Raw genomic sequence first — 115,343 nt, 5'->3', positions numbered from 1 at the left:
TGTTTCCTGCGTATGGAAGGTGACCTGTTTGGCGGTGTTCCAATGAACCTTGAAATGCGCCTCAGTGTTGAGGATAGCCCGAATTCAGCCGGTGTAGCCATTGACATGATCCGTTGCTGTAAGCTGGCACTGATGAATAATGAAGGGGGTATTCTTTCAGCCGCGTCCGCTTATTTCTGTAAACATCCTCCCGTGCAGTTTACAGACGATCAGGCTTATGAAATGACAGAACAATTTATCAAATCACGTACTGAATCAGTGAGTGCTGCAGAGTGAAATGTTTAATCGTAGCTGCCGGACAGGGCAGCAGGATGAGGGACAAAGGGGATAGTAAACCCCTAATAGAAATAGACGGCGTTCCAATTCTGGAGCGCGTCATACTGAATTCCCGTGCTGGCGGACTTGATGATTTTTACATTGTTACCGGATATCGGGGTACCAAGGTACGCGCTTTTCTTGATGAACTTGCGGAGCGTGAAAATATTAAAATAACACATATTGTCAATGATGACTGGTTGCGTCCAAATGGACTGTCTGTTTTTGTTGCCAAGGATTATATTGACGGCCCGTTTGTGCTTACGATGTGTGATCATCTGTTTGACCCGGAAATTATTAAGGACCTGATCTCTTCAAAACATGATGAGGGTACAGTTACTTTATGTGTCGATTATAATATTGAAAACCCGGTAATTGATCTTGATGATGTTACACGGGTGAACTGTACAAGTACAGAAATTAAGAATATTGGTAAAATTATACGCGATTATAATGCGTTTGATACAGGTATTTTTTACTGTACGCCTGCTATTTTTGATGCACTTGAGCAAAGTTTTAAAGAAGGTGATGAAAGCATTACCGGCGCAATGCATGTTCTTGGCGCACAGAATAAAGCTCGGACTTTTGACATTAAAGGTCGTCTATGGCTTGATGTGGATGACCCTATGGCTTTTGGTAAAGCCATTGTTTATGTCAACGAAGGTAAGCTATAAAAAACTATTTCTCACCACCACGAATTTTTTTGTGGTGGTGAATGACTTCCTTAATAATAAAATCCAAAAATTTCTCGGAAAAATCCGGGTCAAGCTGGGCATCTTCAGAAAGTTTTCGCAGGCGCGCTATCTGTTCTTTTTCACGTGATTTATCAGCGGGAGGAAGTTTATGTTTAGCTTTATAAAATCCAACCTTCTGGGTTATTTTAAACCTTTCAGCGAGCATATAGATAAGAGCGGCATCAATATTGTCGATGCTGCTTCTGTATTCTAGTAGTTTGTTTCTTGTTTCTTCAGCAGTCTGTTTTTTATTATCGCTCAATTTATTTACCCCTATCTGGTTCCTTAAATCGAATTTAGCAAAAGATTATAAAATTTAAAAAGATTATTTTTTAAAGAATTTTGCTTCCAGCTTCCTGGTGTCTGATTTTTTCAAAGCGATTAAAGATAAAGATAGAAAATAAACGCCGATCAGGATCAAAATACCAATCGGTATACCGCCGCCTACTAGCAAGTCAATGGGACTATAGCTTTGTGCCAATCTGAATAATCCGTAAGTAATCCCCGCGGCAATTAAGACTTTCAGTATATCGAATTGAAGCATACTGATTCCGTAAAGCTTTTTTATTGTCATCACCCGGGTCAAATTCATTAAAAAATAAGTTGAACAAAGGGCCATTGCAACACCAATTGGGCCCAAAGCGGTATATTGGGTGAATAAAAATGCGAGCAAAAGATATACAGGGATCATAATGAGAGAGATGATCGGATTAAACAATGGCGTGCGATAGATTAAGGGTAAATCAGTCATACCAAATCCGCCATTTATAGTTTCCCCCAACATCAGGAAGAACAGTATCATCGCGCCTATTTGTGGCATCTGATCACCGGATCCTTCCGGGAGGATTGCTTCAAAAATTTTGACGCCATAAAATACGCACAAAATGACCAGAATGAGCTGTATCATCAAAATCCAGCGGGAAACCATAACCATTTGTTTCTCAACAGTTTTGAAATCTTTTTCAACTAGGTTTTTGGCCATAACCGGTGATAAAATGGGATAAAAACTTTGATAAATTTTTTCGACCGACGTGGCAAATTGCTGAGCCATTGTATAAACACCCAGAATGGCTTCAGAGAAGAAGAATTTAACAGTGAATATATCCATACGCATAAAAAAGAGCAGTGCCAGATCATGAAATGCCGTAGGGCCGGAAAATTTTAATAGCTTTTTCATGAGTGAAAAATCGGGTCGTGCCGACAAAGTCTTTTCCAGGGAGAAAAGATGACAAAAACCCCAAATTGCATAAATCAGCGCAGAGATTAGTGCAACGGCATAAGCCATCAGAAGCCCATATTTATCAAAGCCAAGAAAATAAAAAGCAAGCATGGCAAAAAGCAGAATATAAGGCTCAACAATACTTCGTGATACAACTTCATAGCGCATTTTTCTGGTTGCTCTTGTTCCAGCTAAAATGACATCAAGGGCGGTTATAACCATAATCATGGGCGCTAGAGATTTTAGTCCTGAAACCATTTGTGGATAATCAAATAGGGCTGCCAATAATCCAGCACTAAAATAAATAATTACTGTAAAAGCCGCGCCGACCAGAAGTGAGCAAAGCAGAGCAGAGATCATAACCTGTTCAAGTGAATGAATTCCATTATATTTCTTGTCATGAATAAATTTAAAAAGTGATCTTTTAAAGCCGAATGTGGCAAAGGCCGCACAAAGCTCTATTGTTGTAATCGTGTAGTTATATCGTCCATAAAGTTCTGAACCGAATAAGGCGACAGCAATGATAAGAAACGGTAAGCGTGACCCTAGCCGGATAATAAACCCAAAGAAATTCGCTCTTGCTCCTTTGGCTATATCCTTATTGTCTTTTGCCGTGGCAAGGGCTTTTTCTTCGGCTTCTTCAGTCGATAATGACATACGCTGATTTCTATAGTTATTATCTACGGTTTCGGCGTCTTGTCTTCACAGGCGCTTTTTTGGGTGGCAAAATATCCATATATTCACTTAACCCATTACCTGATAGGACTTTTTCACCTTCAGAAGTTTTATACACCAGATTATAGTCAACAAGATAGCGAAAATTTGATACCACAGGGTTAGACTTTGCAAAGGATTTTTCAAAGAAATTCAAATGTTCATTGAGATTAAAATGAGAAAATTTCTTTGTATATTTAAATGTTCCTTCCAAAGTTCCACGACTGCTTTTCGCACTGACAGTGATTAATTTCGGGTAGGAGGCATCTTTTTCAGATACAATGTCACTATAATTGATTTTTACATCATTAAAGTCATCAATAACCTTATCCCCTTCAATCAGTTTGAAAATTATATCTTCAGAGGTATCTGGTCGGGTAATTGAGGATAAAAATGGTTTAATTCCATCCTTACTGACTCCAATAATACGGGACCAGTATTTTATGAACTGGTCAACTTTATCAGTCATTAGAACGTGGACACCAAAACCAGTGGCAAAATCGGCATTGTGAACTGGCCCGGCAGGATCAAACCCTGCTTCGGGTCCAAGCTGCCAATTGCCAATACCGGTAAGAGAAGGTGCATAATAAGATGTTTCAATATAACCATCCTCACTTTCAAACCTTTTATGGTCGAAAGTGGGCAAGTTTGAATTAAGCTGCAGATCGACGACTGCCATCGTATTTTCAAGATGAACAAGATAACTGTTTTCGGTAGCCTTTAACCGGTGCGTATGAATGTAAATATCAAGCGCATTTTCATCAAAACCCCATTCACCACGGTCACGTCCGTTTTTGATAACGTAAAGTTTTCCTTCGGGCGTAACCAGCGTCCCAAGCATTATGCCGTGCTCTTTACCTATGGGCCAGGGAAAGTTTGCAACCAGAAACTGGCTTGTCACCAGAGATCCATCATTCAGATAAAAATATTGTTCCCAATATTCTGTATAATTTTTATCTTCCAGCATCATCGGTTTGATATTGTTTATTTTTTCGGCAGATGAATACGGAACGGGAAAGCAAAAGAATGCGATAAAACCAGCTATTAAAATGATATGACGCATCTATTAAGGTCCCAATTAAATACTAAAATCAGATTATTTCCTTTAATCTAAGGATGAACAGATTATTTAACAATTTTTGCTTCTGTGCCAGAAAAATCAATGTCAGGTTCAGAACGATTATTTCAAACCAGAAGTAATATTGCGGTTCGCCACTAATTGACGCTAAAAATATGGCAAAAGTACGATAATTCGCGCAAAGAAGTGACCAATTATTTACAGCCGGAGCATATATCTCCCGATATAATTCTCGGAGTTTATCTTCATTCTCGGGGGAAAGGCCCAGAAGCTGTTTTAATGAATTCCGGAATGACAGATCGACGCCACTGAAAACATACTGCATTCTGATATAGCCAATATGCAGTTGATTGGCGATTTGCCCCAGCGCCGATTTTTCTTTCCCGTTTTCAATCATTTCATTGATATTTGGCAAATCGGCTCCTTGCTTGCCTTTGCCCCAGAAATCATATTCACTTCGTTGAAGCTCATATGCACCGGACTGGATAGCGTGGCATATACCGGCAAATATCGAAAGGTACCATATCTTAGTACCATATAAAGGAACCAAGGCGAGAGAAAGACCAACATAAACACTGATAAAAGTGACATAATCACAGATGCCATCGATAACTTTTCCTATCTCGGAAAAGTTTTGTGTGGCTCTTGCCAACTGGCCGTCAGCCCCATCAAAAACATGCCAAAGAAACATCAGGGCAAACCCAAGCACAGCGAAAAATGGATTTTGATAATGATAGTAGCAAAAACCGGACAAAAGTCCGCAAACCATGCCAAACGATGACACCATGTTTGGGGTGATATTCAGTCTGATAAATTGCGGAACCAGCCATCTGCTGATAGGGTGGATGATATACAGGTTTGTAAATTCCTCAATTTCACCCGTCCGCTTAATTTCGTCGGTCGTTTTTTTCATGTTCTGAATACTCTATGAGAGTAGTTTACGTAAGCCGCTTCGCATATCATATTGTGGATCATATCCTAGCTGGCTTTTTGCTTTTTCAATTGAGGCTTTTGAATGACGTACATCACCTGTTCTGAAATCCCTGTAAACAATATCGGTAAATGAATTTTGACGCAAATTTTCTTTGATCAGTTCAATAAGCTGATTAAGGGACGTTTGACCCCCTACGGCAACATTATAAACTTCATTTTTGCCGAGTGTCTCACAGGTTGCAGCTAGTATGTTAATCTGTACAACGTTATCAATGTAACAGAAATCCCGGCTCGTTTCACCGTCGCCATTTATATATACGGTATTGCCGGATTTGACAGCAGATACCCATTTAGGAATGACAGCAGCATACGCCCCTTCTGGATCCTGACGTGGTCCAAAAACATTAAAATAACGCAGACCGACGGACTTAAAGCCATAGGTACGATAAAATACATCCGCATAAAGTTCATTCACAAGCTTTGTTACTGCATAGGGAGAAAGGGGATTGCCTATTTTTTCTTCCACTTTTGGAAGGTCAGGATGATCACCATATGTTGAACTTGAAGCGGCATAAATAAAGCTGGTAACGGCTTCTTCCTTGGCGGCATTCAGCATATTTAAAAAACCGGTAATATTGGATGCATTCGTATTTATTGGGTCAGCAATTGACCTTGGCACCGAACCAAGGGCTGCCTGATGCAACACATAATCAATATTTTTCACGGCTGAAACACATGTTTCATAATCGCGGATGTCCCCTTTTATAAAAGTAAAACGCGACCAGTTATCTTTACCAACAATTTTTTCCACAGCATCAAGATTATGTTGATGTCCAGTTGAAAAATTATCAAGACCGACTACAGTCTGTCCAAGCCCAAGCAAAGTTTCAAGTAAATTTGATCCTATAAAACCGGCGACTCCGGTTACCAGCCATTTTTTTGGGGAAGCAGATAATTTTTCTGTTATTTCGTTATATTTCATTCAAAAAACATCTTTTCTTAATATTTATAACTCTTTTAGTTAACTTGTTTCGACTTATCAAGTTCCAGTCTATTTTTTTAAGTTTAACGCTAGACCATTAATCAAAAATCAGTATATAAATCGCCTATGGATAATCAGTTAAAATCAAAGTTAACAGTCATTGGTTTTGTCGCCTTTGTCATTACTGTATATACTGCCAGTTATTTTTACACCAAAAGTAATAACGAACGGTTACTGGCGTCTCCTCGTCTTGTCATGCTGATTGGGTCGGAACAGGAAGAAAACCGGAAATTCTTAAATCTTACCAGTTCGCAGCGCCGGGACGCTGTTAAGTTGCTTCATTTTCAAGATAAAATCTTAATTATATCCCAGACAGAGTTTGAAAATGGTATGACCGATATAGCGGCTAATTTTGCCGATGAAATTGATGGTCAGGATTATTTTATTGCGGATTGTTTGGACTATAGCGAGAAGCTTGATCAGCCAATGATTAAGGATGAAAAGGATGCGTTAAAAGCAAGCTGGATTTTCTCGGCTTGCGGTCTTACGCCGTGAGACCTGCTTTTTCAAAACTTTTTAAATAATATTCGGCGTCTTCTGCTCTGTGAAACCATTTTCTGCATTCGTCTTTAGCATGTATTTTAAAATCTGGATAAAGCCTTAAGACATTTTTTCTTGCTTGCTGACTTGCAGTTTCATCGCCAAGCTCACTATAAACAATTGCCTGCAGCGCGTGGGGCCAAAACCAGTCCGGCGTTTCCACTGTGCTTACAAAGGTTGAGGCCTCTTCAAACTCACCTTTAAGAAAATGATTATGGAAAAGAGCAAACTGGCACCAGTTTGGATGTTGTGGATTTAAGGCAATAGCTTTTTTGACTAGAGAAAGTCCCTGTTTAATTTCACCCATCAGACATAAATAAACGCCGCTGTCAGCAAGAACAGCGGGACTATTAGGGGCAATGCTCAGTCCCATTTTAATATTATTTCTGAAGCGGTCCCATTCACCTTTATGATAATGAATGATGGTTAGTGCGTACCAGGCAATGGAAAATTGAGAGCTCATGGAAATTGATTTTTCCGCAAGTGCCTGTGCACGGTCAAGGGCATCTTCAGCATCCGTCTTCACATTAAAACCGAAGCGGTATTCATCAAGTGCCAGAAAGGCCAGACCAGCCCAGGCATCAGCATAATGGGGGTCAATTTCAGTGGCACGTTCCAGACTTTCCCGTGCTTTCAAATGTGATTTTTGCGAAAGTTCAAAAAGATAGTCATGAAACAGCAGCATGCTTTTATAGGCTTCCATGAATTCAGTGCTGCTGCGTTTCATATTAATGGCACTGGTTCGCATAATGGTGCCATATGCATCGCCAATTGTCGCGCTGACCTGACGGGCAATTTCATCCTGAACCTGAATAATATTTTCTGGGTTTAGCACCCTGTCATATTTTTCGGTCCAGATTATAGCGCCATTGGTGCCATTAATAAGGGCGGCACTGACACGTACGTTTTCGCCAGCATGGCGGATGCTTCCCTCCAATACATAATGGGTTTCAAGTTCCTTGGATAATTCACGAACATCAACGGCTTTTCCTTTATATAGTGATGTCACTTTACGGCTTATGACATAAAGACTGGGGCTCATGCTGAGCTGATTGATAATTTCTTCCGTAATGCCATCTGCAAAAATATTCAGATTGCCTTTTTCACCAATAAATTCAAAGGGCAGAACCGCTATTGCCGGGCCAGTTGGCGGCGCGGCAGCAACATTAAATACTGGGTCATTCTCTGATTCCCCATTTTTCTGATCATTATTTTCAAAACTAGGTTCATATTTTCCTTTGGGAAGCTGAATGATAATCGGGTCGTCTTTTCCTTCATCCATATAATAATGTTCTAGAAGTCGGCGAAGACGACCTGCTTCAACCCGAACGATGGCATCGGCGCCGGGATCAAATGTTTCATCCTTGTCAAACACTTCAAGCGCAAGCGTATATCCCTTTAACATAGCGGCATTGCCCTTAAGTGTTTCGTCAACGACATAGGACAAAAATCGTTTTAGACGATTCTTATTTTCAAATAAGTCGCTGCTCAGGATTTTTTCCAGCTGATTTTTTATGGTCTGATCAGGGTTTATAACGGCATACTCAAATAAATTAGATATAAGCGCAGCATATAACATACATTTTATGATGAAAATAAGAAGAATTTTTATATGAAATGATCAGCGATGCTCGTGAAGGGGAACAAGTGACCGGTCGAGAATGAGTGTCACAAAACAAGCACCGCTGATAATCCTTATACGGGGTCTGATTAAAAACCCTGCGAATTATTTTTGCATAAGCTCTCTGGAAATGATCATCCGCTGAATATCGGATGTTCCCTCATAGATCTGACATACGCGTACATCACGATATATCCGCTCAACCGGAAAGTCATTCAGATAACCATAACCGCCTAATGTTTGGATAGCGGCGGAGCAGATTTTTTCTGCCGCTTCGGAGGCAAATAATTTTGCCATTGCCGCTTCTTTTAAACATGGAACGCCCTGATCACGAAGTGAAGCGGCGTTTAAAACCATTAGTCTGGCCGCTTCCAGTTCCGTTTCCATATCGGCAAGTCGGAAGCCGACAGCCTGGTGTTTAATGATCGGTTTACCGAATGTTTCACGTTCATTGGCGTAAGAAACGGCAACATCCAGTGCGGCCCTTGCCATGCCGACACTTTGTGCGGCTATACCGATCCGGCCAGGTTCCAGATTTGAAAGGGCCAGTTTATACCCTTCACCAACATTCCCTAGAACCATATCATCGCTTGCCAGCATATCATCAAAATTAAGGCTACAGGTGTCCGATGCCTTCTGTCCCAGCTTGCTTTCAACATTGGCAACGCTATAGCCCTTTGTATCGGTAGGAACCAGAAAAGCGGTAATACCCTTTTTACCGGCGTCGGGGTCTGTTACGGCAAAAATAAGTGCGACTTTGGCGATTTTGCCATTGCTGATAAACATTTTTGATCCGTTAATAAGCCAGCCTTTATCGGATTTCACTGCGCGGGTTTTAAGGTTTGAGGCATCAGATCCTGCCCCAGGCTCGGTCAGGCAAAATGCGCCAAAAATTTCACCTCGTGCCAGCGGTTTTAAAAAGTCTTCCTTCTGTTTTTCTGTGCCGGCATTAAGAATGCAGGATAATGTCGGTGAATTGGTAACGCTCATAATGGTGCTTACGGCGCCGTCACCGCGGGCGATTTCCATTAATGCCAAAGCGTATGAAACATAATCGGTACCCGCGCCACCCCATTCTTCCGGGATGGTCATACCCATCAGGCCAAGGGAGCCCATCTGGTGCAAAACTTCAATGGGGAGACTTGCATTTCTGTCCCATTCGGCGGCATGGGGGGTGAGTTCATTATCCGCAAAATCCCGCGCCATGTCGCGGATCATGATTTGTTCTTCGCTTAAAATCATTCCATTAATTCAACAGCGACGGCCGTTGCCTCCCCACCACCGATACAAAGACTTGCTATGCCACGTTTTTTGCCATGCGTCTGCAGGGCGGCAATCAGGGTGATGATAATACGTGATCCTGATGATCCGACCGGATGGCCAAGGGCGCAGGCTCCGCCATGAACATTTACTTTATCATGGGAAATATTGAGATCATGCATTGCCGCCATCGTGACGACGGCAAAGGCCTCGTTAATTTCATAAAGGTCAACATCCTTATCTGTCCAGCCGGTTTTATCATAAAGTTTTTTCATGGCGCCGACAGGAGCGGTGGTGAACCAGTTTGGCTCCTGTGCATGGACACTATGGCCGATGATTTTCGCGATCGGTTTAAGGCCTCTTTTCTCCGCTTCCGACAATTTCATCATGACGACCGCTGAAGCACCATCGGAAATTGAGCTTGAATTTGCGGCTGTAACCGATCCATCCTTGGCAAATGCGGGTCTTAGAGTTGGTATTTTTTCAATTCTCGCTTTGCCGGGTTGCTCATCCGTATCAATGATAATGTCGCCCTGACGGCTACTGACTGTAACCGGGCTGATTTCCCTTTTAAAATAACCTTTTTCAATAGCGTTGTTCGCTCTTGAAAGTGATGAAATGGCAAACTGGTCCTGATCTTCGCGGCTGAAACCGTATTTTTCCGCTGTTTTTTCAGCAAAGACTCCCATCAATTTTCCTTTGTCATAAGCATCTTCAAGTCCGTCTAGGAACATATGGTCTTTAGCGTCTGTATGACCAATCCGGGCACCACTGCGCATTTTTGTTAAAAGGTAAGGGGCGTTGCTCATGCTTTCCATGCCACCGGCAACAATGATATCTGCCGCTCCTGCTGAAATCGCATTATGGGCCAGAATGACTGTTTCCATGCCGCTGCCACACATTTTATTGACTGTCACGCAAGGAGTGCTTAATGGAATGCCAGCCCCAACAGACGCCTGCCGCGCAGGGGCCTGACCAATGCCGGCAGGAAGAACGCAACCCATATAGGTTTCGTCTACATCTTTAGGGGCAATTGCGGCCTCATCCAGGGCACCTTTTATGGCGACAGCGCCAAGTTCCGGTGCAGTTACAGAGGCAAAATCACCTTGAAATCCCCCCATAGGTGTGCGAGACATGCCAACAATAACTATAGAATCTGCGGTCATGAAAATTTCTCCAGAATTTTTTAGATGTCATTATTGACTAAAATATGTTACTATTCGGTAACAATATAAACTTGAATATATTCATACGCAAGATATTTGAAAACAGTATAACAATTGGACAGGGATAGATGCAACAAAACCTGACAAGAGAAGAAAAAAGACAACAAAAACTTGATGTGATTTTACGTAATGCCGCCAAGGCATTTATGGAACGTGGTTATTATAAAACCTCTCTGGATGATATTGCCAGTATGCAGAATGTCACCAAACCAACCCTTTATTATTATATTAAAAATAAAGAGGATATTTTGGTTAAATGCGAGGAGGTTACCTGCGGTCGGATTAATGCCATGCTGGACGAAGTAATGGCAAAAAATATTTCAGGTTATGAAATGCTTTATCAATTTATTATGCGATATATTGGCATCATTATTGATGATGTGGCGCGATGCCATGTCCGGCACCGTGGTCAGATGGAAGACGAAATGCTTCGGGCACAAAGCATAAAAAACCATAAGGATATTGAAAACAGGGTGCGTGAAATTATTCGCCGAGGCATTGGTGACGGCTCAATAAGGAATTGTAATTCTACCATTCTTGCCATTCTTCTTTTTGATAGTCTGAATGGATTGACATCCTGGTATAAAGCGGATGGCAAGGTTGACCAGAATGAACTGACGGATGAAGTGCTGGCTCTGGTCGGATCAGGGGTTTGCAGAACTTAATATGAGCGAATTTGCGGATAAAATAAAATCGGGAAACCGCCGATCCATTGCAAAAGCAATAACACTGATTGAATCGTCGCGACCTGATCATCAGCATGAGTCAGAGTTATTGCTGAAAGAACTTTTGCCCTTTACGGGAAACGCTCTTCGGCTGGGTCTGACTGGTATTCCGGGAGTTGGAAAATCCACATTCATTGAAGTGTTTGGCAAAATGCTGACGGCAAAAGGGTATAAAGTTGCCGTGCTCGCCGTTGATCCATCGTCACAAATTTCTGGCGGGTCAATTCTTGGCGATAAAACCAGGATGGAGGAACTCGCACGGGATGATATGGCTTTTATTCGTCCGACCCCTTCAAATGGGACTCTTGGTGGGATTGCCCGTTATACCCGTGAAGCCATGATGATACTGGAAGCGGCAGGGTTTGATATCATTATCGTTGAAACGGTCGGGGTCGGCCAGTCGGAAGTGGCTGTTGAAAATCTGGTTGATATGTTCATATTGCTTTTAGCGCCCGGTGGCGGTGATGAACTTCAGGGCATAAAACGCGGAATTATGGAACTCGCAGATCTGGTCATCATCAACAAAGCCGATGGCGATTTCGAGAATGCAGCGCGGATTGCGGCGGCTCACTGTGAAAATGCCCTTCATCTTATGCAGCCAAAAAATGATGCATGGACGGTAAAAGTATTGCGGGCAAGCGCATTGAACAAATCCGGGTTTGAGGAAATCTGGCAAGTCATTACTTCATTCCGGAATATTATGTCAGTTGGCCATCAATTGGAAGAACGCCGCATTCAGCAAATGAAATCAGCTATCTGGTCAGAAGTAAGTGAATTAATTGTTGATCAGATAAAAAAGCAAAAATTAAAGAAAATAGAGGATTTGGAAAAAGCAGTTATCAATAAGCAGATAACCCCCCTTGCTGCAGCCAGGGAACTGCTCAATTCTGTTTTTAATAAGTGATTATTAGCGTGTACATCTCGTTAGTCCGCGCCCAAATAGATCACCCGTAAGTTTACCTTCATCAATTGCCAGCCCTCCATTCACCAGAAGATATTTAACCCCGACAGATAATTCTCTGGGATTAATATAATCTGCTTTGGGCCCGAATTCGTCAGGATCAAAAATGACAATATCTGCATATTTATCGGGCTCTATGTAACCGCGGTCACAAAGCTTGAATGTATCTGCGGTAAGGCCTGTGCTTCTGTGAATAAAATCCTGAAGACTGATATATTTTTTTTCAACCACATAGGTTCTGTATTTATTTGGAAATGTGGCAAATTTGCGGGGATGGCCGTATGAGCCGTCAGACGATGTCATCACCCAGGGTTTTTGCATAAAGGCGCGAAGGTCATCTTCGTTAATAGCAAAATTTGCAATATTGCTTCCCCATTCAAATATGATTTCAATGGCGGTTTCGATTGGTGTTTTGCCACGGGCGTCTGCCTCTTCACCAAGGGTGCGTCCAACCACCATATTTCCGTCACCGCCGGTAAGCAGCAAGGCATCCTTGCCACCACGCTTTCTCATATTTTCTTCCATGTCGGCCTTGATTTTTGGTAACAGTTCCGGATCTTTCAGTCGGGCTAACATAGCTTCATTGCCCCCTGCCTGAACATATCGGGGCAGCAGGGCCCCAATGACGCTGGTTCCTGTCGCTGTCCATGGATACTGGTCCGCGCTGATCCTAAGTCCTTCGGCCTGGGCATCTTCAATCATTTTTATTGCCTGTGCTGACTGTCCCCAGACATCAACCCCAAGGGCTTTGATGTGACCGACATGTCCTTTAATGCCAGCGATACGGGCAATATCAATCACTTCTTTAATGGCGCCGAGAAGCCCAATGTTATAGGTGCTCTCATCGCGAATATGACTTTCATAAATGCCGTCATAAGGGGCAATTTCTTTGGCGAGTTCAGCCACTTCCTCGGTTGAGGAATAGCTCCCGGGAGCATAATATAATCCGGTGGAGAGGCCAAGAGCCCCTTCCTCCATCGCTTTTCGAACATGGGATTTCATAATTTCCATTTCGCCGTATGTTGGCTCATCATCCCTCATCTGCATGACTGACTGGCGAACGTTGCCCTGCCCGACAAAGAGGGCTGTATTGCTGCCTATGCCATCTTCCTCAAGCTTGTCAAGGGTTTCACGAATATTGCTTGGTCCACCTCCGTCATTTCCGTTAAAAACGGTTGTTACCCCTTGCATCAGGTAATTGGCATTCAGCTTTTTATCAGGATTTTGCAGATCATCAAGTGAGTGGGTATGTGGGTCAATAAAACCGGGGGCGACGATCATTCCTGTGGCGTCAATGGTGCGTGCGGCACTGATTTTATACTGACCAGCGGGACCAACATATGTTATCTGGTCACCATTTATTGCAATATCAAGTTTTTCCCCTGCGCTATCATGTCCATCAAAAACAGTTCCACCCGTGATCAGAATATCCGCACTGATATCATTGGAATTTTCCTGACTGCAGCTTGCTAAAATTAAAATAAATATTAGCGACCAAATAACTTTCATAAGACTTTCCCCTTGCCCGTATTTTCCCTGTTCAATCCACTATATCCTGCAAAATTTTGATTTCAAGCATCGAGCGATACGGAAGGGGTAATTTTTTTGGCAATAAAATCATAGATTTCAGGTTATATTTCTTGACGTATATGGTGCTTTCCCCTATATACCGCTTTCAAGTTTTATCAGGCTGCATGACGATTCTCATGAAACAGCCATAGAATATAAGAATTTAAGTTAAGGAAAAGACGATGTCACGTGTATGTGAATTAACTGGAAAATCAGTAATGAGCGGTAATAATGTGAGCCATGCGCTTAACAGAACCCGTCGTAAATTCCGTCCTAATCTTGCCAAAGTAACATTGATGAGCGATGCACTCGGACAGTCAGTGAAAATGAAAATTTCTGCCCATGCACTGCGTAGTGTAGAGCATAATGGCGGTCTTGATAATTTTCTGATTAAAGCAAATGATCTTAAATTATCTTTAAAAGCAAGACGTCTGAAAAAAAGCATTAAGCAAAAGCTTGCTGCTGCTTAAATTCAGAATTTAGGACAACGTTATTAAGGCCGCTGATATTTCAGCGGCTTTTTTTGTTCTTTAATAGAAAATGTTTTTCAGATAGTTTTTAATTAAATAGGAAGTATTTTTAAATAATGATAACAAAAACTTCACTTCCTTATATTAATGTTATGATTCTGTAAACTGTATCAAAGTATAATAACGAATGAAATTTAAGCACGGTGAATTCACACAGGGCTCTTTTGTCATGTTATGCTTTAGGATTATTAAGGGGCAGTAAATGAACACAAAAGCATTATCAGCTAACATTGTTAATGGCGCCAAAATGGTGTTCCTTAAAAAAGGATATGCTGCAACCAATGTTGAGGATATTGTGAAAGCGGCGCAGATTTCTGAGCGTGAATTTGATGATAGTTTTAATTCATTAGAGGAAGTTGGCCTTAAAGTTCTTCAGTCATATAGACAGGAATTGAAAAAGCAGCTTAAAAAATACGAAGAAAATGATAATCCAAGACAAAGGCTAAGTATGTTTCTGGATAGTTATTTTGATGATGCAGAAAGACTTGCCAAGGAAGGATGTCCTGTATTCAGTCTTTATTATGATGTGCGTAATATAGGCAATGCTCTCACAGAAACAGCCGGGGATATTCTTGAAATACAGCATAAATGGATAGATGAACAGTTTATCATCATGTTGAAGACTGAAAGTGGTGTTGATCAGGGAGATCGTCTCATGTCGGCAATCTGCGGGCTAACCATGCTGGCAAAATTGACAGGTAATGCGCAAATGTTCAAAAACCAGATTATCCAGCTCCGCTCCTGGATCAGATCAATGTAATGAGACTTGACCTTGACAGTATGATCGGTCACTCTACAGAAAAATAATTCTATAGAGAAAATCTTTGGCTAAAAGCGAAAATCAGGAAAAAGAAATATCAGACTCATTGCTGGTTTATTTAAAACCCCGGGTTTTGGCTATTTTATTTTTGGGCTTTTCCTCCGGTGTTCCTTACGGCGTGCTGACCGGTGCTTTAAGTTACTGGGTGTCAAAGATTGATCTTTCCCCTAGTGAAATCAGTCTACTGGTAGCAGCCGGATTTCCCTATACCATTAAGTTTCTTTGGTCGCCGATCATTGATCAGGTAAAATTACCGGTTCTTAATAAACTTTTTGGCCAGAGAAGAAGTTGGCTTCTGCTTTCCCAAATACTTTTGGCATTTAGTATAGTCTGGTTGGGGTTCACATCACCGACACAGGATTACTCAGAAACCTATATGGTTGCTTTTTTAATCGCGCTTTTTGGTGCTACCCAGGATATTGTTATCGATGGTTTTCGAATTGAAGTTCTTGAAGATGACGAACAAGCCGCAGGTGCCGCCCTTTATATTTATGGCTATCGGATTGCAGGGATCATTTTTTCAATCGGGGTGATTTATATTTATAATCTGTTTGAAATTGACTGGGCATATTTGTTTATGATCGGCAGTTTATTGATGGCAATCGGTATATTGGCGACGTTATTCATTAAAGAGCCGCAACATAAGGCCACAGAAGAAAAATTAAAAATTCAGCTCGAACTTGATAAAATTATGCGGGAGAAGAATATTCTTGAAGGTAAATTTAAAGAATATTTCGCCTGGATATATATGAGTGTTATTGCCCCTTTTCAGGAATTTTTAACAAGAAGGGGCTGGTATGTCTTTCTTCTTTTCGCTTTGTTTTATAAGCTGGGAGACAGTATGGCTTTATCCCTGCAAACCAAATATTTTCTATCGCTTGGCTTTGATGACCTCGTAATTGCAAATTCAGGAAAGGCAGTAGGGTTCTGGGCACTGCTTGCCGGACTTGCAGTTGGAGGGGCACTTATGAATAAAGTTGGTTTATGGAAAGCTCTGCTCATCTGTGCTGTATTACAGTTGGTATCAAATTTGTCCTTTTCTGCTCTTTATATCATTGGGACGAACGCTTGGTTCCTGGCGTTTACGATGGGCTTTGAGAATTTTTCAACAGGTATGGGGGCGACTGTATTGGTTGCCTATCTTTCTCTTCTTTGCAATCGGTCTTTTACAGTCACCCAATTTGCGCTTTTAAGTGCGATTACCCAATTTACCACCAGGATATTATCATCCCCGAGTGGCTATATAGTAGAATATACGGACTGGTTCTGGTTCTTTATCGTTACTGCAATATTGGCGGTTCCAGGTGTTCTTTTATTATTCTGGATAAAAAATATTGAGGATATTGACCGTAAGCATTCAGACCTTTCTCACAATGAGGTCTAGCGTCGTAGAAAAGCGTGATTTACGACTAACAAACTGAAAGCCGTGTTGCTCCAACAGGAACATTATATTTTTTGAGGTAAAGAAATTTACCTGATTTTTTTGTTCACTCGGGTTTTTGTAAAATCGTCTGACCGGTACCGATAATTCAAAAGTTTCGCCTCTGCTCAGTGAATAAAATTTGTTTTTGAAAAAAGCATTAATATCGGCTGCAAAAATAAGATTATTATTCGTATCATCGACAGGCTTTAGAAAATTTTTCTTAAACCCACAGTGGGAACATACAAATATATGATGTTCAATTGAGCCAGAGCCGCCACAGACTTCACAATTTATTTTTTTTGTATTTCCGGATATATTCATAGTATCTCTTGTAATCCACTTTTTGATATCGGCTAAAAGAAAAGAACAAAAAAAATCATTTGGTACATGCTTCAATAAACGATATCATTTAATGTTTCATCAAAAGGTGGGCAAATCAACCAGTTAAAGAAAGCTTGTATGAATATAATTGCCAAGAAAGACAAAATAAAAAAGGATCTGGAACCTATAGTGATCACCAGTGGTGACATAGAAGTCAGGTTAGCCTGTACGAATGAAGAAATTGAAGCAGGCCAGAAACTTCGCTATCAGGTGTTTTTTAAGGAAATGGGGGCAAAGCCCAGTGATGTTGTTAGAAAACAGGAACGAGACTTTGATGATTTTGATGACATATGTGACCATCTTCTGGCCTTTGATAATTCAAAAAGCGGACCTGACAGGGTCATAGCAACTTATCGTCTTTTAAGGGAAGAGATCATTGAAAAGAAAGAGGATTTTTACTCTTATAACGAATTTGATTTGTCTGGGCTTTATAATAGCTATTTCAGGAATTTAATGGGGGATCGTCAGTTACTGGAACTTGGACGGAGTTGTGTAAAAGAAGAATACAGAACAAATGCCGTCATGCATCTGATGTGGAAATTTATTGCCCGTTATATTGACAAGCATAAGATTGCTTATCTTTTTGGGTGTGCCAGCCTACAGGGAACTGATCAGGAAAAACTAAAATTACCGCTATCCTATCTCTATAATAATCATAAAACGCCAATCGAATATAATATACCGGCAAGAGAGGAACTCGCACAAAAAATGAATTATTTTGTCGAAGGCGATTATAGCAATAAAGAAGCCCTGCGGGCATTGGCCCCATTGGTAAAAGGCTATCTTAGACTGGGATGCTATATAGGGGACGGGGCAGTGATCGACGAACAGTTTGGGACAACCGATGTATTTATCTTGCTACCGATTGATCGGCTGGAAAGTCGTTATTTGGCCCTATGGGATGATTGATAATATAGAAATAATAATTTAAGGCCCCGGGCAGGCAATGGGTAAACAGGATATAAAAAAAATAGTGAAAGAGAAGTCTGGTGCAAAAAGCACACCTATGATGGAACAGTTTTTGAAACTGAAGTCATGCCATAGTGATTATCTTCTTTTTTACCGAATGGGTGATTTTTATGAACTTTTTTTCGATGATGCCGTAATAGCTGCTGAAGCACTGGACATTACCCTGACAAAACGTGGCAAGCACATGGAGGAGGATATCCCCATGTGTGGTGTTCCCGTCCATGCGGCGGAAAATTATCTTTCCCGCCTAATTGGCAAAGGTTTTAAAGTCGCTGTTTGCGAACAGATGGAAGACCCTGCGGAAGCAAAAAAACGTGGCAGCAAGTCTGTCGTCAAGCGTGATATTGTCAGACTGGTTACGCCCGGGACCATTACCGAAGAAAACCTGCTTGATGCCCGGTCCCATAATTTCCTTGCGGCACTTTCGAATGCTCAAGGTAGTTTTTCCCTCGCCTGGCTTGATATAACCACGGGGGATTTTTATGTCAGTAAAATGGATATTGCAAATCTTGATGCCGAACTGGCCAGATTAAATGCCGGTGAAATGATTGTGCCATTTAATATACTTGATAAAAGAGATGTGGCAGATAAGTTGAATGATTGGCTGAAAATAATCAGTCCCGTTGAAAATACCTTATTTGACAGTGTCCGTGCGGAGCAAAAACTAAAGGATGCTTTTGGCGTAAGTGTTTTGGATGGCATCGGTACGTTTGGCCGGGCAGAGCTTGCGGCATGTGGTGCCTTAATCGACTATCTGGAAGAGACCCAGAAAGGCAAGTTGCCGAAATTAAAAAAGCCAAAAATAGTCGGTGAAGACAGCATCATGATGATTGACAGTGCCACCCGCCGAAACCTAGAGCTTAGCCGTACACTTTCAGGTGACAAAAAGGGCAGTCTTCTCAATGAAATTGATAAGACAATTACTGGCGCAGGAGCCAGACTCCTTGGCACTTATCTGAGTGCTCCTCTTACTGATCCCGTAAAAATTAATAAAAGACTGGATTTGGTCACATATTTTCTAAATGAAGAAGCATTGCGGCGGGAGCTTCGGAATTTGCTGAAAAGCTGTCCAGATCTTGAGCGGGCAATGTCAAGGTTATCTGTCGGTCGGGGTGGTCCGCGCGATCTCGCGGCTGTGAGGGATGCGCTTGATCAGGCTTTTAATATCAGGCAGGTCATTGAAAAAAATATATCAAAATCCAGCAATGATCTCAGCGGACATCATGATGACCTTAAAGAAATTCTCAATAAATTTGGCAATCATGCTGAAATTGTCGATGAGCTAAGAAGAGCGCTTCTACCCGAATTGCCCCTTATAACGAGAGACGGCAATTTTATTGCCCGAGGCTATCATCCTCCACTGGATGAATTTCAGATGCTTAAGAGTGAAAGCAAACGGCTAATCGCAGCGCTGGAGGGTCGATATAAACAGGATACCAGTATTAACGGGCTTAAAATTAAATATAACAACGTGCTTGGCTATTTTGTTGAGGTGACGGCGCTGCATGCAGATAAACTGATGACGGCACCGTTAAACGAAGTGTTTATTCATCGGCAGACGCTTGCCAATGCGGTAAGGTTTAATTCTTCTGATCTTGCCGAACTTGCCGGAAAAATTGGCCAGGCAGCTGATCGTGCATTATCACTTGAGCATGAGTTGTTTGACAGGCTGGTCACTCAGGTTCTGGCAAAATGGGATGGGATTATCCGTGCCGCGTCGGCACTGGCGATGCTGGATGTTGGCACCGCCCTTTCCGAGCTTGCCTCAGAAAAAAATTATACGAGGCCCCTGGTGGATGACAGTCTGTCATTTGAAATTGAGGCGGGCAGGCACCCTGTTGTTGAGGCATCAATCAGAAAGAATCTAGAAGGACGTTTTGTAGCGAATGACTGTGATCTCGGCGTTGAAAACCGATTGTGGTTAATTACCGGACCCAATATGGCTGGTAAAAGTACATTTTTAAGGCAAAATGCTCTTATCACTATTCTTGCCCAGATGGGGAGCTTCGTTCCGGCAAATAAAGCTCATATTGGAATTGTGGACCGGTTATTCAGCCGTGTGGGTGCGTCTGATGATCTGGCAAGGGGGCGGTCAACATTCATGGTTGAAATGGTTGAAACAGCGGCAATTTTAAACCAGTCAACCAGTAGATCACTTGTTATTCTTGATGAAATTGGCCGTGGAACAGCGACATATGATGGACTGTCCATCGCCTGGGCGGCGGTCGAACATCTTCATGAAGTGAATATGGCGCGTGGCTTATTTGCGACACATTATCATGAGATGACAGCGCTTTCGTCAAAACTGAACAGTCTGGCACTTTATTATATGAAAGTGAAAGAATGGGAAGGTGAAGTTATTTTTCTGCATGAAGTATCAGAAGGCTCAGCAGATCGGTCATATGGCATTCAGGTGGCTAAACTTGCCGGGTTGCCGTCGGTCGTTGTTGAACGGGCAAAACAGGTGCTTCATAGTCTTGAGCAGGGCGGGGCAGATGGACAGGGTGTGGCACAGGGACAGAAGATGGAAGCTCTAAGTGATGATTTACCACTTTTTTCTGCCCTTCATGAAAAAAGTGTCGAAAAAAATAAAGAATCATCAGAACTTGAGCAAGCCATTAAGTCACTAAGCCCGGATGACTATAGCCCGAGAGATGCACTGGAAATGTTATATAAATTAAAAGAGTTGTCGAAAAAAATAGATGACACGCATTAGAAAACATCGCGATATTTTCAATCGCAAGGATCAGGCAGAAAAGCTTGACGCTTTAAAGGAAAAATTTGGACCGGATCAAATCCGGGGACCATTGCTGGAGCTTATGAAAAATGCCTATGACAGTGGGTTTCAGCATATCAGGGAGCGTGCAGATAATGGTGAAACAGGTGTAAATCTGGCTAATGCTCAAAGTTTTCTGACCGATGAAATAGTGCATATGCTTTATGATGTGGTTACGGATTATGTCTATCATCTGGCAAACCCGACAAAAAGTGAACGTTTATGCCTCGCCGCATTCGGAGGATATGGCAGGCAGGAAATGGCACCATATTCCGATATCGATCTCTTATTTATTCTTCCCTATAAAAAGACCGCCTGGAGCGAACAGGTGGTTGAATATATGCTTTATATTCTTTGGGATATGGGGTTTGTCGTAGGTCATGCCGTGAGGACCATTGATGAAAGTATCCGCCTTTGCCATACGGACCTCACCATTAAGACGGCACTTCTTGAAATGCGCTATATTTGGGGTGACAGGTCTTTATATGAAGAGCTTTCTGCCAAATATGAAAGAAAAATCGTAAAGGGAAATGCGCCGGAATTTACTGAAGAAAAACTTCAGGAACGTGACGAGCGTCATAAAAGACTTGGGGATACGCGCTATGTTGTTGAGCCAAATCTGAAAGAAGGCAAGGGTGGGCTTCGCGACCTACATACTTTATTCTGGATTGCCAAATTCATTTATAAGGTAAACAGCCTGAATGAAATTGTGGAAAAAGGCGTTTTTTCGCAGGACGAATATAAAGAATTCCAGAAGGCAGAAGATTTTCTCTGGGCTGTGCGTTTCCAACTGCATTATTTTGCGGGAAGGCCGGAAGAGCGCATCACATTTGATGTACAGAAAATACTTGCTGAAAAACTGGGTTATACTGACCGTCCCAATATGTCCGGGGTTGAACGGTTTATGAAACATTTTTTCCTTACAGCAAAAACAGTTGGGGACCTGACAAGAATTTTTTGTGCCTATCTGGAAGAGAAACACAAACGAAAACCAATCCGTCTTTCCAACTTTTCATTCAGATCGAAAAGCATTGAAGGATTTCCCATAGAAGGAAGCCGGTTAAGTTTTAAAAATGTAGAAGAGATTGAGGAAGATCCTGTCAAAATGATCGAGATTTTTCATGTTGCGCAAAAATATGCCCTTGATATTCACCCAAGGGCGCTCAGAATGATGTGGCAAAATCTCAAATTAATTAAAGGTCGCACCCGTAACAATCAAAAAGCAAATGAAATTTTTCTTGAAATAATGACATTTAAGGATGGCCCCGGTTTCGCATTGCGACTGATGAACGAGGTTGGTGTTCTTGGTCGATTTGTGCCAGATTTTGGTCGGGTTGTGGCGCAAATGCAGTATGACATGTATCATGTTTATACCGTTGATGAACATACGATCCGGGCAATTGAACTCCTTTCTCAGCTTGAGCGTGGATTGCTAGCGGATGAACATCCGCTGTCAAATGACATCATTCATAAAGTATTGTCGCGCCGTGTGCTTTATCTGTCAGTTTTCCTGCATGATATTGCAAAAGGAAGAAAAGGCGATCATTCCATACTGGGTGAGGAGGTTGCCCAGAAATTATGTCCGCGCTTTGGCCTGACATCGGCGGAGACTGAGACAGTTGCCTGGCTGGTCCGCTGGCATTTGCTGATGACCTATTCAGCATTTAAGCGTGATTTGAGTGATCCAAAAACGATTGCTGATTTTGCTGGTCAGGTGCAAAGTCCGGAAAGACTAAGACTGCTTCTGGTGCTTACCGTGGTAGATATCCGTGCCGTTGGACCAAAAGTCTGGAACGGATGGAAAGGGCAATTATTAAGGGATTTATATAGCCGTTCTGCCGAATATCTGTTGGGGGGTCAGGTAAAATATGAAAATAGTTACCATGTTGATAGTATAAAAGCGGAACTTAAGGAAGCTCTACCGGAATGGTCAGACAAGAAATTCGAAAAATACACCCGTCGTTTTTATAATACTTACTGGCATGCGATGCCGGTTGAAGATTTGGTGCGAAACGCACTAATGATTGATTTAGCGGATAAATATAATGATAATTTCACCGTTAATATTCATATTGACGATTTTCAGGATATTTCTGAATTAAGTATCTATACACAGGATCATCCGGGGCTATTTGCCCGACTGACCGGTGCAATTGCCTTAAGTGGTGCCTCTATTCAGGATGCGCGCATCTTTACAACCAAAGACGGTATGGCGCTCGACTCATTCAGAATACAGGATGCGGAAGGGCAGGTTTTTAAGGATAAAAGAAAACTTGAAAAACTTGAGCAGAATATAAGAGATACACTGTCTGGAAAACTTAGACCAAGAGAAGTTTTTGATCGACGGCGCATCAAAAAATTAAGAACGGATGTGTTCAAGGTTGAACCCAGAGTGCTTATTGATAATAAAGCCAGCAACACCAGGACCGTTATTGAACTAAATGGTCGGGACCGTATCGGCTATCTGTTTGATCTCAGTCAGGTTTTATTTGATTTGAAAATTTCTATCAGTTCAGCGCATATTGCGACATATGGAGAGCGGGCAATAACAGTGTTTTTCGTTCGGGATATTTTTGGACATAAAATCACCAACGAAAAAAGATTAGAGCTCATAGAAGAAAAACTGATGAATGTTCTGACGGTGGATAATTAGATGTCTATGCTCAAAGCCACAGTTATTTTTGGAAGTTTTACCATGATAAGCCGTGTTCTCGGTTTTGTACGGGACATTTTTATGGCGGCTGTCTTGGGGGCTGGTACAGTATCGGACTGTTTTGTCGTTGCCTTCAAACTCCCTAATTTTTTCAGACGTCTCTTTGCAGAGGGTGCTTTCAGCGCATCATTTGTACCAATTTTTTCAGTGACCCTTGAAAAGGGTGGGAAGGAACAGGCACTGCGCTTTGCAGAAGAGGCATTTGCCTGTCTCGCGATAACACTGCTTCTTTTTGTTGGTTTAATGGAATTATTTACGCCAGCCCTTATTTATGTGATGGCAAATGGTTTTACGGATAATGTCGCCAAATTTGATCTAGCCGTGACGCTGACAAGATTTACTTTTCCGTTTATTTTATTTGTTTCCCTCGTTTCGTTGCTGGCAGGCATTCTTAATTCGCTCGGTAAATTTGCTGAAACGGCAGCCACGCCGATTATATTAAATTTATGTATGATCTCGGCACTGGTTTTTGGGTCGAATTCGATGGAAACACCCGCACATACCTTGGCAATAGGGGTGAGCGTTGCCGGGTTTATTCAGATATTATTTCTCTACAGAGCGACAGTTAAAGCAGGCTACAGAATAAGGCTCATAATGCCCGCTTTGACACCCAGAGTTAAAAGGTTGCTCATCGTCATGGGGCCGGCAGCACTGGGAGCCGGTGTTATTCAGCTTAACCTTTTGCTTGATATGGTCATTGCGTCACATTTACCTGATGCGTCCATGTCTTACCTTTATTATGCTGATCGACTTAATCAGCTTCCTGTCGGTGTGATTGGTGTCGCACTTGGTACAGTGCTTCTGCCCGTATTGTCCCGAAATATTGCCAGCGGGAATGAAGCAAAAGTAGTAAGCAGCCAGACAAAAGCCATTGAAATGGGCCTGTTTTTTACAATTCCGGCGGCTGTAGCATTTGTGATTGTTCCAGACGACCTTATTCATGTTCTGCTTGAGAGAAGTAATTTTTCGGCACAGGCCACAATTGAAACTTCAATCACCCTAGCAGCTTATGCTGCGGGGCTTCCTGCATATGTATTGTCTAAAGTTTTTGTGCCCGGATATTTTGCGAGAGGAGATACCAAAACACCTCTTAAGTTTGCCATAGTGGCACTGATCATAAATGTAAGTCTCAATCTGATATTAATGCAGTATTTTGCCCATGTTGGATTGGCAATGGCAACGGCAATATCAGCATGGATCAATGTAATGATGCTTTGCGGCGGATTGGTGCTCCGTGGACAGTATGTTATTGAAAGAAAATTGTTAATAAGACTTTCAAAATATATTTTGTGCTCTTTTATTATGGGTGGGGTCGTTTGGTTTGTTGATAAGAAGGTTCAGTTTTTAATTGATGGGAATTCTGTAGAGCAGATTATTGGCCTGCTTACTCTCGTGATTTGCGGGATAGCGGCATACCTGATTGCTTCTTTTTATACAGGAACAGTAAAAAAAGAGGAACTGACAGCAATATTCTCAAAGAGATAGTTGACCAGGAACTTTTTAGCCGTCATATAGATGTCCTATTGGAAATGATAACGGATATGTCCAAAATATCCATAAGGAATGAATATGTCAGCTTTCAAACAACGTGTTTTTTCAGGGGTTCAACCTTCAGGGAATTTAACACTGGGCAATTATCTTGGCGCAATTAAAAATTGGGTTGGCCTTCAGGACAGTTACGAAACAATTTTTTGTGTTGTTGATCTTCATGCAATTACGACTTGGCAGGAACCTGAAGTGCTCAGAAATGCAACGCGTGAAGTTGCCGCGGGCATGATTGCAAGTGGAGTTGATCCTAAAAAAAGCATTATTTTTAATCAGTCACAGGTTTCAGCTCACGCTGAGCTTGCGTGGATTTTTAATTGTGTTGCCCGTATGGGATGGCTTAACCGCATGACACAGTTCAAGGAAAAAGCAGGAAAACATAAAGAACGTGCAAGCGTCGGGCTATATGTTTATCCTGATCTGATGGCTGCTGATATTCTGACATATCTTGCTACTCATGTGCCTGTAGGGGCGGACCAGAAACAACATCTTGAACTTACCCGGGATATTGCCCAGAAATTTAACAATGATTACGGGGTTAATTTCTTCCCGGAAGTTGAGCCGCTAATTTTTGGAGCGGCAACAAGAGTTATGTCTCTCAGAGACGGAACAGCGAAAATGTCAAAGTCGGATCCTTCAGAAAACAGCCGGATTAACCTGACTGATGACAGGGACAGTATTGCAAAAAAAATTCGTAAAGCCCGCACGGACAGTGAACCGCTTCCCGGGACATTAGAGGGACTCGAAGGACGTGCAGAAGCAATGAACCTCATAAATATTTTTGCGGCCCTTAGTGAACGGGAAGCGAAAGATATTTGCCAAGAATATGAAGGTAAAGGTTTTGCTGAATTCAAGAATGACCTGGCTGACCTTAGTGTGTCGGTATTAGGTCCAATAAGTGAGGAAATGAGCCGTTTAATGGGCGATAAAAGCTATCTTGACAGTATTTTGCGTGAAGGCGCGAGAAATGCCGATGAAATTGCCACCCCAATTCTTAAGCAGGCTCAGGATATTGTCGGTCTTCTGCGGCCCTGATTATGCCACAATGATAAAGTAATATTTGATAATCTGAGAGTAAAAATGTAAGGTAGGATTATGGGTAAATATTTTAAAATCTTTGTATCCGTTCTGGCCGTAAGCTTACTGGCATCCTGTACGCAATCTATTAGTACAAATGTGATGCGTTTTCATCAGCTTCCCCAGCCGTCTGGCGAAAAAATTGTTATAGTTCCTATGGATCCGGCAAATAAAGGCAGTATTGAATTTGCAAATTACGCGTCTTTGGTGGGTAATGCACTTGGAAGCTTTGGTTATGTCCCTGCCAATGGTGAAAAAGCCGACCTGATTGTTGAATTAGGCTATGGTGTCGATGGTGGTCAGCAGGTTGTTCGCACATCTCCTGGAATGTATGGTTTTATGGGATACGGATATTACGGTGGTTATTATAACCCCTGGTTTCCTTATCGAAATCCTTATTATTATGGCAGTGCTTTTTATGGAAGCCCTTATTATTACGGTGGTTTTTATGACCCATTCGGATATTATCCACTTGGAATGGCCCCTTCAGTTCGCACATATACGAATTATACACGTCATTTGAAAATGGTTATAAAACCAAATAAGGATAATGCACAAAATCTTTATGAAGGTGAGGTAACTAGCACTGGTCGTAATGCCAATCTCCATGAAATAATGCCATATTTGGTGCAAGCCTTTTTTACCAATTTCCCAGGTGTGAGCGGCTCATCGGAAAGAATTTCAGTTAAAATTCCGACAGACTGATTTTTTCGGCAGGGGGTTGAAAATGACACTATTCTGCGCCATCTATAATAAATAATAAATCAACAGGATTGGCTATGTGGGAAACCGCAAAAGATATTGGATATTGGCTTAAAGAAACCATCAGTCTGAAAATAATCAAAAGACTGGCTGTGGTGATAATATTATTATTATTACTTTATTATCCTGTTGGTATGTTCCTTATTCATAAAATTGATGATAATCCTGATTTTGGACCACAAACTGTTTCTCAAGGCAGCAATGCTGTTGCTGCTAGTATTGCCCTTATCGACCGGGAAGTGAACCAGCATAGCTGGGTAGCAAACGACCCTATTTTTAAACCGGGGGCATTTCTCGATAATATGGCCAATTTTCAGACAGGCATTATTTCTGCTATTGCCAGATTTAGCTATGAACTGGTGGACCAGCTTGGCCGCACCCGTGGCTCCAGTGCTGTTGATCCGGATCTACAGGAGGTTTCGGGCCTATTACAATATTCAGGAAATATTTGGTGGTGGAACCCTTCAACATCATTAATGCCGGTGGCTACGTCTGAGCAGCAATATAATAAAGCGATGGAACAGCTCATTATCTATAACAAGCGTTTGGCGACCGGAAATGCCGTATTTGAAAAGCGTGCTGATAATCTTCTGGCAACGCTAGACAGAATTGCTCTTGATCTGGGTGCATCATCCGCAAGCATAGATGCATATATAAAAAATGGTTTTGGGTGTGTACTTGATCTGGGTGCTGATGATTTATTCTTTAACGTTAAAGGTCAGGCTTATGCCTATAGTTTAATACTCAAAGGGCTTCGCAAGGATTTTAAGCAGGTCATTACGAACCGGGACATTGCATCAAGCTGGGATGATATGGAAGCCTCGTTTGAATCGGTAATCAGTATGGATCCTATGATCATATCAAATTGCGCTGTTGATGGGCTAATATTTCAGAATCATCTTGCTGCAGAAGGCTTCTATCTGTTGAGGGCGAGAACGCAACTTAGAGAAATTACCAATATTTTGCAGAAATAAATATCCGCTTGCAAAATTGATCTTTTGAATGGCAAAATAGACATCAAAAATGAATATGGCCAGATAAAGGGGTTTTTATGTCCGGGCAACAGAGTAAATGGAAGTTTCTGATCATCGCGGATGATACACCAGAATTTAAAAAGGTGCTTAGACTTGCCAGTAAACGTGCTGAAAAAGTGGGTGGCAGCATTCTGATGTTATATATTATTCCACCGGCAGATTTTCAGCACTGGACATCAGTCAGGCATCTGATGGAAGAGGAAGCGATGGAAGAGGCTAAAGAGCTGGTCGATAGCCATCTTCGTGAAATTAAAAGAATTTCAGGTCTTGATGCAGAAGCCATTATCCGAAAAGGCAAGCCGGAAGAGGTGATTTGTGAAGTAATTGCGGAGGATCGTGAAATTCATCTTCTTGTCCTTGGCGCTGACGTGGAAGGTGACCCAGGCCCATTGATCAGAAGCTTTCGCGAGGTACTTCTTAATATGCTCCACATGCCAGTCCTAGTTGTTCCGGGCAATATGACGGATGATGAAATAGATAAATTCGCATAAATATTTAATATACTAATCTTGAATAATCTTCAGTTCCTCACTATCTAAATAATAAATATATTAGAGACAGGTATTAATTATGTTTATCCAGACAGAACAAACACCCAATCCAGCAACTTTGAAATTTATTCCAGGTGAAGTTGTTCTTGAAAGTGGGACAATGTTTTTTGAAAATAAAGATGCGGCTGGTATTTCACCGTTGGCACAGGCTTTATTCTCAATCGATGGAGTTTCTGCTGTCTTTTTAGGATCTGATTTTATTACAGTAGAAAATAATGATAAGGATTGGAACGAGCTAAAACCGGCAATTCTGGGCACCATAATGGAGCATTATACAGCAGGGTTGCCGATTGTAACTGGTGATGCAGAAGACCATATTGTTGATGATGGGGCTGATCCTGAAATTGTGGCCCAGATAACTGAGCTGCTGGATACTCGCGTACGTCCCGCCGTGGCGAGGGACGGTGGTGATATTACCTATCACGGTTTCCGTGACGGTATCGTTTATTTAAGAATGCAGGGTGCCTGTTCGGGTTGCCCGAGCTCTACGGCAACTCTTAAATATGGCATTCAAAATCTACTTAAGCATTATATCCCGGAAGTGGAAAGCGTCGAATCAGTCGAATAGGCTTAATTGACTGTATTTAATCTAAAAAATGGCATTCCAAACCAGTACCATCTGCCATCCGGACCAGGCATTGTGCAGTTTATTCTGCTGCGCCCCGGCGGGAAAGGTTCGTCAAATCGAACTTCAACTCTGTTCGTGCCAATAAGATTGATACGAGCGGCCTTATCAATATGGGATGGAAAGCAGTTCATGGCACCCAGTCCTTTTATACTGTCATCAACTGTAAATCCGACTGAAGGCGGGTTTACGTCCAGATCTGCCGTTCGCGGCAATATATCTTTTACCGGTAATGCTCTTGAATTAATGATCAGTTTAAAACGGTCAATATCCGCATAATTTTCATTAAATGCAAAGCGGGGCAGGGCCATAATATCGTTGCGACTGTTTGCCGCACTGGAATATTGTGCAAAAGCGGCCTCATAATTTTTGCTTTTTGCAATTTCAATCATATTCTCTGAAAATTCACCGTAAGGGTAGGCAAATAAATCAGGAATATAGCCCAGTTCCCGCAGGTATATTTTATCTGCCTCTTCTATATCGGCTTTGGCTTCATCGTTGCTGATTTCGGTCATATGGGCATGGGCATGTCCATGATGCCCGATTTCCACCAAAGGATCAGCATCAAGTTCTCTAATCTGGTCCCAGGTCATTGAGCTGGGATTCTGATCATTCACGGATTCTGTCGAAATAAACAGAGTAATCGGAATGCCCGCTGCTTTTAATCGCGGCCAGGCTTCTTTATAAATAGAAAGATATCCATCATCAATTGTTACGGCAATGGTTCTTGGAGGCAGACCCTGTTTATTTTTCAGGGCCTCAACAATGGTTCTGAGAGGGACAATATTATAGTTATCTTTACTGAGTTCGGCGATATGTTGATCAAACTGGGAAAGCTTTACATTGGTTGTGGGAAAACCTTCTTCGCCAAACCGATGATACATAATTATCACGGCACTGTCCTCGCTTTGAGCGATAGCCAAAGATGTATAAAATGAATTGAACAAAATTATTAGACAAAACTGAATAATGAGTTTTTTCAATATTATCCCTCGAATTATAGTATTTAATTATTTATATGTTTTTCAGTGCAAACTATACCAGAAAAACCTTTAAAAATATCTGTAAAAATTAATTAAGAAACTTAACCGATAAATGACCTATATTTTAGCAATTGATACGACACTTGGGGCCTGTTCAGCGGCACTTATTAAGGATGGAATGATCACTTCTTACAAGCGCGAGGTGCGTGCACGCGGCCATGTAGAGCGGCTGCTTCCAATGATTGATGAAATATGCATCGAAAGTGACATTAAAATTTCTGACATTGAAAAAATTGCGGTGACCATTGGCCCGGGAACTTTTGCAGGGGTTAGAATTGGGCTATCTGCTGCAAAAGGCTTGGCGCTTGCTCTGGATATTAAAGTGATTCCTGTGACTACCCTTGAGGCAATATTGTGTCAGTTTGTGGAGGAAGAAAAAGGATTTAATGGAAAAGTTGCTGTTGCAATAGATGCTCGTCGAGGCGAGAATTATTTCCAAATATTTGATGTTGATAAAGGTACTTTTAAAGCTGTTTCAAAAGCAGAAGCAGTTCAGGTCAGGAAAATAGGAGAAAGAATTACATCTGAAATAGATTTACTGATCGGTAGTGGTGCTGAATTTTTATCGGGTTTGGAAATTCGTTCTTCTGAAAAATATGATGCTCCTGATGCATATTATATGGCTCAATATGCAGAAAAAAAACAGGAAATGGCCGTTATAAGTGATGAAATTTCTCCACTTTATCTAAGGGCACCGGATGCTATTAAACCAGCACCGTTAGCTATGATCGTTTCCGATGAAGAGTAAAAAAAACATTTCGATCTCTGAAGTTGGTGTTGAGGGAGCAAAGCTTTTATCTGCTATCCATGAGGAAGCATTTTATGAAGAGCATGAACAGCAATGGAAAGAGAAGGATTTTATTGAACTTTTCTCAATTCCTGGAACTGTAAGTTATCTGATCAGTAATGCAGAGCAGCCAATGGGATTTATTCTGATCCGTAACATTCAGGATGAAGCGGAAATAATTACATTTTGTATATTGCCAAAATGGTGCCGTAATGGTTATGCTACCTATCTTTTAGAATGGGTCATAAATAGGCTGCAGCAGCAGTCTGTCAAAAGATTTTTTCTTGAAGTAAATGAAAATAATGATGCGGCAATAAATCTATATCAGAAATGCTCATTTAAAAAAATAGGGCGCCGCAAAGGGTATTATAAAGGCCATCATGGTGCAAAAACAGATGCACTCGTTATGCAAATTCAACTGACGGATTAATTGAAGAATAAATTTGTATTCGCACAAACTGATGGATCGAAACAAATAGGAAATTGGAATGACTTCTACAATCGAAAAATTATGTATAGAAAAAAATATGCGTATGACAGACCAGAGGAGGGTCATTGCAAAGGTTCTGTCCGATGCTGAGGACCATCCTGATGTAGAGGAAGTCTACAGACGTTCCACAGAGATCGATAATCAGATTAGTATTGCGACAGTCTATCGCACTGTCAGACTATTTGAAGAGGCAAATATCCTGGAACGCCATGATTTTCGTGATGGTCGCTCAAGATATGAGCTGGTTACGGAAAGCCATCATGACCATATGATTGATATTGAAAGTGGCGAGGTAATTGAATTTTTTGACGAAGAAATAGAACAGCTACAAAAAGCTATTGCCAAAAAACTTGGTTATGAACTTGTTGATCACCGGATGGAACTTTACGGTGTAAAGAAGAAAAATTAGGTGTATTAGCCTAAAATAGTATTTATAGCTATTTATGCATATGAGTGCTATAGACGACAACACTGTGAAGGGAAACCTAAACAGTGTTTGTTTTTATGGGTTAAATATCGAGTTAGAATTTAAATGCGAAAGTATTTTAAATTATTAAAGATAGCAGTTTATCTTGGGGTTTTATTGCCACCAACCATACTGTTTAAAAAACTCAAGTTTCCCGGCTATAAGGCCTGGCCACATTGGGTGCATAAATCAATGTGCCTGGCGCTTGATATAAGAGTGAAAACATTTGGACATGCTCTTGAAGGCTCACCGACTTTATTTGTCAGTAATCATATATCCTATCTTGATATTATCATTTTGGGCCATATCATTAAAGGCTGCTTTATTGCTAAGCGTGATATGATTGACTGGCCTGTTCTTGGCTATTTATCAACTTTACAGCGAACAATTTTTATAGACCGTGAAAAGAGGGCTGAGGTACACAGCCAGCGCGAGGAAATGCAGGACCGAATAAGAGGCGGAGATAGTTTAATACTGTTTCCAGAAGGAACCACTTCAATCGGCGGAGTGGTTCTGCCGTTTAAAAGTTCTCTCTTTGGGGTTACGGAAAATTATATTCATCCAATGACGGATACGGAAGGACGACCCGTCGAACTTATGGTTCAACCTGTCAGCATGGTTTATAAGCGAATAAACTGTATGCCGACAAATCGATCAAACAGACCGTCTGTTGCCTGGTATGGAGATATGGATATTGGTCCACATTTCAGCGAGTTCTTAAAATTACAGAATATTGAAGTTGAAGTTCATTTTCATGAACCGGTATCAAGAAATCTCTTTAAAACAAGAAAAGAACTTTCGGCTTATTGCCAACGGACAATTGAAAAGAGACTGGAAGAACGTCTTCGGCGTGTGGACGACTAGGAATTTAAATGAAGAAGAAAATATATATTAAAACATATGGCTGTCAGATGAATGTCTATGATACGGAACGCATGGTTGACGTCATGGCGCCAGAAGGATATGAGCCGTCAGATACACCTGAAGGGGCGGACCTTGTCGTCCTTAACACCTGCCATATTCGCGAAAAGGCGGCTGAAAAAGTTTATTCTGATATTGGCCGCATTCGTAGAATAAAAGATGAAAAGAAAAAAAACGGTGAAGATATGGTTCTGGCCGTTGGCGGGTGCGTTGCGCAGGCTGAGGGCGCCGAAATCATGAAGCGTGCACCAGTCGTGGATATGGTATTTGGGCCTCAGACTTATCACAATTTACCGAAAATGGTTAAACAGTCTATTTCACTTAAACAGCGGGGTGAGAAATCAAGAATCCTTGATACGGATCTCGCGGTGGATGAAAAGTTTGATCAACTATCCAAAAAAGATGTGAAAAAGAAGCCAACTGCATTTCTGACTATCCAGGAAGGCTGCGATAAATTTTGCACCTATTGTGTGGTTCCCTATACGCGTGGTTCAGAATTTTCCAGAACTATTGAAGATGTAATGAAAGATGCCCGTAAGCTGGCTGATGCCGGTGTTGTTGAGGTTACCCTGCTGGGACAGAATGTAAATGCCTATCATGGGGTTTCTGGGAGTGGTGATGAATGGGGGTTGCCAGAACTGATAACCGAACTGGCGAAAATTGATGGGTTTGAGCGGATCAGATATACCACATCACATCCTCATGATATGACAGATGAACTGCTCAGGGTTCATGGTGACGTAAAAGAATGTATGCCATATCTTCATCTTCCGGTGCAGGCGGGGTCTGATAAAATTCTGAAAGCCATGAATCGGTCACATGATAGCGCATCATACAAAAGAACGATTGCCAAATTGAGGAAAATTCGTCCTGACCTTGCCCTGTCCGGCGATTTTATTGTTGGTTTTCCGGGTGAAACAGAAGAAGATTTTGAGCAGACCATGCAACTGGTTCGTGAAGTGACCTATGCACAGGCTTATAGCTTTAAATTTAGTCCGCGCCCGGGAACGCCAGCCGCACTGATGGACGATCAGGTGGATGAGGACGTGAAATCAACCCGTTTGACCAAACTGCAGGCTTTACTGAAAGAGCAGCAAACAGCATTTAACAATTCAGTTGTTGGCAGGGTTTTGCCGGTACTTGTTGAAAGCACAGGTAAAACGAAGGGTGCAGCATTTGGCCGCAGTCCATATATGCAGGCAGTGCAGATTTCACTTGGAAATAAATCATATGATGACTTATACGGTAAAATAGTTGATGTATTGATAGAAGAGGGCGGTCCCTTTAATATTCAAGGTGTACTTGCCTGATATTTTTAGGTAAAATTTAATAGATGAAACGAAAACGCGATGTAAAACTCACTTCCGGGGTGCTTGAGTTTGAAGATAATCATCTTCTGCAAGCGCTATACGGTGAACATAATTCCAATCTTGCGCGAATAGAAAATGAATTTGGCTGCACACTCTCTGGCAAGGGTAATTTATTATCTTTTGAAGGACCAGAAGAAGCCTGCAATCTGTCAAGGGATGTACTTCTAAATCTTTATAACAGACTTGAGCAGGGATATGATGTGACTGTTGATGATGTGGATGGCGCCATTCGGCTTGTCAGTATGCTTGAAAGCCCCCGAGTAAAATTTGCCAAGCCCCGTGAGGCCATTTCAATTGATGAGAATGTCATCCGAACCAGAAAAACGACGATTTCCCCCCGGTCAGTCAACCAGGCAAAATATATTGAAGCTTTAAGAACAAGAAGAATGACTTTTGGTCTCGGCCCGGCCGGTACCGGCAAAACATTTCTGGCAGTTGCCATGGCCGTTTCACATCTTCTGGAAGGTAAGGTTGAAAGAATAATCCTTTCCAGACCTGCTGTCGAAGCGGGGGAGAAACTTGGTTTTCTTCCGGGTGATTTAAAGGAAAAAGTCGATCCTTATCTGAGGCCGCTTTATGATGCCCTTGGCCAGATGATTTCTATGGAGCAAACGGAAAAACGCCTTGAACGAGGGGAAATTGAAGTCGCACCATTGGCCTTTATGCGGGGAAGGACTTTGTCCGACGCTTTTGTTATTCTAGATGAAGCCCAGAATACAACACCAATGCAAATGAAAATGTTCCTGACCCGATTTGGGCAGAACTGTCACATGGTTGTTTGTGGTGACCCATCGCAGGTTGACTTGCCAGATGGCAACATATCGGGACTTAAAGATGCGATTGAGACCTTGGGACATATTAAGGATATTGCCTTTATTGAGTTTGATGCCAGTGATGTTGTCAGGCATAAGCTGGTTGGAAAAATTGTCAAAGCCTATGACGATAAAGAGAGTAAACGCAAATAATGTCGTTTCCTGATGGGTTTAATCTTGAAATTTCTGTTGATTATGATCAGTGGCAGGAAAAATTGCCAGGTTATGAGGCACTAATTGATAAGGCTCTGGAGCAGATCATAAAAAATGTGAAAGAGGGGAAATTTTTTTCCAATTTTTCATTACTGGAATTAAGTATTGTTCTTTGTGATAATCAGCTAATTCATCAGCTTAATAAAGACTTCCGTTATCAGGATAAGCCAACCAATGTCTTGTCTTTCAACGGACTTGGGGCAGATGAAATTGAACTTTACCTTAAATCGGATCACAAGGCCACGGAGCACCCATACTCACTCGGTGAAATTTATATTGCCTATGAAATAATGGAGCAAGAAGCGAAAGAAGCAGAAATCAGTTTTGAGGATCATTTCACACATCTCGTCATTCATGGCATTCTTCACTTGTTGGGCTATGACCATATAGAAGATCAGGATGCGGAAGTGATGGAAAACCTTGAGAGCAGCCTTCTGGCCAATCTTGGTATTGACGATCCTTATTCAGCATGAAATAGTAATTTCGGAAAAACATCAGGAAAGGCTTCAGCAAAAGCATTATGACATCATCAGATTCTGCAGACAAACCCGGGTCGAACACCGGGTTTTGGGGCGCTATAAAGAATATATTCAACAAGTCAGATATTGATCATGAATTGAAAGAAAGTCTTGAAGAAGTAATAGAGGAAATTGAAGCAGCTGAAGGAACTTTGGGCGAAGAAGAACGCTCAATTATCATGAATACATTATCCTTCGGGGACCTTCGGGTTGATGATGTTATGGTGCCGCGGGCAGATATAATTGCTATCGAGGAGAATGCACCTTTTGATGAACTTCTCAATGTATTTGTCGGGGCAAGCACATCGAGGCTGCCTGTTTACCGGGAAAGTCTTGATGAAGTTCTTTCCATGGTTCACATAAAAGATGTATTCAGGGCATTTGTAAATAACAGGGATAATAATAATTTTCCGTCGTTGAAATCCATCCAGCGTCCGATCCTGTTTGTACCGCCATCGATGAAGCTTATTGACTTGCTTACGAAAATGCAAAAAACCCAAATTCATATGGCAATTGTGGTTGATGAATATGGTGGAACAGATGGACTGCTGACGATTGAGGATATGGTCGAGCAGATATTTGGTGACATTGAGGATGAACATGATATTGCAGAGGGTGTTCTGTTGCGTGAGCGGGCAGATGGCAATCTGCATGTTGATGCGCGGCTTCCCATTGACGAACTTGAAGATCTGCTTGGCGTTGATTTTTTAAGTGATGACCATGATGAAGATGTGGATACAGTCGGTGGTCTGGTGTTTAAACTAGCCGGTCACATTCCCCAGAAAGGAGAATTGGTCGAACATGAAAACGGCACACGGTTTGAAATTATTGATGGTGATACCAGACATATAAAATATATTCTGGTGCACAGAAAATAAGTTAAATGGCATATTCAGAACTATCCACCGACAGCTTAAAAGAATATTTTGACCGAAGTTCTCTAATTAAAAAATATCTGATTTTGTTATGTTCGGGTCTGATTTCGGCGCTGGCATTTGCACCAGTATATTTTTTTCCGGCACTTATTTTTGCATTTTCTGTATTCCTGATTTTTTCAATGTTAAGTACCGGGCCAATTCAGGCATTTTATTATGGCATAACATTCGGCTTTGGACATTTTTTTGCTGGACTTTACTGGATTGGCAACAGCTTTGCAGTTGAACCCACAATACCTGATTTCGCTGGTTATGTTATGGTTGCTTTATTATCCTGCTATCTGGCAATCTTCCCTGGCCTAACGTCGGTTGCCGTCAGAATTATTCATAAAAACCATAATCTGAAAACTCATCTTCTGTGCATTGTTCTGACATTCACTGTGGTTTGGAATGTAATGGAATGGTTGCGAGGCGTTTTATTTACCGGTTTTCCATGGAATCTAACAGGATATGTCTGGGGTTTTTCAGATGCGATGCTTCAATCCACATCAGTCTGGGGTGTATATGGATTAGGACTATTTACCGTTTTTCTTGCGCTTTCCCCCCTTCTATTACTGAACCGTATCAATCGTACTGTTGTTTCATTATTGGCAGTAATATTGGTTATAGGTTTATATTCGTATGGAAGCCTGAGGCTTAATCAACAAACTGACTATGTAAAAGATATCAACCTTCGCATTGTTCAGGCAAACATAAAGCAGGAAGATAAATGGCCGTCCCGAAATTGGGGAAAGAACCTGATCTCTTACATGACAATGAGTGAAGGGTCTGAGCAGTCAGGGACAACACATGTCATTTGGCCAGAAACGGCGATTATTTATTCTCTTTCAGAAGAACCGTTAAGACGGCAGGTTATATCGAAAATGCTGGATAAAGGAGGAGTGGTCTTTACGGGTTTTCCCCGCAGGGACCGGAGTGCCGGAACATTTAAAATTTATAATTCGATGATTGCAATAAATGATGAAGGAGAAATAGAGGCGCTTTATGATAAAAGTCATTTGGTGCCGCTTGGCGAATATATTCCTTCCTTTGTCAAAATGTTTTTTATATCACTTGGGTTTGACCAATTATTTAGCGGGGGTCAGGATTTCAGTGAAGGAGATGGCCTAAAGACACTAAATATAAAAGGTCTGCCACCGGTAGGTGTACTAATTTGTTATGAAATCATTTTCCCCGGACAGGTGACTGACCCTTCAGACCGACCGGATTGGCTGCTTAACATTACCAATGATGCATGGTACGGTGACAGTAGCGGACCAAGGCAGCATTTACTGCAAACACGTGTACGTGCAATTGAAGAAGGGTTGCCTATAATCAGGTCAGCCGGTACAGGTATTTCGGCAGTCATTGATGCTTATGGACGTATAGTTGACCAGATTGGATTGAACAAAAGAGGGGTCATGAATAGCGGTTTGCCTTATAAAATTGAGAAAGCAACACTTTATTCCAAATACAAACAGTGGATATTTGCACTTATTAGTGTTATAATTGCTATCGTAAATATTGTACTAATTCGTAGATTTACACCGTAAAGAAGATAAAGCTTGACGTTAAATAGCTACACTACTAAACAATAACCATACTTTGTGGGTGGTCGATCTTACATTGCTAGGTCGGGAAGTATTGTGATTTTATATAAGCAAGGTATTTTTAAAATGAGCATGATCAAATCATCACCAGACCCAGTGGATATTCATGTAGGCGCAAGAGTACGTCTTAGAAGAACACTGCTTGGTATGAGTCAGGAGAAATTGGGGAAGGCTCTTGGACTTACTTTTCAACAGGTACAAAAATATGAAAGAGGCGCCAATAGAATTGGCTCCAGCCGACTATATCAACTTTCTAAAATTCTAGATGTTCCAGTATCTTTTTTCTTTGATGAAATGACACCGGATTCAACCCGTAAAGCCGAGGGGATGGCTGAAGGCAGCAAGCAGGTTTTTGAAGTTGATAAGCTTTCAAGACGGGAAACGCTGGAACTTGTCAGGGCTTATTACAAGATAATTGATCCATCAGTAAGAAAAAGAATTTTTGAAATGGTAAAAGCTATAGGAAGTTCGGCTATAGGATCAAATGGTAAAAAATAAGACCAATTAATTTTCATTATTTTACAAACATGCTTTATCGTTTACTTAAAGCATGTTTTTTTATGGGGAAATCATGTTTAAAAATGATGTAATATACAAGATCTGCAAAAAATCAGAATGGGAAAAGGCGGTGGCCAAAGGAACCTATAATGGGTCCTCAGATGACATTCGGGATGGATTTATCCATTTCTCCGCATACGATCAGGTTAAAGGCACACTTGATAAACATTTTAAAGATCAGAAAGGGTTAGTGCTTCTTAAAATTGCCGTTGAACGCCTGCCTGCAGGGGCTCTAAAATGGGAGAAATCGAGAAATGGGCAGGAATTTCCCCATTTATATTCTAATCTGGATCCTGGGGCAGTTGTGGGAATGGAAGAACTGCCGGATCATGGCTGGTGTGGCTTTAGTAAGGATGATCGATGAATTTATATGAATTTTTAAAACCGGTCCTTTTTCTGATTTCTCCGGAACGGGCGCACAGTCTGGCAATTTTAGCACTGAAATCAGGCCTATTGCCAAGCGGGAATGTTCCGAAATCAACTATTCTAAACCAGTCAATCTGGAATTTGGATTTTCCAAATCCGGTTGGGTTGGCGGCCGGTTTTGATAAAAATGCAGAAGTATATGAACCCATGCTGAAACAGGGTTTTGGATTTGTCGAAACAGGGACTGTTACACCGCTTGCCCAGGCGGGAAATGAAAAGCCAAGAATATTTAGACTGACAGAAGATAAAGCCGTTATTAACAGACTGGGCTTTAATAATAAGGGCCTCGAATATTATATGGCCAGACTAGCCGCCCGGGGAAAGACCAACGGCATTGTTGGTGCCAATATTGGTGCCAATAAGCTTAGTGATGATCAGATTGAGGATTATGTCATTGGGCTTAAACGACTGCTTGGTCTTGCGGATTATTTTACGATTAACATATCTTCACCGAATACACCGGGACTTAGAGCATTACAGGGGAAAGAAGCGCTTGATGAGCTTTTATCAAAATTAAAAGCGGTAAGAGATCAAGCAGGCCTTGAGAGTGCTCCACCTCTTATTTTAAAAATTGCACCGGATCTTAATGATCAGGAATGTGCCGATATTGCAGAAATAATTCTTAAACATAAAATGGACGGTTTGATTGTCAGCAATACGACGCTTTCAAGGCCCAATCTTGTCTCATCATTTAAAGACGAGGCAGGGGGACTTAGTGGTGCGCCGTTATTTGAATTGTCGACAGAAATTTTATCAAAAATGTATAAATTGACCAGCGGAAAAATTCCGCTTATCGGTGTTGGTGGTGTATCAAACGGCGAGCAGGCCTACAGAAAAATTAAGGCAGGGGCATCGCTTGTCCAGCTTTATTCAGCGCTTGTCTATCACGGTCCGGGACTGGTCCGAAAAATTAACTGGGAACTAGAAGAACTTCTAAAAAAAGATGGCTTCCGCAATATTAAGGAAGCCATCGGTATTGATCATAAATAATAATTAATCCGCATCGCCCATTTGCGATTGCAGATAATTCTTCTCACCAACCTTATCGATTAGTGCAAGATTTGTTTCCAGCCAGTCAATATGTTCTTCTTCGTCTGACAAGATTTCTTCAAAGAGTTCCCGCGAAACGTAATCACGGACTTTTTCACAATATTCAATCGCATCCTTAAGATCGGCATGGCCTGCCAGTTCCAGTTCCAGATCACCTTTCATCATTTCCGTTACCGTCTGACCAATTCTTAAGCGGCCAAGTTGCTGCATAGCGGGAAGACCTTCAAGAAAAAGAATGCGTTTGACCAGCTCGTCTGCATGTTTCATTTCATCGATTGATTCTTCATATTCGTATTTTTCCAGCGCTTTTAATCCCCAGTCCCCATACATGCGACTATGCAGGAAATACTGATTAATGGCTGTTAATTCGTTTTTTAGAATTTTATTGAGAAATTCGATGACTTTCTTATCACCTTTCATGACATACTCCTGATAGCTTTTTGTTTGGATGCTATAATAGAGATTTTACAGCTTCAAGTCAAATTAACTGGGAAATTAAGTTTGTATAAGTTATTGATACTAATAGTGAAAATGATTATTAGATAGTTTACTGTGATTGGTGGGACTGCTTTTCCATATTGCAGATTTCTTGAGCATCACAAAGACACATGCCACATTGTGGCTTAACCCCAAGTGATTCATATATCTTTATTGCGCTTTGATAGCCATTATTTTTACGTGCCGCTTCGCGTACAGTATTTTCATCAAGGGCATTACAAACACATACATACATGGTTTCGACTCTCAAATTGGTAATGTCATAATTATATGCAATTGAGAATTATTGTCAACAATGTTAATAATCATTCTTATTACTATAAACTTTTTTTATGATAAACATTGGAATTGGGTGTGTTTTTTGATTATATGCCCATGACACAAGAAACTCATTCAGGCAAATTATATTCAGGATAAAAAATGACCGTAACAATTTTCCATAATCCCCGTTGCAGCAAATCGCGTCAGACACTTGCTCTGTTGGAAGAGAAGGGGATTGCTCCAACAATACGGGACTATTTGAAAGATGTCCCTTCAGTGGCTGAAATAGAGAATATTCTCCGCTTGCTCAATATTGAGCCAAGAGACTTAATGCGTAAAAAAGAAGCTGAATATGCAGAGAATAATCTGGCTGACGCTGGCTTAAGCCGTCAGGACTTAATAAAAGCCATGATCAAATATCCAAAATTAATTGAACGACCGATTGTGCTGGCAAATGGCAAAGCGGCCATTGGCCGCCCGCCGGAAAATGTCCTGACCATACTCTGACTGGAAAATTTAAATTCACTGGATTATTATACATCGGCCAGTGAACATTGATTTTGCCAGCCATCCCGTTTCACAAATCGTCCCGGGAAATTGCCGGTATGCTCACCGTCTTTAAGGACCTGGGTACCGTTGACAAAAACATGCTTCATTCCCATGGCATATTGATGCGGGTTTTCATAAGTGGCGACATCCTTTATTGTGGCAGGATCAAAAATTGCCAAATCGGCAAAATAGCCGACTTTAAGAGCGCCACGGTTCGCAATTTTCAGGTTTTCAGCTGGAAGGGAGGTCATTCGTCTTATCGCTTCGCTAAGCGGTAGAACATTTTCATCGCGAACATATTTTCCTAATACCCGGGAAAAATTACCATAGGTACGCGGATGTGTGCTGGAATGGAGGAATATGCTTTCATTTGGGATTGCACGTGCGTCAGACCCGAAACTCACCCAGGGCAGATTAAGCTTCTTTTTAATATTCTCTTCGCTCATCATAAAATAAACTGTGCTGACATCGGCACCATTTTCCGCAACTAGGTTCATGGCGGTTTCTTCGGGGCTGGATCCACGCATTTCAGCAATTTCCGTCAGTCTTTTGCCGGTTAGAGGGCGCATGTCAGGATTATCAAAACCGACCAGCACGACATTTTCATATCCCGATGCCGCACCAAGACTTTCCCAGTCCCGGTTTGGATCGCGCATTTCCTTAAGCGCTTTGGCGCGTAGCTCTGGGTCTTGCATATTGGCGATCCAGCTTTTAATACCGCCTTCCTGTATCCAAGGTGGGATCATGGCATCTAATCCGGTTGATCCGGCCGTATAACTATACATATTGGCACGAATATTTAAGCCTTCCGCGCGGGCAGTCTCAATTTTGGCAATGACATTGTCAAGTTTAGGCCAGTTTTCTTTTCCTGCGGCTTTCAGGTGATAAATTTCTGCCGGTAAATTGGCTTCCCTGGCAATTGTCAGCAGTTCATCAACGGCTTCTTCCAATTTATTGCCTTCACTGCGCATATGGGAAATATAGGAACCACCACAGACGCTGGCCGCTTTACTTAAAGCGATAAGTTCTGCAGTATTGGAATAGGAAGCCGGTGCGTAAATAAGGGATGACCCAACGCCAAGGGCCCCTTCATTCATGGCATCTATGACTAGTTGCTGCATATTTTTTAATTCTTCTTCATTGGGCAGACGGTTGTCATAACCTAGTTCATTTATGCGGACAGTTGTTGCGCCGATATAGGACGCCACATTGGGTGTAATTCCTTTTTTCTCAGCATAGGACAGAAATTCACCAAGGCTGTTCCAGTTTACATCATATTTCATTTCGCCCTGAGTATCGATTTCATGTTGCTTCATTTCAGCATTTAAGGGGCCAGGGGATGAACCTTCGCCGAAAACTTCCAAGGTCACACCCTGTTTGATGTCACTCATGCCACGACTATCATATATAAGTGGTTCAGCAGCCCAACTCAGCATATTAATAAAACCAGGGGCTACAGCAAGTCCGCTTGCATCAATTTCAGTGTCCCCGACGGCCTGTCCAAGATCACCTATTGCTGCGATCCGATCATCATTAATCGCAACATCGGCGATTTTGCCCGAACTCCCAAGTCCATCATAAACCATACCACCACGAATGATTTTGTCATAATGTGCCGTCTCCTGTACCGTCTGTTTTTCAGAGCAGCTGGCTGTGATAAAAAGAGCAATGAAAGTGATAAAAATATATTTATAATTTGAATGGTTTATCATTTTGGATGTCCTCATTTTTACTGTTCCCTATCTGACAAACTATAAATGCAACAATAGTCCCTATACAGAGTTGCCAACTGAAAGCAATATTCCCCAGTCCTTCCGGCAGTTTGAGCAGATCGACAATATAACGCTGCTGAATTAAAGTTACAACAAAACCTATAATTAGAGCAAAGATTACCGATTTTGTTGACCCGCGATTGGTATATATCACCGTAAAATAGACCCCAAGCAGACCGGAATAGGCAAATACCATAAGGGATAATGCAAAATCGAGTAGGGGAAGACCTGAATATTGCTGCCAATAAAAACAGAGTATCGACATAAAAAAAAGAGCAGCTCCCACCAGCCCCATACATAATTGACCGGCCCTGACAAAATGATGTTCGGGCTTATGTTGTTTATTTAAAATCCATGGCCGATAGAAATCCTGAATGATAACCGATGACATGGAATTTAAGCCGGAATTGATGGTCGAGACCGCCGCGGCAATGACACCGACTGTGACCATTCCTTTTAACCCTGATGGAAGCTCATTTAAAATATAATGCATGAATATTGTAATATTCTTCCCCTGAAATTCCTGTGAGGGAGTAAAGTCAGCTGACGTCGCCATAATGTCTGGTCTGTCATAATAAAGGTAGAGCAATTCCCCGATTGATATAAACATCCAGATCAGTGGGATACCGATAAATGCCGAGAGTATAATTGCGTTGGCTCCATCACGTCCTTTTTCGCAGGTAAGCAGGCGCTGGGCTATATCCTGATCAAGGCCGAAACTGGCAATATATAAAAGTGTCATACCCGTCAGAATTGAAAGAAGACTATATGGGTCGGTAAAATTAATACCGGTATTAAAAATACGGAGTTTATTGAACCCCTCCGGTGTTTGTTTCAGCTCACTGACTATTTGAGGCAGGGTGAGAGGTATGTGATTAAGTAAGAAATATAAAACCGCAATTGCCGCAAAACTATAGGCGCAAAACTGAATTAAATCGCTCCAGATAACGGACCGTATTCCATTTAGAAATGTGATTGAGAACCCAACCACAATAAGTAATGCTGATGCAGTAATGATATTTCCGGCCTCAATATTTGAAAATAAAATCATTGAAACGGCAATAGCTGCAAGATAAAGACGGGCGCCACTGGCAAATAACCGACCGACCAGATACATTGCCCCTGCGGCCTTCATGGCAGTATCGTTAAAGCTTAAGGCAAGAAGCTCGTATACGGTCGTTGCTTTCATGGCATAAAATTTGGGCATTAAAACTTTTGCAATAAAAAGTGATGCGATAATTGCACTTATATTAACGGCAAGATAGGAATAATCATTTCGGTATCCCTGGTCAGGACCACCGAGGAAAGTGGCCGCGGACTGGGTCGTGGCAATCACTGAAATTGCCACCAGCCAGGCGGGCATTTTATTGGCCCCAAGAAAATAGTCGCGCGTTGTTTGTGCTTTTAAAAAAGTAAAAGCCCATCCAATCCCAAATAACAAGAGCAGGTAACCGGATACGATCAGCCAGTCGAGTGTTGAGAAATTTCCTGCCATAGTCTGCCTTTGTTTTTTTCTGTAACATTTTTATAGGTATAAATTCCCCTGCTGACAATCTTATAGATTTGCAAGACAACTCGGCTGATACAAATCATTTGTAATAGCGGTCTTTATTTGGGATAAAGTTTAGTGACAAAGTACAAAAATAATCTGCATATAAGGGATAGATCAGAATGGGCACACGTATAGAAACAGACACTATGGGCACCGTTAAGGTGGATGAGTATAAATACTGGGGTGCGCAGACACAAAGATCGCTTGAAAATTTCAAAATTGGTGGAGAAAAACTACCAATCCCGTTAATTCGTGCCCTTGGGGTTCAGAAAAAAGCGGCGGCAATGGCCAATGCCAAACTGGGACTTATTGATCATAAAATTGCCTCTGCAATTATTCAGGCGGCAGAAGAGGTGATTGAAGGAAAGCTATCTGATCAGTTTCCGCTGGTTGTCTGGCAAACCGGATCTGGCACCCAAAGCAATATGAATACCAATGAAGTCATCGCCAACCGGGCTATTGAACTGCTTGGCGGGGTGAGGGGAAGCAAAAATCCGGTCCATCCCAATGATCATGTCAATCTTGGTCAAAGCTCAAACGATAGCTTCCCAACGGCCATGTCGATTGCGGCGGCAGAGCAGGTATATAATGCGTTACTTCCGGCACTTGAAAATATATATGGGCTACTATCAGCCAAATCTTCGGAATTTGATCATATTATCAAAATCGGCAGAACCCATACACAGGATGCGACACCCATTACCCTGGGACAGGAATTTTCCGGATATAAAAGGCAATGTGAACTGGCGATTGAAAGGGTAAACGACTGCCTGCCGAGATTAATGGAGCTGGCACAGGGGGGAACCGCAGTTGGCACAGGCTTAAATGCCAATCCTGACTTTCATGCAAAATTTACAGAAGCTGTCAATAAAATAACCAATCTTAATTTTACATCAGCAAAAAATAAATTTGAGGCGATTGCCGCTCATGACGCAATAGTTGAAACATCAGGTGTGCTTAATGTCATAGCCACCAGCCTGATGAAAATTGCCAATGATATCCGTTTTCTGGCCAGTGGCCCGCGCAGCGGGCTGGGGGAGCTTATATTGCCGGCAAATGAACCGGGTTCTTCTATAATGCCGGGCAAGGTTAACCCGACCCAGTGTGAAGCCCTTACCCAGGTTTGTGCCCAGGTCATGGGCAATCATGTCACCATCACGGTTGCCGGATCAAACGGTCATTTTGAGCTTAATGTTTTCAAACCGGTTATGATCTATAATTTGCTTCAATCCATCCGGCTCTTGTCAGACGCGGTCAATAGTTTCTGTAAAAACTGTCTGGCGGGTATTCAGGCAAATGAAGTCAGAATAGCAGAACTTATGGAACAATCACTTATGCTGGTCACAGCGTTAAATCCGCATATCGGATATGATAATGCGGCAAAAATTGCGAAAAAAGCTTATGCGGAAAACCTGACCCTAAAACAGGCGGCACTGGCGCTTGAACTATTAAGCGAAGATCAGTTCGACCAGTGGGTTAATCCTGAAAATATGATTGGTAAATAAGCTGATTTTATTTGAGCGTCTTATAGGTTGCCACATCAAAATCATCGACATTAATCACATCCAGTACAAGTTGATCATATTTTCTAAGCTCTGTTGCTTCCTTGTTGGTTATTATTTTTGCCTCCAGCCCTTCGGCAATCATCATTTCACCATAACGGGCATTGATTTTGCCTTCTTTTCTGGCAATTCTGAGCTTTTTCTTAAGCGGAAGGCTATCTTCAGCGAGTTTTAAAGCCTGCTCAAGACGGCCAAGTGCCGGATCATCCTTACCGGGTACAAAGACATCCTTTGATAAAATTTCGCGGCGTTTGTCTCCGTCAAGAATACTTGCGGCAACAGTGCCAGTCAGTTTGTCATCAGGAAGCTTAAACCGCAGTCCGAGTGGCGATGATATTATTTTTATCAGAATACGAATAAACGGATTTGGCAGGTTATCAATATTGCCGAGAACGGCTTCATGCGCGTTATGACAGGCGGTTTGAATGGACCATTCCAATATCGGCTCCATATCACGTTCTTTTGCATCGTGATGTCTTTTTAAGGCGCCGCAGGCCAGATATATCCAGGAGAAAGCATCGGCAAACCGCCCACTGACCATTTCCTTACGCTTTAAGGCCCCGCCATATGTGGCGAGCGCTATATCCGATGTCAGTGAAAAGGCAGCACTTAAATAGGTCAGTTTTGCCTGTGCTATTGTCTCAATCCGGCTGTTGGAAAGCTTAATAAGGCCGGTTTTTATCGAAAGACCAAGCAGGAAACATCGGGTTAAATTACTGAAGACATTGAAAATATGTTTCCAGAGATATTTATCAAACCCGGCTTTGTCATCTGTTTGCAATGCGGTCATTTCCTTTAATAGATAAGGATGGCTTCTGATTGCCCCCTGTCCGTAAATGATCATTGATCTGGTCAGGACGTTTGATCCCTCGACTGTAATTCCAATGGGAATGGCGGAATAGGCCCTTGAAAGGATATTTTGTGGCCCACGAATAATCGCTGCACCTGCTCTCAGATCCATAGCATCGTTAAGGGTTTTACGCATCCCTTCAGTTAAATAGGCTTTTACCGTTCCTGATAAGACGGATGGTTTTTCACCGCCATCAATTGCCGCACAAGTCATCTGGCGGGTTGCATCCATCATATATGTATATCCGGCAATGCGGGCGAGAATTTCCTCGACCCCCTCAAAGCGGCCAATGGGCGTATCAAACTGTTCCCTTATTGTTGCGTATGCGCCGCAGACACGGGTTGATAATTGCGCGGCCCCAACGGAGAGAGAAGGTAAAGAAATTGACCGTCCGGCAGCGAGCGATTCAACCAGCATACGCCATCCGTTACCAATACCTTTTTCTCCGCCGATAATGGCTGAAACAGGAATAAACACATCCTTGCCATGGATCGGGCCATTGGCGAACGGGACCCCCATCGGATCATGTCTGTTGCCAATTGTCAGTCCTTCAATATCGCGGGGAAGCAGGGCACAGGTGATGCCTCTGTCCTCTTCATCACCCAGCAGATGTTGTGGGTCACGCAGTTTAAAGGCAAGCCCGATCAGGGTCGCGACAGGGGCAAGGGTGATATATCTTTTATTGAAATCAAGAGAGATACCGAGGACATTTTTTCCTTTTATTTTTTTCTTCATTACAGTGCCAAAACTTTGCATGGCACCTGCATCACTACCGGCTTCCGGTCCGGTCAGCGCAAAACAGGGAATTTCTGTGCCATCCGCCAATTTTGGAAGATATGTTTTTTTCTGCTCATCCGTGCCGTAATGATATAAAAGTTCGCCAGGACCCAATGAATTTGGCACCATAACGGTCACTGCTGCTGCAATACTTCGTGTCGATATTTTGGTAACGACCGCTGAATGTCCTGATGCTGAAAAGCCTAAGCCGCCATATTCTTTGGGGATGACCAGACCGAAAAATTTTTCCTTTTTCATATAAGCCCAGACCTTGTCTGGAAGCTCTCTATCCTGCTGAATTTGCCAGTCATCGAGCATTTCGCAAAGTTTCTGAACTGGGCCATCGATAAATTTCTGTTCTTCCGGAGACAATTTGAAGGCGGGTTCTTTCATCAGCTTTGCCCAGTTGGGCTTACCAGAGAAAATTTCTCCATCAAACCAGACGGTCCCTGCCTCCAATGCCGTTTTTTCCGTTTCACTCATTCTTGGCAGAACATTGGCGGCAATATCAAATAATCGGTCCGTAATAAATGACCGCCTTAAAGGGATGTTATATTGGAGGATAAGACCGATACCTGAAATGATCAGTGCTATTATGACTGCCATACTGTCTGAGGCACCGATTACCCCAAGCAGTGACCAGATAACCAATCCGAGAAAAATGAAAATCATTTCGGAGCGGTTTTTATAAAACGAACCAACAAGGAGTATTAATGAAATTATTAAATATATGACGGGCATTTTTAGTTTCCTTTATTAGGAGGTTTTATAGCATTGGTTTCAAACTATTCTGTTGTTTCAATTTCAGGATCCGTTTTTTTATGGCTGCTGATGATCATGCCTATCAAGACACCGGTAAGCAAAGAAAACGCGATAATGACAAAGCGGCTGGTTTGAAAGGACCAGAACAGAAAATTGATTTCAACAATGGTCATGTTCTGCAGGACAAAAAGCAGAAGCATAGCCCCACATACCATAGCCAGATAATGTTTTAATTTTTTCATATAGCAGTTATCTTTCTTGGTTTTTTACGTTCTTTAAGGTTGCTGTTGCCATTATACACAATTAGAGCATATTTAAACATCAGGAATTTAAACAATTTCAATTAATGCACGAAAAAAAGGTTGTAAAACTTAAATAAATATTAACAATAATATTTTATATATTAAATTCTGTTGACACTTTATTCGGGAAATATTGACACATTAATTTTTTGTTAGGGGGTTTGATGAGGATGCGCATTTCCGGTCTAAAATGTGTAGAGAAAATATTTATATGCGCGATATTTGTTTTTCACTTTTTTACATTTTCTTTTTTTGCTCTTGCAGGAGAAATTAACGAGGCATCCTCCCTTTCCATTACGGAAAAAAAATGGATTGCCGAACATCCTGTCGTTACCGCTTCCAATAATACGGGTTATGCTCCCATTGATTTTGTCAGTGCAGGCGTTCCTGCTGGCCTTTCCATTGATTACCTAAACCTGATCGCCAGTAAAGTCGGTTTAAAAATTGAATATATAAATTTTGGTAGCTGGTCATTAATGCTTGAAAATGCCAAAAACCAAGAAGTTGATATCATTCAAACCCTTTCAAGAACTGAGGAAAGGGAGAATTATTTCAATTTTTCTGACCCATATTTTAAAGTGCCCATTGCTATATATGGTCATTCCGGCGCACAAAGAATTAATGGTGTTAATGACTTAAAAGGGAAAAATATTGGTATTATAAAAAACCATATCGTTGGTGCAAGTTATCAGCAGAAATATCCAGAGTTAAATTACATAACCTATTCTAATAACAGAGAGGTTTTAATGGCTCTCTCTTCTGGTGAGATAGATGTTTATCCGGGCGATGTTACCGCCATCGATTTTACCCTTTCCCAGGATAATATTAAAGATATCGAGATTATTGGCGATGATCTTGTGATGCAGGATAATGACATTGAACAACGAATTGCCGTTCATAAAAATAACCCGATATTAATAGACATCATAAAAAAAGGTATGGCCCTGGTTACCGATGAAGAGTTCAGGGAAATTTCCAATAAATGGATCAAGCCTGCAATAAGTGACTATAATGTAGGTCTTACCCAGCAGGAAAAAAACTGGCTTTCCAATCATAAAACAATTCTGGTTGCTGCTGAAAAGAAGACATTTCCCTATGAATTTATTGATAAGAACGGAAATATTTCAGGTATCTCAGGGGATTTTTTAGATGAAATTGCGCAAAGATTAAATGTCACATTTAAATGGGCTGGTAATGATAACTGGCATTCCGGTCTTGAAAGTTTTAAAGCCCATCAAATTGATATGATCGCTGTTGTAACGCCAACCAAAGAGCGTGAAGAGTATATTATTTTTACTGAACCTTACATGAAGTTTGAACAAGCTATATTTACGGTCAAAAACAATCAGGTTTTTACATCTTTGGAAAGTTTGGTGGGGCATAAAATTTCGCTGAGTAAAGATGCGGCATTAGTGGAATTCATAAAAAAAGATTATCCTGATATCAAAATCATTGAGGCGGAAGATGATCAGAAAGCGTTAAATATGGTTCTGGTCGGGCAGACTGATGCTTATATTGGGGATATTCCATTTGTAAATTCATTAATGCCGATCATTGGTACTTCAAACCTGATTGTTACCGGTATTTCCCCCTATAAAATGGAAAGTGCTATGGGGATTCAGGCAGATTTGCCCTTGCTTGCCAGTTCAATAAAAAAAGCCCTTGCAGATATAGATCCGTTATCAAGGCAAAAAATATTCAATAAATGGTATTCAGTTAATATTGAACCCACAACGAATTATGGAGCCCTTTTATATGTACTTGGATTTTCTATTTTCATTAGTGTTGTAATTTTGATCTGGAATTACAGCATGAGAAGAGAAATCAGTCTTAGAAGGAAAATTGAAGAAAAACTAAATTTGGAGATCAAATCGAAAGAATTGATTGCCGAACAACTTGATAGCGATATGGAGCGTTTTCATGGCGCATTCAAAAATATTGCAACAGGAGCAATTGTGGCAGATAGTAAAGGGACCATTGAGGTATTTAATGAAGCAGCAGAAAAAATATTTGGCTATAAAAGTGATGAAGTTGTCGGCAAAAATGTAAAAATGTTAATGCCTGAATTTCATGCAACCCGGCATGATAAATATATAGAAAACTATATAACCTCTGGTGTGAGAAAAATAATCGGAATTGGAATAAAGGTAAAAGCCCTTCGTAAAAATGGTGAGGAAGTTCCCATCCATCTGGGCGTTGGGGAAATGAAGATAAAAGATAAAGTGTCTTTTATTGGCTCGATAACTGATTTAACTGATATTACACAGGCGCAATATGCACTGGAACAGGCATTGCACGATGCAACGAAGGCTAATAGAGCTAAATCAACTTTTCTGGCTGAGACAAGCCATGAACTAAGAACGCCATTAAATGCAATTCTCGGCTTTTCGGAAATGTTGCTAAATAAATATTTTGGTGAATTGAATGAAAAGCAACTTGATTATGTTAAGGATATAAATAGGAGCGGGAAACACCTTCTTGATCTGATCAATACTCTGCTTGACCTTACCGAAATTGAAAGCGGGAAGAAGGATATAAATAAAGAAATTTTATCTGCTAAGGAGATTGTTGAAGAATGTACTGAAATTATGCGGTACCAGATAATGCAGAAAAATATCACACTAAATTTTTCCATGGATAAAGACCAGCCTGAAATTTATGCAGATCGCCTGGCCTTGAAACAGGTATTGTTCAATCTTTTAACCAATTCTATAAAATATACCCAAAATGAAGGGGAAATAACAATTTCTGTTGAACAGCAACAGGATATGAAAAAAATAATGGTTAAAGATAACGGGCAGGGTATTGAAGAAGAACTGATTGAAAATCTGACGGAACCATTTTTTAAAGGGAAGAAATCGGCCTATTATGCAGAGGAAGGCTGGGGACTGGGGCTGGCAATTACAAAACTTCTGATAGAAGCTCATGGTGGGAGACTTAAAATTGAAAGTGCGCTGGGAAAAGGGACATCAGTGATGTTTTTTCTGCCAGATTTAATAGAGAATGCCTGTATTATATCAAAAAAATCAGGGAGGCACTTCCCGTCAACAACAACGCTACAATAGGTTAAAACGCAGAACTCTTATCATTAAAATTTTTGGATGTTTCAGCTTTGGTCAATTGATTATGAAAGATGTTTGTCATAATCAGGAAAACTTGGGCGTTCTTCTTAAGGCTTAAGTCAATTAACAGTTTCTGTGGGGCTTTTATTTTTACGGTTTCGTCGCCAAGATTAAGTAAAATTTCTGAAAAACTTGATCTCTGATCAAACTCAATATTTTTGACCGTAGCGATTAATTTAGGTGTGCTACATATGAATTCAGTATGATAGGGGACGATGGCGATATTCTCTGTCAGACAGGATAAAATGACATCTTTGCCCGGCTTTTCATCTATCTTTGGTAAAATAATCTCCTGTCCCTGAAACTCTAAAATGGTCAAATGATTGTTGTTATCATGTTCTTTTATCACAGCAATTAGGTCGGTTCTTTTATCCACATCAATGAACGGGTTATCTGGATTGACATGATTTAAAGCCGGGAAAACTTGCTTTGCAATACCTTCCTCCACCTTTTTTCCATCGTCCAAAACGATGATACGGTCAGATAGCAATGAAACCTCCTTTATATCATGGCTGACATAAAGAATTGGCAGGGAAAATTCATCATGAAGTCTTTGAAAGCAGGTTAAAATTCCCTGTTTGGAAGTTTGGTCCAAAGCGGAAAGTGGTTCATCCATAAGTAATAATCTTGGTTGTGCGAGAATGGCGCGTCCGATTGCAACGCGCTGCCTTTCTCCTCCTGATAATGAAAGGGTAGAGCGGTTTAGCAGGTGATTGATACCGAGCAATTCAACAACATCATTATAATGGAACGTTTCCTTTAGATTATGGGCGCGAGCCCGTTCGGCACCGTAAAGCAAATTTTGTCGAACTGTAAGATGTGAAAAGAGATTGGCTTCCTGAAAAATATAACCGACTGATCTTTTATGCGGTTTTATAAAAATCTGATCATTTTGCCAAATTTCATTATCAACGATTACTTTTCCCGGCAATTGGTGGAGCCCGGCCAGGCATCGGAGGATCGTTGTCTTGCCGCAGCCGGATGGTCCAAATAATGCGGTTATCCCTTTTAAAGGCATTTGAAATTCTATATCCAGTCTGAAATCACCAATGGAGCCTTTAAAGGCAACTTCGATATGTTTATATTCCGTCATTTCATTCATTGGGCTGACTTACTGAAATATTTTTCAAATTTAATCATTGATAAAATGATTATAAAAGAAAAAAGAAGCATACCGCCTGCCAATATATGGGCGGGTGTCCATTCAAGTGTTTCCACATAATCATAAATAGCGACTGATAACACTTTTGTTTCCCCGGCAATATTACCACCGATCATCAGAACCACACCAAATTCACCGATCGTATGGGTAAAGCCAAGAATGGCACCCGTCATGAACCCGGGTCTGGCAAGGGGAACAGCAACTGTCCAGAAAGCATTCCAGGGCGACGCGCCCAAAGTGGAGGCAACTTCGAGCGGGCGTTTACCAATCGCTTCAAATGAGTTTCTTATCGGCTGAACGACAAAGGGAAGGGAATAAATGATTGAGCCGATCACCAACCCCTGAAACGTGAAGGCAAGAGAGCGCTCGCCATAAAGTTCCGCAATCCATCCGCCCGGTCCTTTGGGCCCCAATGCGATAAGGAGATAAAAGCCAATTACAGTTGGTGGCAGGACAATCGGTAATGTAACGACGGCGGCGACAATATCTTTCCATTTTGATCTTGAATGGCATAGCCACCAGGCAATCGGTGTTCCTATAATTGATAATCCAATAGTGGTTATTGTTGCCAGTTCAAGGGTCAGTCGGATTGGCGGCCAGAGGTCAGCTATTTCGTTCATATTTTCCATTTCTATTGTTTGGTGCCATATCCATATTTTTCTATGATATTTCGTGCAAGGGGATTTTTAAGAAAATTTATGAAAGCCAAAGCTGCCTCATTATTTTCCCCTTCTTTTAGCAGTACGGCATCCTGTGCAATTTCAGAATATAATTCAGCAGGTATTATCCATCTGGAACCCTCCTTATGCGAACTGATTTGTGACAAGGCCACAAAACCGACTTCGGCATTAAGACTATGAACAAACTGATAAGTCTGGGCAATATTATTTCCCTGAACTATTTTATTTTGAAGAGAGTTATAGAGGTCTAATTGTTTCATGACTTCCACTGCTGCAGCACCGTAAGGCGCGGTGGTCGGATTTGCTATTGCTATTTTCGTAAATCTGCTTTGTTTTAATGTTTCTTCACCATTAACAAAATCAGGATCTTCACTATATAAAGCAATTTTTCCTATAGCATAAGTAAATTGGCTGTCTTTTACGGCATATCCATCTTCCACAGCTTTTTTAGGCCTGCTTTGATCTGCAGCCAGAAATATTTCAAAAGGGGCTCCTTGTGAAATTTGGGTGAATAACTGGCCTGTGGACCCGAAACTGAACTGAGCGCTGTGACCTGTATTCTTCTCAAAGGCCTGGCCTATCTCATTGGCCGCTTCGGTAAAATTAGCAGCAACTGCGACACGAACATTTTCAGCCATTGCAAATGTGTATGAATGTCCCCAAAGAATTAAGAATAATATCAGTAAAATAATATTGTTTTTTTTCATGGTAATCTCCTCAGTCAAAACACTTTAAAAATGTTAGAATGTAAAACTTGATTGCAGGTAAGCATAAATTGAGTTGCCTTCTTTTGGTGCGTTGGTAACATTTTTTAAAAATTGTCCTGCGATCAGATAAGCGCCGCCAGCCTCGATTTGCAGATTCCCGGCAAAAAGAGCGTATCTTACTCTTGTTTCAATCTGGTGCCCTACAAAATTTCCAGAGTTTCCTGTTATGTCGGTAAGAGAAGCGGTGGTTAAGGAGTCTTTGCTGCTAGCCAGCCAAATAGCTCTATAACCTATAAATGCTTGTGTTTTACCTGTTGGGTTAAACTCACCACGAGTTCCCGGGGAGCTTATGTTTGATCTGGCAAATGCACCATAGATTCCGGTTGGGCCAAAATCAAAGCGTCGTGCTCCATAAAGTGTGTCAAAGCGGTTGTTATTATTATCATTTGATTGTTTGTCGCCGCTGGCAAAGTCATACTGAAAAACCAGACGTGGACTCCAGCTGTTTTTTAGTGTGTGCGCCAGATGAACATGAGAAAAGAAAGCTGAATGATTTAAATCTGCTAGGTCGGCGGGTGAAGTTGTCTTCCTTGATTTCCCATACTGATATGCTGATTCAATCTCGAAATCCCATAAGCCTTCTTTCGGCTTTGAATATATTCTGACGCCCGGCGTATAGATATGACGGTTTCTTGTGGCAAGATCAGAATTATCGTCTTCATTCAAACCATAGAAATAAACTTCCCCATTTATATTATTGGTTAAATTTTCTTTTGAAGCGTAAATTGCCCAGAATGTGACGTTTGAGTTTTCGGAATCAAATTCAACTTCGTTATGATCAAGTTTAATGCGATTTGTAGGTTTGCGATTTACGGGCATTGTCCAGAAACCCTGCAGTTTTAAATCATTTTGCCCTGTCCATATGACATTTATTCCGGTGAAGGCATTAAGGGTATTCCGAAAACGGTTTCGGGCAACCAATCGTCTGCTTCCGACATCAATCGTTAGTCTGCCAGCCTGAATATTTAAGGTGTCTCCTGCAATAATTAACCCTTTTTGTTGATAACCGATATAAGCACGTAGCAGTTCAGCAGTATTCACATCATCAGTACCAAGTGGGGTACCAGCATCATCAAGCTGAGAACGAGAATCTTCGAATTCTGCACCTAAGTAGAAATTATCGATATCTATTTGGGTGTTAAGTAAAAGGCGTTCGACCAGAATTTGGTCAGAACCCGTGGCACCAGAACGAAATGGGTTGTTTAATGCTTCATACCTTACTCTGTAGCTACCCTGTAAAGTAAACCAATCGGGAAGCCCGATTGCCTTTTGCAGCCGGAATGGTTCACTTTCAGCGTTGGCAACCGAAGTGATCATGAATAAAAAAATTATATAAAAAATGATGAAGTAAGAAGAAAAATTACTTTTAGTGGTCACTTAAATCTCCGATATATTTAATGAAATATATCGGAGATTTAAGATATCCGTTTTTTAATGTCAAGCTAATTTGAATTTAAGTTAGTCTTTTAAAAGCCGGTGCAAATCATCAACATCACGCTTTATGGTGTCGATTGCAGTTCTTTGAATTTTTCTATACTGGCCCAGTATCTCTTTTCCCAGCGGTGTTACAATGGCGCCGCCTTTGGTGGCGCCTCCTTTTGATTTTTCGACCAAAGGGGTTTTGAAACATTTATTCATTGTTTCTACAAGATCCCAGGCTCTTTTGTAGCTCATGTTCATGGCGCGACCTGCCGCCGCTATGGAGCCGGTTTTGCTGATTTGATCCAGAAGATCAGCCTTCCCAGGTCCCATCGCCAGTTCATCCCCGGACAGAATGCGAATCTTAACTGAAAAGTCTTTGTCATTTTTAGCCATTTAGTAGATCCCGGTTTAATTTTACTATGAATAAATATAATGGGTTGGGATCGCTTATCAAACTCATTTTTTTGTCATCCTACAAAGTGATAAGCACGCGGATTATTGTTGAAAATAAAATCCTAAAATATTGCATGCGGAATTTCGCATTTTAGGCTTTGATTAAAATATATCTTGTGCTAGATAAGTCTCCTTTCGCACGATGCCCAGGTGGCGGAATTGGTAGACGCGCTAGCTTCAGGTGCTAGTGGCCCTTGCGGCCGTGGAGGTTCGAGTCCTCTTCTGGGCACCAAGTCTATGGTAAATTGCCAGTTAGCATAGTTAAAAAGTCTAGTAGAATTAGTATCATCTCTAATAGAGTTAAGTGCGTACGCCTCGTTTTAGCAATGCAAGAATGTCTTCTGCTAAATTTTCAGGCTGCATGCGAAGTGATCCTCTAGGTTTATGTGGAGGATTAAAGTGCTTAACTTGAGGTTCAGTCATATTAATCGAAGCAGTGTTAGGATGCTCATGATGCTCCGCTCTTGTTTTCCAAGCGAAATAATTGGCATTTACTACTGCCGCAGCAATTACTACATGGGAAATCCTACTTTGAGAATCTATATGGTCTAAGACCGAAGAGGTATATTTAAGAGAGCAAATTATCTTTTCCAAAAGATCTTCTTCAATAATTACCATCATCCCTCTTGTAGTGGTGCCTAAAGCTACTCGAACTGATATTGTAACTCTTTCGTTGATGAGTACGGAATTAGAAAGTTGCTTTAATATGAGATTATGACCTTTGATTGAGGGTTTTATCCCTTCGCCGTTATTAAACACACGGGCCTTGCCAAATAAAGCTTCTCTTTGTAACCAATCGATCAAATCTTTATTTTCTAATTCACTTGGTCTTAATATTGATTGTGTCGGAGCGCCGGAAACTACAACCCATAATTGAGGAGACAACCCTCCATAACTTACTTCTTCCACAGCAAAGAGTGATAAAGCCTCTGAAAGAGTTTGCTCTGAATCTATAGGTCCTGATGCTTGGGATAATTCCCATTCATGTATTGAACGCGTAATTGTAGATCTTAAACTTGATAAATCTTCAAATGAGGCAGTGTACTGACCTGAACTCCAATCTTGAACTTCTTCAACAAAAGCGCTTTGTTTTTTATCAAAATCAACTCCTGTTTGAATAAATGCTAATACTGGTTTTCTCTCTTTAGCTTCTCTGTATTCTTCGTGTGTGGCAGATAAGCCAGAATCCTGAATAAAGCCATATTTTTCACCTAAAATTAATATAACAAGATCAGAGTCTCTAACTCCTGACAGACATGCTGATTGTGGAGAGTCTGGAGACGCAGGGTAACTTTCGGCTCTAATCGGTTCGTGTCCTAGATCGTTAATTGCAGTCGCAGCCGACACTCTTTGCGACTCCATATTATTTATTAGAGAGCTTATAAATATCTTCATTAATAATCCTGTTTCTCTATAACTTCAGTAGGGTCAATTAATGCAAAACTGCCACAAACACATTGTGGTTTGGTTGGTACGGTTCCTGGTGGCAACGGCTCACCATCTTCTAATATCTCAACGTGAAACCTCCTTTTACACTTAACACAAATATATTCTTTTAAAATCATCTCTTTTACTTTCTTTCCGGAAAATGCAAATAAATTAGATAATTCATATATACATTATCTTTCTTTTCTTTGATCTGGGTGAATCATAGCTTTCAATACTGCTATAATTTGTGAACGATTGAGTTCTGCGCCAATTAGATTATTTCGTATAGGCTTGAATACAGTTAGCATTCTCTTATACGCTGAAATCAGAGGTGCATGTGAGTTAAGGTCTCTCTTCTCGAAAGTTAGAAATCTCTTCATGTCATGAATTAAAAAACGAGCCACACTGTAATATTCACTTTCATAATTACCATCAAACCCTGGGAAAATGACATTCCTTCCAAATGGCTCTGCTTCTTTTTCAACCTTTTCTTTGTCTTGTTTCGATAACTTTGAATGTGCACTTTCAATAAGTGACCACATATCCAGTATATCGACCACTTCAGAAACAACCGAATTTTTATCCATATGTCCATGGAATAATCCGGGATACTCCCAATCCAAACCCCAATAGTGTCCTCCACGAATTGATGCATTTACGAAATCAGCGTCAATCTCTCCATTTATCACTTTATGATGCTTATACAAATCGCTAAGCATCATAATTATTAGTTTTTCACCGTCTCTAATTTCAATTTCTTTCCCAATTTTGACTTCCTTTCCAATTTTGACTTCTTTCCCTGCAGTTACACCTAAACCTACGCGAATTAATCTTCTGATTGTTTCAGCGCGTGAAGGTGAATCCTGCTGTTGTAATCGCCATTGATCAACACTATCCAGCGTCTCCTGATCAAGGCGCATTTCAAATCTTTCTGTTTTGGGTTTCATTCATATTCCTTTAATAGTTCAATATTGATAAATTACGTACATATATACGTATATAACGTTTTTAATGACGTATGTCAATGAAAGATGTATATTTAATGCTAACCCATTTGAAAGTGGTATTGTATGTATATCAAATGCATTGCGTGGGAGACGTATTTCAAAATATAGTTTACTATGACGTTCTATGATGGAGTCTAGCTATTCTTTCGAGCTGCTCTATAGGCGCATCTTGGACGTTTGAATGATTTACTAATCTGGATAGTGTATATTCAGCACTCTATAACCCAAAATCTGGATTACGTTAGCAACTATTAAATTTTAGAAAAGTGGTGCCCCCACACGGACTCGAACCGCGGACCTACTGATTACAAATCAGTTGCTCTACCAACTGAGCTATAGAGGCATCTTAGTAAAGATAATATCAGAACCTTAAACTTCAAGACTCTGACGAAAGTAGGCGAAAACTAGTGTTGTTTTATTTCAAAATCAAGCATTATTTTCGCGTGATATGTGTTTTTTATTACGATGTGGAAAAAACATAAAGGGCGACTGCCGCCGCGTTTGAAACATTTAAACTTTCCACCGTGCGGCTGATCGATAATTTTACAAGTCCGTCACAATGATCGGCTGTTCCTTTTCTGATGCCTTTGCCTTCTGCGCCGAGCACAAGAACGATATTATCCCCGAAATCTGCCTCGCGAATATCCTGCTCGGCATAGCCGTCCAGCCCAACGCGCCAGTAGCCCATATCCGCCAGTTGATCAAGGGCGCGGCTCAGGTTAGTTACGCGCACCCATGGGAGCGTCTCCAATGCACCGGACGCTGATTTGGCCAGCGCGCCGGATTCCGGTGGGGCATGTCTGTCTGTGGTAACGATTGCCTTGGCACCAAAGGCAGCAGCGCTTCTTATGATGGCACCAACATTATGTGGGTCAGTTACCTGATCCATGACCAGAACCAGATTTTTTCTGTCCTTCAATATAATGCATACATCTTCAAGATGATTGTCGGGCAGGGGAGCGGTAAGCAAGGCAATACCCTGATGGACGGCATCAGGGGGTAATAGTTTCTCAAACTGCTCATTAGCAACTATTTCCGGATGCAAAGCGCGGTGGTTTAAATGTATTTCTGTCAGGGCATGCTGATATTGGTCCTGGCTTTTGGTTGCCACGATCAGCCGCTTGATCTTGCGCATTGGATTTTCAAGGGCAGCAAGAACAGCATGTCGGCCAAATAACCATAATCCTTTTGATTGGGAAGGAGCCTGTTCATGCGGATGATTCCTTCTTGCCAAATTCTCAGACTGCTTTTTCGGCTTATTTCTGGAGGCCTGTTTTTTAATTTTATTTTTGCTCATATGATGTGCTATAAGCTAGTCTGCATTTTAGCGCAACCGCTTTAATTGCCAAGTTATTGTGTGATTTTTGCAAGTTTATAAAAAAGGTTGTGATTTTCTGGAAAAATACATTGACATCACAGAATAAATGTCCATATTGCGGCTTCAAGTTGCCTGCTTTTGTTGGTGACTTAAACCCTGTTTTTGGAGGGGTGGCCGAGTGGTTAAAGGCACCAGACTGTAAATCTGGCCGCATAGCGTACACAGGTTCGAATCCTGTCCCCTCCACCATTTTCCTGACTTTTGATGTATAATCTAAGGTCCGGAAAATAAGTGGAATCAGGGTGGAGCGGTGTTCTGTGCGGGCGTAGCATAATGGTAATGCAGCAGCCTTCCAAGCTGAATACGAGGGTTCGATTCCCTTCGCCCGCTCCAATTTTTAATGCGGTGAATTGGCAATAATGCCTTACACTGGTGTGTTTAATAGACAGGGATTTAATTATCCGAATTTGAAAACTTAGGTAGAAGAAGATGGCAAAAGAGAAATTTGAACGCAATAAGCCGCATTGTAACGTGGGTACAATCGGCCACGTTGACCATGGTAAGACGACGCTGACGGCTGCGATTACGAAGGTATTGGCTGAGACGAGTGGACGTGGAGCAGCGGTTGACTTTGCGAATATTGACAAGGCTCCTGAGGAGCGTGAGCGCGGGATTACGATTTCGACAGCACACGTTGAGTATGAAACAGATGCGCGTCACTATGCGCACGTTGACTGTCCTGGTCACGCTGACTATGTGAAGAACATGATCACGGGTGCGGCGCAGATGGACGGCGCGATATTGGTTGTTAACGCAGCGGATGGCCCGATGCCACAGACCCGTGAGCATATTCTTCTTGCTCGTCAGGTTGGTGTGCCGGCGCTTGTTGTTTATCTGAACAAAGTTGATCAGGTTGATGACGAGGAGCTTCTTGAGCTTGTAGAGATGGAGATCCGTGAGCTTCTGAATGAATATGAGTTTCCTGGTGATGATATTCCGATTGTTGCCGGTTCAGCACTTGCAGCTCTTGAGGGTCGTGATGATGCGATTGGTAAAGAAAGCATTCTGAAACTGATGCAGGCGGTTGATGAGTATATTCCGCAGCCTGAGCGTGCGATTGACGGAGCATTTTTGATGCCGATTGAGGACGTGTTCTCTATTTCGGGCCGTGGTACAGTTGTGACTGGCCGTGTTGAGCGTGGAATTGTTAAAGTTGGTGACGAGGTTGAGATTGTGGGTATTAAGAAGACCCAGAAGACAACGGTTACCGGTGTTGAGATGTTCCGCAAGCTTCTGGACAGTGGACAGGCTGGCGACAATATTGGCGCTTTGATCCGTGGTGTTGGCCGTGAAGAGGTTGAGCGCGGACAGGTTCTTGCGCATGTTGGTACGATTACGCCACATACGAAGTTCAAAGGCGAAGCCTACATTCTGACGAAGGATGAGGGTGGCCGTCATACACCATTCTTCACCAACTACCGTCCGCAGTTTTACTTCCGTACGACTGATGTGACCGGTGTTGTGACCCTTGATGCTGGTGTTGAGATGGTGATGCCTGGTGACAATGTTGCGATTAATGTTGAGCTGATCAACCCGATTGCGATGGATGAAGGTCTGCGTTTCGCGATCCGTGAAGGTGGACGTACTGTAGGCGCCGGCGTCGTCGCTACCATTGTTGAATAGTAGTTTTTATGTGGAACGGGTCTTGTAATAGGGCCCGTTCTGCCTATTTGTAGGAGTGTAGCTCAGTTGGTAGAGCACCGGTCTCCAAAACCGGGTGTCGGGAGTTCGAGTCTCTCCACTCCTGCCATTTAAATAAAAGTGGATTTGTGGTGGATTTTAGAGTATTCATCGTCAAGTTCATAAATAATATGGAAGTTTTGAAGGATGGCAAAAACAAGCCCAGCAGAATTTGTTCGTCAGGTTCGTCAGGAAGTCTCCAAGATACACTGGCCGACCCGAAAAGAAGCAACTGTTACAACAATCATGGTTTTTATCATGGCAGCTGTAATGTCTGTTTTCTTTTTGGGAGTTGACCAGCTTTGGGCCTTTGTTATTCAGCTTATACTTGGACTGGGGGCGTAGGGTATGGCGACTGATGCAAAATGGTATATCGTCCAGGCTTATTCCGGATATGAGAAAAAAGTAGCCGAGGCTATCAGGTCTTCAGCTGAGCTTCATGGTCTAAGTGCGCTTATTGAAGAAGTGCTTGTGCCTGTTGAAGAAGTGGTTGAGGTTAAAAAAGGCAAGAAAGTCACTACCGAGCATAAATTTTTCCCGGGTTATGTTCTGGCGAAAATGCATATGACTGATTCGACCTATCATCTGATCAAGAATACACCAAAAGTAAGTGGCTTTCTTGGAGCTGGTGGGAAGCCGGCACCAATCAGTGAAAAAGAAGTTAAGCAAATCCTTCATCAGGTTGAAGAGGGTGTGGATAGAAAATCACCTTCCATCACTTACGATGTTGGTGAGGAAGTCCGCGTAATTGATGGTCCTTTTAATTCCTTTGTAGGAATTGTTGAAGGCGTTGACGTTGAAAAAATGCGCCTGAAAGTATCGGTTTCGATCTTTGGTCGGGCAACACCTGTTGAGCTGGAATATAATCAGGTAGAAAAAAACTAGCAATATTATGAATAGGCTGTTATAAGCCGCTCTTACTGAGTCGCTGAAAAGTATTATATTTTTTGGCGGCTTGTTGTTTGGGAGATAATCCCAAATAAACCGGGCAAATGCCCATAGCGTGTGGAAGGCCCGCCATGGCCGTACCACATCCCTTTAAACTTTCAGGTTAATCCCTGAATATATTATATAAAAGGTATACAATGGCAAAGAAAATTAGCGGCTATATTAAGCTACAGGTGCCTGCGGGCGTCGCCAACCCATCACCACCAATCGGACCAGCACTTGGTCAGCGCGGTGTTAATATTATGGAATTTTGTAAAGCGTTTAACGCACAAACACAGGATTTGGAAAAAAATATGCCAATTCCTACGATTATTACTGTTTATGCGGATCGCAGCTTTACTTTTGTAACAAAAACGCCACCGGCATCATTCCTGCTTAAAAAGGCGGCGAACCTTAAATCAGCATCAAAATTGCCTGGTCGTGAGGTTGCTGGTTCGGTGACTGCGGCGCAGGTTCAGGAGATTGCTGATACAAAAATGGCTGATTTGAATGCAAATACAAAAGAAGCGGCATTTGAAATCATCGCTGGAACAGCCCGTTCGATGGGTATTGAGATTAAAGGATAAGGGTGATGGCTAAATTAAGTAAACGCGCGAAAGCGATGCGCGAAGGTCTTAACCTTAATGTGTCCTACTCTATTGAAGAGGCGGTTAAGATTCTTAAAGAGCGTTCAAAAGTTAAATTTGATGAAACTGTTGAGGTAGCAATCGGACTGGGTGTTGACCCGCGTCATGCAGATCAAATGGTGCGAGGCGTTGTTGGTCTTCCAAATGGTACGGGTAAATCAGTACGCGTGGCCGTGTTTGCCCGCGGTGATAATGCGGAAAAAGCAAAAAAAGCCGGTGCAGAGCTCGTCGGTGCTGAAGACCTGATGGAAAAAATCCAAAATGGTGAGATGGACTTTGACCGCTGTATTGCGACACCTGACATGATGGCAATTGTTGGCCGTCTGGGTAAAGTGCTTGGTCCTCGTGGCCTTATGCCAAACCCTAAGCTGGGTACAGTTACGCAGGATGTGGCCGGTGCAGTAAAAGCTGCTAAAGGTGGTCAGGTTGAATATCGTGTTGAGAAAGCCGGTATTATTCATGTTGGCGTTGGTAAAATCAGCTTTGATGACAAATCACTGGTTGAAAATGTAAAAACACTTATTGATGCCGTCATTAAAGCAAAGCCTGCTGGTGTAAAAGGGACATATTTTAAAACCATGTCCATGTCTTCTACAATGGGTCCAGGCTTAAGTATTGATACAGCATCAGCCCTGGCTGACTAAACGGGTGCTGATGAAAATGAATTCCGTTAGACGTGTCTGACGGGAACTTGGGGTTACGAAGGTTTTCTCCGTAATCCCGGCTTGTCCGAAACTGCAGGTGCCGGAACCTTTTATAAGGGGATGGTTTAAGCTTAAGGGCCTGCATAGATGGGGTTGTGATTTATCACAGTTTCCGTGTGGAAATTCGCAAGGATGGAAACGACAGGCATGAGCGATATGGAGAGGATATCCAACCCATATCAAATTTTAACGGTAAGGATTAATTTATTAATCTTTGCAAATTGAAATCGGAGACGAGAATGGATCGTACTCAAAAAAAGGAAATGGTATCCTTTTTAAAAGATGTTTTTGACACATCTGCTTCAATAGTTGTCGTGCGCAACCTGGGGCTTAATGTGGCTCAGATGTCTGATCTGCGCAATAAAATGCGTGAAGAGGGTGCCACTCTGAAGGTTGCTAAAAACCGGCTCGCTCGTCTTGCACTTGAAGGTACCAAAATTGAAGGCCTTGGAGAGCATCTAAACGGCACAACAGTCCTCGGATATTCCGAAGATGTGGTTGCTGCTGCTAAAGTTCTGGTTAAATATGCCAAAGACAGCGATAAAATTGAAATCGTTGGCGGATCAATGGATTCAACTATCCTTGATGTGGATGGTGTTAAATCATTGGCAGCACTGCCTGGACTTGATGAACTTCGTGGAAAAATCGTTGGGCTGCTTCAGGCTCCAGCAGGAAAACTTGCAAGTATTACGCAAGCCCCTGCCGGTCAGCTGGCTCGCGTGTTTGGTGCTTATGGATCGCAAGGTTAAGCGACCTGGGTTTCAATTGAAATATTAATTTGAATTAAGGAAAATTAAAATGGCTGATCTAAATAAGATTGCTGATGAACTATCTGCATTAACAGTTATGGAAGCTGCAGAACTTTCAAAACTTCTTGAAGAAAAATGGGGTGTTTCTGCTGCTGCTCCTGTTGCTGTTGCTGCTGCTGCTCCTGCTGCAGCTGGCGAAGCTGCTGCTGAGAAAGAAGAGTTTGATGTTGTTCTTGCTTCTGCAGGCGACAAGAAAATCAACGTGATTAAAGAAGTGCGCGGCATTACCGGTCTTGGACTAAAAGAGTCTAAAGACATGGTTGAAGGTGCACCGAAAGTCGTTAAAGAAGGCGTTTCAAAAGCTGAAGCTGAAGAGCTGAAAGCAAAGCTTGAAGCTGCCGGTGCTACAGTAGAACTTAAATAGTTCTAAAAAATCAAAAAGGTGATGCGAGGGGCTAGTTGTGCCCGCATCACCTTTACCCTTTTATTAGGGAGAGTGGTAAACATTAAACAGGATTTGAAATAATTTGTTAGAATACAATAATCTACCATTGATTTTGAAGTTATTTTGACTAATTTAATATGACCGTTTTCAGAAGTTATTCTGAAGCGGTTTTGGCGTATCTGAATTTTTTGTTTATTTTTTATTGCTGAGTTGCTTTTAACTAATTGATTTTTTTGAAGTAAATCAGTTTGATCAAGAATATATTGGCGAGGGTTGAACATGGCGACTTCTTATTCCAGTCGTAAAAAAGTTCGTAAGAATTTTGGACGTATCCGTGAAGTGGCAGAAATGCCAAATCTTATTAAGGTTCAAAAAAGCTCTTATGATCAGTTTCTGCAAACAGATATAGTACCAGCTGAGCGAACCAATGATGGTTTGCAGGGGGTATTCAAAAGTGTATTTCCAATTTCGGACTTTGCCGAAACTGCGTCACTTGAGTTTGTATCTTATGAATTAGAAAAGCCAAAATATGATACTGACGAGTGTCAGCAGCGTGATATGACATATGCGGCCCCACTTCGTGTGACCTTACGGCTTATCGTTTTTGAAGTTGATGAAGAAACAGAAGCAAGATCCGTGCTTGATATTAAAGAGCAGGATGTCTATATGGGCGATTTGCCACTGATGACGGACCGTGGGACATTTATTGTCAATGGTACCGAGCGTGTAATCGTATCGCAAATGCATCGTTCCCCAGGCGTATTCTTTGATCATGATGGCGGTAAAACGCAGGCCTCAGGCAAGTTTCTTTTTGCGGCACGTGTAATCCCTTACCGTGGGTCATGGCTTGATTTTGAATTTGATGCGAAAGATATAATCCATGTACGTTTCGACCGTCGCCGCAAAATGCCGGTGACGACATTGCTTTATGCCCTGGGGCTCAGCGCGGAGGATATTCTTGATTATTATTATAACCGTCTGACATATAAAAAAGTAAAAGGCGGCTGGAGCGTTACATTTGATCCTGATCGCTGGCGCGGTGTTAAGCCAACGTTTGATCTTGTGAATGCAAAAGATGGTTCAGTTCTTGTAGAGGCGGGCACTAAAATTACGCCAAGAACTGTTAAAAAGCTGCAGGAGGAAGGTGTTCTGAATGTTCTGCTTCCAGATGATGATCTGATCAACCGTTTTGCTGCGGAAGATATGATCAATGAGAAAACCGGTGAGATTTATATCGAAGCAGGCGAAGAGATTTCACAGGAGCATCTTGACCTTTTTGCCGAAGCTGGCGTTAAAGTAATTGACGTTCTTGATATTGACCATATGCGCGTTGGTCCGTTTCTTCGTAATACATTGATGGCTGATAAATGTCAGAACCGTGATATGGCTTTATCAGAAATTTACCGCGTCATGCGTCCTGGCGAACCGCCGACCAGAGAGACAGCAGAAGCTTTATTTGAAGGTCTGTTTTTTGATGCAGAGCGGTATGATCTGTCAGCCGTTGGCCGTGTAAAAATGAATATGCGTCTAAACCAGGAATGCCCTGATGATGTACGTGTTCTTCGCAAGGAAGATATTCTTGAAGTCCTCCGGACAATGATTGATCTTAAAGACGGTAAAGGTGTTGTTGACGATATTGACCATCTTGGGAACCGTCGCGTCCGCTCTGTAGGTGAATTGATGGAAAATCAATATCGGATTGGTCTTCTAAGGATGGAAAGAGCAATTCGTGAGCGTATGAGCAGCATTGATATAGATACAGTAATGCCACATGATCTCGTCAATGCAAAGCCGGCTGTTGCAGCTGTTCGTGAATTTTTTGGGTCATCTCAGTTAAGTCAATTCATGGATCAAACCAACCCGCTTTCTGAAATTACGCATAAACGTCGTCTTTCAGCTCTCGGCCCTGGCGGCCTGACGCGGGAACGTGCCGGGTTTGAGGTGCGTGACGTTCATACAACCCATTACGGCAGAATTTGTCCGATTGAAACACCGGAAGGTCCGAATATTGGTCTGATTAACTCACTTGCTACCTATGCAAAAGTGAATAAATACGGCTTTATCGAAACTCCATACCGCAAAGTGGTAGAAGGTAAAATTACGGATGAAGTTATCTATCTTTCCGCTATGGAAGAAGAAAAATATACAATCGCCCAGGCAAATACGCCACTTGATGAAAATGGCGATTTTGTGCAGGAGCTGGTAGACTGTCGTCAGGCAGGTGATCATGTACTTAAAAGACATGAAGAAATTAACCTGATGGACGTTTCGCCGAAGCAGGTTGTTTCGGTTGCGGCGGCGCTTATCCCATTCCTTGAGAATGACGATGCGAACCGTGCTCTTATGGGATCAAACATGCAACGTCAGGCCGTGCCTCTGCTGCGTGCGGAATCGCCATTTGTCGGTACGGGAATGGAACGGGTTGTTGCCCGTGATTCCGGTGCTGCAGTTGTGGCAACCCGCGGCGGTGTTATTGACCAGGTGGATGCAATCAGGATTGTTGTTCGTGTAACGGACAAAATTGATCCTGATAGTTCAGGTGTGGATATTTATACGCTGCAAAAGTTCCAGCGTTCAAACCAGAACACATGTATTAACCAGCGCCCGATTGTAAAAGTAGGCGATGAGGTAAAAGCCGGTGATGTCATCGCTGACGGTCCTTCAACTGATCTTGGTGAGTTGGCTCTGGGTCGAAATGTGCTTGTGGCATTTATGCCTTGGCATGGTTATAACTTCGAAGACAGTATTCTGATCTCTGAGCGTATTGTGAAGGATGATGTCTTCACATCCATTCATATTGAAGAATTCGAAGTCATGGCCCGTGATACAAAACTGGGTCCGGAAGATATCACCCGTGATATTCCAAACGTCGGTGAGGAAGGTCTGCGAAACCTTGATGAAGCAGGCATAGTCTATCTTGGTGCTGAAGTGCATCCTGGTGATATTCTGGTTGGTAAAATCACGCCAAAAGGTGAAAGCCCAATGACACCTGAAGAAAAACTTCTTCGGGCGATCTTTGGTGAAAAAGCGGCTGACGTACGTGATACATCCATGCGCCTGCCACCCGGTGTTGCCGGTACTGTGGTTGAGGTTCGTGTCTTTAACCGTCATGGTATTGATAAAGATGAGCGTGCCATTGCCATTGAACGTGAAGAGATTGAACGCCTTTCAAAAGACCGTGAAGACGAGCAGTCAATTCTTGATCGCAGCATTTATCAACGTCTGAAACCATTGCTTATGGATAAGAAAATTATAAGTGGTCCAAAGGAAGTGAAAAAAGGAAGCAAGGTTACAGAAGAGCTTCTTGATGAACTTTCAAATGGGCTCTGGTGGCAGATTGCGGTTGATGATGAAAAAGCAACAGCAAAAATTGATGGCCTTCACCAGCAATTTGAAGAAGCACGAGCCAGACTGCATGAGCGTTTCGAGGAAAAAATTGAGAAACTTCAGCGTGGTGATGAATTGCTGCCAGGCGTTCTTAAAATGGTTAAAGTTTTTGTTGCGGTTAAACGTAAACTTCAGCCTGGTGATAAAATGGCGGGACGTCATGGAAACAAAGGGGTGATTTCGCGTATTCTTCCACAGGAAGATATGCCATATCTTGAAGACGGAACACCAGTTGATATCTGTCTTAACCCGCTTGGCGTGCCATCACGGATGAATGTGGGACAGATCCTTGAAACCCATCTTGGATGGGCGTCACGTGGTCTGGGTGTTCAGATTTCAGAAATGCTTGATGCCCATGATGCATCACAGGCTGAAATAGCGGAAAATCTTCGTAAGAAATTTAAAACCGTCTACAGTAAAGAGCAATATAAAGCTGAAATTACGCCACTCAATGATGAAGATCTTATCGGTATGTCAGATAATCTTCGTAATGGTATTCCGATGGCAACGCCGGTATTTGATGGTGCGCATGAACCTGATATTGTGGATATGTTGAATGAAGCTGGGCTTGAAGGTTCAGGTCAGGTTGATCTTTATGATGGTCTGACAGGGGACAAGTTTGACCGTAAAGTAACCGTTGGTTACATTTATATGCTCAAACTTCACCATCTTGTTGATGACAAAATCCATGCCCGTTCAATCGGTCCATACTCTCTCGTTACCCAACAGCCACTTGGTGGTAAAGCCCAGTTTGGTGGTCAAAGGTTTGGTGAGATGGAGGTTTGGGCACTTCAGGCATATGGTGCTGCCTATACCTTGCAGGAAATGCTTACAGTCAAGTCGGACGACGTCAATGGTCGTACGAAAGTCTATGAAAGTATTGTTCGTGGCGATGACAGCTTTGATGCTGGAATTCCGGAATCATTCAATGTTCTGGTTAAAGAGATGAAATCTCTGTGCCTGAATGTCGAATTAACAAATAATAACAGCTAGACCGTTACTGGATAAGGAGAATTGGCAATGGGCCAGGAAATAGTAAATTTCTTCAATGCGAATGCAAAACCAGAAACATTTGATAATATCAAAATTCTGATTGCAAGTACTGAGCAAATCCGGTCATGGTCTTATGGCGAGATCAAAAAGCCGGAAACAATTAACTACCGTACTTTCAAACCTGAGCGCGATGGTCTTTTCTGTGCGCGTATCTTTGGTCCGATCAAAGATTATGAATGTCTTTGCGGTAAATATAAGCGGATGAAATATCGCGGCATCACCTGCGAAAAATGTGGTGTGGAAGTGACATTGAGCAAAGTGCGTCGTGATCGCATGGGCCATATTGAACTGGCCGCGCCGGTTGCACATATCTGGTTCCTGAAATCACTGCCAAGCCGTATTGGTCTTATGCTTGATATGACACTAAAAGATCTGGAACGTGTTCTTTATTTTGAACAGCATATTGTGACAGAACCTGGTCTTACCAATCTTAAGATGAAGCAGTTGCTTACTGAAGAAGAATATGTTCAGGCACAGGAAGAGTATGGTGAGGACAGTTTCTCTGCCGGTATTGGTGCTGAAGCGATCAAAGTGCTGCTTGAAAATATTGATCTTGAACAGGAAAAAGAAGATCTGCACCGTGAACTTCTTGAAACTAAATCAGAGCTTAAGCCAAAGAAAATTGTTAAGCGTCTGAAGATCATAGAAGGGTTCATTGAAAGTGATAACCGTCCTGAATGGATGATCCTTGAAGTTCTTCCGGTTATCCCACCAGAGCTTCGCCCGCTTGTTCCATTGGACGGTGGCCGTTTTGCCACGTCGGATCTTAACGATCTTTATCGCCGTGTTATTAACCGTAATAACCGTCTGAAAAGACTTATGGAACTGCGCGCTCCTGACATTATCGTACGAAATGAAAAACGTATGCTTCAGGAATCGGTTGACGCATTGTTTGATAATGGTCGTCGCGGCCGTGTGATTACAGGTGCCAACAAGCGGCCTCTGAAATCGCTTTCAGATATGCTCAAAGGTAAACAAGGCCGTTTCCGTCAGAACCTCCTTGGAAAACGCGTTGATTATTCCGGCCGTTCGGTGATTGTGGTGGGCCCTGACCTGCTTCTTCATCAGTGCGGACTGCCAAAGAAAATGGCTCTGGAGCTCTTCAAGCCGTTCATTTATGCACGTCTTGATAAGCTTGGTATTGCAACCACGATCAAACAGGCCAAAAAGCTTGTTGAAAAAGAGCGTCGTGAAGTTTGGGACGTTCTGGATGTTGTTATTCGTGAGCATCCGATCTTCCTGAACCGTGCCCCAACACTTCACAGACTTGGTATTCAGGCTTTTGAACCTGTCCTCATTGAAGGAAAAGCCATTCAGCTTCACCCGCTCGTGTGTGCGGCGTTTAATGCTGACTTTGATGGTGACCAGATGGCCGTTCATGTGCCCCTTAGCCTTGAAGCCCAGCTGGAAGCACGCGTTCTTATGATGTCAACAAACAACATCCTGAGCCCGTCAAATGGTAAGCCGATTATTGTGCCTTCACAGGACATTATTCTTGGTCTTTATTATATGACAACGGCCAAAAAAGGTGAGCCTGGTGAAGGAATGGTGTTTAGTGACCTTGACGAAGTGGATCTGGCACTAAACGCAAAGGCAATTACGCTTCACAGCTCAATTAAATGTCGTATTGACAGTGTTGATGATGAAGGCAATCCAATTAAAAAGATTGTTGAAACCACTCCGGGTCGGGCAATGCTTGCGAAAAATCTTCCTAAGCATCCTGAGATTTCCTTTGAGAAGCTGATTAACCGTCGCATTGGTAAGCGTGAAATTTCTGAAATTATTGACATTGTTTATCGTCATTCAGGACAGAAACGTACAGTGCTTTTCGCAGATAGTGTTATGAGACTTGGTTTCCGTGAAGCCTGTAAGGCCGGCATTTCGTTTGGTAAAGACGATATGATTATTCCTGACAGCAAGGCACCAATTATTGAGGAAACCTCAAATTCTGTTAAAGAGTTTGAAGATCAGTATCAACAGGGCCTCATAACCCAGGGTGAGAAATATAATAAGGTGGTTGACGCCTGGTCACAATGTACTGACCGTGTAGCTGATGCCATGATGGCTGAAATTTCCAAAGAAGAAGTCGACGAAAAGGGTCGTTCCCTTCCGACGAACTCCATCTTCATGATGGCGGATAGTGGTGCTCGTGGTTCTGCAGCGCAGATGAAACAGCTTGCCGGTATGCGTGGTCTGATGGCAAAGCCATCTGGTGAAATTATTGAAACACCAATTATTTCAAACTTCAAAGAAGGCCTCAGTGTTCTTGAATACTTTAACTCAACCCATGGTGCCCGTAAGGGTCTTGCCGATACCGCGCTGAAAACAGCGAACTCCGGATATCTGACAAGACGTCTTGTCGATGTGTCACAGGACTGCGTTATTACTGAGGAAGACTGCGGAACGTCACTTGGAATTGATATGGCAGAAGTTACAGATGGCGGTGACGTTATCGTGAAACTGAGTGATCGTATAGTCGGTCGTTGCCTTGCAAAAGATATTAAGGATCCGGTATCCGGTGAACTGATTTACGAGGCAGGGACATATCTTGACGAAGTAAAAGCAGAAGAAATTGAAAAAGCCGGTCTTTCAGTGGTTAAAGTCCGTTCAGGTCTTACCTGTGAGACTAAAAATGGCTGCTGCGTAAAATGTTATGGCCGTGACCTTGCCCGTGGAACGATTGTCAATATCGGTGAAGCGGTTGGCGTTATTGCTGCACAGTCCATTGGTGAGCCGGGTACACAGCTGACTATGCGTACTTTCCATATTGGTGGTACCGCATCTTCTGTTTCCCAGCAATCGGCAATTGAGGCCTCCCATGACGGTGTTGTCAAAATTATCAACAAAAAAGTTGTTAAGGACAGCAAAGGCAGGATGGTTGTGCTTTCAAGGAATATGGAAATTATTCTTGTCGATGAAGAGGGACGTGACCGTGTTACCTATAAAGTCCAGTTTGGCTCACATCTTCTGAAAGATGAAGGTACAAAAGTTAAACATGGTGAAAAACTCTGCGAGTGGGACCCTTATACACTTCCAATCATTACCGAACAGGGTGGTACAATTAAATTTGTTGACCTTGCTGATGGTGTGGCGGTTAGTGAAAATATTGACGAAGCAACCGGAATTTCAAGTCGTGTTGTTGTTGACTGGCGTTCTCATCCTAAAGGTGCTGATCTTCGTCCGCGTATTACTGTCCGTGATGCAAAGGACAATGTGGTGGCACTCGCCAATGGAACGGAAGCCCGTTATTTCATGTCCGTCGGTGCTATTCTTTCGGTTACCGATGGTGCCGAGGTTCACGCGGGTGATGTGATTGCACGTATCCCACGTGAAGCGTCAAAAACCAAGGATATTACCGGTGGTCTCCCGCGTGTGGCGGAATTGTTTGAAGCCCGTCGTCCGAAAGATCATGCAATTATCGCTGAAATTGATGGTTATGTTGAATTTGGTCGTGACTATAAAAATAAGCGCCGTATCAGCATTAATCCACGTAATGATAAGGACGAAATGGTCGAATATCTCATTCCTAAAGGTAAACATATATCTGTACAGGAAGGTGATTACATTCGTCGTGGTGAATATCTGATTGATGGTAACCCGGCTCCGCATGATATTCTGAAGTCTCTCGGTATTGAGGCATTGGCTGAATATCTGGTGAATGAAGTTCAGGATGTTTATCGACTTCAGGGCGTCGGGATCAATGACAAGCATATTGAAGTCATTGTTCGTCAGATGCTCAAGAAGGTTGAAATTACCAAATCCGGTGAAACAACATTCCTGATCGGTGAGCAGGTTGAGCGTGAAGAGTTCGATGAAGTGAATGAAAAGGCTATTGCTGAAGGGCGTGAGCCTGCGAAAGGAGAAGCTATCCTTCTTGGAATTACCAAAGCATCGCTTCAAACGCGTTCATTTATTTCCGCGGCATCATTCCAGGAAACAACCAGGGTTCTGACCGAAGCCGCTGTTTCCGGTAAATCTGATAAGCTTATTGGCTTAAAGGAAAATGTGATTGTTGGTCGCCTGATTCCTGCCGGTACGGGTTCGGTGATGAAGGCTTATAACAGAATCGCTCACAGACGTGATGCTCAGAGTGAACTGGAACAGCAGACAGCTGATGCACTTGCAAATGCGGATCCGCTGGCAAGTGAGCTTGGTGAAGTGGCCGACTCATAAGGTTCTGCTTCTCAAGGATGAGGAAATATGAGTTAAATTGCTGTTTATTATATAATTAGACATATTATCAGCAATTAAATTCAAATAATTTAAAGGCTGCAGGAACTGAAACAACAGATTCTGCAGCCTTTTTGATAAAAAGTAAGACTATGTTAAATTTTTCTTGACTGACAAATTAAGCGAACATAGTATGCGCACACTTCTTAGAGGTGCTGGTGGTAGTTCACATGCGAGCTAAACGCTGTACTGTAGAGAATAAGAAAATTTGAACTTAAGTATTTTAGGTAGCCGGGGCGGTCGAAAGAATCGCTCTTTTTTCTATTATAGAAAACATGGCTGTCTTTTGTGCTATGGAAATGAAAAAAAGATTAAGGAATTAGAATGCCGACGATCAACCAGTTGGTACGTAACCCACGGAAGAAGCCAGTACAGCGCAATAAAGTGCCGGCACTTGAATCTTGTCCGCAAAAACGTGGCGTATGTACTCGTGTTTATACCACTACACCAAAGAAACCAAACTCAGCTCTTCGTAAAGTTGCCCGTGTGCGTTTGACGAATGGCTTCGAGGTAACAAGTTATATTCCTGGGGAAGGGCATAATCTTCAGGAGCATAGTGTTGTTCTTATTCGTGGTGGTCGTGTGAAAGACTTGCCTGGTGTTCGTTATCACGTTCTTCGTGGTGTGCTTGATACACAGGGAATCGCCGACCGTCGTCAAGGTCGCTCTAAATATGGTGCTAAGCGTCCTAAATAAGGGCCTTTATCAAAGGAATTAAGATATGTCGCGTCGTCACGCAGCCGAAAAAAGAAAAGTATTACCAGAACCAAAATTTGGTGATGTTGTATTGGCTAAATTTATTAATAATCTGATGGTTGATGGTAAAAAATCGACTGCTGAGCGCATTGTTTATGATGCGCTTGATATTGTTAAGTCAAAAACAGGTGTGGACCCTATTGAACAGTTCCATACTGCTCTTGAGAATATCCGTCCAGCCGTTGAAGTTCGTTCGCGCCGTGTTGGTGGAGCGACTTATCAGGTTCCTGTAGAGGTACGTTCAACTCGTGCACAGGCACTTGCCATTCGCTGGCTTATTAGTATGTCACGCAAGCGCAATGAAAATACAATGACAGAACGTCTTGCAGGAGAATTCCTCGACGCTGTTAACAACCGTTGTGCTGCAGTTAAAAAACGCGAAGACACTCACAAAATGGCAGAGGCTAATAAGGCCTTCTCGCATTATCGCTGGTAGAACTGGTAAAGGTTTAAGAAGATGGCACGTACTACTCCCCTCAAAGATTATCGCAATATCGGTATTATGGCCCATATTGATGCCGGTAAGACAACGACAACAGAGCGTATTCTTTTTTATACAGGCATGAGCCATAAAATTGGCGAAGTGCATGATGGCGCTGCGACAATGGACTGGATGGAGCAGGAGCAGGAGCGTGGTATTACAATTACCTCTGCTGCGACAACCTGTTTCTGGAAAGAAAAGCGTATTAATATTATTGATACACCAGGCCACGTTGACTTTACGATTGAGGTGGAGCGCTCACTTCGTGTGCTTGATGGTGCGGTAGCGGTTTTTGATAGTGTGGCTGGGGTTGAGCCTCAATCTGAAACAGTTTGGCGTCAGGCTGATAAATATGATGTTCCCCGTATGTGTTTTGTTAACAAAATGGACCGTATGGGTGCTGACTTTTATCGTTGCGTTAAAATGATTAAAGAGCGTTTGGGTTCAAATGCGCTTGTGATCCAGTTGCCGATTGGTGTTGAAGCTGATTATAAAGGCCATGTTGATGTTGTAAAAAATGTCGGCATTATCTGGGAAGACGAAGGTATGGGTGCAAACTATACTGAAGTTGAAATTCCTGCTGATATGGTTGATCAGGTGGCTGAATACCGTGCTGAACTTCTTGATATGGTTGTTGAGCTTGATGATGCGGTGATGGAAGCTTACCTTGAGGGAAATGAGCCTGATGTTGATACAATCAAGCGTCTGATCCGTAAAGGGACGATTTCGGGTGATTTTGTTCCTGTTCTAACCGGTACAGCTTTTAAAAATAAAGGTGTTCAGACACTTCTTGATGCTGTTGTCGACTTTATGCCATCACCTCTTGATATTGAAGATGTGCAGGGCGTTGAGGTTGACGGTGATACACCGCTTTCACGCGCGCCTTCTGATGATGAGCCGTTCTCTGCGCTAGCCTTTAAAATTATGAATGATCCATTTGTTGGTTCACTGACTTTTGCCCGTGTATATTCCGGCGTAGTTGAGTCAGGCACAGTTTTGATTAATTCAGTAAAAGGCAGAAAAGAAAAAATCGGTCGCATGCTGCAAATGCATTCAAATGAGCGTGAAGATGTTAAAGAAGCACGCACAGGTGATATTATTGCTCTTTGTGGTCTTAAAGAAACAACAACAGGGGATACCCTTTGTGCTGCAAATAAGCAAATTATCCTTGAGCGTATGGAGTTTCCTGAGCCGGTTATTTCTGTTGCGGTTGAGCCAAAAACAAAAGCTGACCAGGAAAAAATGGGTATCGCCCTAAACCGTCTGGCGCAGGAAGATCCTTCTTTCCGTGTAAAATCGGACGAAGAAAGTGGTCAGACAATTATTTCAGGAATGGGCGAGCTTCATCTTGATATTATTGTTGATCGTATGAAGCGTGAATTTAAAGTTGATGCCAATGTTGGCGCGCCTCAGGTTGCTTATCGTGAGAGTATCGCTCGTCAGGTTGAAATTGACTATACCCATAAAAAGCAATCTGGTGGTTCAGGTCAGTTTGCCCGTGTAAAAATTACAGTTACACCAGGTGAGCGTGGTTCTGGCATTCAGTTTATCGATGAAATTAAGGGCGGTAACATTCCTAAGGAATATATCCCTGGTGTTGAAAAGGGTGTTCATGATGTTGCCGAGAGTGGTGCCTTAATCGGGTTCCCGATTATTGACTTCTCAGTTACCCTCATTGATGGTGCCTACCATGATGTGGATAGTAGTGTTCTGGCGTTCGAAATCGCCGGTCGTGGTGCAATGCGTGAAGCAGCATCGAAAGCAGGTATCAAGCTTCTTGAGCCGATTATGGCCGTTGAAGTTGTTACGCCTGAAGATCATATGGGTGACGTGATCGGTGATATTTCATCACGTCGTGGCCAGGTTTCAGGTTCTGAAACACGTGGTCCAAATACAGTTGTAAACGCAATGGTGCCGCTGGCCAACATGTTTGGCTATGTGAACCAGCTGCGTTCATTTACAAAGGGTCGTGCTACATATTCTATGCAGTTCGATCACTATGCAGAAGTGCCTCAGAACGTAGCTGAAGAGGTAAAGGAAAAGTTTGCTTAAATTGATTTTGAGTAAATAAATATTAACTAGCTCTTCCTGTGAGGAAAATACAGGGCGCTTGAATATAAGTGAAAAAGGTAGAAGAAGATGGCAAAAGAGAAATTTGAACGCAATAAGCCGCATTGTAACGTGGGTACAATCGGCCACGTTGACCATGGTAAGACGACGCTGACAGCGGCGATTACGAAGGTATTGGCTGAGACGAGTGGACGTGGAGCAGCGGTTGACTTTGCGAATATTGACAAGGCTCCTGAGGAGCGTGAGCGCGGGATTACGATTTCGACAGCACACGTTGAGTATGAAACAGATGCGCGTCACTATGCGCACGTAGACTGTCCTGGTCACGCTGACTATGTGAAGAACATGATCACGGGTGCGGCGCAGATGGACGGTGCGATATTGGTTGTTAACGCAGCGGATGGCCCGATGCCACAGACCCGTGAGCATATTCTTCTTGCTCGTCAGGTTGGTGTGCCGGCGCTTGTTGTTTATCTGAACAAAGTTGATCAGGTTGATGACGAGGAGCTTCTTGAGCTTGTAGAGATGGAGATCCGTGAGCTTCTGAATGAATATGAGTTTCCTGGTGATGATATTCCGATTGTTGCCGGTTCAGCACTTGCAGCTCTTGAGGGTCGTGATGATGCGATTGGTAAAGAAAGCATTCTGAAACTGATGCAGGCGGTTGATGAGTATATTCCGCAGCCTGAGCGTGCGATTGACGGAGCATTTTTGATGCCGATTGAGGACGTGTTCTCTATTTCGGGTCGTGGTACAGTTGTGACTGGCCGTGTTGAGCGTGGAATTGTTAAAGTTGGTGACGAGGTTGAGATTGTGGGTATTAAGAAGACCCAGAAGACAACGGTTACCGGTGTTGAAATGTTCCGCAAGCTTCTGGACAGTGGACAGGCTGGCGACAATATTGGCGCTTTGATCCGTGGTGTTGGCCGTGAAGAGGTTGAGCGCGGACAGGTTCTTGCCCATGTTGGCACGATTACACCACATACGAAGTTCAAAGGCGAAGCCTACATTCTGACGAAGGATGAGGGTGGCCGTCATACACCATTCTTCACCAACTACCGTCCGCAGTTTTACTTCCGTACGACTGATGTGACGGGTGTTGTGACCCTTGATGCTGGCGTTGAGATGGTGATGCCAGGGGACAATGTTGCGATTAATGTTGAGCTGATCAACCCGATTGCGATGGATGAAGGTCTGCGTTTCGCGATCCGTGAAGGTGGACGTACTGTAGGCGCCGGCGTCGTCGCTACCATTGTTGAATAGATAAAGTCTTTTTAGGAGCGCAGACCGAAAGGTCTGCGTAAATTTTTATGTTGGAATCACAAAACATTCGCATTCGCCTTAAAGCATTTGATCATCGTATTCTTGATCAGGCGGCAGGTGAAATTGCAAATACGGCGAAAAGAACAGGAGCCAGCGTTCGCGGCCCTATTCCTATGCCGACGCGAATTGAAAAATATACAGTCCTAAGAGGGCCACATATTGATAAAAAATCTCGTGAACAATTTGAAACACGTACTCACAAACGTCTTTTGGACATTGTTGAGCCGACACCACAAACCGTTGATGCGCTGATGAAGCTTGATCTTGCGGCTGGTGTTGAAGTTGAAATTAAATTGCAGGGGTAATGGATATGCGTTCAGGACTTATTGCAAAAAAGGTGGGCATGACCCGTATATTTGCCGAAGGTGGCAGACATATACCTGTTACAGTACTTCATGTTGACGGGGCACAGGTTGTTGCACATAAAACAAAAGAGAAAGACGGCTATAATGCTCTTCAGCTTGGTGCCGGCACAGCGAAAGTAAAAAAGACAACGCAGCCAATGCGCGGTCATTTTGCCAAAGCTAATGTTGAGCCGAAAGTGAAACTCGCTGAGTTTCGCATCAATGAAGACGGATTTATTGATCTTGGTGCTGAACTTACTGCAGATCACTTTATTCCGGGGCAGATAGTCGATATTACAGGTACATCAAAAGGTAAAGGCTTTGCCGGAGCTATGAAACGCTGGAACTTTGGCGGTCTTCGCGCTTCTCACGGTGTTTCTATTTCTCACAGAGCGCATGGCTCAACTGGTCAGTGTCAGGATCCGGGTCGCGTTTTTAAAGGTAAAAAAATGGCGGGTCATTATGGTGATGCGCGCATGACCCAGCAAAACCTTGAAGTTATTTCAACTGATGCGGAAGAAGGTATCATCCTCGTGAAAGGGGCTGTGCCTGGAACTAAAAACAGTTGGGTACTGATTAATGATGCGGTTAAGAAAGAGCGTCCTGCTGATGCGCCATATCCTGGTGCAGTAAAATCAGCAGCAGTTGCTGAAGTGGCAAATGATGCTCCGTCAGAAGAAGCGCCTGCAGAAGAAACCGCAGCAACAGAGAATGAGGAATAAGAACGATGAAAGCCCAAGTAATTACACTTGATGCCAAAAAGGCCGGCGATATCGATCTTGATGATGGTATTTTTGGTCTGCCGGAGCGTGGTGATATTCTTCAGCGCGTTGTGGTATGGCAGCTTGCAAAGCGCCGTGCTGGTACACATAAGGTCCAGTCTCGCGGTGAAGTAGCAGGTACAACAAAACGTATTGGTCGCCAAAAAGGCGGCGGATCTGCACGTCATGGTTCTGGTAAAGTTAGCCAGTTTCGTGGTGGTGCCCGGGCATTTGGTCCGGTTGTCCGCTCTCACGCGATCAGTCTTCCAAAGAAAATTAGAGCTCTGGGTCTTAAGACAGCGCTTTCAAGTAAGGTTGCCAGTGGTGATCTGGTTATTCTTGAAAATGCCGACCTTAAGAACAGTAAAACTAAAGACCTGCTATCAAAACTTGATAAGCTGGGTGTATCCAATGCGTTGTTTGTTGATGGCGCAGAAGTTAATGAAAACTTTCGGAAAGCTCTTAGTAACATTCCAAATGTGGATGTTCTGCCAACTCAGGGAGCAAATGTCTATGACATCCTGCGCCGCGAAAAACTGGTGTTGACTAAAGCTGCCGTAGAAAGTTTGGTGGAGAGACTGAAATGACCGATATCAAGCATTATGATATTATCCTTGGCCCGGTTGTTACAGAGAAATCTACAATGCTCTCTGAAAATAACGTGGTGACATTCAAGGTCCCTATGACAGCGTCAAAGCCTGCTATTAAGGCTGCTGTTGAGGCTCTTTTCAATGTAAAGGTTGAAAAGGTAAATACAATTCGTCAGGACGGAAAAACAAAACGCTTCAAAGGCGTAATGGGCCGTCGCAGTGACAGTAAAAAAGCAATGGTAAAATTGGCCGAAGGTCATTCCATTGATGTGACGACGGGGGTGTAGGAAAATGGCATTAAAAAAATATAATCCTACAACTCCTAGCCTACGTTCGCTGGTAACAGTTGATCGTTCAGAGCTTTGGAAAGGTAAGCCGGTTAAAGCGCTTACCGAAGGGCTTACAAGTAATGGCGGTCGGAACAATATGGGTCGTATCACTGCGCGTCGTCGTGGTGGTGGTCATAAGCGCGCTTATCGTCTGATTGACTTCAAGCGTCGTAAATGGGATATGGAAGCAACAATTCTGCGTCTTGAGTATGACCCGAACCGTTCAGCCTTTATTGCCCTGATCGAATATACAGATGGTGAAAAGACTTATATTCTGGCACCACAACGTGTTGGTGAAGGTGATAAAGTTATTGCCGGCGATAAAGTTGATGTTAAGCCTGGTAATGCAATGCCGCTTTATTCCGTTCCGGTCGGCTCGATCGTGCATAATGTTGAAATGAAGCCTGGTAAAGGTGGGCAGATTGCCCGTGCTGCCGGTGGATATGTTCAGGTTACCGGTCGTGACCGTGGTTATGTATTGCTTCGTCTGGCATCTGGTGAACAGCGTTATGTTCGTTCAGACTGTATGGCAACAATTGGTGCTGTATCAAATCCTGATAATCAGAACCAGAAACTGGCAAAAGCCGGACGTAGTCGCTGGCTTGGCAAGCGTCCTTCGGTTCGTGGTGTGGCCATGAACCCTGTTGACCATCCACATGGTGGTGGTGAGGGTCGTACTTCAGGTGGCCGTCATCCGGTTACACCTTGGGGTAAGCCAACCAAAGGTAAGCGTACACGCGCCAACAAATCGACAGACCGTTTTATTCTTCGGTCACGTCACGAACGTAAGAAGTAGGAGCAAGAGATATGTCACGTTCCGTTTGGAAAGGTCCATTTGTCGATATGCATTTGCTGAAGAAATCTGAGGCAATGACTGAATCAGGCAAATCGTCACCGATTAAAACATGGTCACGTCGTTCAACGATCCTGCCACAGTTTGTCGGTCAGACATTTAATGTACACAATGGCCATAAATTCGTCCCTGTTTATGTAACAGATGAAATGGTTGGTCATAAACTTGGTGAATTTGCACCTACTCGTACTTATTACGGGCATGGCGCCGATAAAAAAGCGAGGAAGAGATAGTGGGTAAGAAATCAGCACCACGTCGCTTGGCCGACAACGAAGCGAATGCGGAACTCCGTATGGTTCGCATCAGCCCCCAGAAACTTAATCTGGTGGCCGGTCTAATTCGTGGATTGAAAGTGGAAAAGGCACTGGCCAATCTGACTTTCTCAAAGAAACGTATTGCAAACGATGTCAAGAAACTTCTTGAAAGTGCGGTTGCCAATGCAGAAAACAACCATGGTCTGGATGTTGACAGCCTGATCGTTGCTGAAGCCAGTGTAGGCAAGGCAATGGTAATGAAGCGTTTCCGTGCACGTGCACGTGGCCGCGGTGCCAAAATCCTGAAACCATTCAGTAACATGCGTATTGTCGTGCGTGAAGTAGAAGAGGGAGACGAATAATGGGTCAGAAGGTAAATCCAATTGGTTTCCGCCTTGGCGTCAACCGTACATGGGACAGCCGCTGGTATGCTGAAGGTGACAATTATGGTGTCATGTTGCACGAAGATCTTAAAGTTCGTGATGAGCTGCTTAGCTCACTTAAAGCTGCTGCAGTAAGCCGTATTGTTATTGAGCGTCCATCTAAAAAGATGCGTGTAACAATCTATTCAGGACGTCCTGGTGTTATTATTGGCAAAAAAGGTGCAGATATTGAAAAACTTCGCCAGAAGATTGCCAAAATGGCACCTTCTGCAGGGGATGTCAGCTTGAATATTGTTGAGATCAGAAAGCCTGAGATTGATGCACAGCTGGTGGCAGACAATGTTGCACAGCAGCTTGAACGTCGTGTTGCTTTCCGTCGTGCCATGAAACGCGTTATGCAAAATGCGCTGCGTTTAGGTGCATTGGGCATCCGTATCAATTCAGCAGGTCGTCTTGGCGGTGCCGAGATCGCCAGAACAGAATGGTACCGTGAAGGTCGCGTTCCACTACACACTCTTCGATCAGACATCGATTATGCAGAAAGTAAAGCTTACACTGCATATGGCGTGATCGGAATTAAAGTGTGGCTCTTTAAGGGCGAAATTCTGGAACATGATCCAATGGCACGCGATAAACGCATTAATGAAATGCAGAAATCCGGTGGTAGCGGTCCTAGCCGTGGCCAGGGCAACTTCAGAAACGCAGGATAAGGGATATGTTACAGCCAAAAAGAACAAAATTCCGCCGCGCACATAAGGGCCGTATTCACGGAAACGCAAAAGGAGGCACGCAGCTTGCTTTTGGGTCATGTGGACTTAAAGCTCTTGAGCCGGAAAGGATCACAGCACGCCAAATCGAAGCGGCGCGCCGTGCAATGACACGTCATATTAAGCGTCAGGGTAAAGTCTGGATCAGACTGTTTCCAGATGTGCCTGTATCCAAAAAACCTGCTGAGGTTCGTATGGGTAAAGGTAAAGGGTCTGTTGAATTTTGGGCAGCCCGTGTAAAACCTGGCCGTATTATGTTTGAAATGGATGGGGTTCCGTTTGATATTGCCCGCGAGGCTTTTGAACGTGCCGCAGCTAAACTACCAATCGCGACGCGTTTTGTAACACGTCTTGGTGAAAATTAGGAGAGTTCTTGATGAGCAAAGCATCTGAACTTCATAATAAGTCGATTGAAGAGCTACAGGGTGAGCTTGCTGACCTGAAAAAAGAGCAGTTTAATCTGCGTTTTCAGAAAGCAACAAACCAGCTTGAAAATACGGCTCGAATTCGTCAGGTTCGTCGGGGAATTGCCCGTCACCGGACAGTAATTAATGCAAAGCGTTCTGGCGCGGCGACTAAAGAATAAGGGATTACTTGAATGCCTAAACGTATTTTACAGGGTACAGTTGTAAGTGATGCAAATGATAAGACAGTTACAGTTCTTGTTGAGCGTCGTTTCATGCACCCAATGGTGAAAAAAGTTGTGCGTCGTTCCAAAAAATATCGTGCGCATGACGAAAATAATAGTTTTAAAGTTGGTGATATTGTTCGTATCGAAGAATGTCGTCCAATCTCTAAAAATAAATCGTGGACTGTTATCAGCGAAACCAAGTAATTGGCAAAACTGATAAATTAATTTTAACTAAGTAGGAATTACCTATGATTCAAATGCAAACCAACCTTGACGTTGCCGATAACTCAGGCGCTCGTCGCGTGCAGTGCATCAAGGTGCTCGGCGGTTCCAAAAGGAAAGCGGCCGGTGTAGGTGACGTAATTGTCGTAAGCGTAAAGGAAGCTATTCCACGCGGACGTGTCAAAAAGGGAGAGGTGCATCGTGCAGTTATCGTACGCACTAAGAAAGATGTAAAACGTGTAGACGGAACAACAATCCGTTTTGACACCAATGCAGCTGTTTTGATCAACAAACAAAACGAGCCGATTGGTACACGTATCTTTGGTCCAGTAGTACGTGAGTTACGAGCAGCTAACCACATGAAAATTATTTCACTCGCTCCGGAGGTGCTTTAATGTCTAACGTTAAGTGTAAAATCCGTAAAGGTGATGAAGTTATTGTTCTGGCCGGTAAGGACAAAGGAAAGTCTGGTGAAGTCACAAAAATGTTGATTTCAGAAGGACGTGCCATTGTTCAGGGCATTAATCTGGTGAAACGTCATACAAGACAGACCCAGGATAGTGAAGGTGGTATCATAACCAAAGAAGCATCGATTCACATTTCTAATCTGGCTCTTAAAGATCCTAAAACCGGAAAAGCATCAAGAATTGGATTCAAAATTGAAAAAGATGGAACCAAGAAGCGTATTTCCAAAGCATCAGGGGAGGCAATCTAATGGCTTATAGTCCTCGTCTTCGTGATGTATATGAAAAAGAAATTCGTGCTAGTCTGCAAAATGAATTTAATTATTCAAATGTCATGGAAATCCCAAAGCTTGAGAAAATTGTGCTCAATATGGGTGTTGGTGGTGCAGTAAGTGATAGCAAAAAAGTTAAAAAAGCTGTTGAAGAAATGGCCAAAATTGCTGGTCAGGCACCGGTTACAACACGGGCAAAAAAATCGATCGCTGGTTTTAAAGTCCGTGAAGATATGCCGCTCGGTTGTAAAGTTACTCTGAGAGGAGCAAAAATGTATGAATTCCTGGATCGTCTTATTCAGGTTGCTCTTCCTCGTGTTCGTGACTTCCGTGGTGTAAATGACAAAAGCTTTGATGGTCGTGGCAATTATGCTCTCGGTATTAAAGAACAGCTCGTCTTTACAGAGATTAACTATGATGATGTCGACGATATTCGCGGCATGGATGTTATCATTTGTACAACGGCGAAAACTGATAAAGAAGCTCATGCGCTTTTATCTGGCTTCCAGATGCCATTCGCTTCAAAGGTTGGAGAAATCAATGGCTAAGTTAAGTGCTATCAATAATAACCTTAAGCGTGAGCGTTTGGTTAAAAAATATGCGGCAAAACGTGCTGAGCTTAAGGCAAAAGCTAAAAATCCTGAGTTGTCATTTGATGAACAGTTTGAAGCGCGCCTAAAGCTCGCGAAGTTACCGCGCAACAGTGCAAGAATTCGTCTTCGCAACCGTTGTCAGGTAACAGGTCGCCCACGCGGTTATTACCGTAAATTTAAAATGTCTCGTGTCTCTCTTCGTCTGCTGGCCTCACACGGCTATTTGCCAGGCGTTGTGAAATCGAGCTGGTAGGAGGACTGATAAATGTCTATGAGTGATCCTCTAGCAGATATGCTGACACGTATCCGTAACGGACAACGTGCTAATAAAAAAGCTGTTCTTTCACCGTCTTCAAAGCTACGTCAGCGTGTTCTGGATGTGCTTGAGCGTGAAGGGTACATTCGCGGTTATGTCAATGGTTCTTCTGAAACCGGCAAGCCGGAAATTAATATTGAACTGAAATATCATGAAGGTGAGCCTGTGATACGTGAAATTAAACGTATATCAAAGCCAGGTCGCCGGGTTTATTCATCCGTGCAGGATTTGCCACGGGTTCGTAACGGTCTGGGTATTTCGATTGTATCAACCCCCAAAGGTGTACTTTCCGACGCAGAAGCTCGTGCTGAAAATGTCGGTGGCGAAGTCATCTGTACAGTATTTTAGGAGAATATTATGTCTCGAATTGGTAAAAAAGCTGTACAAATTCCAGCAGGAGTTGAAGCAAATCTTAATGATGGAATTTTGACTATCAAAGGTCCTAAAGGTTCGCTTAACATGTCTTTTGTTAATGAAGTCGATGTGAAACTGGAAAATGGCGAAGTGTCAGTTATGCCACGTGGTGAGAGTAAACGTGCTCGTTCTATGTGGGGAATGCAGCGTACGCTTGTAAGCAACCTTGTAGAAGGCGTTACAAATGGGTTTTCTAAAACTCTTGAGCTTAACGGCGTTGGTTATCGCGCTCAAATGCAAGGCAGAAATGTGAATCTTCAACTCGGATATTCACATGATATTCTTTATGAAGTTGCTGAAGGCGTGGAAGTAAACTGTCCGAACCAGACCACAATTATTGTATCTGGTATTGATAAACAAAAAGTTGGCCAAGTTGCGGCGGAAATTCGTGAGTTTCGTAAGCCTGAACCTTATAAAGGTAAGGGTGTTAAATACAGCGACGAATATATCTTCCGTAAAGAAGGCAAGAAGAAATAGGTGGTCGTTATGCAAAATGGTAAAAAATTATTTGAGCGTCGCCGTACACGTGTGCGGACCAGTCTGCGCAAAGTAGCAAATGGCCGTCCACGCCTTTCTATTCACCGTACCAACCAGCATATCTATGCACAGGTTATTGATGATCAGAAAGGTGCGACTATTGTTGCTGCTTCAACACTTGATGGTGACCTTAAGGGCCTTAAAGTGGGAAGCAATTCAGAGGCTGCTGCAGCCGTAGGTAAATTAATAGCAGACCGTGCTAAAAAGGCCGGTATCGAACAGGTTGTTTTTGATCGTGGTGGTTTCTTATACCATGGTCGTGTTAAAGCACTTGCTGATGCTGCCCGTGAAGCCGGTTTGAGTTTCTAAGGAAAAGATTATGGCTAGAGCAGAAAGAGAACCTCGTCAGGAAAGTGAACTAACTGAAAAGCTCGTTCACATTAACCGCGTTGCCAAAGTTGTTAAAGGTGGCCGTCGTTTCGGTTTCGCAGCACTCGTTGTTGTGGGAGATCAGAAAGGCCGTGTTGGTTTTGGTAAGGGTAAGGCACGTGAAGTTCCGGAAGCGATCCGTAAAGCAACGGAAGCCGCTAAAAAGAACATGATTCGTGTTCCGCTTCGTGAAGGACGTACGCTTCATCATGATGTTGAAGGTCGCCATGGAGCAGGCCGGGTGGTTATCCGCTCAGCACAGCCAGGTACCGGAATCATCGCAGGTGGTCCGATGCGTGCTGTGTTCGAAGCACTTGGCGTCCATGACGTTGTGACTAAATCACTTGGAACGTCAAACCCTTATAACATGGTTCGCGGAACATTTAATGCACTGACTAATCAGGTGTCACCACGTATGGTGGCCTCTCGTCGCAGTAAAAAAGTAAGTGATATTGTTGCCCGTCGTGGTGACCGTAAAGCTGATGCTGCCGAAGCAACGGAGTAAATTAGATGGCGAAGAAAACAATAAAAGTGACTCAAATCGGTAGCCCGATCCGTCGCACAGAAGATCAGAGAGCAACGCTCATTGGTCTTGGTTTAAATAAAATGCACCGGACACGCGAGCTAGAGGATACTCCGGCAGTGCGCGGGATGATCCGCAAGGTTCACCATATGGTCAAAGTTGAAGGTGAATAGGTGGAATTATGAAACTTAATGAACTTGCAAATAAACCTGGCTCAACCAAGCCGAGAAAACGCGTTGGTCGCGGCATCGGCTCAGGAACAGGTAAAACGGGTGGACGAGGTGTTAAAGGTCAGAAGTCACGTTCCGGCGTAGCCATTAAAGGCTTCGAAGGCGGACAGATGCCACTTCATATGCGTCTTCCAAAGCGTGGATTTAACAATATCAATTCAAAATCTTTTGTTGCTTTGAACATTGGTCGTTTACAGGAAGCAATTGATGCCAAGAAAATTGATGCGAAAAAGCCTATAACAGTAGACGTGCTCAAAGCAGCTGGCGTTGTTAATAGTGTTAAAGATGGTATCCGTCTTCTTGCAAAAGGTGAAATTAAAGCTAAAGTAAACATCGAAGTATCCGGTGCTTCTGCGGCTGCTATTGCTGCTGTTGAAAAAGCGGGCGGTACAGTATCTGTGCCGGCTAAGGTTGAAACTGCAGCATCTTGATCTTAAATAGAAGTAATTGATATTAAGGCATAGGGATTAAACAATGGCATCAGCGGCAGAACAGTTAGCGGGAAATTTAAACTTTGGCGCTTTTTCAAAGGCGACAGAGCTTAAAAAGCGCATTTGGTTTACGCTGATTGCGCTTATGGTTTACCGTCTGGCGACTTATCTGCCGTTGCCGGGGATTGATCCTGTTGCCTTAAATCAAATGTTTGAGCAAAATCAGCAAGGTATTCTTGGAATGCTGGATTTGTTTAATGGTGGCGCAATTCAGCGTATGAGTATTATTGCCCTTGGTATTATGCCTTATATTTCCTCATCGATTATTATGCAGCTTATGACATCGATGAGTACGAATCTTAAAGAGCTCAAGAAAGAAGGCGAGGCCGGCCGTCGCAAAATTAACCAGTTTACCCGCTATGGTACTGTGGTTCTTTGTCTGGTACAGGCTTATGCGATCGCAACGGGACTGGAACAAAATATTGCGACAGAACCGGGCATGTTCTTCAGAATGACGACGGTGGTTACGCTGACTGGCGGCACCCTGTTTCTGGTATGGCTGGGGGAACAGATTACATCGCGCGGTGTCGGTAATGGTATTTCACTGATTATTTTTGCCGGTATTGTGGCACGTCTGCCTGTTGCTATTGCCAATACTCTGGATATGAGTTCAAAAGGCACCCTGGGCGGCCCGATCTTCATTGTATTTATGATAGCGATGGTTATTGGTGTGATCGCGTTGATTGTGTTCGTCGAACGGGCCCAGCGTCGGGTGCTGATCCAATATCCGAAAAGACAACAGGCAAACGGCATGAGTCAGGGTGAACAGTCCCATATGCCGCTCAAGCTTAATACTGCTGGTGTAATTCCACCAATTTTTGCTTCTTCACTACTTCTGATGCCAATGTCGCTTGCCGGATTTGCGTCTGCTGATAGTCCTGAGTGGGTGACAACGCTTACATCATTGTTGGGTCCTGGGCAGCCACTATATATGATCCTTTATGTTGCGGGTATCGTGTTTTTCTGTTTCTTCTATACTGCGCTTGTCTTTAACCCTGAGGAAACATCTGAAAATCTAAAAAAATATGGTGGATTTATTCCTGGAATTCGTCCGGGGAAAAATACAGCCAGGTATCTTGATTATATTTTGACACGACTGACTGTGGTCGGCTCTGCCTATCTTTGTCTGGTGTGCTTACTGCCGGAAATTCTAAAAGCACAGTACGCAATACCATTTTATTTTGGTGGTACATCGCTGTTGATCGTTGTCAATGTGACAATGGACACTGTTGGACAAATACATAGCCACCTCATGGCCCATCAATACGAAGGCCTGATGAAAAAATCTAAACTTCGTGGTGGAAAGAGACGTCGCAGATGATCATTATTTTACTCGGCCCTCCAGGTGCAGGTAAGGGGACACAGGCACAAAGAATAGAAGCAACGCAAGGGTTGGTTCAGCTCTCCACCGGAGATATGCTTAGAGCCGCTGTTGCTGCCGGGACGGAAGTCGGCAAAAAAGCGAAGGCATTTATGGATGCCGGAAAACTCGTAACTGACGAAATTGTTATTGGAATTATCGCGGACCGTATTGATGAAGACGATTGCAGGAATGGTTTCCTGCTTGATGGTTTTCCACGGACCGTTGCACAGGCGGAAGCGCTCGATAATATGCTCGCTCGTAAAGATCTGAAACTTGATGTTGTCATCGAGATGAAGGTTGATGATGCGGCTTTGGTAGACCGGATTACAGGTCGTTATACATGTGCAAACTGTAATCAGGGATATCATGATGTAAACCTTAAGCCCAAAGTTGATGGCGTCTGCGACAACTGTGGCTCTACGAATTTCAAACGCCGGGCGGATGATAATCGGGAAACCGTTTCGTCACGTCTGGAAGCATACCATGCTCAGACTGCTCCTTTGCTTCCTTATTATAAAGCAAAAGGTATTCTGAAAGTGGTGGACGGGATGGCTGATATCGATGATGTTACCGCCCAAATAAATGAAGTATTAGGTAGCTTGTCTTAAGCCTTGTATCTAGGTTGAAAAACTTTTTTTAAAAAGCTTTTCTTCAGAGGTTGACTAAGTGAACTTAATACCTATAATCGCGCAACTTCATATCATGCTTTATAGCGTGATGGATTTTGCTGAATTGTTTGAATTTTTAGATCGGGAGAAACGATCGTGGCGCGTATTTCTGGCGTTAATATACCCACCGCAAAAAGGGTGGAAGTCGCATTGACCTATATTCATGGTATAGGGCTTACTTCTGCGAAAGAAATTTGTAAAAAAAATGGTATCACACCGGAGCGACGTGTGTCGGATCTTAGTGATGCGGAAGTGATTAAAATCCGCGAAACGATTGATGCCGAATATTTGGTGGAAGGCGACCGTCGTCGTGAAGTCGCCATGAATATTAAACGTTTGCTTGACCTGGGAACCTATCGTGGCCTGCGCCATCGGAAGAGATTACCTGTTCGTGGTCAACGCACTAGCACCAATGCCCGTACCCGTAAAGGTAAGGCTGTTGCTATTGCCGGTAAGAAGAAATAGGAAATAAGACTATGGCTACTGAAAAACGTTTAAAGCGTAGAGAACGCAAAAACATCACCAATGGTGTTGCACATGTGAACAGCACATTCAACAATACCATTATTACAATTGCTGATGCACAGGGAAATACAATTTCCTGGTCAACTGCCGGTGCAATGGGCTTCAAAGGCTCCCGTAAATCGACACCATATGCGGCACAGATCGCAGGTGAAGATGCTGGTAGAAAAGCAATGGAACATGGCATCAAAACACTGGAAGTCGAAGTAAAGGGACCTGGTTCAGGTCGCGAATCGGCACTGCGTGCTTTGATGGCACTTGGAATTACCATTACTTCGATTCGTGACGTAACGCCTATCCCGCATAATGGATGCCGTGCGCCGAAACGCCGTAGAGTATAACAATTGTAGCGTGTTCAGCATATTTGCTAAATACGCTATTGATATTAAGCCTGACCTAAATAGATAAGGATTTAACCGTGATCCAAAATAACTGGCAAGAGCTAATAAAACCGACAACCCTTGAAATTATTCAAAAGGGTGCTGAAAGAAGAAAAGCAAGAGTAATTGCAGAGCCGTTAGAGCGCGGTTTTGGCATGACTCTTGGAAATGCACTGCGTCGTGTGCTCCTTTCTTCACTACAGGGTGCTGCAGTCACTTCAGTACATATTGATAATGTACTTCATGAATTTTCATCAATCGCAGGTGTCCGCGAAGATGTAACAGATATTATTCTGAACATCAAAAAGCTGGCCGTTAGCATGGATGGTGAAATTGAAGGTCCACGCCGCCTGATCCTTAAGGCATCTGGCCCGGGTGAAGTAACTGCCGGACAGATTGATGAAGTAACAGGCATTAACATTCATAATCCGGACCTGGTTATCTGTAATCTGGATGATGGTGCTGATCTTCGTATGGAGCTTACCGTTAACACAGGCAAAGGATATGTTGCAGCTGTTAAAAACCGTGCGGATGATGCGCCAATTGGCCTAATCCCGGTGGACAGCCTGTTCAGCCCTGTGACCCGTGTTAGCTATAAGGTGGATAACACTCGTGAAGGTCAGATTCTTGATTATGATAAACTGACAATGGATATTGAAACTGATGGTACGGTTACCCCGGAAGATGCGATTGCGTATGCCGCCCGTATCTTACAGGATCAGCTTCAGACATTTATCAATTTTGAAGAACCTGAAGATCTGGCAGCGGATAAGGAATCAGATGAGCCTGATTTCAACCGTAACCTTCTTCGCCGTGTTGATGAACTTGAACTTAGTGTCCGTTCAGCAAACTGCCTTAAAAACGATAACATCGTTTATATTGGTGATCTGGTTCGTAAGACAGAGGCAGAAATGCTTCGTACACCGAACTTCGGTCGTAAATCACTGAATGAAATTAAAGAAGTTCTCTCTTCAATGGGGCTTCGTCTTGGTATGGAAAATCCGGGATGGCCACCAGAGAATATCGAAGAGCTTGTAAAGAAACTGGAACAGGAATTTTAATTTAATGGGCCCGGGTCCGGTAACGGATACCCCCTCAAGGAGTAAAAGATATGCGCCATCGTAAAGCTGGGCGTAAGCTTAATAAAACTAGTAGCCATCGTAAAGCAATGTTTGCCAATATGGCTTCAGCGCTGATTAAGCATGAGCAAATTATAACAACGCTTCCTAAAGCAAAAGAACTTCGTCCGATTGTCGAACGTCTTATCACTTTGGGTAAACGCGGATCACTTCATGCACGTCGTCAGGCAATTTCAAAACTGCCTGCGTCTGATAAGGAAATCGTCCAAAAACTGTTCGATGTACTTGCTGATCGTTATAAAGAACGCAATGGTGGTTATACACGCGTGCTTAAAGCTGGTTTCCGTCATGGCGATGCCGCCCCGGTTGCTGTTATTGAGTTTGTTGACCGTGATGAGTCTGCAAAAGGCCTAAATAGCGGTCCTGTCTTTGATGATATTGAAGAAGAAGCAGTCGCTTAAGCAAAGCAACAAAATGTTATTTTTAAAAAAGCAGCTTTTAGAGCTGCTTTTTTTATTTGAATTTTTTGTTGAATTTTCCGGTTGCGCTTGCGACTGATAGTATAAAATCCTATAAATAAAGAATAGAAAAATCATTAAAAAGGAAAAAATAAAATGGCACTAAAACCAGGCGTAGTTTGCGGCGATGAATATATTGAGCTCGTAAATGCATGTAAAGAAGGTGGTTACGCACTGGCGGCTGTAAATTGCGTGGGGACCAATTCTGTCAATGCAGTGATGGAAGCGGCCGCAAAAAATAAGAGCGATGTCATAATCCAGTTGTCAAATGGCGGAAGTCAGTTTTATGCGGGTCAGGGAATGGAAGATACTTTTCAGGCAAAAGTACTTGGTGCCGTTTCTGCAGCGCAGCATGTGCATTTGCTTGCGGAACATTATGGAGTTTGTGTTGTTCTTCACACTGACCATGCTAACCGTAAACTGGTTCCATGGGTTGATGCTCTTGTTGATCATTCCGAACATTATTATAAGCAGCATGGGAAGGCCCTCTATAGCTCGCATATGCTTGATCTGTCAGAAGAGGCCATTGACGAAAATTTGAACGAATGTGCCCGTATGCTTGAGCGTATGTCAAAAATCAATATGAGCCTGGAAATTGAACTGGGAATTACCGGCGGTGAAGAAGACGGCGTTGGCCATGATATTGAAGAAGGGGCAGACAGCTCGCATTTATATACGCAGCCGGAAGATGTGCTTAAAGCTTACGATCTTTTGACACCAATAGGTCATTTTTCTGTGGCGGCCTCCTTTGGCAATGTGCATGGGGTTTATAAACCGGGCAATGTGAAGCTTCGTCCGGAAATACTTAAAAACAGTCAGGCACTGGTCAGCAAAACCCATAGCACTGGAAGTAAGCCACTAAACCTCGTTTTTCATGGTGGGTCGGGTTCTGAAAAAGACAAGATTGCGGAAGCAATTTCATATGGTGTCTTTAAAATGAATATCGATACCGATACCCAATTTGCCTTTGCCAACGGTGTTGGAAAATATGTTGACGAGCATGGAAATGCCTTCAAATTTCAGATTGATCCGGATGACGGTACACCGCTAAAGAAATTTTATGATCCTCGTAAATGGCTCAGAGCAGGGGAGCAGTCCTTTGTCGCTCGTCTTGATGAAGCGTTCGAAGACCTTGGATCAGCTGGACGGTCATTGGCAAAATAGCTGAAAGAAAATCCGGAAAAGGCAGTTTTATAAAAACTGCCTTTTTTATTTTTTGCTTTTAAAAAGCACATAATTTTGCCACTTATAAAGAATATATAACAGGATGTTATTTAATACAGTAATAGGACCGGTTATGAAAAAATTGATGAATTATGGATTTCGATATTTATCACTTTTAACGTTAACATTAGTGCTCCTGAACGCTACGGCTATAGCGCAGAATGCCAACAACAGGCGGGTCCCGTCTTCGGAAGCTGAAGTGAAACTTTCCTACGCCCCGGTTGTCCATAATGTAGCGCCAGCCGTTGTGAATATTTATACGAAACGGGTTATCAAGACCCGGACGTCACCCTTTTTAAGTGATCCATTTTTCAGTCAGTTTTTTGGTGGAACCTCGACACCAAGAGAACGGATTGAAAGGTCCCTTGGTTCAGGTGTCATTGTCAGAAACGACGGTGTGATCGTTACCAATTATCATGTTATTGATGGGGCAGATGAAATAACCGTTTCTTTGTCAGACAGACGGGAATTCGAAGCAGAAGTCATCCTGAAAGATGAAAGTGCTGATCTGGCGGTCTTAAGAATTACACCCAGAGGGGCACCGCTCAGCGTGATTGAATTTAGCGACTCAGATGACGTTCAGGTCGGTGATCTGGTACTGGCCATTGGAAATCCGTTCGGCGTTGGCCAGTCGGTGACAAGTGGGATAGTATCCGCACTGGCCCGTACGCAGGTTGGGGATGATGAATATCAGTTTTTTATCCAGACCGATGCGGCAGTAAATCCAGGCAACAGTGGTGGTGCCCTAGTTGGTATGGACGGCAAACTGGTTGGCATTAATACATCAATATATTCGCGAAGTGGCGGCTCAAATGGTATCGGGTTTGCCATTCCGGTCAGAATGGTTGAATTTGTTTTAAATGCTGCTTTAACGGATGGAAAAATTGTCCGCCCCTGGTTTGGCGCAAGCGGACAGGCGGTTTCAGCGGATATTGCTGAAAGTCTTGGCCTTGACCGTCCAGGCGGTGTGCTGGTTGATAATGTATATCCTGATAGTCCGGCTGGTCGTGCGGGACTTGAACCAGGAAATGTCATTCTTTCCATTGATGGTGAAGAAATATTTGATACTCAGGGGCTTAGATATTTTATAGCGCTTGGTAAAGTCGGTGGGGAGACAACCCTTAAAGTTCTTGATGGTGGTAAAACACGTGATGTTAAGGTTAAGCTGGAAGTGGCACCGGAAGATCCACCCCGAAATATAACAGTTCTTAGGGGGGATAATATCTTTGAAAATATTCAGGTTGGTAACCTGTCACCTGCCTTTTCAAATGAATTGGGCGTGAGCATGTTTGAAAAAGGCGTTATCATTCTTGATATTGACCGGTTAAGTCCGGTAAGGCGATTGAATGTGCTTCGTCCAGGCGATATATTCGAATCAATTGATGGTAAGGAAATAACTTCTGTTGAAGAATTACAGGATGTTCTTGATGAATCAGGGACAGATGTTTCCTTCGCCGTAAGACGCCAAGGGGGCGTTATTGAATGTATCGCACGCGGACGAGGGAGCTATAGTTGCCGATGACCTCATTATCTTTTTATGAGTGACTTATTTGAAAAAGCCGGTCTGGATGAAGGGGCTCCACGTCCTCTTGCGGATCGGTTGCGCCCAGGAAAGATTGAAGACGTTGTTGGGCAGGGGCATCTGACTGATCCCAATGGAACTTTGGGTCGTATGTTAAAGGCCGGGCATTTATCGTCCATAATTTTCTGGGGTCCCCCAGGAACAGGAAAGACCACCACAGCAAGATTGCTGGCCGAAAATGTAAATCTTTATTTCGAGCAGATATCGGCTGTTTTTTCAGGCGTTGCCGATTTAAGGAAATGTTTTGAAGCCGCGAAGGCAAGGCGCAAAACCGGACAGGGAACGCTGCTATTCGTTGATGAGATTCACCGGTTTAACCGTTCTCAACAGGATGGATTTTTACCCTATGTTGAGGATGGAACCATCGTTCTGGTTGGGGCGACGACGGAAAACCCGTCTTTTGAGCTGAATGCCGCGTTGCTTTCACGGATGCAGGTTTTGACCCTGAACAGGCTTGATAACCGTGCGATGGAGGAGCTTTTAAAAAGGGCCGAAAAGCTGGAAAGTAAAGAGCTGCCTTTAACTGCAGAAGCCAGAGCCCTTTTATATAATATGGCTGACGGTGATGGTCGCTATCTGCTTAATCTGGCAGAAATATTACTGGGTCTTGAATTTGATGCTGATCTTGACCCCAATTCACTGTTGCAGATTTTACAGAAGCGCGCTCCCGTTTATGATAAAGACCGCGAAGGTCATTATAATCTGATTTCTGCCCTTCATAAATCCTTGCGTGGCTCCGACACTGATGCAGCGCTTTACTGGGCAGCACGTATGCTGGCAGGTGGTGAGGAGCCACTATATATCCTCAGGAGGCTTGTTCGCTTTGCGGTGGAAGATATCGGTCTTGCTGATCCGCAGGCTGTGATACAGGCAAATGCCGCCCGCGAAGTATATGAATTTCTTGGCTCACCCGAAGGGGAGATAGCGATCGCCCAGGCGGTTATTTACCTGGGGACAGCACCGAAATCCAATGCAGTATATAAAGCACAAAAAGCATCATTCCGAAGAGCAAAAGAAACCGGCTCTTTAAACCCGCCGATGCATATTCTGAATGCACCGACAAAAATGATGAAGGAAATGGGATATGGCAAGGATTACCAATATGACCATGATACAGAGGACGGGTTCTCAGGACAAAACTATTTTCCGGATAATCTGCCGCGGGAAGAATTTTACAAACCCGTAACCAGAGGGTTTGAGAGAGAAATCCAGAAACGGCTTGATTATTGGAAAAAGCTCAGGTCAGAAAAAAGCTAACTGCAGAGATAGCTGCGATGAAGCGGTACATTATCCTGTTTTTTCGCCAGTTGAAATTGCATGACCACATGACCAAGATTTCTGAAAGCGCATTCTGCACTGGCGAGATAAAATTCCCACATTCTTAAAAAACGATCGTCATAAAGCTCGATAATTTTTTCTCTGTTCTCTTCAACCCGTTTTCGCCATTCGCATAATGTCTTGGCATAATGAAGTCTTAAAATCTCAACATCGGTAATATAAAGGCCGCTTTTTTCAATGGCCGGAGCAATTTCGGAAAGGGCAGGTGCATAACCGCCCGGGAAAATATATTTTTTGGTCCAGGGGTCTGTTTCCCCCGGTCCGTCAGCACGGGCTATGGTGTGGACAAGAGCTACACCATCATCTTTCAGACATTCATATATTTTTTTGAAATAGGTATTATATTGACTGCGTCCGACATGCTCGAACATGCCAACAGAGACCACACGGTCAAATTTTTCTTTCACATTACGATAATCACAAAGCTCAAAATGAACACCGTCAATTTTTTCAGCATTGCCATTCGCGACCTTTAATTGTTCTTCACTTAACGTTACGCCGGTTACGCTTGCGCCGGTCCGCTTGTTGATATGAAGACTTAACCCACCCCAGCCACAGCCAATATCAAGCACTTTATGGTCCGGTTTTAAAAGCAGCTTATTGGTGATCAGATCCATTTTATTAATCTGTGCCTGTTCAAGACTGTCATCCGGATATTTGAAGACTGCTGAAGAATATTGCCGGTTGGCATCCAGAAATAAATCATAAAGATCATCGGACAGATCATAATGATGAGCGACGTTATCTTTGGCTTTGGCAGCTTTATTCATTTGCCCGAGCCATCCTTTGAAACGGCTATATGGATCACCGCCCATAAGGTGGAACGGATTATCCGGCCGCCATTCCATATTCTTTGTTATGAAAGCAAGAAAATCATATACAGTATGAGGCGGTTCTATCGTCAGACTGCCATCCATATAGGATTCTCCGGCCTTAAGATCTGGCCAGAAGAATAATTTCCATTTCACGGATTTATTATGAAGTCTGATCGTAATTTCCGGGTCAGGGCTTCCGGAAAATTTATGTGTTTTTCCTTCTGCATCGATAACATTTAAAGTACCCTGTTTGATGAGCTTATTTAAGAATATTGATAATGGAAACATGGATCACAGTTCTATGGTTTATAATCTAATAAATTTTGATTATTTTATAATTACGGGTAAAAGACAATAATGTAAACAGTTCTATGGGAGTGATTTTTATGAATATGATTTTAGCAGTTGCAGCAGGAGGGGCCATCGGTGCGACAGGGCGGTTTCTTGTCGGTCGACTGATGTTTAATATTATGGGGCCCGGCTTTCCATGGGGCACGTTTACGGTAAATATTGTTGGATCGTTCCTGATTGGATTATTGGTTGAATTAATGGCTCTTCGTATGAATCTGGCTCACGAATGGCAGGGATTTATTGTGGTTGGGATCCTTGGCGGGTTTACGACTTTTTCTTCCTTTTCAATGGAGGTCGGACTGATGCTCGAGCGTGATCAGTTCTACACAGCGGCTATTTATATCTTTGGCACCATGTTTGCCGGAATAGTCGCATTATTTGCCGGTATTTTTGCCGGCCGTACGGTTCTATAAGGATAGTTTATGTCTGGCGTAACACGTGAATATGTCAAGGACAGTGAAAGTGACTGGCGGCTTGATAAATGGTTTAAAGTTCATTTTCCAGGGCTTAGTTATGGACGATTGTCAAAAATCTTGCGTAAGGGTGAAGTGCGGGTTGACGGGAAACGGGTAAAGGCAAACTTTCGACTAGAAGGTGGTATGGAAATCAGACTTCCACCGCTGGGAAAGGAAGAAAGAACACAATTGGACAAACCCAAAGCGGTTAATAAAATCTCGGACGATGATGCAGCACTGATGCGCAATATGGTCATCTATCAGGATGACAGTGTTATTGTCCTGAACAAGTTACCGGGTCTGGCGGTACAGGGTGGGACAAATACTCCGCGTCATGTTGATGGTATGCTGGGCGCATTGCAGGGAAAATCAAAAGAAAAACCGAAACTGGTTCATCGGATAGATAAAGACACCAGCGGGATACTTGTCATCGCTCGCACGGCGGCAAGCGCAAAAAAACTTACCGAAAGTTTCAAAAAAAGAAAAACCAATAAAATATATTGGGCGTTGGTGAAGGGGCGGCCCAGCCAGATGGAGGGGGTCATTCAGGCGCCACTTGATAAGGAACCGGGGTCACGGGGGGAGCGAATGGCGGTTTCAGATGACGGAAAACGCGCGGTGACAGATTTTAAAATGATGGATAGTGCCGCAGATACGGCAACCTGGATGGCATTCAGACCCGTAACCGGCAGAACCCATCAGATCAGGGTCCATGCAACGTTGCTCGGAACGCCAATTGTCGGTGATGGTAAATATGGCGGCAAGGATGCTTTTATTGACGGTCCTGTCAGCAGGAAACTCCACTTGCATGCAAGATCGCTTGACATTGACCATCCGGATGGGGGCACTCTATCGGTTAAGGCGGCACTTCCCACCCACATGAAGGAAAGCTGGGCATTATTTGGTTTTGATGACGATGATATCAGTGACCCGTTTGAGGAAATGGATGATGTCTAGTGATCTGAAGCTGGCGATATTTGATTGTGATGGAACGCTGGTCGATGGTCAGCATATGATTATAAGTTCCATGAAAATGGCCAGTGAGAGATGCAATATTCCTTATCCCGGTGATGAGCCGGTCAGACGAATTGTCGGGCTTTCACTATATGAAGCGATTACACGGGTTTATCCTGACCTAAAGGAAATTGACCATGGTCGGCTGCAGAAGGAATTTATTGAACATTTCCAGTTTTTAAGAACGCTGGATGATCAGCATGAGCCTTTATATGATGGCGTAAGAGAAGTGATCCTCGAACTTGATAAGATGGGAATATTGCTTGGGATCGCGACGGGTAAGTCTTCAAGAGGTTTAAAAAAGACACTTCATAATCACGGGCTTGACGGACATTTTGTTACCTTGAATACGGCCGATGATGGTCCGGGGAAACCCGACCCGTCCATGATTAATGTCGCCCTTGCAGAAACCGGTGTCAAAAAAGAAAATGCAGTGATGATCGGTGATACCACCTATGATATGATTATGGCAAAACAGGCCGGCGTCAGATCGGTCGGTGTAACATGGGGCTATCATGAAACACATGAGCTAATATCGTCTGGAGCCCATCATATTATCAGTCATATTTCCGAACTTGTCGAATTGATGAAAGAGTAAATGAAAAGATTTTATAAACAAGTAACCGTAGAAAAGGAAAACGGCGGGTATTTTGTATTACTGGATGGAAAAAAAGTAAAAACGCCAGAAAAAAGCCCTTGTCTCATGCCTACCCGGAAAATGGCAGAAGCCGTTGCCAAGGAATGGGATGATCAGGATAAGGATATAAAACCGGCGACTATGCCTATTTTTAAACTTGTAAATACGGCCATTGACCGAGTTGGAAAAAGAAGAGAAGAGCTGATCAATGAAATGATCAGCTTTGCCGGCAGTGATCAGCTTTGTTATCGTGCTGAAGCACCTGATACTCTTGTTGAATTACAGAACAGCATGTGGAATCCATTGCTGGACTGGTTAAAGGATCAATTTGACATAAAGCTAAAATTATCAACGGGCATAATTTTTGTTGAGCAGGATCGTGTGCAACTGGATAAATTTCGTATAATTTTTGAAAAAATGGAAAGTTTTGAGCTAACGGCCCTATATACCATGATCACTGTAACTGGCTCTGTAACAGTCGGGTTAAGTCTTTTCAGTGGTCACCAAAGCCTTGAACAGGCATGGGAAGCAGGCCATCTGGATGAGAATTTTCAAGCATCAGAATGGGGAATTGATGAAGAGGCGGAACGAAGAAGATCAGCATTAAAAACTGAGCTGGCAAATGCTGACTATTTTCTAAAACTGACCCGGGGGCAGGAAACAAAAAAATAAGTTGTAGGGCAGGGTGTTTTTATGTTACTGATTGGTAACATTATTGTTGGGAGAGAATAAATGCAGGATATCCTTGATAAACTTGAGGAAAGGCGGCAGTCCGCCCGTTTAGGCGGTGGCGAGGCACGAATTAACGCTCAGCATGCCAAAGGGAAGCTTACGGCGCGTGAGAGGATTGAACTGCTGGTGGATGCAGGAAGTTTCGAAGAATATGACATGTTTAAGGAACATCGATCCATCGATTTCGGCATGGAAAATAACAAAGTGGCCGGTGATGGTGTTGTCATCGGGTCCGGTACTGTAAATGGTCGCCTGATTTTTGTTTATAGTCAGGATTTTACGGTTTTTGGTGGGTCGCTTTCAGAGACACACGCGGAAAAAATCTGCAAAATAATGGAAATGGCAATGAAAAACGGTGCACCGATTATCGGCATTAATGATTCCGGTGGCGCCCGTATTCAGGAAGGGGTATCAGCCCTTGCCGGATATGCGGAAGTCTTTCAGCAGAATGTGCTTGCATCCGGCGTTGTTCCGCAAATTTCCCTTATTATGGGGCCCTGTGCCGGTGGGGCTGTATATTCACCGGCTATGACAGATTTCATTTTTATGGTCAAGGATAGCTCCTACATGTTTGTGACCGGCCCCGATGTGGTTAAAACGGTGACCAATGAAACCGTAACTCAGGAAGAATAAGGTGGCGCAACCACCCACACGGTCCGTTCCGGCGTTGCGGACCATGCCTATGAAAATGATGTGGAAGCGATTAAACAGACAAGACGACTGATCGATTTTCTGCCCCTCAATAACAGGGAAAAACCACCAACAAGACAGACATTTGATAAGCGTGACCGTGAAGAAGAATCGCTCGATAGCCTTATCCCGGCCAATCCAAATCATCCCTATGATATGCACGAGCTAATCCGGAAGACAGTTGATGAAGGCGATTTTTTTGAAATTCAACCTAAATATGCCAAAAATATCATTACCGGTTTTGCCCGGATTGAGGGCTCAACAGTCGGCATTGTCGCCAACCAGCCGATGGTGTTAGCAGGTTGCCTTGATAATGATGCGTCCAGAAAAGCGGCTCGCTTTGTGCGGTTCTGTGACTGTTTCAGTATTCCAATCATTACTTATGTTGATGTGCCCGGGTTCCTGCCGGGTACGGCGCAGGAATATGGCGGGGTGATCAAACATGGGGCCAAGCTGCTTTTTGCTTATGGTGAAGCGACGGTTCCAAAAATTACGATCATTACTCGTAAAGCCTATGGCGGTGCCTATGATGTGATGGCCTCCAAGCATTTGCGGGGAGACCTTAATTTCGCTTGGCCAACGGCGGAAATTGCCGTAATGGGCGCGGAAGGGGCGGTGAAAATTATTTTCAGGGAAGAAGCAAAGGACCCGGAAAAACTTGTCGCAAAAACAAATGAATATTCAGAAAAATTTGCAAACCCCTTTGTTGCCGCCCGTCGCGGCTATATTGATGATGTGATCATGCCCCACGCGACCAGACGGCGGATCAGCCGTGGCCTCAGAATGCTTAAAAATAAAGATCTCCAGAATCCCTGGAAAAAACACGACAATATACCGCTTTAGGAGTGAGAGATGTTTAAAAAAATTCTTATTGCAAACCGGGGGGAAATTGCCTGTCGTGTTATTAAAACGGCCCGAAAAATGGGTATTGCCACAGTGGCGGTTTATTCCGATGTGGATGCCGATGCCCTTCATGTCAGGATGGCGGATGAAAAAGTTCGTATTGGTCCTGCTCCTGCCACAGATAGTTATCTGGATGCAGAAAAAATAATTGCAGCCGCAAAAACCACAGGCGCGGATTCCATTCATCCGGGATATGGATTTTTATCGGAAAATGCAGATTTCTGTGAAAAGCTGGAAGCAGCGGGCATAACATTTATCGGTCCCAACAGGAACGCAATAGGTGTTATGGGGGATAAAATATCTTCAAAGAAGCTGGCGGAAAAAGCAAGGGTTAACACCATTCCCGGTTATCTTGGTGTCATTAAAGATGCTGAGGAAGCTGTAAAGGTCGCAAATGAAATCGGCTATCCTGTTATGTTAAAGGCATCAGCAGGCGGTGGCGGTAAAGGCATGCGTGTTGTCTATAATGACAACGAGGCAAGGGAAGGGTTTAAGTCTGCTGTCAACGAGGCAAAATCAAGTTTTGGCGATGATCGTGTTTTTGCCGAAAAATTCATTGAAAACCCAAGGCATATTGAAATTCAGGTGCTTGGTGATAATCATGGCAATGTGATTTATCTTGCGGAGCGGGAATGTTCAATTCAACGCAGGCATCAGAAGGTTATTGAGGAAGCACCCAGCTCGTTTCTGCATATGGAAACGCGCGTTAAAATGGGTAACCAGTCTGTCGCGCTGGCTAAAGCGGTAAATTATAATTCTGCCGGAACCGTCGAGTTTATTGTCGATAAGGACCAGAATTTCTATTTCCTTGAAATGAATACAAGGCTTCAGGTGGAGCATCCGGTAACCGAGCTGGTCACTGGGATAGATCTGGTGGAGCAGATGATTAGAGTAGCAGCAGGTGAAAGTCTGTCCATTACCCAGGATAAAGTCATGATCAACGGCTGGGCGATTGAAGCCCGTGTCTATGCGGAAGATCCGCTGCGTGGATTCCTGCCCTCAACCGGTCGGGTCACAAACTATATTGAGCCCGAGCAGAATGAAAATATTCGTATAGATAGCGGTATTTTTGAGGGAAGCGAAATCAGCATTTATTATGATCCGATGATATCCAAGGTCATTGCTTATGGGTCTGACCGTGATGAGGCAATAGCAAAATTACGACTTGCACTTGATGAATATTATATTCGTGGGGTCGGCCATAATATTGCATTCTTGTCTGACGTTCTTAAATCCCCGCGCGTTCAAAACGGTGACATTTCAACCAAATTTATTGAAGAAGAATATGAAGATGGCTTTAACGGTGGCAGTGTAAGCCTTGAAGCTTGGAATATAATGATTGCGGTGGCAACCACCGTTCATTCCTGTGAAGTAGGTCGCCAATCAACCATCAGCGGCCGAATGAACGAGGAAAGCAGTTCTTTTTCAGAAACCTGGCAGGTGCAGATTGATGGCGAAGTTCAGCCGGCGAATTTCCTGATGACACAGGCTGGCTGTAATGTCATTACGGGTGGTCTTGTCTATAGTGTGGAAACGCTATGGGCGCCGGGGATGCCAGTGTTTTCAGCGGTCATCAATGATGAAAAAGTAAGCGTTGAAGTTGAATATCTTTCAGACGGCTACCGTCTGACTTATGACGGGGCCAGTGAGGTTATATACGTCAGAAGCCAGAGAGAACAGGAACTGGCATCCTATATGATTGAAAAAGCCCCGGTTGATATGTCAAAATATCTGCAATGTCCAATGCCGGGCCTTGTCGTTTCAATTGATGTGGCCGAAGGCGAAGACGTAAAAGAAGGACAGAAGCTTTGTGTCATTGAGGCTATGAAAATGGAAAATATACTTTGTGCAGAACAGGATGGCAGAGTATCCAAAATTTCAGCAGTGGCAGGGGGAAGCCTTGCTGTTGACGAAATCATAATGGAATTTGAGTGATCCATGCTTGAGCCAGGTCATATAGCCCGCCGGCTATTGATCAGCGGTCGTGTCCAGGGGGTCTTTTTTCGGGACTGGACAGTCAGGCATGCCAGAGAGTTACATCTGGATGGCTGGGTCAGGAACAGAACAGATGGAACGGTAGAAGCTCTTTTTGTCGGGCCGGAAGATGTAGTGAATAAAATGATTAATTACTGTAGAAATGGGCCACCGAGATCAAAGGTGGACGGCATTGAAATTGCTGAAGCAATCGGGATTACCAAAAAAGGATTTTACCAGAAGCCAACGGTCAATATTCAGGAACGACGCGGTCATTAATTTTGGTTCTCAAAAATATCCGACCATGTATTTTTGAGTGCTGCATCCAGATCATTCATATTAACAGGCAGTCCGAGATCAACCAGTGATGTGACCCCGTGATCTGATATGCCGCAGGGGACAATGCCGCCATAATGGCTGAGATCCGGTTCAACGTTAATGCAAATTCCGTGAAAAGTGACCCATTTTCTTACCCTGACACCAATGGCGGCAATTTTGTCTTCGCGGCCCCCATCACGTTCAACCCAGACCCCAACCCGCCCTTCGCGTGTTTCGCCCTTAACATTAAACTGGGCCAAAGTATTGATCACCCATTTTTCAAGATTTGCGACAAACTGCCTTACATCGCGACCGCGCTTGTTTAAATCAAGCATTACATAAGCAACGCGCTGCCCGGGACCGTGGTAAGTATATTGTCCGCCACGCCCGGCATCATATACCGGAAAACGGTTAGGGGACAGCAGATCGGATATTTTGGAAGACGTTCCCGCCGTATAAAGCGGGGGATGCTCCACAAGCCAGACCAGTTCGCTTTCATTTCCCGCATGAATATCAGAAACACGCTTTTCCATAAAATCGACGGCCTGCTGATAATCGGTCAGGCCGCTGCTTATTTTCCATGTAATTTTATCTGAAGCCATGCTATTTATATCTTTGCAAAATTAACCAAAAAATAACTATAATGTTTCACTGTTGGTGGTATATATTTATATCACTCTCATGTGAAGTATAAAGGCTTATTAAATGTCACAAGCTATCGAAGATGTCGAAATTGAACTTACCGTCGTGCTCGGTCAGAGCCTGATGCCGGTAAAGCAACTCCTCAAATTAGGACGTGGTGCTGTCATCGAGCTTCAGGAACATTGTGACAGTCCGGTGAAAATTTATGCAAATGGTGAACTGATTGCCAAAGGTGAAATTATGGTTTCCGGCGAAAATATAGGGATTACGTTGCTTGAGGGTGTTAAGAGTTTTCGTGAACTTGGTTTTATAAAAAAATAGCTGTAAATGCATATTTCTATTGCACTTGTCTGTTTCATTTGATACTTCACCACAATTGATTTACCAAACTACGAAAATGCGGTCGTGGCGGAATTGGTAGACGCGCAGCGTTGAGGTCGCTGTGGGAGTTGATCCCGTGGAAGTTCGAGTCTTCTCGACCGCACCATTTTCATAAAAATATCTCATTTAAATGTCTTTGAAATAAGCTGACATCATTGTCTTCTTTTAAGGCGTGTTTCTCATTTTTCTTCAAGTCTTGCGTGTTTGTATGAAAACGTTATATAATAGCGCCTGGGCAATTTAATAGTATGAGTTTAAGTAAATATATTATGAGGAGTAACTGATGTTTCATCGGCTGGTTAATAAAACAATCTGTATCGTTCTGTTGAGTATTCTGGGTATAACCAGTGGACATGCAAAAGATATCTCAATAAATTATATAGCAAATTCAACGGTTCGTATTACCGATGGTGAACATGTTCTGTTCACAGATTTCCCATATGTTTCAGGCGCTTATGATTATATGCAATATACATATCCTTATTTTGTTGAACAGGATAATGATGTGACAACACTGATATCCAATCGTCTGACGGATCATTTTGATCCGGAAGTCTTTTTAACGTTGGGCTGGAAAATTATTGCACCGGCAGAAGTGGTTGGTGACTTGCAGAAACGTTACCTGGCCCTTAAAGAAGAAAGAGACAGAGTCGTTGCCGATTTAAAAAGAAATCAGGAAATTGATCAGGCAATCAATCCGGGTTCAGTGGTAAATATCACGCTGCCGGATCCGATCCTTGAGCCAAAAACATCAGTGGTTGAAGAAAATATGCTTTTTGGCCCGATGCAAATCACCGCTATTAAAACGCCGTCTGCACAGACTGAACATTATTCTTATCTGGTGGAATGGGGCGGAAGAAAGCTTTACTTCAGTGGCGATACTGGTGATGTAAAGCATCTGGCGACTCTGCCGGAAACAGATATCGCATTCCTGTCACCATGGCTTTTTGAAAATGCCAGAAAAGAAAATGCACTGCCAAAAACAAAGAAACTGGTGATATATCATCATAAAGATGCTGAAATTATTCCCAATTGTTTCAATTGTGTTGTGCCGCAAAAAGGCGAATATATCCCGTTTGAGTAGCATTAAGCGCTATTTAACGTAAAAAAAATTTTTTGTTGTTGCGTTGAGGCGTGATTTATTCTTTCATGGTATCCGAAAAAACAAATCAAATTTTGTGGGAGATGTCATGATTAATTTAGGAATAAAGTCCCCTATGTTAAAGGGAATGGTCTGTGCTGCGGCACTTTTGCTTGTCGCCTGTAGCGAGCAGGGTGGAAGCAGTTCTGCTGATGCGGAAAAAGATAATAGTGTTGAAGCTATTCATAAGCGGGTCGTCACGCTTGATACACACGTTGATATTCACGAGGATATGACGTTTGATCCGGTATATGATCCAGGCACTGACACACCACAGCAGGTTGATCTGGGCAAAATGGAAGCGGGCGGGCTTGATGCAGCATTTTTCATTGTTTATGTCGGACAGGGACCAAGGGACGAGGCAGGCAATGCTATGTCGAAAGAAAAAGCTCTTCGTAAATTCAGCGCTATCCACAGAATGACAGAGTTTTATCCGGAACGTATCGGTTTTGCCTATACGCCAGATGAGTTTGAACAGATTGCCGCTAGCGGGCGTAAGGTAGCCTCAATCGGTATCGAAAATGGTTATGTTATTGGTAAAGACCTGTCTTTGATTGAAGACTTTCATAACCGCGGCGCCCGCTATATGACATTGGCTCATAATGGCCATAATGATATCTGTGACAGTGCCCAGCCATTGGCACGTCTGGACGATGTTCCTGAAGAGCATGGTGGTGTTAGCGAATATGGCTATAAAGTCATCGATGAAATGAATCGTGTTGGCATGATGGTCGATATTTCACATGTGTCTTTCAATTGTATGATGCAGGCAACAAAATATTCAAAAGCCCCGGTTATTGCTTCTCACTCAGGAGTATGGGCGTTATCCAAGCATGTAAGAAATCTGAATGATGAGCAGCTTAAGGCACTTGCCGCATCTGGCGGCGTTGTTCAAATCGTTGGTCTTGATGAATTTGTAAAATATTATCCTGAGAAGCAGCCGGAAGTTGATGCATTACGTGCCTCTGTCGTTGCGGCGAATGGCGGAACAGAATGGGATTCTGAAATATATGGAAAAGATCCCGCATATTTGGCAGGCATGGAAGAATTAAATAAAAAATACCCGCCAGCCAATGTGAAGGATTTTGTTGATCATATAGACTATGCCGTAAAATTAATCGGGATCGATCATGTTGGCATTTCATCTGATTTTGATGGCGGCGGTGGTCTTAACGGGTGGAACAATGCTGCTGAAACTATGAATGTCACAAAAGAACTGGTGACTCGTGGTTACACAGAAGAAGAAATTGCAAAAATCTGGAGCGGTAATACAGTCGCGCTTTGGCGGCGGGTCAATGCTGTTGCCGATCAGTTGCAGGGTAAATAAAAAAGTATAGTTAAACCGATTTTTTAATTCCAAAAGACTCCGGTAGCGGTTCTGCGCTATCGGGGTGTTATGGTTTGCATATTTTGACTTAAGGGGAAAATAATGAATGTATTTAAGCTAATTACAACAGGCATGTTGATCACATTTGCCTTTATTCTTACGAGCTGTTCGCAACAATCAGGGGAAAGTTCCAAAGAAGCCAAAGTTATGGATCAGGATGAGATTGTAGCCGGTATTCATAAACGGGTAATGACGTTGGATACTCATGTTGATATTAACGAAGATATGACATTTGATCCTAAATATGACCCGGGAACGAGGACCGGGCAGCAGGTGGATCTGGTCAAAATGGATGAAGGTGGACTGGATGCAGCATTTTTTATCGTTTATATGGGACAAACCAAAAGAACCGAAGAAGGTTATGCAGAAGCCAAGAGAATTGCGCTAAGGAAGTTTGATGCTATTCACAGAATGGTAGAAATGTATCCTGATCAAATTGGATTTGCCTATACAACTGAACAGGCCAGAGAAATATACAAATCAGGGCGAAAAGTTGCTATGATTGGTATCGAAAATGGATATGCCATTGGCAAGGATTTATCACTAATTGAAGATTATTATAACCGCGGCGCCAGATATATGACGTTGGCCCATAATGGCCATAATGATATTTGTGACAGTGCCCAACCACAGGAAAGCCTGGGTGATGGCCCTGAAGAACATGGTGGTGTCAGTGAATTTGGCTATAAAGTCATTGATGAAATGAACCGTGTTGGCATGATGGTTGATATTTCCCATGTATCTTTTAACTGCATGATGCAGGCAACAAAATATACAAAAGTTCCGCCGATTGCCTCTCATTCCGGTGTCTATGCCCTGGCACAGCATGTGCGCAATATGACAGATGAACAGATGATTGCTCTTGCTGATGCCGGCGGTGTTATGCAGGTGGTCGCCTATAGTGATTATGTTAAATTTTATCCGGAAGCGGCATCTGTGAGGGCTAAAATGCTTCAGGAAGTCGCCGAAAAACTCGGCGATGATAAATTTGATTTTAAAAAGCATATGGGCACACCTGAATTTGCGGAAGCCTATAAGAAATATCTTGAACTATTCCCGCCTGGAACAGTGGAAGAATATGTGGACCACATCGATTATGCTGTAAATTTAATAGGTATTGATCATGTTGGTATTGCGTCTGATTTTGATGGGGGTGGCGGCATAACCGGCTGGAACAATGCCTCAGAAACCATGAATGTTACCAAAGAGCTGGTCAAGCGCGGATATACCGAAGAGCAGATCGCTAAAATCTGGAGCGGAAACACACTAGCCCTTTGGGAACGTGTTAATGAAGCAACCGCAAAATTAAATATGAAAAATTAGTCATTTCAAATCCCCTTATATAGGCTCTGCCTGTAAGGGGGATTTGCTTTGAGGGGAGAGTGAAATGAAAAAAATCATTAAATTGGGTATATTGTTTTTTGCGTATCTATTGCCTGTGCAGGTTTTTGCACAGAATGACGGTTTAAAAATATACATTTCTGTTGATTTGGAAGGAATAGCTGGAACTGTAACAGGTGAGCAGCTTGGACCAACCGGATTTGAATATGAGCGCTTTCGCAAATTTGCAACCGCTGAGACCGTCGCAGCTGTTGAAGCAGCGTTTGAGGCCGGCGCAACTGAGGTTCTCGTTAGTGATTCTCATGGAAATGGTCAGAATTTGCTCATTGAAGAATTTCCTGAAAATGTCAAAGTGGTCAGATCATGGCCCCGTAAGCTTGGCATGATGCAGGGGATTGAGGAAGGTGGCTTCGATGGCGCTATTTATATTGGATATCATTCAAGCACCAATAATATGAAAGGCGTACGTGCCCATACCAAATCAAGTGCAGACCTGACAGGTCTTAAACTGAACGGCAAAATTGCCAGCGAAGGCTATTTTAACGCCGCCATAGCCGGTGAGTTTGGTGTGCCGATTATCATGGTGTCCGGTGATGAGGATGCTGTCAACGAAGTCAGGGATGAGGTTGGCGATATGGAAGGGGCCGTTGTTAAATGGGGCTACAGCTTCCATGCGGCAAAATCACTTCATCCTGCTGCTTCGCGTAAACTGATTGCAGAAAAGGTAAAAGCAGCCATCGCCCGTATTGAGGATTTTAAGCCCCTGAAACTTAAAGGTCCAATCACTATGGATATGAGCTTTAAAAATTATCGTGTCAGTGAGATGCTTGCTTATCTGCCTCAATTTGAACGAATTGATAGTCATACTATCCGTTATGTCGGACCGGATATGATTGATGTATCTACCATTGCGACATTTATAACAGGGTATAGTCTGGAGCTGGCACCATAATGAGCGCATATTTAATTCTGGATGTGGATATTCACGATCCTGTTAAATATAAGGAATATATGCTAAAGGCCAAGCCGCTGGTTGAAAAATATGGTGGAAAATACCATGTGCGCGGTGGACCTTTTGTGGTCATGGATGGTGATTGGCAGCCAACGCGACTTGTGGTCATTGAATTTCCGGATATGGAAACCGCCAAAGCAATGTATACAGGTGAGGAATATGCGCCGATTAAGGCAATCAGGCATTCCTGCAGTACAGGGCATACGGTCATTGTGGATGGACAATAAGGTACAGGAAAAAGATGTTTAAAAAAATTACATTCGTATTATTTTTGTTTTTGTCCGCCTGTGCCACACCTTCACAGGATGCACGCATTGAGATTTTTCCTAAAGTTAATCCTTCTGAAATAGGAATGGGAACGACATTGGCCATTACGGTCGATGATGCCCGATCAACAGGTGTGATTGGAACCATGGGCAAAGAAAGCCAGATTGTCACCAGTCAGGATCTGGCTGAGGTTATAGGATTATCTCTTGTTGACAGCTTTTCAAAACAGGGCTTTACAGTTAGTTCGGCAAGTGATTCATCAGCTGTTAATATGGTGGTTTCCCTTGAAGATCTCAGCTACTCAAAAGACGGTAATCTGGTTACAACAGATGTGGAAACCAAATCAAGGATAAAAGTGGATGTCAGCAGCAAAGGGTTTATCCGTACCTATTCAAATTCTGAGGAAAGGACGGTTCCATTTTCATCAAATGAGGACACGAATAACTCACAGTTAAGGAGTATTCTTGAAAACCTTGTAGAGAAAATTGTTAATGACCAGGAGCTGATTGACGCTTTAAGACGTTAATTCATCACTGCTTTAAATGCGGCAAGGCATTTTTCTACATTTTCAATTCTTGCACTATGCCCCATCAGACCGACACGCCATACTTTCCCAGCAAGTGCCCCAAGCCCGGCGCCAATTTCCAGATTATGATCATTGAGCAGCTTCGCACGAATTGCCGCTTCATCTGTTATGTGGTCGGGAATAAGAATGGTATTAAGCTGCGGCAGGGCGTATTTCTCATCGACCAGATATTTGATCCCCATGGCATTAAATCCTTCACGTAGTTTTTGCGACATTTCTGTATGACGTTTCCAAGCATTTTCCAGACCTTCTTCATGAAGTATTAGCAGGCTTTCATGGAGAGCATAAATAGCATTAACGGGTGCAGTATGATGATAGGAACGTCCACCTTCGCCGTCCCAGTATCCCATGACAAGATTTAAATCCATAAACCAGCTTTGTACCGGTTTTTCGCGTTTCTTAATTTTCTCAATCGCCCGATCATTAAAACTTACCGGTGATATTCCCGGAGGGCAGGATAAACATTTTTGGGATCCTGAATAAATGGCGTCAATGCCCCATCCATCAACGTCCAGTTCAGATCCCCCAAGGGAGGTAACAGCATCGACAATGGTCAGGCAGTTATGAGTGCGGGCAATTTCGCATAATGTCTTGGTATCAGACGCGACTCCGGTGGATGTTTCTGCGGCGACAAAGGCGACTATTTTAACATCTGGATTGGCATTTAGCTCTGCTTCCACTTTATCGGTTGAAACCGGTTTACCCCATTCATCGTTAACGACAATTGCTTCACCGCCGCAGCGAATGACATTTTCAACCATGCGTGTTCCAAAAACACCATTTACACAGACAATGACCTTATCACCTTTTTCTACAAGATTGGCAAAACAGGTTTCCATGCCGGCAGAACCGGGGGCAGAAACCGGAAAAGTCAGTTTATTTTTGGTTTTAAAGGCATATCTAAGAAGTATTTTAATTTCATCCATCAATTTTTGAAATGCAGGGTCAAGGTGGCCGATGGTCGGACGGGACATTGCTTCAAGGACTCGTGGGGAAACGTCAGATGGGCCTGGCCCCATGAGAGTTCTTATTGGCGGGATGAATGACTTCATGCTTATTCGCTTTCTTTTAAATCATTAAAAATAATTTGAAACTTAAGTCATCTTTTCAAATATGAAAAGGATATATGTGGAAAAAGATAAACATTTTGTATAACCTCATGATCATAAAAGCTATAAAGCCTATAATTTTAAACCTATCAGGGGAATTTAATGAGCATTGCAAGCGAAAATAATTCAGGGGAAAATGAGTCACAGATGGAAGATGTGCGTCCTGTGTCACCTGAATTTGTTTCCGAAATTGTTCACGCGCTTGAAAATGAAGACAGAGAGCAAATTGACTTTCTGTTGGAGCCCCTGCATAGCGCCGATGTTGCGGACGTTTTTGAACAGCTTGATGATGCTGACCGCAAAATTCTGACGGCATTTATCGGTCCCAAAATGGAGCCTGATGTACTGTCCGAGCTTGATGCCAGTACGCTTGATGCTGTTCTCAACGAAATGGATAATGCCGACGTTGCCCGTGTCATCACGCAAATGGAAAGTGATGATGCGGTCCACGTGCTAGAAGATCTTGATCTTGTTGACCAGAGGGAAATTATTGATGCACTTCCGGATGAGGACAGGATTGCCATTGAAGAAGGTCTTTCCTATCCGGAGGAAAGTGCCGGACGGCTTCTGCAAAGAACGCTTGTGTCTGTTCCAGGGCGCTGGACGGTTGGTAAGGTAATTGATTATTTTAGAACCGACAAAGAGCTGCCGGATGAATTTTATGAAATTTTTGTCGTTGATCCAATGCATCATCCTATTGGTACGGTTGCTTTAAATAAAATTATCCGCAGCGGCAGGGACGTAAAAATCAGAGATATTATGGATGATGATCCGACAGTCGTGCCGGTCGAAATGGATCAGGAAGAGGTTGCCTATCTTTTCCGTCAATATGACTTAACCTCCATGGGAGTGGTGGACAGCAGTGGACGGTTGATCGGTATGATTACTGTCGATGACGTGGTTGATGTTATTGAAGAGGAAGCGGAAGAAGATTTGATGCGGATGGCCGGTATTCGTGATACGGACATTACGGAAGGTGTTCTGGAGGCTTCTAAAAACAGGGTCATCTGGTTGATTGTTAACCTGGGGACAGCAATATTGGCATCTGCAGTGATTTCGTTATTTGATGCAACTATCGAACAGATGGTTGCTCTTGCCGTATTGATGCCGATTGTGGCATCAATGGGTGGAAATGCAGGTACCCAAACCATGACAGTGACAGTCAGGGCAATTGCCACCCGGGATCTGACATCCAGCAACGTTCGCAGAATTATATTTCGGGAATTGCTCATTGCTCTTTTAAATGGGGCAATCATTGCTGCCATTATTGGCGGGCTTTGTTGGGTCTGGTTTAATAGTCCGGCGCTTGGCGGAGTTATGGGTATTGCGATGGTTGTTAATATTATCATGGCAGGTCTGGCAGGAATTCTGGTGCCGGTTACATTGGATAAGCTGGATATCGACCCGGCACTGGCGAGCAGCATTTTTGTTACAACGATTACCGATGTCGTTGGCTTCTTCGCTTTTCTCGGATTAGCGGCGGCAGTGCTTTTGTAATTATGACTATTCACATTATAAAATTATGTGTTGGTGTGGACAGTGTTGAGCATCTTATGGAACTGCGAAAAAACAACCCAAGATACCGAACCCTTGATTACCATTATCATATCACAAGATTTAAGCCGAAAAAGGCCGAGGAGATATTGGATGGCGGGTCAATTTATTGGGTGATTAAAGGCTTTATCCTGGCCCGGCAGCGGATTATCGGTTTTGAGGATGTTCAGACAGATCAGGGGGTAAAATGTATGATCAAAATGGACAAGAAAGTCCATCTGACAGAATGTCAGCCACGCAGAGCCTTTCAGGGGTGGCGATATTTTGAAGAAAATGCGGCACCTAAGGATGTATCTGAAAAGAGTGAAGTGGCAGAAATGCCAATGGAGCTAAAAAATGATCTTAAGACTCTGGGGTTACTCTGAGTTCTTCATAAGGGGTTTTTTGAAGCCTGGCCTTATCAAATGCCCGCATGTTGTTGCTGTTCATAATATTGTTGAGGTTATCAATATATTCAAAGCCCAGCTCAGAGTAATAAAGTAATGTAAATAACAAATCTTCATTGACTTTAATCTGGTCTGTTGATGGAAATTTACTTCTTTCCATTCTGAAATCTTTATAGGCAGGATGTGTATTCAAATTTAGGGCATAGCTTTCTACTGCGCTGATAAGACTATTAAATTTTCTTATACTATGAGATTCGCCTTGTTCTCTTTCCAATGGGACCACGCCTTTTTCATCATTCCATGTCCATTGCCCATAGAGAGCGTTGGCATCCTGGGCAAATCGGGACGTTCCCCAGCCAGTTTCAATAGCGGACTGTGCAAGCGCCAGTGATGGGGGGATTATGTTCATACGTGAATAAAGCTCATTAATATCAAACTCATCCATACGGTAACGAATCATTTTACGTCTTAGCCAGTAAAGTTCATCCAGTGATGCATCACCATTAAGTTCAATGGACTTCATAATTTCAATCAGTCTGCTCCGCTCATAACGG

The 115,343-nt window shown here is 42.9% G+C and carries 118 protein-coding genes, 6 tRNA genes and 2 pseudogenes (2 of these 126 running past the window's edge); 96 read left to right on the top strand and 30 right to left on the bottom strand.

Annotated elements, in window-relative coordinates; all coding sequences use genetic code 11:
* Together R3D86_04190 and R3D86_04185 are read left to right on the top strand one after the other, a co-directional pair.
* Positions 1-276, top strand: the final stretch of a protein-coding gene (locus tag R3D86_04190) for an inositol-3-phosphate synthase (protein MEZ5757399.1). Its footprint begins 852 nt before the window's first position; 276 of the gene's 1,128 nt are visible here — the last part of the coding sequence; its start codon lies beyond the left edge, outside the window; its stop codon occupies positions 274-276.
* Positions 273-989, top strand: a complete 717-nt coding sequence (locus tag R3D86_04185; GenBank protein ID MEZ5757398.1) for an NTP transferase domain-containing protein — start codon at positions 273-275, stop codon at positions 987-989. Before R3D86_04190 ends, R3D86_04185 begins: the two co-directional genes overlap by 4 nt.
* A 4-nt stretch (positions 990-993) precedes the next feature.
* Here R3D86_04185 and R3D86_04180 read toward each other — a convergent pair whose 3' ends face one another.
* The 5 genes from R3D86_04180 to R3D86_04160 all read right to left on the bottom strand — a co-directional run bounded on the left by R3D86_04180 (position 994) and on the right by R3D86_04160 (position 5,975).
* The gene (locus R3D86_04180; GenBank protein ID MEZ5757397.1) at positions 994-1,311 is read right to left on the bottom strand and encodes a chorismate mutase; all 318 of its coding nucleotides are present in this window, start codon (positions 1,309-1,311) and stop codon (positions 994-996) included.
* 63 nt (positions 1,312-1,374) lie between these two features.
* On the bottom strand, positions 1,375-2,925 hold the full coding sequence (locus R3D86_04175; GenBank protein MEZ5757396.1) for an oligosaccharide flippase family protein: 1,551 nt from the start codon (positions 2,923-2,925) through the stop codon (positions 1,375-1,377).
* A gap of 19 nt (positions 2,926-2,944) precedes the next feature.
* Positions 2,945-4,045: a hypothetical protein gene (locus R3D86_04170; GenBank protein ID MEZ5757395.1), complete on the bottom strand. Its 1,101-nt coding sequence runs from the start codon at positions 4,043-4,045 to the stop codon at positions 2,945-2,947.
* A gap of 28 nt (positions 4,046-4,073) precedes the next feature.
* On the bottom strand, positions 4,074-4,973 hold the full coding sequence (locus R3D86_04165; protein ID MEZ5757394.1) for a CDP-alcohol phosphatidyltransferase family protein: 900 nt from the start codon (positions 4,971-4,973) through the stop codon (positions 4,074-4,076).
* Between the two features lie 12 nt (positions 4,974-4,985).
* Positions 4,986-5,975, bottom strand: coding sequence for a GDP-mannose 4,6-dehydratase (locus R3D86_04160; protein MEZ5757393.1), 990 nt, complete (start codon positions 5,973-5,975; stop codon positions 4,986-4,988).
* Positions 5,976-6,101: 126 nt separating this feature from the next.
* On the opposite strand from R3D86_04160, the gene R3D86_04155 reads away from it, so the two are divergent.
* Positions 6,102-6,530: a hypothetical protein gene (locus tag R3D86_04155; protein ID MEZ5757392.1), complete on the top strand. Its 429-nt coding sequence runs from the start codon at positions 6,102-6,104 to the stop codon at positions 6,528-6,530.
* Here the strand turns inward: R3D86_04155 and R3D86_04150 are convergent.
* From R3D86_04150 to R3D86_04140, 3 genes are all read right to left on the bottom strand, one after another.
* Positions 6,520-7,980 (bottom strand): hypothetical protein, encoded by a 1,461-nt coding sequence (locus R3D86_04150; GenBank protein MEZ5757391.1) that lies wholly within the window; start codon positions 7,978-7,980, stop codon positions 6,520-6,522. The genes R3D86_04155 and R3D86_04150 overlap by 11 nt on opposite strands.
* A gap of 321 nt (positions 7,981-8,301) precedes the next feature.
* A complete protein-coding gene (locus R3D86_04145) occupies positions 8,302-9,438 on the bottom strand; it encodes an acyl-CoA dehydrogenase family protein (GenBank protein MEZ5757390.1) in 1,137 nt (378 codons plus the stop codon).
* Positions 9,435-10,622, bottom strand: a complete 1,188-nt coding sequence (locus tag R3D86_04140; protein ID MEZ5757389.1) for an acetyl-CoA C-acyltransferase — start codon at positions 10,620-10,622, stop codon at positions 9,435-9,437. The genes R3D86_04145 and R3D86_04140 overlap by 4 nt, the downstream gene beginning before the upstream one ends.
* Before the next feature lie 128 nt (positions 10,623-10,750).
* On the opposite strand from R3D86_04140, the gene R3D86_04135 reads away from it, so the two are divergent.
* Complete coding sequence (locus tag R3D86_04135; protein ID MEZ5757388.1) at positions 10,751-11,347, top strand: TetR/AcrR family transcriptional regulator; 597 nt, start codon at positions 10,751-10,753, stop codon at positions 11,345-11,347.
* Positions 11,304-12,311, top strand: a complete 1,008-nt coding sequence (meaB, locus tag R3D86_04130; protein MEZ5757387.1) for a methylmalonyl Co-A mutase-associated GTPase MeaB — start codon at positions 11,304-11,306, stop codon at positions 12,309-12,311. Before R3D86_04135 ends, meaB begins: the two co-directional genes overlap by 44 nt.
* 3 nt (positions 12,312-12,314) lie before the next feature.
* Here the strand turns inward: meaB and R3D86_04125 are convergent, their stop codons facing one another.
* The gene (locus R3D86_04125; protein ID MEZ5757386.1) at positions 12,315-13,877 is read right to left on the bottom strand and encodes an amidohydrolase family protein; all 1,563 of its coding nucleotides are present in this window, start codon (positions 13,875-13,877) and stop codon (positions 12,315-12,317) included.
* 242 nt (positions 13,878-14,119) lie between these two features.
* Between R3D86_04125 and rpmB the strand changes: the two genes are divergently transcribed.
* The 3 genes from rpmB to R3D86_04110 all read left to right on the top strand — a co-directional run bounded on the left by rpmB (position 14,120) and on the right by R3D86_04110 (position 16,671).
* A complete protein-coding gene (rpmB, locus tag R3D86_04120) occupies positions 14,120-14,407 on the top strand; it encodes a 50S ribosomal protein L28 (GenBank protein MEZ5757385.1) in 288 nt (95 codons plus the stop codon).
* Between the two features lie 262 nt (positions 14,408-14,669).
* Positions 14,670-15,227: a TetR/AcrR family transcriptional regulator gene (locus tag R3D86_04115; GenBank protein ID MEZ5757384.1), complete on the top strand. Its 558-nt coding sequence runs from the start codon at positions 14,670-14,672 to the stop codon at positions 15,225-15,227.
* A gap of 64 nt (positions 15,228-15,291) precedes the next feature.
* Positions 15,292-16,671 (top strand): MFS transporter, encoded by a 1,380-nt coding sequence (locus R3D86_04110; GenBank protein ID MEZ5757383.1) that lies wholly within the window; start codon positions 15,292-15,294, stop codon positions 16,669-16,671.
* Here R3D86_04110 and R3D86_04105 read toward each other — a convergent pair.
* Positions 16,645-17,106 carry a hypothetical protein gene (locus R3D86_04105; GenBank protein ID MEZ5757382.1) on the bottom strand — a complete coding sequence of 154 codons (462 nt, stop codon included), beginning with the start codon at positions 17,104-17,106 and terminating at the stop codon, positions 16,645-16,647. The genes R3D86_04110 and R3D86_04105 overlap by 27 nt on opposite strands.
* Positions 17,107-17,169: 63 nt before the next feature.
* On the opposite strand from R3D86_04105, the gene R3D86_04100 reads away from it, so the two are divergent.
* The 9 genes from R3D86_04100 to R3D86_04060 all read left to right on the top strand — a co-directional run bounded on the left by R3D86_04100 (position 17,170) and on the right by R3D86_04060 (position 29,086).
* On the top strand, positions 17,170-18,000 hold the full coding sequence (locus tag R3D86_04100) for a GNAT family N-acyltransferase (protein ID MEZ5757381.1): 831 nt from the start codon (positions 17,170-17,172) through the stop codon (positions 17,998-18,000).
* A 64-nt stretch (positions 18,001-18,064) separates the two neighbouring features.
* Positions 18,065-20,776 (top strand): DNA mismatch repair protein MutS, encoded by a 2,712-nt coding sequence (gene mutS / locus R3D86_04095; GenBank protein ID MEZ5757380.1) that lies wholly within the window; start codon positions 18,065-18,067, stop codon positions 20,774-20,776.
* The gene (locus R3D86_04090) at positions 20,763-23,489 is read left to right on the top strand and encodes a [protein-PII] uridylyltransferase (protein MEZ5757379.1); all 2,727 of its coding nucleotides are present in this window, start codon (positions 20,763-20,765) and stop codon (positions 23,487-23,489) included. The genes mutS and R3D86_04090 overlap by 14 nt, the downstream gene beginning before the upstream one ends.
* Positions 23,490-25,034: a murein biosynthesis integral membrane protein MurJ gene (gene murJ, locus R3D86_04085; protein MEZ5757378.1), complete on the top strand. Its 1,545-nt coding sequence runs from the start codon at positions 23,490-23,492 to the stop codon at positions 25,032-25,034.
* An 84-nt stretch (positions 25,035-25,118) separates the two neighbouring features.
* Positions 25,119-26,129 (top strand): tryptophan--tRNA ligase, encoded by a 1,011-nt coding sequence (gene trpS / locus R3D86_04080; protein MEZ5757377.1) that lies wholly within the window; start codon positions 25,119-25,121, stop codon positions 26,127-26,129.
* Between the two features lie 60 nt (positions 26,130-26,189).
* Entirely contained in the window at positions 26,190-26,876 is a 687-nt protein-coding gene (locus R3D86_04075; protein ID MEZ5757376.1) for a DUF4136 domain-containing protein, read from the top strand.
* Positions 26,877-26,950: 74 nt separating this feature from the next.
* Entirely contained in the window at positions 26,951-27,907 is a 957-nt protein-coding gene (locus R3D86_04070) for a DUF2333 family protein (protein MEZ5757375.1), read from the top strand.
* A 77-nt stretch (positions 27,908-27,984) separates the two neighbouring features.
* On the top strand, positions 27,985-28,458 hold the full coding sequence (locus R3D86_04065) for a universal stress protein (GenBank protein ID MEZ5757374.1): 474 nt from the start codon (positions 27,985-27,987) through the stop codon (positions 28,456-28,458).
* Between the two features lie 79 nt (positions 28,459-28,537).
* A complete protein-coding gene (locus tag R3D86_04060; GenBank protein ID MEZ5757373.1) occupies positions 28,538-29,086 on the top strand; it encodes a NifU family protein in 549 nt (182 codons plus the stop codon).
* A gap of 2 nt (positions 29,087-29,088) precedes the next feature.
* On the opposite strand, the gene R3D86_04055 is transcribed toward R3D86_04060, so the two are convergent.
* Positions 29,089-30,027 carry a polysaccharide deacetylase family protein gene (locus R3D86_04055; protein ID MEZ5757372.1) on the bottom strand — a complete coding sequence of 313 codons (939 nt, stop codon included), beginning with the start codon at positions 30,025-30,027 and terminating at the stop codon, positions 29,089-29,091.
* 211 nt (positions 30,028-30,238) lie between these two features.
* On the opposite strand from R3D86_04055, the gene tsaB reads away from it, so the two are divergent.
* The 12 genes from tsaB to R3D86_03995 all read left to right on the top strand — a co-directional run bounded on the left by tsaB (position 30,239) and on the right by R3D86_03995 (position 40,261).
* Complete coding sequence (gene tsaB / locus R3D86_04050; GenBank protein ID MEZ5757371.1) at positions 30,239-30,934, top strand: tRNA (adenosine(37)-N6)-threonylcarbamoyltransferase complex dimerization subunit type 1 TsaB; 696 nt, start codon at positions 30,239-30,241, stop codon at positions 30,932-30,934.
* Positions 30,924-31,403, top strand: coding sequence for a ribosomal protein S18-alanine N-acetyltransferase (rimI, locus tag R3D86_04045; protein ID MEZ5757370.1), 480 nt, complete (start codon positions 30,924-30,926; stop codon positions 31,401-31,403). The genes tsaB and rimI overlap by 11 nt, the downstream gene beginning before the upstream one ends.
* A 58-nt stretch (positions 31,404-31,461) precedes the next feature.
* Complete coding sequence (locus R3D86_04040) at positions 31,462-31,872, top strand: Fur family transcriptional regulator (GenBank protein MEZ5757369.1); 411 nt, start codon at positions 31,462-31,464, stop codon at positions 31,870-31,872.
* A 174-nt stretch (positions 31,873-32,046) separates the two neighbouring features.
* Entirely contained in the window at positions 32,047-32,793 is a 747-nt protein-coding gene (locus tag R3D86_04035; GenBank protein MEZ5757368.1) for a lysophospholipid acyltransferase family protein, read from the top strand.
* A gap of 8 nt (positions 32,794-32,801) precedes the next feature.
* Complete coding sequence (gene miaB, locus R3D86_04030; GenBank protein MEZ5757367.1) at positions 32,802-34,160, top strand: tRNA (N6-isopentenyl adenosine(37)-C2)-methylthiotransferase MiaB; 1,359 nt, start codon at positions 32,802-32,804, stop codon at positions 34,158-34,160.
* A gap of 23 nt (positions 34,161-34,183) precedes the next feature.
* Complete coding sequence (locus R3D86_04025) at positions 34,184-35,185, top strand: PhoH family protein (protein MEZ5757366.1); 1,002 nt, start codon at positions 34,184-34,186, stop codon at positions 35,183-35,185.
* On the top strand, positions 35,185-35,718 hold the full coding sequence (gene ybeY / locus R3D86_04020) for an rRNA maturation RNase YbeY (protein ID MEZ5757365.1): 534 nt from the start codon (positions 35,185-35,187) through the stop codon (positions 35,716-35,718). Before R3D86_04025 ends, ybeY begins: the two co-directional genes overlap by 1 nt.
* A gap of 47 nt (positions 35,719-35,765) precedes the next feature.
* Complete coding sequence (locus R3D86_04015) at positions 35,766-36,641, top strand: hemolysin family protein (GenBank protein MEZ5757364.1); 876 nt, start codon at positions 35,766-35,768, stop codon at positions 36,639-36,641.
* A 5-nt stretch (positions 36,642-36,646) separates the two neighbouring features.
* The gene (lnt, locus tag R3D86_04010; protein MEZ5757363.1) at positions 36,647-38,230 is read left to right on the top strand and encodes an apolipoprotein N-acyltransferase; all 1,584 of its coding nucleotides are present in this window, start codon (positions 36,647-36,649) and stop codon (positions 38,228-38,230) included.
* Between the two features lie 123 nt (positions 38,231-38,353).
* A complete protein-coding gene (locus R3D86_04005; GenBank protein ID MEZ5757362.1) occupies positions 38,354-38,785 on the top strand; it encodes a helix-turn-helix transcriptional regulator in 432 nt (143 codons plus the stop codon).
* A 73-nt stretch (positions 38,786-38,858) separates the two neighbouring features.
* Positions 38,859-39,209 carry a DUF952 domain-containing protein gene (locus R3D86_04000; GenBank protein ID MEZ5757361.1) on the top strand — a complete coding sequence of 117 codons (351 nt, stop codon included), beginning with the start codon at positions 38,859-38,861 and terminating at the stop codon, positions 39,207-39,209.
* On the top strand, positions 39,206-40,261 hold the full coding sequence (locus tag R3D86_03995; GenBank protein MEZ5757360.1) for a quinone-dependent dihydroorotate dehydrogenase: 1,056 nt from the start codon (positions 39,206-39,208) through the stop codon (positions 40,259-40,261). Before R3D86_04000 ends, R3D86_03995 begins: the two co-directional genes overlap by 4 nt.
* A 3-nt stretch (positions 40,262-40,264) precedes the next feature.
* Here the strand turns inward: R3D86_03995 and bfr are convergent, their stop codons facing one another.
* The gene (gene bfr, locus R3D86_03990) at positions 40,265-40,741 is read right to left on the bottom strand and encodes a bacterioferritin (protein MEZ5757359.1); all 477 of its coding nucleotides are present in this window, start codon (positions 40,739-40,741) and stop codon (positions 40,265-40,267) included.
* A 127-nt stretch (positions 40,742-40,868) separates the two neighbouring features.
* The gene (locus R3D86_03985; GenBank protein ID MEZ5757358.1) at positions 40,869-41,054 is read right to left on the bottom strand and encodes a (2Fe-2S)-binding protein; all 186 of its coding nucleotides are present in this window, start codon (positions 41,052-41,054) and stop codon (positions 40,869-40,871) included.
* A gap of 185 nt (positions 41,055-41,239) precedes the next feature.
* On the opposite strand from R3D86_03985, the gene arsC reads away from it, so the two are divergent.
* Positions 41,240-41,587, top strand: coding sequence for an arsenate reductase (glutaredoxin) (arsC, locus tag R3D86_03980; protein ID MEZ5757357.1), 348 nt, complete (start codon positions 41,240-41,242; stop codon positions 41,585-41,587).
* Positions 41,588-41,613: 26 nt separating this feature from the next.
* Here the strand turns inward: arsC and R3D86_03975 are convergent, their stop codons facing one another.
* Together R3D86_03975 and R3D86_03970 are read right to left on the bottom strand one after the other, a co-directional pair.
* Positions 41,614-43,356 carry a D-aminoacylase gene (locus R3D86_03975; GenBank protein MEZ5757356.1) on the bottom strand — a complete coding sequence of 581 codons (1,743 nt, stop codon included), beginning with the start codon at positions 43,354-43,356 and terminating at the stop codon, positions 41,614-41,616.
* Positions 43,319-44,896 (bottom strand): sodium:solute symporter, encoded by a 1,578-nt coding sequence (locus tag R3D86_03970; protein ID MEZ5757355.1) that lies wholly within the window; start codon positions 44,894-44,896, stop codon positions 43,319-43,321. The genes R3D86_03975 and R3D86_03970 overlap by 38 nt, the downstream gene beginning before the upstream one ends.
* A 176-nt stretch (positions 44,897-45,072) precedes the next feature.
* Here R3D86_03970 and fumC point away from each other — a divergent pair, with 176 nt between their 5' ends.
* Complete coding sequence (fumC, locus tag R3D86_03965; GenBank protein MEZ5757354.1) at positions 45,073-46,458, top strand: class II fumarate hydratase; 1,386 nt, start codon at positions 45,073-45,075, stop codon at positions 46,456-46,458.
* A gap of 7 nt (positions 46,459-46,465) precedes the next feature.
* Here fumC and R3D86_03960 read toward each other — a convergent pair whose 3' ends face one another.
* Positions 46,466-48,883, bottom strand: a complete 2,418-nt coding sequence (locus R3D86_03960; protein MEZ5757353.1) for an acyl-CoA dehydrogenase — start codon at positions 48,881-48,883, stop codon at positions 46,466-46,468.
* 44 nt (positions 48,884-48,927) lie between these two features.
* Positions 48,928-49,146: a LapA family protein gene (locus R3D86_03955; protein ID MEZ5757352.1), complete on the bottom strand. Its 219-nt coding sequence runs from the start codon at positions 49,144-49,146 to the stop codon at positions 48,928-48,930.
* 224 nt (positions 49,147-49,370) lie between these two features.
* On the opposite strand from R3D86_03955, the gene R3D86_03950 reads away from it, so the two are divergent.
* A complete protein-coding gene (locus tag R3D86_03950; protein ID MEZ5757351.1) occupies positions 49,371-52,271 on the top strand; it encodes a transporter substrate-binding domain-containing protein in 2,901 nt (966 codons plus the stop codon).
* Between the two features lies 1 nt (position 52,272).
* Here R3D86_03950 and modC read toward each other — a convergent pair whose 3' ends face one another.
* From modC to R3D86_03925, 5 genes are all read right to left on the bottom strand, one after another.
* Complete coding sequence (gene modC, locus R3D86_03945) at positions 52,273-53,421, bottom strand: molybdenum ABC transporter ATP-binding protein (GenBank protein ID MEZ5757350.1); 1,149 nt, start codon at positions 53,419-53,421, stop codon at positions 52,273-52,275.
* Positions 53,422-53,426: 5 nt separating this feature from the next.
* Positions 53,427-54,110, bottom strand: a complete 684-nt coding sequence (gene modB, locus R3D86_03940) for a molybdate ABC transporter permease subunit (protein MEZ5757349.1) — start codon at positions 54,108-54,110, stop codon at positions 53,427-53,429.
* 11 nt (positions 54,111-54,121) lie between these two features.
* Positions 54,122-54,877 carry a molybdate ABC transporter substrate-binding protein gene (modA, locus tag R3D86_03935; GenBank protein ID MEZ5757348.1) on the bottom strand — a complete coding sequence of 252 codons (756 nt, stop codon included), beginning with the start codon at positions 54,875-54,877 and terminating at the stop codon, positions 54,122-54,124.
* A gap of 33 nt (positions 54,878-54,910) precedes the next feature.
* A complete protein-coding gene (locus tag R3D86_03930; protein ID MEZ5757347.1) occupies positions 54,911-56,314 on the bottom strand; it encodes an alginate export family protein in 1,404 nt (467 codons plus the stop codon).
* A gap of 81 nt (positions 56,315-56,395) precedes the next feature.
* Positions 56,396-56,752, bottom strand: a complete 357-nt coding sequence (locus R3D86_03925; GenBank protein MEZ5757346.1) for a LysR family transcriptional regulator — start codon at positions 56,750-56,752, stop codon at positions 56,396-56,398.
* A 204-nt stretch (positions 56,753-56,956) separates the two neighbouring features.
* Between R3D86_03925 and R3D86_03920 the strand changes: the two genes are divergently transcribed.
* Positions 56,957-57,044 (top strand) — tRNA-Leu (locus R3D86_03920).
* A gap of 68 nt (positions 57,045-57,112) precedes the next feature.
* Here the strand turns inward: R3D86_03920 and R3D86_03915 are convergent.
* From R3D86_03915 to rlmB, 4 genes are all read right to left on the bottom strand, one after another.
* A complete protein-coding gene (locus R3D86_03915) occupies positions 57,113-58,207 on the bottom strand; it encodes a DUF4062 domain-containing protein (GenBank protein MEZ5757345.1) in 1,095 nt (364 codons plus the stop codon).
* Between the two features lie 224 nt (positions 58,208-58,431).
* Positions 58,432-59,187 (bottom strand): YfbU family protein, encoded by a 756-nt coding sequence (locus R3D86_03910; GenBank protein MEZ5757344.1) that lies wholly within the window; start codon positions 59,185-59,187, stop codon positions 58,432-58,434.
* Positions 59,188-59,514: 327 nt separating this feature from the next.
* Positions 59,515-59,590 (bottom strand) — tRNA-Thr (locus tag R3D86_03905).
* 117 nt (positions 59,591-59,707) lie between these two features.
* On the bottom strand, positions 59,708-60,544 hold the full coding sequence (gene rlmB, locus R3D86_03900) for a 23S rRNA (guanosine(2251)-2'-O)-methyltransferase RlmB (GenBank protein MEZ5757343.1): 837 nt from the start codon (positions 60,542-60,544) through the stop codon (positions 59,708-59,710).
* Between the two features lie 185 nt (positions 60,545-60,729).
* Here rlmB and R3D86_03895 point away from each other — a divergent pair.
* The 46 genes and pseudogenes from R3D86_03895 to R3D86_03670 all read left to right on the top strand — a co-directional run bounded on the left by R3D86_03895 (position 60,730) and on the right by R3D86_03670 (position 97,013).
* Positions 60,730-60,814: transfer RNA gene (locus tag R3D86_03895), tRNA-Tyr, on the top strand.
* A 70-nt stretch (positions 60,815-60,884) separates the two neighbouring features.
* Positions 60,885-60,958 (top strand) — tRNA-Gly (locus R3D86_03890).
* Positions 60,959-61,054: 96 nt separating this feature from the next.
* Positions 61,055-62,248 (top strand): elongation factor Tu, encoded by a 1,194-nt coding sequence (gene tuf / locus R3D86_03885; GenBank protein ID MEZ5757342.1) that lies wholly within the window; start codon positions 61,055-61,057, stop codon positions 62,246-62,248.
* A 51-nt stretch (positions 62,249-62,299) separates the two neighbouring features.
* Positions 62,300-62,375: transfer RNA gene (locus R3D86_03880), tRNA-Trp, on the top strand.
* A 77-nt stretch (positions 62,376-62,452) separates the two neighbouring features.
* Positions 62,453-62,650 (top strand): preprotein translocase subunit SecE, encoded by a 198-nt coding sequence (gene secE, locus R3D86_03875; GenBank protein MEZ5757341.1) that lies wholly within the window; start codon positions 62,453-62,455, stop codon positions 62,648-62,650.
* A 3-nt stretch (positions 62,651-62,653) separates the two neighbouring features.
* A complete protein-coding gene (gene nusG / locus R3D86_03870) occupies positions 62,654-63,190 on the top strand; it encodes a transcription termination/antitermination protein NusG (GenBank protein ID MEZ5757340.1) in 537 nt (178 codons plus the stop codon).
* 200 nt (positions 63,191-63,390) lie between these two features.
* The gene (rplK, locus tag R3D86_03865; GenBank protein ID MEZ5757339.1) at positions 63,391-63,819 is read left to right on the top strand and encodes a 50S ribosomal protein L11; all 429 of its coding nucleotides are present in this window, start codon (positions 63,391-63,393) and stop codon (positions 63,817-63,819) included.
* Between the two features lie 5 nt (positions 63,820-63,824).
* On the top strand, positions 63,825-64,523 hold the full coding sequence (gene rplA / locus R3D86_03860) for a 50S ribosomal protein L1 (protein ID MEZ5757338.1): 699 nt from the start codon (positions 63,825-63,827) through the stop codon (positions 64,521-64,523).
* Positions 64,524-64,822: 299 nt separating this feature from the next.
* Positions 64,823-65,332: a 50S ribosomal protein L10 gene (gene rplJ, locus R3D86_03855; protein ID MEZ5757337.1), complete on the top strand. Its 510-nt coding sequence runs from the start codon at positions 64,823-64,825 to the stop codon at positions 65,330-65,332.
* Between the two features lie 49 nt (positions 65,333-65,381).
* Positions 65,382-65,756, top strand: a complete 375-nt coding sequence (rplL, locus tag R3D86_03850; GenBank protein MEZ5757336.1) for a 50S ribosomal protein L7/L12 — start codon at positions 65,382-65,384, stop codon at positions 65,754-65,756.
* A 300-nt stretch (positions 65,757-66,056) separates the two neighbouring features.
* Positions 66,057-70,157 carry a DNA-directed RNA polymerase subunit beta gene (gene rpoB, locus R3D86_03845; protein MEZ5757335.1) on the top strand — a complete coding sequence of 1,367 codons (4,101 nt, stop codon included), beginning with the start codon at positions 66,057-66,059 and terminating at the stop codon, positions 70,155-70,157.
* 27 nt (positions 70,158-70,184) lie between these two features.
* Complete coding sequence (gene rpoC / locus R3D86_03840; protein MEZ5757334.1) at positions 70,185-74,390, top strand: DNA-directed RNA polymerase subunit beta'; 4,206 nt, start codon at positions 70,185-70,187, stop codon at positions 74,388-74,390.
* 381 nt (positions 74,391-74,771) lie between these two features.
* On the top strand, positions 74,772-75,143 hold the full coding sequence (rpsL, locus tag R3D86_03835; GenBank protein MEZ5757333.1) for a 30S ribosomal protein S12: 372 nt from the start codon (positions 74,772-74,774) through the stop codon (positions 75,141-75,143).
* A gap of 25 nt (positions 75,144-75,168) precedes the next feature.
* Positions 75,169-75,639 (top strand): 30S ribosomal protein S7, encoded by a 471-nt coding sequence (gene rpsG / locus R3D86_03830; protein ID MEZ5757332.1) that lies wholly within the window; start codon positions 75,169-75,171, stop codon positions 75,637-75,639.
* A 21-nt stretch (positions 75,640-75,660) separates the two neighbouring features.
* Positions 75,661-77,736 carry an elongation factor G gene (fusA, locus tag R3D86_03825; GenBank protein MEZ5757331.1) on the top strand — a complete coding sequence of 692 codons (2,076 nt, stop codon included), beginning with the start codon at positions 75,661-75,663 and terminating at the stop codon, positions 77,734-77,736.
* An 87-nt stretch (positions 77,737-77,823) separates the two neighbouring features.
* On the top strand, positions 77,824-79,017 hold the full coding sequence (tuf, locus tag R3D86_03820) for an elongation factor Tu (GenBank protein ID MEZ5757330.1): 1,194 nt from the start codon (positions 77,824-77,826) through the stop codon (positions 79,015-79,017).
* Positions 79,018-79,067: 50 nt separating this feature from the next.
* Positions 79,068-79,382: a 30S ribosomal protein S10 gene (gene rpsJ / locus R3D86_03815; protein ID MEZ5757329.1), complete on the top strand. Its 315-nt coding sequence runs from the start codon at positions 79,068-79,070 to the stop codon at positions 79,380-79,382.
* Between the two features lie 5 nt (positions 79,383-79,387).
* Positions 79,388-80,014, top strand: a pseudogene (gene rplC / locus R3D86_03810) (50S ribosomal protein L3).
* A gap of 134 nt (positions 80,015-80,148) precedes the next feature.
* Positions 80,149-80,769: a 50S ribosomal protein L4 gene (gene rplD / locus R3D86_03805; GenBank protein ID MEZ5757328.1), complete on the top strand. Its 621-nt coding sequence runs from the start codon at positions 80,149-80,151 to the stop codon at positions 80,767-80,769.
* Positions 80,766-81,059 (top strand): 50S ribosomal protein L23, encoded by a 294-nt coding sequence (locus R3D86_03800; GenBank protein MEZ5757327.1) that lies wholly within the window; start codon positions 80,766-80,768, stop codon positions 81,057-81,059. The genes rplD and R3D86_03800 overlap by 4 nt, the downstream gene beginning before the upstream one ends.
* Before the next feature lie 4 nt (positions 81,060-81,063).
* The gene (rplB, locus tag R3D86_03795; protein ID MEZ5757326.1) at positions 81,064-81,897 is read left to right on the top strand and encodes a 50S ribosomal protein L2; all 834 of its coding nucleotides are present in this window, start codon (positions 81,064-81,066) and stop codon (positions 81,895-81,897) included.
* Between the two features lie 11 nt (positions 81,898-81,908).
* Positions 81,909-82,187, top strand: coding sequence for a 30S ribosomal protein S19 (gene rpsS, locus R3D86_03790; GenBank protein MEZ5757325.1), 279 nt, complete (start codon positions 81,909-81,911; stop codon positions 82,185-82,187).
* A gap of 59 nt (positions 82,188-82,246) precedes the next feature.
* On the top strand, positions 82,247-82,570 hold the full coding sequence (gene rplV / locus R3D86_03785; protein ID MEZ5757324.1) for a 50S ribosomal protein L22: 324 nt from the start codon (positions 82,247-82,249) through the stop codon (positions 82,568-82,570).
* Positions 82,570-83,301: a 30S ribosomal protein S3 gene (rpsC, locus tag R3D86_03780; protein ID MEZ5757323.1), complete on the top strand. Its 732-nt coding sequence runs from the start codon at positions 82,570-82,572 to the stop codon at positions 83,299-83,301. The genes rplV and rpsC overlap by 1 nt, the downstream gene beginning before the upstream one ends.
* A 5-nt stretch (positions 83,302-83,306) precedes the next feature.
* Positions 83,307-83,723 carry a 50S ribosomal protein L16 gene (gene rplP, locus R3D86_03775; GenBank protein MEZ5757322.1) on the top strand — a complete coding sequence of 139 codons (417 nt, stop codon included), beginning with the start codon at positions 83,307-83,309 and terminating at the stop codon, positions 83,721-83,723.
* Positions 83,724-83,734: 11 nt separating this feature from the next.
* Complete coding sequence (rpmC, locus tag R3D86_03770) at positions 83,735-83,944, top strand: 50S ribosomal protein L29 (GenBank protein ID MEZ5757321.1); 210 nt, start codon at positions 83,735-83,737, stop codon at positions 83,942-83,944.
* A 12-nt stretch (positions 83,945-83,956) separates the two neighbouring features.
* Positions 83,957-84,193 carry a 30S ribosomal protein S17 gene (gene rpsQ, locus R3D86_03765; protein MEZ5757320.1) on the top strand — a complete coding sequence of 79 codons (237 nt, stop codon included), beginning with the start codon at positions 83,957-83,959 and terminating at the stop codon, positions 84,191-84,193.
* Between the two features lie 44 nt (positions 84,194-84,237).
* On the top strand, positions 84,238-84,606 hold the full coding sequence (rplN, locus tag R3D86_03760; GenBank protein MEZ5757319.1) for a 50S ribosomal protein L14: 369 nt from the start codon (positions 84,238-84,240) through the stop codon (positions 84,604-84,606).
* Complete coding sequence (gene rplX / locus R3D86_03755) at positions 84,606-84,926, top strand: 50S ribosomal protein L24 (protein ID MEZ5757318.1); 321 nt, start codon at positions 84,606-84,608, stop codon at positions 84,924-84,926. Before rplN ends, rplX begins: the two co-directional genes overlap by 1 nt.
* Positions 84,926-85,495, top strand: coding sequence for a 50S ribosomal protein L5 (gene rplE / locus R3D86_03750; protein ID MEZ5757317.1), 570 nt, complete (start codon positions 84,926-84,928; stop codon positions 85,493-85,495). Before rplX ends, rplE begins: the two co-directional genes overlap by 1 nt.
* Positions 85,488-85,793 carry a 30S ribosomal protein S14 gene (gene rpsN, locus R3D86_03745; protein MEZ5757316.1) on the top strand — a complete coding sequence of 102 codons (306 nt, stop codon included), beginning with the start codon at positions 85,488-85,490 and terminating at the stop codon, positions 85,791-85,793. Before rplE ends, rpsN begins: the two co-directional genes overlap by 8 nt.
* 12 nt (positions 85,794-85,805) lie before the next feature.
* Positions 85,806-86,204 (top strand): 30S ribosomal protein S8, encoded by a 399-nt coding sequence (rpsH, locus tag R3D86_03740; protein MEZ5757315.1) that lies wholly within the window; start codon positions 85,806-85,808, stop codon positions 86,202-86,204.
* Positions 86,205-86,213: 9 nt separating this feature from the next.
* Positions 86,214-86,747 (top strand): 50S ribosomal protein L6, encoded by a 534-nt coding sequence (gene rplF / locus R3D86_03735; protein ID MEZ5757314.1) that lies wholly within the window; start codon positions 86,214-86,216, stop codon positions 86,745-86,747.
* A 9-nt stretch (positions 86,748-86,756) separates the two neighbouring features.
* Positions 86,757-87,116, top strand: a complete 360-nt coding sequence (gene rplR / locus R3D86_03730) for a 50S ribosomal protein L18 (protein ID MEZ5757313.1) — start codon at positions 86,757-86,759, stop codon at positions 87,114-87,116.
* Positions 87,117-87,126: 10 nt separating this feature from the next.
* Positions 87,127-87,681 (top strand): 30S ribosomal protein S5, encoded by a 555-nt coding sequence (gene rpsE, locus R3D86_03725; GenBank protein MEZ5757312.1) that lies wholly within the window; start codon positions 87,127-87,129, stop codon positions 87,679-87,681.
* A gap of 5 nt (positions 87,682-87,686) precedes the next feature.
* A complete protein-coding gene (gene rpmD, locus R3D86_03720) occupies positions 87,687-87,872 on the top strand; it encodes a 50S ribosomal protein L30 (protein MEZ5757311.1) in 186 nt (61 codons plus the stop codon).
* A gap of 8 nt (positions 87,873-87,880) precedes the next feature.
* Positions 87,881-88,360: a 50S ribosomal protein L15 gene (rplO, locus tag R3D86_03715; protein MEZ5757310.1), complete on the top strand. Its 480-nt coding sequence runs from the start codon at positions 87,881-87,883 to the stop codon at positions 88,358-88,360.
* 43 nt (positions 88,361-88,403) lie between these two features.
* The gene (gene secY, locus R3D86_03710; GenBank protein MEZ5757309.1) at positions 88,404-89,741 is read left to right on the top strand and encodes a preprotein translocase subunit SecY; all 1,338 of its coding nucleotides are present in this window, start codon (positions 88,404-88,406) and stop codon (positions 89,739-89,741) included.
* Positions 89,738-90,391, top strand: a complete 654-nt coding sequence (locus R3D86_03705) for an adenylate kinase (protein ID MEZ5757308.1) — start codon at positions 89,738-89,740, stop codon at positions 90,389-90,391. Before secY ends, R3D86_03705 begins: the two co-directional genes overlap by 4 nt.
* Positions 90,392-90,547: 156 nt before the next feature.
* Entirely contained in the window at positions 90,548-90,916 is a 369-nt protein-coding gene (gene rpsM / locus R3D86_03700; protein MEZ5757307.1) for a 30S ribosomal protein S13, read from the top strand.
* 11 nt (positions 90,917-90,927) lie between these two features.
* A complete protein-coding gene (gene rpsK / locus R3D86_03695) occupies positions 90,928-91,314 on the top strand; it encodes a 30S ribosomal protein S11 (GenBank protein MEZ5757306.1) in 387 nt (128 codons plus the stop codon).
* Between the two features lie 77 nt (positions 91,315-91,391).
* Positions 91,392-92,414: a DNA-directed RNA polymerase subunit alpha gene (locus R3D86_03690; protein MEZ5757305.1), complete on the top strand. Its 1,023-nt coding sequence runs from the start codon at positions 91,392-91,394 to the stop codon at positions 92,412-92,414.
* A gap of 50 nt (positions 92,415-92,464) precedes the next feature.
* The gene (gene rplQ / locus R3D86_03685) at positions 92,465-92,893 is read left to right on the top strand and encodes a 50S ribosomal protein L17 (GenBank protein MEZ5757304.1); all 429 of its coding nucleotides are present in this window, start codon (positions 92,465-92,467) and stop codon (positions 92,891-92,893) included.
* A 153-nt stretch (positions 92,894-93,046) separates the two neighbouring features.
* Positions 93,047-94,114 (top strand): class II fructose-bisphosphate aldolase, encoded by a 1,068-nt coding sequence (gene fbaA / locus R3D86_03680; protein ID MEZ5757303.1) that lies wholly within the window; start codon positions 93,047-93,049, stop codon positions 94,112-94,114.
* Between the two features lie 133 nt (positions 94,115-94,247).
* Positions 94,248-95,696, top strand: coding sequence for a Do family serine endopeptidase (locus tag R3D86_03675; protein ID MEZ5757302.1), 1,449 nt, complete (start codon positions 94,248-94,250; stop codon positions 95,694-95,696).
* A 15-nt stretch (positions 95,697-95,711) separates the two neighbouring features.
* Positions 95,712-97,013 carry a replication-associated recombination protein A gene (locus R3D86_03670; protein ID MEZ5757301.1) on the top strand — a complete coding sequence of 434 codons (1,302 nt, stop codon included), beginning with the start codon at positions 95,712-95,714 and terminating at the stop codon, positions 97,011-97,013.
* Here R3D86_03670 and R3D86_03665 read toward each other — a convergent pair.
* Positions 97,010-98,197 carry a cyclopropane-fatty-acyl-phospholipid synthase family protein gene (locus tag R3D86_03665; protein MEZ5757300.1) on the bottom strand — a complete coding sequence of 396 codons (1,188 nt, stop codon included), beginning with the start codon at positions 98,195-98,197 and terminating at the stop codon, positions 97,010-97,012. The genes R3D86_03670 and R3D86_03665 overlap by 4 nt on opposite strands.
* Positions 98,198-98,295: 98 nt before the next feature.
* On the opposite strand from R3D86_03665, the gene crcB reads away from it, so the two are divergent.
* The 7 genes and pseudogenes from crcB to R3D86_03630 all read left to right on the top strand — a co-directional run bounded on the left by crcB (position 98,296) and on the right by R3D86_03630 (position 104,944).
* Positions 98,296-98,673: a fluoride efflux transporter CrcB gene (gene crcB, locus R3D86_03660; protein ID MEZ5757299.1), complete on the top strand. Its 378-nt coding sequence runs from the start codon at positions 98,296-98,298 to the stop codon at positions 98,671-98,673.
* Between the two features lie 9 nt (positions 98,674-98,682).
* On the top strand, positions 98,683-99,672 hold the full coding sequence (locus R3D86_03655; GenBank protein ID MEZ5757298.1) for an RluA family pseudouridine synthase: 990 nt from the start codon (positions 98,683-98,685) through the stop codon (positions 99,670-99,672).
* Positions 99,662-100,327, top strand: coding sequence for an HAD-IA family hydrolase (locus R3D86_03650; GenBank protein MEZ5757297.1), 666 nt, complete (start codon positions 99,662-99,664; stop codon positions 100,325-100,327). The genes R3D86_03655 and R3D86_03650 overlap by 11 nt, the downstream gene beginning before the upstream one ends.
* Complete coding sequence (locus tag R3D86_03645; GenBank protein MEZ5757296.1) at positions 100,328-101,038, top strand: ATP12 family protein; 711 nt, start codon at positions 100,328-100,330, stop codon at positions 101,036-101,038. It begins immediately after the preceding gene.
* A 60-nt stretch (positions 101,039-101,098) separates the two neighbouring features.
* Positions 101,099-102,631: pseudogene (locus R3D86_03640) on the top strand (acyl-CoA carboxylase subunit beta).
* Positions 102,632-102,640: 9 nt separating this feature from the next.
* On the top strand, positions 102,641-104,626 hold the full coding sequence (locus R3D86_03635) for an acetyl/propionyl/methylcrotonyl-CoA carboxylase subunit alpha (GenBank protein ID MEZ5757295.1): 1,986 nt from the start codon (positions 102,641-102,643) through the stop codon (positions 104,624-104,626).
* A 3-nt stretch (positions 104,627-104,629) separates the two neighbouring features.
* Positions 104,630-104,944 (top strand): acylphosphatase, encoded by a 315-nt coding sequence (locus R3D86_03630; GenBank protein MEZ5757294.1) that lies wholly within the window; start codon positions 104,630-104,632, stop codon positions 104,942-104,944.
* Here the strand turns inward: R3D86_03630 and lipB are convergent.
* Positions 104,941-105,585: a lipoyl(octanoyl) transferase LipB gene (lipB, locus tag R3D86_03625; protein ID MEZ5757293.1), complete on the bottom strand. Its 645-nt coding sequence runs from the start codon at positions 105,583-105,585 to the stop codon at positions 104,941-104,943. The genes R3D86_03630 and lipB overlap by 4 nt on opposite strands.
* A 103-nt stretch (positions 105,586-105,688) precedes the next feature.
* Here lipB and R3D86_03620 point away from each other — a divergent pair, with 103 nt between their 5' ends.
* The 8 genes from R3D86_03620 (at position 105,689) to R3D86_03585 (ending at position 111,680) form a co-directional block, all read left to right on the top strand.
* Positions 105,689-105,946 (top strand): FliM/FliN family flagellar motor switch protein, encoded by a 258-nt coding sequence (locus tag R3D86_03620; protein MEZ5757292.1) that lies wholly within the window; start codon positions 105,689-105,691, stop codon positions 105,944-105,946.
* Positions 105,947-106,024: 78 nt separating this feature from the next.
* Positions 106,025-106,112, top strand: a tRNA-Leu gene (locus R3D86_03615).
* A 177-nt stretch (positions 106,113-106,289) separates the two neighbouring features.
* Positions 106,290-107,090, top strand: a complete 801-nt coding sequence (locus R3D86_03610; protein ID MEZ5757291.1) for a hypothetical protein — start codon at positions 106,290-106,292, stop codon at positions 107,088-107,090.
* Between the two features lie 106 nt (positions 107,091-107,196).
* A complete protein-coding gene (locus R3D86_03605; protein MEZ5757290.1) occupies positions 107,197-108,474 on the top strand; it encodes a dipeptidase in 1,278 nt (425 codons plus the stop codon).
* 102 nt (positions 108,475-108,576) lie between these two features.
* Entirely contained in the window at positions 108,577-109,857 is a 1,281-nt protein-coding gene (locus R3D86_03600) for a dipeptidase (protein ID MEZ5757289.1), read from the top strand.
* A 64-nt stretch (positions 109,858-109,921) separates the two neighbouring features.
* Complete coding sequence (locus tag R3D86_03595) at positions 109,922-110,827, top strand: M55 family metallopeptidase (protein MEZ5757288.1); 906 nt, start codon at positions 109,922-109,924, stop codon at positions 110,825-110,827.
* A complete protein-coding gene (locus R3D86_03590; GenBank protein MEZ5757287.1) occupies positions 110,827-111,114 on the top strand; it encodes a DUF1330 domain-containing protein in 288 nt (95 codons plus the stop codon). Before R3D86_03595 ends, R3D86_03590 begins: the two co-directional genes overlap by 1 nt.
* Before the next feature lie 14 nt (positions 111,115-111,128).
* Positions 111,129-111,680, top strand: coding sequence for a YajG family lipoprotein (locus R3D86_03585; protein ID MEZ5757286.1), 552 nt, complete (start codon positions 111,129-111,131; stop codon positions 111,678-111,680).
* Here R3D86_03585 and R3D86_03580 read toward each other — a convergent pair.
* The gene (locus tag R3D86_03580) at positions 111,677-112,792 is read right to left on the bottom strand and encodes an alanine--glyoxylate aminotransferase family protein (GenBank protein MEZ5757285.1); all 1,116 of its coding nucleotides are present in this window, start codon (positions 112,790-112,792) and stop codon (positions 111,677-111,679) included. The genes R3D86_03585 and R3D86_03580 overlap by 4 nt on opposite strands.
* Positions 112,793-112,951: 159 nt before the next feature.
* Here R3D86_03580 and mgtE point away from each other — a divergent pair, with 159 nt between their 5' ends.
* Positions 112,952-114,346: a magnesium transporter gene (mgtE, locus tag R3D86_03575; GenBank protein ID MEZ5757284.1), complete on the top strand. Its 1,395-nt coding sequence runs from the start codon at positions 112,952-112,954 to the stop codon at positions 114,344-114,346.
* 2 nt (positions 114,347-114,348) lie between these two features.
* On the top strand, positions 114,349-114,768 hold the full coding sequence (locus R3D86_03570) for a DUF1489 domain-containing protein (protein ID MEZ5757283.1): 420 nt from the start codon (positions 114,349-114,351) through the stop codon (positions 114,766-114,768).
* Here the strand turns inward: R3D86_03570 and R3D86_03565 are convergent.
* Positions 114,746-115,343, bottom strand: the 3' portion of a protein-coding gene (locus R3D86_03565) for a glucosaminidase domain-containing protein (protein MEZ5757282.1). The gene runs 368 nt beyond the window's last position; only the last 598 of its 966 coding nucleotides appear in the window; the start codon falls outside the window, past its right edge; it ends in the stop codon at positions 114,746-114,748. The genes R3D86_03570 and R3D86_03565 overlap by 23 nt on opposite strands.

This window comes from Emcibacteraceae bacterium, from assembly GCA_041396985.1.
Taxonomy (GTDB): Bacteria; Pseudomonadota; Alphaproteobacteria; order Sphingomonadales; family Emcibacteraceae; genus Pseudemcibacter.
This window is presented reverse-complemented; position numbering and strand designations above follow the sequence as displayed.

Bases quoted from the DNA above. Each gene is read 5' to 3' on its own strand.
- R3D86_04060 (MEZ5757373.1), top strand. From the start codon at position 28,538: ATGTTTATCCAGACAGAACAAACACCCAATCCAGCAACTTTGAAATTT.
- miaB (MEZ5757367.1), top strand. From the start codon at position 32,802: ATGAAGAAGAAAATATATATTAAAACATATGGCTGTCAGATGAATGTC.
- R3D86_03665 (MEZ5757300.1), bottom strand. From the start codon at position 98,197: ATGTTTCCATTATCAATATTCTTAAATAAGCTCATCAAACAGGGTACT.
- rpsK (MEZ5757306.1), top strand. From the start codon at position 90,928: ATGGCTACTGAAAAACGTTTAAAGCGTAGAGAACGCAAAAACATCACC.
- modA (MEZ5757348.1), bottom strand. From the start codon at position 54,877: ATGAAAAAAAACAATATTATTTTACTGATATTATTCTTAATTCTTTGG.
- R3D86_04165 (MEZ5757394.1), bottom strand. From the start codon at position 4,973: ATGAAAAAAACGACCGACGAAATTAAGCGGACGGGTGAAATTGAGGAA.
- R3D86_03975 (MEZ5757356.1), bottom strand. From the start codon at position 43,356: ATGAGGACATCCAAAATGATAAACCATTCAAATTATAAATATATTTTT.
- rpsS (MEZ5757325.1), top strand. From the start codon at position 81,909: ATGTCACGTTCCGTTTGGAAAGGTCCATTTGTCGATATGCATTTGCTG.
- R3D86_03635 (MEZ5757295.1), top strand. From the start codon at position 102,641: ATGTTTAAAAAAATTCTTATTGCAAACCGGGGGGAAATTGCCTGTCGT.
- secE (MEZ5757341.1), top strand. From the start codon at position 62,453: ATGGCAAAAACAAGCCCAGCAGAATTTGTTCGTCAGGTTCGTCAGGAA.
- murJ (MEZ5757378.1), top strand. From the start codon at position 23,490: ATGTCTATGCTCAAAGCCACAGTTATTTTTGGAAGTTTTACCATGATA.
- R3D86_04015 (MEZ5757364.1), top strand. From the start codon at position 35,766: ATGACATCATCAGATTCTGCAGACAAACCCGGGTCGAACACCGGGTTT.
- R3D86_04070 (MEZ5757375.1), top strand. From the start codon at position 26,951: ATGTGGGAAACCGCAAAAGATATTGGATATTGGCTTAAAGAAACCATC.
- fumC (MEZ5757354.1), top strand. From the start codon at position 45,073: ATGGGCACACGTATAGAAACAGACACTATGGGCACCGTTAAGGTGGAT.
- R3D86_04075 (MEZ5757376.1), top strand. From the start codon at position 26,190: ATGGGTAAATATTTTAAAATCTTTGTATCCGTTCTGGCCGTAAGCTTA.
- lipB (MEZ5757293.1), bottom strand. From the start codon at position 105,585: ATGGCTTCAGATAAAATTACATGGAAAATAAGCAGCGGCCTGACCGAT.
- R3D86_04040 (MEZ5757369.1), top strand. From the start codon at position 31,462: ATGACTTCTACAATCGAAAAATTATGTATAGAAAAAAATATGCGTATG.
- fusA (MEZ5757331.1), top strand. From the start codon at position 75,661: ATGGCACGTACTACTCCCCTCAAAGATTATCGCAATATCGGTATTATG.
- tuf (MEZ5757342.1), top strand. From the start codon at position 61,055: ATGGCAAAAGAGAAATTTGAACGCAATAAGCCGCATTGTAACGTGGGT.
- modB (MEZ5757349.1), bottom strand. From the start codon at position 54,110: ATGAACGAAATAGCTGACCTCTGGCCGCCAATCCGACTGACCCTTGAA.
- R3D86_03570 (MEZ5757283.1), top strand. From the start codon at position 114,349: ATGACTATTCACATTATAAAATTATGTGTTGGTGTGGACAGTGTTGAG.
- rimI (MEZ5757370.1), top strand. From the start codon at position 30,924: ATGAAGAGTAAAAAAAACATTTCGATCTCTGAAGTTGGTGTTGAGGGA.
- secY (MEZ5757309.1), top strand. From the start codon at position 88,404: ATGGCATCAGCGGCAGAACAGTTAGCGGGAAATTTAAACTTTGGCGCT.
- tuf (MEZ5757330.1), top strand. From the start codon at position 77,824: ATGGCAAAAGAGAAATTTGAACGCAATAAGCCGCATTGTAACGTGGGT.
- R3D86_04145 (MEZ5757390.1), bottom strand. From the start codon at position 9,438: ATGATTTTAAGCGAAGAACAAATCATGATCCGCGACATGGCGCGGGAT.
- R3D86_04115 (MEZ5757384.1), top strand. From the start codon at position 14,670: ATGAACACAAAAGCATTATCAGCTAACATTGTTAATGGCGCCAAAATG.
- R3D86_03670 (MEZ5757301.1), top strand. From the start codon at position 95,712: ATGAGTGACTTATTTGAAAAAGCCGGTCTGGATGAAGGGGCTCCACGT.
- rpsH (MEZ5757315.1), top strand. From the start codon at position 85,806: ATGTCTATGAGTGATCCTCTAGCAGATATGCTGACACGTATCCGTAAC.
- R3D86_03655 (MEZ5757298.1), top strand. From the start codon at position 98,683: ATGTCTGGCGTAACACGTGAATATGTCAAGGACAGTGAAAGTGACTGG.
- R3D86_03960 (MEZ5757353.1), bottom strand. From the start codon at position 48,883: ATGCCCGTCATATATTTAATAATTTCATTAATACTCCTTGTTGGTTCG.
- R3D86_04000 (MEZ5757361.1), top strand. From the start codon at position 38,859: ATGTTTAAAAATGATGTAATATACAAGATCTGCAAAAAATCAGAATGG.
- R3D86_04175 (MEZ5757396.1), bottom strand. From the start codon at position 2,925: ATGTCATTATCGACTGAAGAAGCCGAAGAAAAAGCCCTTGCCACGGCA.
- R3D86_03645 (MEZ5757296.1), top strand. From the start codon at position 100,328: ATGAAAAGATTTTATAAACAAGTAACCGTAGAAAAGGAAAACGGCGGG.
- nusG (MEZ5757340.1), top strand. From the start codon at position 62,654: ATGGCGACTGATGCAAAATGGTATATCGTCCAGGCTTATTCCGGATAT.
- R3D86_03580 (MEZ5757285.1), bottom strand. From the start codon at position 112,792: ATGAAGTCATTCATCCCGCCAATAAGAACTCTCATGGGGCCAGGCCCA.
- R3D86_04125 (MEZ5757386.1), bottom strand. From the start codon at position 13,877: ATGAAAGTTATTTGGTCGCTAATATTTATTTTAATTTTAGCAAGCTGC.
- R3D86_04005 (MEZ5757362.1), top strand. From the start codon at position 38,354: ATGAGCATGATCAAATCATCACCAGACCCAGTGGATATTCATGTAGGC.
- R3D86_03925 (MEZ5757346.1), bottom strand. From the start codon at position 56,752: ATGGCTAAAAATGACAAAGACTTTTCAGTTAAGATTCGCATTCTGTCC.
- rplD (MEZ5757328.1), top strand. From the start codon at position 80,149: ATGAAAGCCCAAGTAATTACACTTGATGCCAAAAAGGCCGGCGATATC.
- R3D86_03650 (MEZ5757297.1), top strand. From the start codon at position 99,662: ATGATGTCTAGTGATCTGAAGCTGGCGATATTTGATTGTGATGGAACG.
- rlmB (MEZ5757343.1), bottom strand. From the start codon at position 60,544: ATGAGCAAAAATAAAATTAAAAAACAGGCCTCCAGAAATAAGCCGAAA.
- R3D86_04140 (MEZ5757389.1), bottom strand. From the start codon at position 10,622: ATGACCGCAGATTCTATAGTTATTGTTGGCATGTCTCGCACACCTATG.
- rpmD (MEZ5757311.1), top strand. From the start codon at position 87,687: ATGGCGAAGAAAACAATAAAAGTGACTCAAATCGGTAGCCCGATCCGT.
- rplL (MEZ5757336.1), top strand. From the start codon at position 65,382: ATGGCTGATCTAAATAAGATTGCTGATGAACTATCTGCATTAACAGTT.
- R3D86_03985 (MEZ5757358.1), bottom strand. From the start codon at position 41,054: ATGTATGTATGTGTTTGTAATGCCCTTGATGAAAATACTGTACGCGAA.
- rpsQ (MEZ5757320.1), top strand. From the start codon at position 83,957: ATGCCTAAACGTATTTTACAGGGTACAGTTGTAAGTGATGCAAATGAT.
- R3D86_03800 (MEZ5757327.1), top strand. From the start codon at position 80,766: ATGACCGATATCAAGCATTATGATATTATCCTTGGCCCGGTTGTTACA.
- R3D86_04150 (MEZ5757391.1), bottom strand. From the start codon at position 7,980: ATGTTAAAGGGATATACGCTTGCGCTTGAAGTGTTTGACAAGGATGAA.
- rpoC (MEZ5757334.1), top strand. From the start codon at position 70,185: ATGGGCCAGGAAATAGTAAATTTCTTCAATGCGAATGCAAAACCAGAA.
- rpsE (MEZ5757312.1), top strand. From the start codon at position 87,127: ATGGCTAGAGCAGAAAGAGAACCTCGTCAGGAAAGTGAACTAACTGAA.
- rpsL (MEZ5757333.1), top strand. From the start codon at position 74,772: ATGCCGACGATCAACCAGTTGGTACGTAACCCACGGAAGAAGCCAGTA.
- rpmC (MEZ5757321.1), top strand. From the start codon at position 83,735: ATGAGCAAAGCATCTGAACTTCATAATAAGTCGATTGAAGAGCTACAG.
- R3D86_03705 (MEZ5757308.1), top strand. From the start codon at position 89,738: ATGATCATTATTTTACTCGGCCCTCCAGGTGCAGGTAAGGGGACACAG.
- crcB (MEZ5757299.1), top strand. From the start codon at position 98,296: ATGAATATGATTTTAGCAGTTGCAGCAGGAGGGGCCATCGGTGCGACA.
- fbaA (MEZ5757303.1), top strand. From the start codon at position 93,047: ATGGCACTAAAACCAGGCGTAGTTTGCGGCGATGAATATATTGAGCTC.
- R3D86_03620 (MEZ5757292.1), top strand. From the start codon at position 105,689: ATGTCACAAGCTATCGAAGATGTCGAAATTGAACTTACCGTCGTGCTC.
- R3D86_04090 (MEZ5757379.1), top strand. From the start codon at position 20,763: ATGACACGCATTAGAAAACATCGCGATATTTTCAATCGCAAGGATCAG.
- R3D86_04055 (MEZ5757372.1), bottom strand. From the start codon at position 30,027: ATGTATCATCGGTTTGGCGAAGAAGGTTTTCCCACAACCAATGTAAAG.
- meaB (MEZ5757387.1), top strand. From the start codon at position 11,304: ATGAAGTGCTGGCTCTGGTCGGATCAGGGGTTTGCAGAACTTAATATG.
- R3D86_04065 (MEZ5757374.1), top strand. From the start codon at position 27,985: ATGTCCGGGCAACAGAGTAAATGGAAGTTTCTGATCATCGCGGATGAT.
- rplO (MEZ5757310.1), top strand. From the start codon at position 87,881: ATGAAACTTAATGAACTTGCAAATAAACCTGGCTCAACCAAGCCGAGA.
- rpsN (MEZ5757316.1), top strand. From the start codon at position 85,488: ATGGCTAAGTTAAGTGCTATCAATAATAACCTTAAGCGTGAGCGTTTG.
- R3D86_03915 (MEZ5757345.1), bottom strand. From the start codon at position 58,207: ATGAAGATATTTATAAGCTCTCTAATAAATAATATGGAGTCGCAAAGA.
- R3D86_03590 (MEZ5757287.1), top strand. From the start codon at position 110,827: ATGAGCGCATATTTAATTCTGGATGTGGATATTCACGATCCTGTTAAA.
- R3D86_03610 (MEZ5757291.1), top strand. From the start codon at position 106,290: ATGTTTCATCGGCTGGTTAATAAAACAATCTGTATCGTTCTGTTGAGT.
- R3D86_04170 (MEZ5757395.1), bottom strand. From the start codon at position 4,045: ATGCGTCATATCATTTTAATAGCTGGTTTTATCGCATTCTTTTGCTTT.
- R3D86_03955 (MEZ5757352.1), bottom strand. From the start codon at position 49,146: ATGAAAAAATTAAAACATTATCTGGCTATGGTATGTGGGGCTATGCTT.
- R3D86_04160 (MEZ5757393.1), bottom strand. From the start codon at position 5,975: ATGAAATATAACGAAATAACAGAAAAATTATCTGCTTCCCCAAAAAAA.
- rplK (MEZ5757339.1), top strand. From the start codon at position 63,391: ATGGCAAAGAAAATTAGCGGCTATATTAAGCTACAGGTGCCTGCGGGC.
- lnt (MEZ5757363.1), top strand. From the start codon at position 36,647: ATGGCATATTCAGAACTATCCACCGACAGCTTAAAAGAATATTTTGAC.
- R3D86_03995 (MEZ5757360.1), top strand. From the start codon at position 39,206: ATGAATTTATATGAATTTTTAAAACCGGTCCTTTTTCTGATTTCTCCG.
- R3D86_03675 (MEZ5757302.1), top strand. From the start codon at position 94,248: ATGAAAAAATTGATGAATTATGGATTTCGATATTTATCACTTTTAACG.
- R3D86_03595 (MEZ5757288.1), top strand. From the start codon at position 109,922: ATGAAAAAAATCATTAAATTGGGTATATTGTTTTTTGCGTATCTATTG.
- rpoB (MEZ5757335.1), top strand. From the start codon at position 66,057: ATGGCGACTTCTTATTCCAGTCGTAAAAAAGTTCGTAAGAATTTTGGA.
- R3D86_04135 (MEZ5757388.1), top strand. From the start codon at position 10,751: ATGCAACAAAACCTGACAAGAGAAGAAAAAAGACAACAAAAACTTGAT.
- R3D86_04100 (MEZ5757381.1), top strand. From the start codon at position 17,170: ATGAATATAATTGCCAAGAAAGACAAAATAAAAAAGGATCTGGAACCT.
- rplP (MEZ5757322.1), top strand. From the start codon at position 83,307: ATGTTACAGCCAAAAAGAACAAAATTCCGCCGCGCACATAAGGGCCGT.
- bfr (MEZ5757359.1), bottom strand. From the start codon at position 40,741: ATGAAAGGTGATAAGAAAGTCATCGAATTTCTCAATAAAATTCTAAAA.
- rpsG (MEZ5757332.1), top strand. From the start codon at position 75,169: ATGTCGCGTCGTCACGCAGCCGAAAAAAGAAAAGTATTACCAGAACCA.
- R3D86_04155 (MEZ5757392.1), top strand. From the start codon at position 6,102: ATGGATAATCAGTTAAAATCAAAGTTAACAGTCATTGGTTTTGTCGCC.
- R3D86_03585 (MEZ5757286.1), top strand. From the start codon at position 111,129: ATGTTTAAAAAAATTACATTCGTATTATTTTTGTTTTTGTCCGCCTGT.
- rpsC (MEZ5757323.1), top strand. From the start codon at position 82,570: ATGGGTCAGAAGGTAAATCCAATTGGTTTCCGCCTTGGCGTCAACCGT.
- rplN (MEZ5757319.1), top strand. From the start codon at position 84,238: ATGATTCAAATGCAAACCAACCTTGACGTTGCCGATAACTCAGGCGCT.
- mgtE (MEZ5757284.1), top strand. From the start codon at position 112,952: ATGAGCATTGCAAGCGAAAATAATTCAGGGGAAAATGAGTCACAGATG.
- R3D86_03600 (MEZ5757289.1), top strand. From the start codon at position 108,577: ATGAATGTATTTAAGCTAATTACAACAGGCATGTTGATCACATTTGCC.
- R3D86_03910 (MEZ5757344.1), bottom strand. From the start codon at position 59,187: ATGAAACCCAAAACAGAAAGATTTGAAATGCGCCTTGATCAGGAGACG.
- rplX (MEZ5757318.1), top strand. From the start codon at position 84,606: ATGTCTAACGTTAAGTGTAAAATCCGTAAAGGTGATGAAGTTATTGTT.
- rpmB (MEZ5757385.1), top strand. From the start codon at position 14,120: ATGTCACGTGTATGTGAATTAACTGGAAAATCAGTAATGAGCGGTAAT.
- R3D86_03970 (MEZ5757355.1), bottom strand. From the start codon at position 44,896: ATGGCAGGAAATTTCTCAACACTCGACTGGCTGATCGTATCCGGTTAC.
- R3D86_04025 (MEZ5757366.1), top strand. From the start codon at position 34,184: ATGAAACGAAAACGCGATGTAAAACTCACTTCCGGGGTGCTTGAGTTT.
- arsC (MEZ5757357.1), top strand. From the start codon at position 41,240: ATGACCGTAACAATTTTCCATAATCCCCGTTGCAGCAAATCGCGTCAG.
- rplJ (MEZ5757337.1), top strand. From the start codon at position 64,823: ATGGATCGTACTCAAAAAAAGGAAATGGTATCCTTTTTAAAAGATGTT.
- ybeY (MEZ5757365.1), top strand. From the start codon at position 35,185: ATGTCGTTTCCTGATGGGTTTAATCTTGAAATTTCTGTTGATTATGAT.
- rplB (MEZ5757326.1), top strand. From the start codon at position 81,064: ATGGCATTAAAAAAATATAATCCTACAACTCCTAGCCTACGTTCGCTG.
- rplF (MEZ5757314.1), top strand. From the start codon at position 86,214: ATGTCTCGAATTGGTAAAAAAGCTGTACAAATTCCAGCAGGAGTTGAA.
- rplQ (MEZ5757304.1), top strand. From the start codon at position 92,465: ATGCGCCATCGTAAAGCTGGGCGTAAGCTTAATAAAACTAGTAGCCAT.
- R3D86_03630 (MEZ5757294.1), top strand. From the start codon at position 104,630: ATGCTTGAGCCAGGTCATATAGCCCGCCGGCTATTGATCAGCGGTCGT.
- rplA (MEZ5757338.1), top strand. From the start codon at position 63,825: ATGGCTAAATTAAGTAAACGCGCGAAAGCGATGCGCGAAGGTCTTAAC.
- tsaB (MEZ5757371.1), top strand. From the start codon at position 30,239: ATGACCTATATTTTAGCAATTGATACGACACTTGGGGCCTGTTCAGCG.
- rplV (MEZ5757324.1), top strand. From the start codon at position 82,247: ATGGTTCGCATCAGCCCCCAGAAACTTAATCTGGTGGCCGGTCTAATT.
- trpS (MEZ5757377.1), top strand. From the start codon at position 25,119: ATGTCAGCTTTCAAACAACGTGTTTTTTCAGGGGTTCAACCTTCAGGG.
- modC (MEZ5757350.1), bottom strand. From the start codon at position 53,421: ATGACGGAATATAAACATATCGAAGTTGCCTTTAAAGGCTCCATTGGT.
- R3D86_03950 (MEZ5757351.1), top strand. From the start codon at position 49,371: ATGAGGATGCGCATTTCCGGTCTAAAATGTGTAGAGAAAATATTTATA.
- rplR (MEZ5757313.1), top strand. From the start codon at position 86,757: ATGCAAAATGGTAAAAAATTATTTGAGCGTCGCCGTACACGTGTGCGG.
- rplE (MEZ5757317.1), top strand. From the start codon at position 84,926: ATGGCTTATAGTCCTCGTCTTCGTGATGTATATGAAAAAGAAATTCGT.
- R3D86_03605 (MEZ5757290.1), top strand. From the start codon at position 107,197: ATGATTAATTTAGGAATAAAGTCCCCTATGTTAAAGGGAATGGTCTGT.